This is a genomic window from Paenibacillus sabuli (genome assembly GCF_014705605.1).
Lineage (GTDB): Bacteria > Bacillota > Bacilli > Paenibacillales > Paenibacillaceae > Paenibacillus_D > Paenibacillus_D sabuli.
The window spans coordinates 1-83509 of record NZ_JACXIZ010000030.1; the positions used below are offsets into that span (position 1 = coordinate 1).

Here is an 83509-nt window from a genome sequence, read left to right on the forward strand (position 1 = left end):
GCGCCGATCATTCGGCTTGCTGCAGCATTTTCAACAGCTTGGCAATAGAACGCTTTCTTTTTTCGGCGTCCATTCGATTCAACAGGCGCAGCATCTCCGCCGTATCGCCGCGCACCGGCTCCCCCTGGCGCCTCCGGTCGTGGTCCCCGCCAATGATATAATCGAGCGAGACTTCGAATAGCCTGGACAGCTTGATCAGCGTCTCATAGACCGGCTGCCGGTTGTTGATCTCGTAATGGCTGTATGCCGAGCGCGTCACTCCGATCCGGCGGGCGACCTCCTCCTGCGACATTCGCATGCGCAGACGCTGTTCTCGTAATCGATCTCCCATCGTCATTGGTTTAACTCCCTTACGCTTACTTGTACCGATAGCTCGTTTCCAAAAAAAATAAAGCGGATGGGTAATCATACTACTCTTAATTTATGATACAAATTGTATCATTGTCAAGTTCCATATTTCGACTCCGCTCAAAAGAAGGCTTGAAAAATAAAAATGATGCCAGTACAATGAAGATGTACGTACAAGTTCGCATGGATCTTGGTTCTTCTTTTTCATTTTGTTTCATTGGTACATACAAGCGATGAAGGAGGCTTTCGATGAATACGGATCGTCACGCTTATTTTTGGTTCGTCACCGGCAGTCAGCATTTATATGGCAACGAAGCGCTAGAGGAAGTGAACGCCCATGCGCGGCAAATGGTTGAAGCGTTGAACGGCAGCCCGGACATTTTCTACGAGATCAACTATCGGCCGGTCGTCACGACGCCCGGCGAAATCCGTTCCGTCTGCGCGGAAGCCAGCGTCGATCCGTCGTGTGCGGGCATCCTGACCTGGATGCATACGTTCTCGCCGTCCAAGATGTGGATCGCCGGCCTGCAGGAGCTGCGCAAGCCGCTGCTGCATCTGCATACGCAATTCAACCGCGACATCCCGTGGGATGAAATCGATATGGACTTCATGAACCTCAATCAGGCTGCGCACGGCGACCGCGAGCACGGCTTCATCGGCACGCGCCTCGGGCTTGGTCGCAAGGTCGTCGTCGGACATTGGCAGGATGCGCGTACGCAGCGGCGAATCGGGGCCTGGACGCGGATGGCCGCGGCGGCGGTCGCCTCCCGCGAGCTGCGCGTGGCGCGATTTGGCGACAATATGCGGCAGGTGGCCGTCACCGAAGGAGACAAGGTTCAAGCACAGATCGACTTTGGCTGGACGATCGACGGCTACGGCATCGGCGATCTCGTCGAGCGGATGCGGGCGATACCGGACGCGGAGGTGAAGCGCCTCCTGGACGAATACGGCGAGCGCTATGAGATCGCGGAGCATACGCGCAGCACGCGATGGGAGGCGATTGCCGAGCAGGCGCGGATTGAGTTGGGGATGCGAGCCTTCCTGGAGGAAGGCGGCTACACGGCGTTTACGACGACATTCGAGGATCTGCACGGCATGAAGCAGCTGCCCGGATTGGCCGTACAGCGTCTGATGGAGCAAGGCTACGGCTTTGGCGGCGAGGGCGATTGGAAGACCGCGGCGCTGACGCGCGTCGTGAAGCTGATGACCGGCAATCGCCGCACGTCCTTCATGGAGGATTATACGTATCATCTCGAGCCGGGCAACGAGCTGATCCTTGGCTCGCACATGCTGGAGGTATGTCCGACGGTCGCGGCCTCGCGCCCGCGTCTGGAGGCGCATCCGCTCGGCATCGGGGGCAAAGCCGATCCGGTCCGGATGATCTTCGACGGCGTCGACGGTCCGGCGGTCAATGCCTCGCTCGTCGACATGGGCGGCCGCTTCCGGCTGATCGTCAACGAGGTCGAGGCGGTGCGCTGCACCGAAGCGATGCCGAAGCTGCCGGTCGCACGCGTGCTCTGGAAGCCGCAACCGTCGCTGGCCGAATCGGCCGAGGCCTGGATCTATGCCGGGGGCGCGCACCACACGGTGCTCTCGTTCGAGGCGACTACCGATCAGTTGCGCGATTGGGCAGAGCTGACGGGCGTCGAATGCATCGTGATCGACGCCGACACGCGCATTCCTGCGCTGCGCAACGAGCTGCGCTGGAATGATCTGGCCTACCGCTTGCGGTAGCGGCCGCTTCGTCAGGACAACGGCGCCGTCCCGGTTCGGGGCGGCGCCGCACGATTATGAATTGGCGTTACTTCCCGTTTATTTTAAACGCTCCAACTGCGCGAGATGATGGCTGTAATGCATGGGAATAAGCCAAAACCACTCGTTGGCATGCAATGCGCCGAACCCGGGATGAACCATTTTTCTGCTTTCCGATTCTTTGCTCAGCGTCGCTTCAGTCCGTTTCATCCGCTCGACGAGCTCGAGCAAGCCTTCCTTTAGCTTCGCCTTGCTCGCCGGCTGCTTGGGGGTGTACTGCGGTGAAGCGGGCACTCGAATCCGTATAGGAGGGTAGCTGCCCCGGGGCTCCCAGGATCGGAACGCCCATTTCACTCAGTGCCTGCATGTCCCGATAAATGGTCCGCACGCTGGTCTCAAATAGCGAAGCCAGTTCTTCCGCCCGCACGACGCTCCGGCGTTGCAGCTCCAGCATGATGGCGAGCTGCCGATCGGTCTTATTCATTCCTGTACCTCCTTCGTCTGGACTACGGCTCCGCCGGTCCGGCGGGCGTCCGCGGAGCGGGCCGGGTCATGACGAATCGGCGATACAGCTTGATCGCAATCACCTTGCCGATCAGATAGACGGGAATTGCAATCATGATGCCGATGATGCCGCCGATGCTCCCTGCGATGAGGAGCAGCACGATCGTCATCATTGGATGAATGTCGAGCTTGCGTCCGTAGATATGCGGCGAGAGCAGGTTGCCCTCGATCTGCTGGGCGATATTGACGATCAGGAGCACCCAGATGATGGAGGTCGGCGAATCGATAAAGGCAATCGTCAGCGCCGGAATCATCCCGATGAATTGGCCGATGTACGGAATCAGGTTGAGCACGGCCAGCAGCAATGCCAGCAGCAGCGAATACGGCAGATCGATGATGAGGAAGCCGGCATAGATCATGACGCCGAGCAAAAAGCATAAAATGACGCGTCCGAGAATGAATTCGCTCAGGATCCGGTCGATTTGAAGCAAGGTGTCGCGCACCTCGCGCTTGTAAGGCGACGGCAAATGACGCATCAGCGAACGGTAAGCCGATTTGTCCTCCTTGAGCATATAATAGAGCAGAATCGGCACCGTGCTGACGACGATCACGAGCGTCGTGAAGAACGACACCGCGCTCGAGATATAGGTCGAGACGGTGTCGACCAGGTCGCTCACATAATCGGACAGCCGGCTCGTCAGATCGGAATCGCGCAGGTCGACGTTGCGCACCAGTTCGTTGTCCTGAAGCCGCAGCAGCTGCTCCCGAACGTCGAGCACGACGCCTGGCAGGCTGTTGGCAAAATCGATCGTCTGCTGACGGAGCGTCGGCCACACCAGGAAGAAGAATAAGGTGAACAATCCCGCCAGCGCGGCATAGAGCATAAGGATCGCGAGCGGTTTTTTAAGCTTGAAACGGCCCAGCATGCCGACAAGCGGCCGCAGCAAATAATAGAAAAAAACGGTGAACAGCAGCGGCATGGTCAAAATATCGATTGCGACGCGGATCGGACGGAAAATGAAGTCGACGCGCGATGCCAAATAGACGATCACCAGGACCAGGATCAAGCTGAAGCATATGCGATAAAACTTGCCGATTTTTCGCACGCGAGTTCCTCCGTTTCCGTAAACGTCAAAGCTGAATACCCGATAAAGCGCAGCTTCAAACGCGATGGCCAAATTATGCTATACTTTGGAAAAGAACGCAAGACGAAACGAGGGAACCGCACGCGCATGAATCGGATCAAAGGCAGGGGGCCGACGCTGGCTAAGGATATGAACCGCAAACAAATCTACGGCGAGCTGAAACGCAGCGCGCTGACGACGCGCGCCGCGCTGGCCGCGGCGCTGACGCTGAATAAAAACACGGTCAATACGATTGTGGAGGAGCTGCGCCGTGCCGGATATGTCCGCGAGCGCGGGTTGCTGGGCAGCGGCGGCGCCGGGCGCAAGGCGGTCGGGATCGCCTTTGCGGCGGACAATCGCTGCGCGATCGGCATGCAGCTGCAGCACGCGTCGCTGCGGGTCGTCGTGACGGATCTGTATGCGGCGCCGCTAGTTGAATTCGAGCAGCAGGTGCCGGGTCTGGATCCGGAGGAGGTAGCGCAGGCGATCGGCCGCGCCGCGACGCGCGCCGCAGCGGCGGCTCCGGCGCCGATTATCGGCACGGCGCTGGGCCTGCCGGGCTTGCTGGACGAGGCGGCGTCGACGGTCGTCGCCTCCAGTCATCTGGGCTGGCAGGCGGTGGCCTTCAAGACCATGGCCGAGCAGGCCTGCCGCTCGGCGGTCTTGCTGGACAATAGCGTCAAGCTGGCCACGCTCGGCGAGCTCTGGCAAGGCGGGGGAGCGGGCGACGCAGGCGCGCACTTCGCTTATTGCTCATTCGGCACCGGCGTGGGCTGCGGGCTGATCCTGGACGGGCAGATTGCCAGAGGCGCCGCGGGCAGTGCGGGGGAGCTGGGGCATATCGTGGTCGAGCCGGACGGACCGCGCTGCAGCTGCGGCAATCGCGGCTGCCTGGAGGCGGTCGTCGGCCTGCCGGCCGTGCGGGCGAGACTAGCGCTGGAGATGCCTGTGCCGGATACGCTGAGCGGCGGCTGGCTCGCCGAAGAAGCGGCGCGCGGCAATGCGCGGGCCGCGCAAGAGCTGGAGCGGATCGGCCATGCCATTGCAGCGGCGCTGTCTGCGCTCGTCAATTTGCTCAATCCGGACGAAATTATCTGCGACGGTCCACTAATGGAAGCAGCCGAGCGGCTCTTCCCCATCATCAGGCGCGAGATGGAGAAGCGTACGCTCGGCTATGCGATGACGCGGGTCCGGCTGTCGCGCTCGACGCTCTATCCGAGCGCGGGCGCGATCGGAGCCGCGGCCAGCGTCATTGCGAATTGGGAGCGTCAGGCCGACCCGCTGGAGCCGATGACCTTCTGACCTTGCTTGTAGACGGCCTCGACGACAGGCGCTCCCGCATCGGTGCGCAGCAGCACCAGATCGGCGGCAGCCCCGAGCTCGATGCGGCCGAGATCCGGGCGGTCGAGCAGCCCGGCCGGCACCGAGGAAGCGAGCGTCCATGCTTCCTCGAGCGTGGCGAGCCCGCGCCGGACGAGATGGCCGATGCCGGCGGGCAGCATCTGCGCGGAGCCGGCCAGCAGCTTGTCGTTGGCTGCCAGGTGGAGCTTGCCTGCCGGCGTGAGCACGACCTCGCCGCCGATATGCGTCGTGTAGCGTCCGGGGGCGAGGCCGCTCAGATAGACGGCGTCGCTGACCAGCGCGATGCGCCCCGGCTTGGCGCGCAGGAATACCTTGAGCAGAGACTCCGGCAGGTGGAAGCCGTCAGCGATGACGCCGGCGGTCAGCTCGTCGGCCGCCAGCTGCTCCCACAGATAATTGTCGTGACGCGGCAGCATCAGGTGCGAGCCGTTGCCCAGGTGGGTGCTCATGCGCGCGCCGGCGGCGACCGCCTCGCGGATCTGCTGCGGCGTCGCAGCCGTATGGCCGATCGAGACGAGCACGCCGCTGGCGGCGCAGCGCGCGATGAAGTCCGGCGCCTGCGGCCACTCCGGCGACAGCGTCAGCAGGCGGATCCGGCCATGTGCCGCCTCCTGCCAGCGCTGGAACAGCTCCCAGTCCGGGGCCTTGACGTAGGCGGCGCTGTGCGCGCCGCGCGCGCCGTCCTCGGGCGAGAGGAACGGACCCTCGAGATGAATGCCGGCGATGCTCGCGCCGGTCAGCGGATCGCGATCCGCTGCTGCTGCAAGGACGCCGAGCAGCTCGGCAATCGCTTCGTCGCTGTTGGTGATGACCGTCGGCAGATACGACGTAACCCCGTGGCTCCACAGCGCAGACGTGACCTCTGCGACCTGCTCTTCGCCGAGCGGCAGGGTGTTGAAGTCGATGCCGCCGTAGCCGTTGAGCTGCAGATCGACCAGGCCCGGCGCGAGCCAGGGCAGAGCGGGCGCATTCGCGGCATCTGCAGAGAGCGCCTCCGTCAGCGGCTCGATGCCGGCGATACGTGCGTCCCGGACGGTGAGCGTGACCGCCCGTCCGTCGAGCAGCCGGCCGGCGATGACAGCTTGGGGCCGGGATGTGCGATCCATGCTAGAGCAGCTCCTTGTAGGCGTCGCGGTCGGCGTACAGGACGCAATTCGGATGGCGCCGCAGCACGGTCGACGGACATGCGGTGTCGATCTCGCCGCTCAGCGTGCGCGTGATCGCCGCCGTCTTGGTCGGACCGGGCACGATGCAGTGCAGCTCGGCGCCGGACATCAAGGTCGGAATGGTCAACGTCAGCGCATGGGTCGGGACGTCGCCGATGCCGTCGAAGCAGCCGTCGTTGACTTGCTGCTGGCGGCAGATGTCGTCGAGCTCGACCGGCTTGATGGTCTGCGGGTCCTCGAAGTCCGCGACCGGCGGATCGTTGAAGGCGATGTGCCCGTTCTCGCCGATGCCGAGGCAGACGATGTCGATCGGGGCTTCGCGGATCAGCGCGCCGTAGCGCGCGCACTCCGCCTGCGGCTCGGCCGTGCTGTCGATCAAGTGGAGGACGCCCGGCTTTACCCGATCGAACAGATGCGCGCGCAGGAAAGCGCTGAAGCGCTGCGGCGCGGACTCCGGCAATCCGATATACTCGTCCATGTGGAAGGCCGTGATGCGCGACCAATCGATGTCCGGCTCGGCCGCCAGCGTCGCAAGGCATTCATTTTGCGAAGGGGCGGCAGCAAATACGATGCGAATGCGCGCTTTTTTTTGCAGTCCATTCCGAATACTGGCGGCCGCCGCCTTGCCTGCAGCGCGGCCCATCGCCGCTCGATCCGGGTAGACCCGTACCTGCAGGCGATCTACGGTACGTTCAAGAAGAGGATGTCCATGATTGCTCATCCCAATCAGCTCCATTCGTTTAATTAGTATAAATATTATACTAATTAAAGTATGCCTGATGCCGCCCATTTTGACAAGGGGGGAGCACCAAGTCTCCGGGGCGGAAGCGGCAGTGTAGCCTCGCTAAACGAGCTTAATTCCGTCGCCGGAGCGGAATCGGTCGTGCAACGATAAAAAACGAACTTAATTCCGCCGCCGGAGGGGAATTGCCCGTGCAACGATAAAAAACGAGCTTAATTCCGCCGCCGGAGGGGAATTGCCCGTGCAACGATAAAAAACGAGCTTAATTCCGTCGCCGGAGCGGAATCGCTCGTGCAACGATAAAAAACGAGCTTAATTCCGTCGCCGGAGCGAAATCGCCCGTGCAACGATAAAAAACGAGCTTAATTCCGTCGCCGGAGCGAAATCGCCCGTGCAACGATAAAAAACGAGCTTAATTCCGTCGCCGGAGGGGAATCGCTCGTGCAACGATAAAAAACGAGCTTAATTCCGCCGCCGGAGGGGAATTGCCCGTGCAACGATAAAAAACGAGCTTAATTCCGTCGCCGGAGGGGAATCGCTCGTGCAACGATAAAAAACGAGCTTAATCCCGCCGCCGGAGGGGAATCGGTCGTGCAACGATAAAAAACGAGCTTAATTCCGCCTCCGGAGCGGAATCGCCCGTGCAACGATAAAAAACGAGCTTAATTCCGCCGCCGGAGGGGAAGGCCGTGCAACGATAAAAAACGAGCTTAATTCCGCCTCCGGAGCGGAATCGCTCGTGCAACGATAAAAAACGAGCTTAATTCCGTCGCCGGAGGGGAAGGCCGTGCAGCGAGCATTACCCTGCTTACTGGCCCTCGGCCTGAGCAGTCTCGTCAGCGCCCTCCGCAGCAATGGCTTCGTCCAGCATCTGCTGCCCTTGCATCTCCAGGGAGGCGAGGGTGGCGCGGACAGGCGCATCCTCTTGGATCATGACGGACAATTCCTTGGTGGCCATACTCATGAACCCGTTAATGAAGTCAGCGGGCAGATTCTCGTACCCGGCATACATGCTGTTGCCACCGGGCTTAAGCTTGTAAAATGCCGCGAGGTTGTGGCCGTCGTCGTCTTTGATATACGCGCTGCGAATCGGGAAGCCGCCGCCGCTACGCGATTTGGACTTGACCCGTGCGTATTCGTCGCTATGAATATATTGAATGAACTTCCAGGCTGCTTCGTTGTTGGCGCCATTGCGATTGATGGCAAAATACGTGGACACCGACATTGCGCCGCCCTTGTCGGGTTGCTGCGGATCGGCGGGCATCGTCACCAGGTCCCAGTTCTGCACCCCTTTTTCGCCCAGGTGCTGCTTGGCCTGACGCAGTTGATCCAGCAGATAGCTGCTCTCGACCGCCATCGCGAGGCGTCCGCCGATGAAGGGATCGTGCATCAGATAGTCTTCGGTGGAATTAAACGTGCCCGATTGATTCATCTCCGAGTAAAGCGTATTCGAGCGAATCGCATCCGCTGCCATTGTATACGTCCGTTCCCAGGAGTCGGTGTCAAGCGTGATCTGTCGGTTGTTCGAATCCACAAAATTGAGCCCCTGGCTCATGCCGATCATCATGCCAAGCTGAAAAAGATCGGTGTTGTAACCGGCTTTGAGTCCGTAGACACGCGCCTGCTCCGGGCCGTCCGTTGGAAAGCGTTGCGCCAACTGAAGCATTTGCTCCCATGACATTCCGTCCGTAGGAAGAGGAATGCCGTAATTATCGAAGAGGTCCTTGTTATAAAAAACCGCCTGGCTGTAAAAGCTGGGCGACAGACCGAACAAGCGCCCGTCGGACTGCTCCCGGATATAATCGATCAGGCCCGGCACGACGCCCTCAAGATCGTAATTATCGCGTTCGATCAATGGATCGAGCTCCAGCAGCCGGCCTTCCGCGGCCATTTCCTTGTACTGCGTCTCGCTAAGCATGAGCACGTCAGGCTGCTCCTCGTCGATCAATTGCTTCAGCGCTTGCTGATAATCTTCAGTCTCTTGCTGTCGAATCGTGTTCGTGGAGATGACGTCGATTGCGACGTTCGGGTGCAGAGCAGAGTAGAGCATGCCGAATTGATCGTAGAAGCTTTGCTCTTCATAGTACATCACTTTGAACGAATCTGGTTCGGTGTTCGGCGGATCATTGCCAGCGTCAAAGCTGCAGCCGGCCAGGCCGATTGTGGCGCTAAGCGCGAATGCAGTGCCGACTGTGAGCCTGCGGCGCGGCTTGTAGGAAGGATGAATGGATTGTGTTTGCATAAAAGCCCACCTTTCTGCCTGGAATTATAGCATGATCATCCAATAAAATCCAGGCAGCGTACGCAAGCCAGCTATTGCCAAGGGGCAGCGCTTGAGGAATTCAACATGTCAGCGGGCCGCCTCCCGCTTGGTGAACCAACGACGCAGCAGGTCGGCAGGGTCGAGGCCTCTTCGACCTGTGCGTCCGTCGCCGCGCAGCACCTCCTCCATCCAAAGCTGGAAACCATAAATAATTAACGCCCAAATCATTGCTGTAGCAATGATGTGCCAATGCTTGTAAACAATAAGCTGATACAACCCGATTCGCTCAAACACATAACTGACGGGATAGGCAAAAATTAAATTTACTAGCGCATTCAAGGCCAGATAAATCCAGAAATGTCCAAAACTCATGTAAAAGATAAGGATTGTACCGACCACAAACGGTCCGAATACGATCGGAATATTCGTCACAAAAGCGGGAAACAGCTTATAGTGCTCCCACCAATCGTATGTTGCAGCCATCTCCGAAAACAAGGTGACGATCAGCGCCGCCAGTAAGGCCGTCGGCATATAACGTTTGACGACTTTGCGGTCCAAAAAAAAGAGAAGCGTCCACGGCAAAAGAAACAGCGCCCACAGGATCAGCTTGACTAGCACAATCAATCGCCTCCGATTGCAGGGTTTTGCCGTTAGTGTGACACAGACCGCCGCTTCCTATCCAACCAAGAAAGCCAATTGACGCTCAGGACGGCGGCGTGTCTTGCTCATTCAGCGGACCGGTATAACGGGATTGGGGCCGAAAAATCCGGTTCACACGAGCCTGCTCCAAAGCGTGAGCGGTCCATCCGACGATCCGGCCTGCCGTAAATGTCGGCGTGAACAGCTCCGGCGGCAGCTGCAGAGCGCGCAGGACGGCGGCTGCAAAAAATTCGACGTTGGTGTACAGTCGGCGGCCGGGCTTGTAATGCGCAAGCAATCGCAGGGCGGTCTCTTCGACATGCAGGGCAAGCGCAAACGCCGGGTCGTCGCCAACGAGGGCGGCGGTCACTTCGCGAAGCGCCTGCGCGCGCGGATCCTGCGTCCGATAGATGCGGTGACCAAAGCCCATGATGCGCCCGCCGCGCTCCAGCAGCTCTCGCAGCCAGGACTCGGCACGCTCCGCGGTGCCAATCTGCTCCAGCATGGCAATGACCTCGTAAGGCGCTCCGCCGTGAAGCGGGCCCTTCATGGCGCCGATCGCTCCGGAGACTGCCGCGTACAGATCAGCCTGCGTGGACAGGATGACACGGGCTGCGAACGTGGAAGCATTCAGGCCATGTTCCATGCAGAGGATAAAATAGGCGTCGAGGGCTCGCACATGAACGGCCGCGGGGCGCTGGCCTGTCAGCATATACAAGTAATTGGCCGTATGGCCGAGCTCGGGGTCCGGTGCAAGCGGCTCGAGCCGGGCTTGCCGGCGCGCGTGATGCGCAATAATCGTCGGCATTGCAGCGGTGATGCGCTCAGCCTGCTCCACCGTGGGCGGCCAATGCCCGGTGTCCGGCGCTTTTTGCCGAAATGCGGCAACGGCCGATTGGAGCACGGCCATCATCGGCATCTGAAGCGGAAGCGCGTCCAGCATCGCGCGCAAGTCCTCGCTTAATTCGCGCTTGTCTGCGAGCCGGCGCTCCGTCTGTGCGGCCGCGTCACGGTTCGCATCGGGCCGGCCGCCGTGCCAGAGCAGATGGGCAGCCTCCGCATACGTATGGCGCACAGCCAATTGGTTGGCGGGAATCCCTCGATAGATCAATTTTCCTTGTTCGCCGTCGACCAGGGCGATGTCGGTATCTGCCGCGACGACGCCTTCAAGTCCGGTTACCTGTGCCATTCTCCTTCACCTCTCCTAAAATATGGATCTTGCTGATGCAAGTATAGCGAGCGGAAGTGATATTGTAAACTTAACAATTTCTTGTTATATGATAAAAATAATTTATCAAGAAGAGGTTGTTTTTAAGCGCTTCTTTTTCGGTCTGGCCGGGCGCAGCTAAGCCGCGATCGATGCATGTTCCGCCATAGCTCCGGCTATACTAGGCTCACTGCGCTGTCATGATCTGACAGCTCGCAGCGGGCTTTTTTTTTCGAGCCCGCGCCACGAATACGACGCAGCGTCGAAAGGCTGGAAGCGACATGCCGATTATTGAAGTGAACGAGCTGAGTAAAATTTTTGGCCCCGAGCCGCGCCGCGCGATCGCGCGGCTGGACGAGGGGTGGAGCAAGGAAAAACTCGCGGCCGAGCTGGGACTGACAGTCGGCGTGAATCGGGCGACATTCGCAATCGAGTCCGGCGAGATTTTCGTCATTATGGGTCTGTCCGGGAGCGGAAAGTCGACGCTGGTGCGGCTGCTTAACCGGCTCATCGAGCCGACTGGCGGGGAGCTGCGCTTTGGCGGCGAGGACGTGCTGGCGATGAACGCCAAGCAGCTGCGCCGCTTCCGCCGTGCCAGGATCGGCATGGTCTTCCAGAAATTCGCGCTCTTCCCGCATCGCACCGTCCTGCAAAACGTCGAATACGGGCTGGAAATCCAAGGGGTAGAGCGAGTCGAACGCCGGTCGCGGGCGCTGGAGGCGCTGGAACTGGTCGGGCTCAAGGGCTGGGAGCACCATCTGCCGGCTGCGCTGAGCGGCGGCATGCAGCAGCGCGTCGGACTGGCGCGCGGACTGGCCAACGATCCGGATGTGCTGCTCATGGACGAGGCGTTCAGCGCGCTGGATCCCCTCATTCGCAAGGACATGCAGGATGAGCTGCTGGCGCTGCAGCAAAAAATGAAAAAGACGATCGTCTTCATAACCCACGATCTGGACGAGGCGCTGCGCATCGGCGATCGCATCGCACTGATGAAGGACGGAAGCATTGTCCAGGTCGGCACGCCGGAGGAAATCCTCATGCAGCCGGCCAACCGCTACGTCGAGCGCTTCGTCGAGGACGTCGACCTCTCGCGCGTGCTGACGGCCGCTCATGCGATGCTGCGGCCGGAGACGGTGACGTCGGACCGCGGCCCGCGCGTGGCGCTGGAGCTGATGCGCGAGCGCGGCATCTCCAGTCTGTATGTCGTCGACAAGCAGAAAAAGCTGCTGGGCGTCGTCACCGCCGAACAAGCCGCTGCGGCTATCCGTTCGGGGGCGGCGCTGGAGGCGGTCATGCACCGCAATCCGCCCCAAGTCGAGCCGGACGCGGTGCTCAGCGAATTGTTCGAGCCGCTCAGTCACTCCAGCGTCCCGATTGCGGTCGTGGACCCGGACAAGCGGCTGCTCGGCATCCTCGTGCGCGGCGCCGTCCTGGCCGCACTCGCCGGCAGCGAGCCCCGGGATGGAGCGGGAGCGATGCCGGAGACCGATTCGGCGCCGGAGGGGGATATCGGCACGGATGCGCCGGAGCAGCCCGCCCATCTGGCGCAGGAATCGGCTCGACCATCGGCCGGAGAAGCAGATGCCATCCACGAGGAGGAGAGACGCTCATGAATCTGCCCAAGCTGCCGCTCGACCGCTGGGTCGAGCGCGCCGAGGACTGGCTCGGCTATTCCTTTGCACCGTTGTTCGACGCCATCAGGACCGTCATTGGCGAGCTCGTATCCGCCTTGGAATTCGTGCTGCGCGAGCCGGCGCCGTGGATCCTGATCGTGCTGCTCGCCGCTTTGGCCTGGCTGGTCGCGGGCTGGCGCATCGGCGTCTTCGCGCTGATCGGCCTGCTCTTGATCGACAACCTTGGCTATTGGGATCACGCCATGCAGACGCTCGCGCTGGTGCTCACGGCCGCGCTGCTGTCGATCGTGCTGGGTGTGCCGCTCGGCATACTGTGCGCCCGCTCCGCAGGGCTGCGCAGCGCGATCACCCCGGTTCTCGATTTTATGCAGACGATGCCCGCGTTCGTGTACTTGCTGCCTGCGATCTCCTTCTTCTCGCTGGGTGTCGTGCCGGGCGTGATCGCCTCGGTCATCTTCGCCATCCCGCCGACGATTCGGCTGACCAATCTCGGCATTCGTCAGGTGCCGGAGGAGCTAGTGGAAGCGGCGGACGCTTTTGGCTCGACGCCGGGCCAAAAGCTGTATAAGCTCCAACTGCCGCTGGCGCTGCCCACGATCATGGCGGGCATCAATCAGACCATCATGCTGTCGCTGTCGATGGTCGTTATTGCTTCGATGATCGGCGCGCAGGGCGTCGGCGCGGATGTGTATCGCGCGGTGACGCAGACGCGCACGGGCGTCGGCTTCGAGGCGGGCATTGCCATCGTCATCCTGGCCATCCTGCTCGACCGCGTCACCCAGCGACTCGTGCGCTCGGCAAAATCGACATAACCAACACGATCCCGAACAGGAGGAACAAGACCATGAATAAAAGCGGATGGAAGCAAGCCGGCGCCGTCATCCTGTTGGCCGTGCTGCTGGGCGGCTGCGGCGGAGCCGGAACGAGCAACAACGGCAATCAGGCGGGAGCGGGCAATGCCGGGAACGGCACGGGTGAAGCCGCGCCTCAGGCATGCGGGCAGATCCGGCTCGCCTACGTCGCCTGGGATTCGGAAATCGCCAGCACCTATGTCGTCAAGGAAGTGCTGGAGCAAAAGCTGGGTTGTCAGGTCGAGCTGCTGCAGGTCGACGCGGGCCCGATGTTCGCCGGCATCTCCGACGGCAGCGCCGATGCGATGGTGGCGGCGTGGCTGCCGACGACGCATGCGGCTTATATCGAGCAATACGGCGACCAACTGGTCGATCTCGGTCCGAACCTGAACGGCACGCGCATCGGGCTGGTCGTGCCGCAGTATATGGAAATTGCGAGCATCGACCAATTGGCCTCCGACGCGGCAGTCGGCGACGCCGTGCAGCACCGTATCATCGGCATCGAGCCGGGCGCCGGCATCATGATGTCGACGCGGGCGGCCATGGACACCTACGGGCTGGAGGATTGGACGCTGCTCGAGAGCTCGTCAGCGGCGATGGCTCAGGAACTGGACAAGGCGTATCGAGCCAAGGAGCCGATTGTCGTCACCGGCTGGACGCCGCACTGGATGTTCGCCAAGATGGAGCTCAAATATCTCGAGGATCCGCAGAATGTTTACGGCGGAGCAGAGCAGATCCATACAATGACGCGCAAAGGGCTGGAGTCGGACATGCCGGAGGCGGCGGCCGTGCTGGATCGCTTCGAATGGACGCCGGAGGATATGGCCGAGGTCATGCTGGAGATTGCCGATGGCGAAGAGCCGCAGGCGGCTGCCAAAGCCTGGGTGGACGGACACCCTGACAAGGTCGGCGAGTGGGTAGGAAGCTGAACTGAAAAATTCATAACCGCCGAATCTGGGTAATAGGATGTTGTAGAGACATCATCAACCGAACGACAGAGCGGAGGTGCGCACGATGAACGGACGATCGATGTTGCTAACAACAAAGGACAAGCTATGGCGGATTGCGCCCATCCTGACCTTGGTAATCGGTGTGGCTTTATCGGGTTATGGAGGCGGCCACGCCGCGGCGCAAAGCGGTGACTCGGCTGCCGGTGAGCAAGCGCAGGCCGAGCTCAAGCAAGGCAAAGGCTTTTACGTCGGTCTGGCCGACGGACATACGCTGGAGATAACCTGGTATGGACAAGGCGTCGCCTTTCAATTTGGAGACGCCGTGCGCGAGCAGGTCGAAGCGCTAAACGAAGGCGACAAGGTACATTTTACGTATATAACGAAAGTCTACACCTTCGAGCGCGAAGAGGGCGCCGAAACGTTCTACCAGCATGTGCTCCAGGACGTAGAGGTGCTGAATGATGCACAAGCGCAATAACGAAAGCAAAAGAAGCTGCCGACTCTCGGATCGTTCCGGGGAGCGGCAGCTTTTAGATTAGCCCGCACGCCTCTTTCAATTTCCATTCTCTGTCTGGACGGGCATCGCGCTTCTTGCTACAATCGTAGCAAATTCATGCGAACGTATATTCCAGGGCGGGATGTGACAGCTGCATGGCGATCAAGGAGGCTGGAGACGGGTGCCTGGTTTTCGGTTCGAGCCCGCACGCTATCCCGAGCGGCCGGGCTGTTATCTGATGAAGGACAAGGCGGGACGCATTCTATATGTCGGCAAGTCCAAAAGCCTGCGCAGCCGATTGCGCTCGTATTTCGGACGGCCGCAGGAGAGACGACGGCTGCGCGAGCTGGTGGAGACGGTGGCCGATATCGAAATTATGCTCGTCGGCAACGAGGCTGAAAGCCTGATCCTCGAAAACAATCTGATCAAGCTGCACCAGCCGCCGTTCAATCGGGCGCTTAAAAAGGACAACAGCGGCTACGCGTATCTCAAGCTGACGGACGAGGCGCTGCCTCGTCTGGACGTGCATTACCGGGACCGCAGGAGAGCCGGTACGGCCAGCGAGTCGGCGCGCGGCGCGGCGTCCGGCGAAGTGCGCTTCGGCCCCTATCTGAGCTCCGCATTCCGCAGCGGCGTGATGGATTTCATCAACGATCACTTCAAGCTGCGGACCTGCAGCGAGCTGCCGCGCCGCGCCTGCCTGCTCTATCATATTAAGCGCTGCAGCGGCGTCTGCGGCGGCCATATCTCCGAGGCCGATTATTTGCGCGACGTACGAAGCGCCGCCGAACTGCTGGAGAATGGCGGCGCCAGACTGCTCCCGGCGATGCAAGAGCGGATGGGGCGCTACGCGAAGCGGCTCGAATTCGAAAAAGCGGCCAATATGCTGCATCATATTCGCAATCTTGAGCGCCGCGCCCCTGTCCAGATTGTCGATCGCGAGCTCACCTACGATCAAGATATCGTGTACATTGGCGAGCGTGAGGCGCTGGTGGCGACGGTCCAGGAGGGCATGCTGCGCGATTTCACGGTGCATGCGCTGGATGCCGCGGCGATCGAGCCGGGCGACGATTTTTTGATCGCCCGGTACCGGGGCGAGCGGCCGAAGGAGATCATCGTCAACCGCCTGGCGGATCGCGACCGCGTAGCGGCACTGCTGCGCCGCCGCGGCGCGCCGGTGCGCCTCTCCGTCCCGAGGCGAGGCCCCAAGCTGCGGCTGCTGGAGCTGTGCAAGGAGAATCTCGCCTACCGGATGGCCCAGCCTACATAAGAGCGCTCGGGCAATCGTCCCCCCCCCCGGCGCTCGCTGCGCTGCCGATACCCATTAGGATGCCGTCCGGCTCTGCCGGACGGCATCTCGTCGATTCGGCAGATGCGGCCGGACGCCGACTGTGCTAGGATATACAGCATGTGTGCAATTGACGCAAGGAAGGTGAGAAATTGTCAAAAGAATCAACGGAAGTCGCAGGAAACCTCGACCTCGCGCCGGCACGCTGGATGTGGCTGCCGTCGGCGCGAACGTTGCCCAATACATTCGTGCTGTTCCGCAAAAGGGTCGTGTTCGCCGCGCCGCCTCGCCGCGTGTCGGGGTGGTTGCTCGCGGACAGCCGCTACCGGCTCACGGTCGACGGACGCCGCATGCAGTGGGGGCCGGCGCCGTCCGATCCCCGCTGGCCCGAGGCCGATCCGATCGAGCTGACCGATGCGCTCGGTGCGGGCGAGCACGTGATCGGTCTGGAGGTGCTCTATTATGGACACGGCGACGGGACATGGCCAATGGGCAAGCCGGGGGTCCTGCTGCACCTGGAGGTCGAGGATGAGGCCGGTCGGATCGATCGGATCGTCTCGGACGCCACCTGGTCGTGTCGAGTCGACCGCGGCCATCGGCCGGGGCAATACAAGCGCTGGTACTTGCGGTCCTTGCAAGAGGAATTCGATGCTCGTCTGCATCCGCACGGCTGGGACACGCCCGGCTGCGGCACGGCTGATGAAGGCTGGACGGCGGCAATGGAGCTGGAGGGTGCGGCGTCTGGACCGCCGCTGGCTACGGATTATCCCGATTACCTCTACGAGCTGACGCCGCCGCCGGAGGGAGTCAGCGCGCTGCGGCGACGCAGCGTCCCGCTGCTGATCGAGCGCCGGACGCCGCCGCACAGGCTCGCTGCGGCCGCGCGCGTCGAGTGGACGCGCGACCCGGCCGACTGGTTTGACTTTCGCATGCCGGAGTCGATGCGCACCGTCCCCGCCGCTCCGGGAGACTTCGCAGCGGAGGAGCCGGGAGTGTGGCGCATCCCGGCTGCGCACAGTCCGCGCGAGGCGTTCGCGCTTACCTTCGAATGGTCCGAGCAGCTTGTCGGTTTTCCCTACTTCACCATCGAGGCGCCGCCCGGCACAGTGGTCGAGCTGATGACGCAGGAGGCGCACGATCCCGAACGGGAGCACTGGCTGGACAGTCACAAGTTCGCGTGGAGCCGCTTCATCTGCGCCGGGGGCGCGCATCGGTTCGAGTGCTATGAATACGAATCGATGCGCTGGATGCAGCTGCATATCCGCAACCACGGCGAGCCGGTCTGCTTGCGGGGCGTCGGCGCAAGGCGGCGTCTGCATCCGTGGCCGCACGAGGCCGCTGTCGTCTGCGGCGAGCCTGCGCTTCAGCGGCTGATGGATGCGTGCGTCAATACGATGCGCAACAATGCGCTGGAGACACTCGTCGACGGCATGGGGCGGGAACGTCAGCAATACAGCGGCGATATCGGGCATGAGTTGCATGCGCTCCGCTACGCGCTGGGCGATACGGCGCTGTCGGAACGCTTCCTGCGGACCTATAGTCAGGGCCAGACAAGCGAAGGGTACTTCCTCGATTGCTGGCCGGCCTACGATCGGGTCGTCCGCGTGCCGCAGCGCGAGCTTGGCCTGACGCGATGGGGGCCGATACTCGATCACAGCGTCCAGTTCGTACTGGACAATTGGCATCATTATCTGGAGACGGGACGCCGCGAAGCGCTGGAAGAGACGTATCCTCGGCTTCGTCGCTTCGTGGACTACCTGGCGCTGATCCGCGGCGCGGATGGACTGCTGCCGGTAGAGGGTCTGGGCGTACCGACAGTATGGCTCGATCAGCATGTGTATCAGCGGCAGCGGCACAAGCAGTGCGCCTTCAATCTGCACGCAATCGGCATGCTCCGCGAGGGGATGGCGCCGTTGGCGCGTGTCATGGGCGACGAGCGCGAGGCCAGGCGCAGCGCGCGGCTGGCGGACGAACTGCTCGCGGCCACTGTGGCGAAATACTGGGATGCGGAGCGCGGCCTGTATGTCTGCAGCCGGCCATGGCCGGACGAGCCTATGCGGCTATGCGACCGCTCGCTCGCGGCGGCGCTGCTGTACGGCTTGTGCCCGGAGGAAGTCACTGCGCCGGCTCTGCAAGTCTTGGCCGAGCGTCCTCCCGAGCTGGGGCGCTCTTATCCGCCCAATGCCGGGTGGCGTCATCGCGCGCTCGCGAGGGGCGGCCGAGCGGACGTCGTATTGCGCGAATGGCGGGAGGAATGGGCGCAATGGCCGTCGGTCCGGCTCAACAATACGATGTCCGAGTATCGTGAGGCGCGTCCGGATTCGACCGACCAGTGGAGTCATGCTGCTGTGGCGCCGCTCTATGTGCTCCTGATGGATATCGTCGGCCTCGCTCCGCTCGAGCCCGGCTTCCGAGTCAGCAGGCTGGCGCCGCGGCTGTCGGATCTGGCAAGATTGAATGCCACGATTCATACCGCTGCCGGCCTCGTGCGCTTTCGCTCCCGGCTGGTCGGGGGCTGCCAGCAGGTAGAGGTGGAGGTGCCCGCCGGGATGCGGCTCGAGGTCGAGCAAGACGCCGCGACGACGATTCGCATCATAGAGGAGTGACCGATATGGGGGGGGGATTCTGGCACTGGTTCAGCGCCCAGCTGCTAGGTGACGACATCGTGGCGTTCGCATTCCGGCTGGCCGCTGATCGACGTGCAGGGTGAGGAGGGGACAGATGAGTAGAGTGGATGGGGGCGCGACCGTGCGGTTGACTGCGCTGCAGCGGTTGGAGCGCCGTCGCAGACGCATCCTCGATAATCGGGATCTGGCAGCTGAAGCCCAGTTGGGTGCCCGTCCAGCCGCTTCCGAAAGAAAAGGCACTGATCGCGAAGCTGGAGCAGGGAAGCTACAATTGGCGGATCAACCGCGTGCTTGGCCGCGAGAGTCTTGACGCGCGCCATTATTTCGTGCCGTTCGTGACGGAGGAACCGGTGCGCTTCGGAATTGCCCACACCTCGCCAGTGCTTGTCAATCATGCGTAATATTACGTGACATGAGCTCCGAAAAAACAATTGACAGATGGGTATCCCCTCCGTATAATGAAAAGCAACCAAACAGTAATCGATTACTTTGTCGCCGCCTGAGAACGGAGACAGCCGTTTCGCCTTGCAAAAGCAATGCGGTGCCAGCCGTCTTGCTGCAAATGTCGAGTCGCTCTGAAATTGAATGCAGTGTCGCAGGCCCGTGTATCCGGATCGGTTTTGTGCAAAAAGAGGCACGCAAACGTTCGGCTCAAACCAAGCGGGTCATTGTTAGCAAGTAATAGTAATCGATTACTTTATGGGAGGAAGATGTGCATACTTCAAAAGATTTAGACAGAAAATATTGTGAATCATTGGTTTTCTTGTCCCCAGTCGAGTGTCTTCCCAGCAAAATGCAACCTCATTTTTTTCATTCGCACAACGGGAGGTTCGGGTATGAAACGCATATGGAAAATGCCGAAAATGTTTATTCTTATGCTCGCGTTGACACTGGCCGTCATTGGTTGCAGCGCCAACGAAACGGAATCGCCGAATTCAAATCAGGCAGAAGGCAATACGCAAAACGACGGAAACAGCGGGGAAACGTCGGGCTCGATCGCGAACGGCGACGTCACGCTGTCGGTCGGCACCAACGACAACTATTACACGCCCAAAAGTCTGACAAGCGGTTTGCCGGTCTGGCAAGAGATCGAGAAGAAGACCGGCGTCAAGATCGATTGGGACGTCGTGCCGGCCTCGCAATACGCGCAGACAATGAAGGTGCGCGTCGCCGCAGCCCAGGATCTGCCGGACATCCTGAACGCCCCGGAGGGCGATCCGATCAAGCTCGCCGATCAGGGCATCCTGATTCCGCTGGACGAGCTGATCGAGGCGCATGCGCCGAACATCACCCGGTTTTTTGAAGACTATCCCGAGCTCAAAAGTCTGATGACCGCGCCGGACGGGCATATCTATGCGATCTCGTCGGTGACCAGCGGCGCTGCAAAGACCGACCCGTACGCGCTCATCTTGAATCGGCGCTGGCTGGATGCGCTCGGACTCGAGGAGCCGACCACTCTGGACGAATGGCATCGCGTGTTCAAGGCCTTCAAGGAGCAGGATCCCAACGGCAACGGGCAAGCCGACGAAATTCCGTTCTCGCCGCGTTATGCCACTCGCGACCTGGGTCTGTTCGGCAGCGCGCTCGGCCTGCATATGTTCTACAGCTCGGGCTATGCCCCCAATGCGCAGGGCGAGATGGAATTCCAGTGGATGAAGGACGAAGCGAAGGAACTGATCGAATGGTCGCACCAGCTCTACGAGGAAGGTCTGATCGATCCGGAATTCGCCAGCTTCAACGAGGAGCAATTCAATTCCAAGTTTTCGCGCGACATGATCGGCGCTACCAGCGGATTCCTCGCCAATACCGCCAACTTCGCGACGTTGCAAGCCGACAACGGCATTGCTTCGCCGGACTGGATGATCACGGTGCCGCCGACCGGTGAAGCCTCCGAGCCCTTCTATGAAGAATACGGTCCGCTGAGCGGCTGGTTCGGCATCACTTCCAGCGCGGACAACCCGGAAGCGGCGATCAAGTGGCTGGATTACGTCTATGCCAGCGAGGAAGGCTCGCGGTACATGGCCTTCGGCATCGAAGGGCAGAGCTACGAGATGGTGGACGGCAAGCCGCAATTCACCGAATGGACGATGAATAATCCCGACGGACTGGACTTCACTGCGGCGCTGCGCTCGCTCGGCGCATTCCCGACCGTGCCGTGGATTCGCGCTACCGAGGGCTATCTGTCCGATCAGCCTGCGGCCATCATGGCATACAAGCCCGATCTGAAGGCGCAGGCGGAGCATGTCGAATCGTATCTGATCCCGGCGACGCCGCTCGGCCTGCCTTCGGTCGAGGAGAACGAGCGTCTCACCACGCTCCAGACCGACATCAACACGTACCTGCAGGAGAATCTCGTGCAGTTCGTCATGGGCTCCAAGCCGATCGACTGGGACAAATTCCGCAGCGATCTGAACGGCCTCGGCATCGAAGAGGTCGTCGCCATCAAGCAAGCCCAGTACGACCGCTTCCAGGAAGCGCTGCAATAAGTCGTTCGCTGGTCTAATCGGGCATCGGGCCGGCGCGAGCCGGACCGATGCCCGAACGGCGCGGCCGCATGGCCGGCTCGCGCCGGGCCATTACTGCCGCTGCCAGGCCGAACGGGAGGGGGACCCGCCTATGATAAGACAAGCTGCAATCGTGCTTTCCCGTGTGCGGCGAGACTGGATTTTGCTGCTGATTGCACTGCCGCCCATTTTGTATTATGTGATCTTTCATTACATTCCAATGTATGGCATCCTGATTGCGTTCAAGGATTTCAGACCGATCGAAGGCATTCTTGGCAGCCCGTGGGCAGGCTTCAAGTATTTCGAGCAATTTTTCAACTCGATTTATTTTTGGCGGCTGATCCGCAATACGCTGCTGCTCAGCCTGTATTCGCTGCTATGGGGCTTTTCCATGCCGATCCTGTTCGCGGTGCTGCTCAGCGAGCTGCGCAATCCGTGGTTCAAAAAAACGGTGCAGACGGCCAGCTACCTGCCGCATTTTATTTCCATCGCGGTCGTTGCGGGGATGATCGTCACCTTCACGTCGCCCGTCGACGGCCTCATCAACCAGTTGCTCGGCCTGCTTGGCATCGCGCCGATTAACTTTCTCGCCGAAGCGGGCTGGTTCCGCACGATCTTCGTCTCGTCCAACATCTGGCAGAGCTTCGGCTGGGAGTCGATCATCTACATCGCCGCTATCGCCGGCATCAATCCGCATCTGTACGAGGCGGCCGAGATGGACGGCGCCCGGCGCTGGCAGAAGATTCGCCACATTACGTTGCCCGGGATCGCGCCGACGATCGTCATCCTGCTGATCCTCAATATCGGCAATCTGATGTCGGTCGGATTCGAAAAGGTGCTGCTGCTCTACAATCCGGCGACCTACGAGACGGCGGATATCATCGGCACGTTCGTGTACCGGCGCGGCATACAGAACGCCGAGTTCAGCTATGGCGCGGCGATCAGTCTGTTCAACAACGTCATCAATATTGCGCTGCTGCTCATCGCCAATTACACGAGCCGCAAGACGTCGGAGACTTCACTATGGTAAAGCGAGGTGCTGTCTAAATGCCCTACCATCGCAAAGGCTTGGGGGAACGCGTATCCGACGGCGTCATCGTGCTGACCATGTGGCTGGCGCTGGCAGTGACGCTGTATCCGTTCCTTTATATCATCAGCATGTCCATCAGCGATCCGGTCAATGTCGTCAACAAGTCGGTGTGGCTGTTGCCCAAGGGCTTGTCCGGAGAAGCGTACGTGCGCGTATTTGCCAACCCCGACCTGTGGCAGTCCTATGGCAATACCGTGTTTTACACGGTGGCCGGCACGGCGCTCAATGTGGCGCTGACGATCATGGCGGCCTACCCGCTCTCGATTCGCAATTTCATTATACGCAAGCCGATGATGATTTTTATCGTGCTGACGATGTTTTTTACCGGCGGACTCGTGCCGATGTTCATCCTCGTGCAGGAGCTGGGCATCTACAATACGCGCTGGGCCATCCTGCTGCCGACGGCGATCAGCGCCTTCAATGTCATCATTGCGCGCACGTTTTTCCAGGGCATTCCGGAAGGGCTGCACGAATCGGCCAAGCTCGACGGCGCCAATGACGCCGTCATCCTGGTGCGCATCGTGCTGCCGCTGTGCAAGCCCATATTGGCGGTATTGACGCTCTTCTATGCCGTCTCGCACTGGAACAGCTTCATGCCGGCGCTGCTCTACTTGTCCGATTCCAGCCTGCAGCCGCTGTCGCTGTATCTGATCAAGGTGTTGATTCAGAACGACACCAACATGCTCGAGGGCATGATGGAGCAATCCGCACGCTCGCTCTATGCGGTGCAGATCAAGTATGCGATCATCGTCGTAGCAGTGCTGCCGATCGTCGTCATTTATCCATTTTTGCAGAAGTATTTCGTCAAGGGCGTGCTCATCGGCTCGCTCAAGGAATAGAGCGCTGGCGCATGGTACGTCTCCGCGCTAATGGGCATATGCTGTGACATCAGCCAAGGAAAGGAATGGTGTCACATGATTCAGAGCGCGCCTGCAGGTGTGCCATACGGGTATGGCGGCTACGCGTCATATCCAGTCATGCCGGGCAATTGGCCGGGCGTGGAGATTGCGGCCGTCTTGAACGGCATCCGGCGGGAGGCCGCCGCCGCCGGGCTATACGAACGACTGGTCGAGCTGGCGCCCGACCGGGAGCAGCGCGAGGGGCTGCAGCTGGCACTGGCGTGCAAGCAGGGGCAATTGCTGCGCTTCATCGGGCTGTACCGCGGCTTAACGGGTCAGGAGCCGGTGTATGCGGTCGAGCCGATCCCGTTCGCGGATTATCGCGACGGTCTGGCCAAGGCGGGCGCGATCGGCGCAGCCGGCTACGAAGACTACCGGCTCGGCGGCTGGGGCGGCGCATACGGCTATCTCCAGCACGCGTTCCGTCAAGCGACCCTGAGCGAGCAGCAGCATATGGAGCTGCTGCGCGGCCTCGGCCAGCCGGCAATCAAGGACTACGGTCCGCAGCCGCTCGTGATCGACATCGAAGAGGTCACCGAGCGCAACGACACGTATCGGACAGCGATCTGGACAGGCGAGCATCTGCAGGTCACGGTGATGAGCATTGATCCCGGCGCTGATATCGGACTGGAGGTTCACCCGCATACGGATCAGTTCATCCGCCTTGAGGAAGGGGAGGGACTGGTCGAGATGGGCAAGACCAAGGATAACCTGACCTTCCGGCAGAAGGCCGGCGAGGACGACGCGGTCATGATCCCCGCAGGCACCTGGCACAATGTGACCAACACCGGCGACAAGCCGATGAAGGTCTACGTCATCTATGCGCCGCCCCAGCATCCGCGCGGCACGGTGCATCGCACCAAGGCCGACGCCATGGCAGCGGAGAGTTAATCCTGCAGCACCGCTTCAAGCGTGATTTTGTGTTCCGTCCCGGAGATGTCTCCTGTCCGCTCATGCTTGGCGCAGTCTTTCGACCGCGACCGGGCTGCTTTGCGGTTGTCCCTATAATCCCCGAATCGTGCTATACTAGTGCAATACGCGGCGGCGTTGTACGATGCGGCGCGCAAGCTAGGAACGAAAGGGGAACGGGCATATGCGCAAACGAAAGCTGGGCAATACCGGAATCGAGGTATCCCCGATTGCCGTCGGCTGCTGGGCCTTTGCCGGAGGCAAGCTCTGGGGCGATCAGGACGAAGCCGAATCCGCCGGGGCGGTACATGCGGCGCTCGACGCCGGCCTGCAGTTTTTTGATACGGCGGAAGGCTACGGCGACGGCCACTCGGAGGAGGTGCTCGGACGCGCGCTGCTCGGCAGACGGGAGCAGGCGGTCATCGCGACCAAGGTAAGCCCGGGCCATCTGGCCAAGGCCGAGGTGATCGCAGCGTGCGAGCGCAGTCTGCGAAGGCTGCAGACCGATTACATCGATCTGTACCAGGTGCATTGGCCGAATCGCGAGGTACCGCTGTCCGAGACGCTGGAAGCGCTCACGCTGCTGGAGCAGCAAGGCAAGATTCGCGCTGCGGGCGTATGTAATTTCGGCGCCGTCGATCTGGGCGAGGCGCTGCAGCATCGCGCCCTGGCGAGCAATCAGATCATATACAGCCTGCTCTGGCGTGCGGTTGAGTACGAGGTCCAGCCGCTCTGCGAGCAAGAGGGAGTCGGCCTGCTCTGCTACAGCCCGCTTGCACAGGGCTTGCTCGGCGGCAAGTATACCGCCATCGACCAGTTTCCCGAGGAGCGGATGCGGACCAAGCATTTCGCCTCCTCGCGCGCGGCGGCGCCGCATCATGAGCCGGGGCTGGAGGCAGAGACATTCGCCGCGGTTCGCGCGATTGCGCAGCTGTGCGAGGAGATCGGCCAGCCGATGAACAAGGTCGCGCTGGCCTGGCTGCTGCATCAGCCCGGCGTGGCGTCCGTGCTGGGCGGCGTGCGCAATCGCGAGCAAGCCTTGTCCAACGCGGCGGCGGCATCGCTGGAGCTGAGCCCGGACTTCCTGCGGCGGCTCGACGCGATTACCGCCGAGGTCAAGCAGGGGCTGGGGCCGGATCTCGATTTCACCGGCTACCGGGTTCGCTGAGCGGCGGCAGAGGGGAGCGGACGAGCGTGGCGGCACGCGCGAGCGCGCCTTCGAGGAGCGGGAGGTGGCGTTCGTCGGCGATCCTGCTGGCGCGCCGCTATCGCGGCGGGCGCGTTTTTCGCCGCGGTCTGGCTTTTCTGGCAGATTATTTGACCGAGACGCATCCAGAAGTGCGCGAGATGCGGTTTGCCGCCTTGGCGAATAATGCCTATTTGTGCCGCAGATATGGCAAGTTTGCCCGAGAGCGGGGAAGACGGGACGGGACCATCGGTCCTGATATTGGGAATGGAGGCGGATGGCATGGTCGGGAGAGTCCGGCGGCCGCTCAGGTCCAGTTCTGGCCCGGCGCCGGCCCGTCGCGGCTGCAGCGCCTCTGGGCCAAGCTGGCTGCGCTGCCCGGCGCGACCCGGACCGTCTATGAGGGACGCGTGCTGTACACGCTCCCGCTTGACGAGTTGGAGATGCTTGGCGCGCGGTATGCGGGCTTTTTAATTCAAGTTTACATACATTCTGTATGTATGTTAAAGTGAAATTATCTTAAATCACAAGGAGGGTTCTTCACTGTATGAAAATTAACAGTTATTATCCCGTTATCATGACTGACGAGGTGTCCTTGACCGCGGAATTTTACAAAACGTATTTCGCTTTTGAAACGGTATTCGAGTCGGAATGGTATATTAGTCTCCGCATGGCGAGCGAATCGTTTGAATACGAGCTGGCCGTGCTGGACGCTTTCCATGCGACGGTGCCGGAGGGCTTCCGCGCCGGTACGCAGGGTCTAATCCTGAATTTTGAGGTCGAGGACGTGGACGTCGTATATGCGCGGCTCATCGAAGCGGCCGGACTTCCGCTGCGGCAGGAGATGCGTAATGAAGCGTTTGGCCAGCGCCACTTTCTCACCTCCGATCCGAGCGGCGTGCTGATCGATGTGATTCAGATCATACCGCCTACAGAGGAATTCTCCGAACACTACAACGAGCAAATATGGGAAGCCGGCGCGGAGTAAGCACGTTAACGCATCCGTCTTGACAAGCACGCGTCGATTCTGACAAAGTGATAGGACGATGAGGTTAGAATGGAGCGAAGATGCGGCTATGAGAAGAAATCAAGCGGACACCTATGAGACGGTTAAGCGTCTGCTGCGCGTGGCCAGGAGGCATTTCGCGGCACACGGATATACAGCGGCGGCACTTGAATCCATTGCGGCCGAGGCCGACTTGACGCGGGGAGCATTGTATCATCATTTCCGCAGCAAGAAAGGGCTGTTCGCGGCCGTGATGGATCAAGTTCAGCAAGAAGTAGCCGACAGTGTGGAGCGGGAGGCGAAGCGTGGGAGCGAAGCGTGGGAACAACTGCGGCTAGGCTGTGCGGCATTCATCAGAGCAGCCGTGGCGCCGAACAATCGGCGGATCATGCTGATCGACGGACCGGCTGTGCTCGGCTGGGCGGCCTGGCGCGAACTGGACGAGCGGCATGCGATGCGACATCTCGGCGAGCACCTGCAGACGATGCGGGAGCTGGGAGAGCTGCCTGAGGTGCAGCTAGCGCCGATGACGCATTTTTTGTCGGGTGCGCTCAACGAGATGACGCTGTGGAATGCCGAGCACGCGGAACGGCCGGAAGCGATGGAGGAGACGATGCAGATGCTCGGACTGTTCCTGGAGGGCTTTCGCATGCGAATGAAGGCCGGACGCGACGGGAAGGAATAGATCGCTTCCGAAATATCGTGCACAGAAAGAGCCGAGTCTGGTCCGGTATTGCATGACGTGTCCCGAGAGCAGGTTACCGGAGTGGCTCCTAACCGCTCAAGTGTCCAACGGACAATGGCTCGTACGCACCGTATCGCCGTCGCAGAACCCGCCCTGAATCTGAATGTGCTCATACGGCAGGCTCGGATTGGAGATGCGCCACAGCATCCGGTCGACGCCGCGGGCGCCGCTGTCGCGGACGAGCAGCTCGGGGCGGGTCAGACCGGGGAGCAGCCGGCTCGGCGCATGCTCGAGTCCGATCAGCGCATAGTCTGCGGGGATCGTGCGCCCCAGCGAGCGGCAGGCGTAGTAGACGGCGCCCAGATCGTGCTCGATCCCGACGAGCAAGGCCGTCGGGGCTTCTCGTACAAGCACGGCAGCCAATGCTTCGACATAGGCTTCGCCGGTATGCGAGCTGACCGTCATATGGTGCTCCGGCTGCGCCTCCAGGCCGGCGTCGCGCATCGCCTCGCAGAAGGCGTGCCAGCGCACGCGGAAGCCGCGATGATGCGTAATGTCTCCGATATAAAGGATCCGGCGATGTCCGCGCTCGACCAGGTAGCGCACCGACTGATGCACGGCCGTCGCCACATCCCAGACGACGCTGTCGACGAAGGTCGCCGGCGGCGGATAGTTCAACAGGATGACGGGCTGCCGCAGGGCGAGCAGCCGGGCTTCGCTCGCGGCTTCGAGCAGCGGCGGGATGAAGAGGCCGTCGTGGTACGGCAAGCCGGCCCGCTCGACCCAGTCCTTGCCGTCCGCGACGCTATCCGCCTCGTGTGGCTCCGGCTCCATGACGGTCTCGAGCGCATGACCGAATTCGCCTAGCCGGGACTGTATGCCGTCCAGCAGCTGGCGATGGATATTCCCGAAATGCCGGCGCGGCATGACGAAGGCGAAGCGCCGCGGCTGCGCGCTGTAGATCGGGATGCGCTCCGCGCGCAGCGCCCGCTCCTGCTCCTTGGTCCGGTAGCCGAGCCGGGCCGCCGCGGCCGCGACGGTCGCACGGGTGCGCTCGGACATGCCGGGCAGGCCCCGCAGCGCCTTGGATACGGTATGCGGACTCAGCCCAAGCTCTGCCGCGAGGGTGCGCAGCGTGATTTCCTTGCGATTGGCCATACCTCTTGCTCCTCCGATCTGCGCTGGACTGCCTCCAGTATACCTCACCTGCGCCACAATCGCCCAAAAACGAAACCAAAACGAAACTAAAATGAAACGATTGCACGCTCTATAATGAAAATAGAGCAAGTAAAATGTGAAGCGCAAGTGCGCAGCGTAATGGTCAAAACAAGGAAGAGTTGCAGCAGATCTGCAATGGAAAGGGGCAATCACAATGCGCAATCAAGCGGAGTCGAAAGGGTCGATCAAGCAGCCGCAACGGGACATTCCCGTCTACGCCGAGGTCGATGTGATGGTGGCGGGAGGGGGACCAGCCGGGATCGGCGCGGCGCTGGCGGCTGCTCGAAACGGGGCTTCCGTGCTGCTCGTGGAGCAGCACGGCTATCTCGGGGGGATGGCGACGGTGTCGCAGGTGCCGGCCTTCTGTCCGTATACCGATCAGGAGAAGCCGGTCATTCGCGGCATCGGCTTCGAAATTCTCGAGGACATGAAGCGCCGGATGGAAGAAGAATTCCAGCAGACGTGGAAGGATCGCTACGACTGGGTGCCGATCGATTCGGAGGTGCTCAAGCGCCTGCTTGACGAGAAGATGGCGGACGCAGGCGTACGCGTGCTCTATCATACCTTCGTCGGCGATGTGGTCCACGAGGCGGGCACGGTCCAGGCGGCAATCCTGCACAACAAATCGGGGACGCAAGCCGTCAAGGCCAAACTGTACGTCGACGCGACGAGCGATGCGGACATCACCTGGCATGCCGGGGGCCAGTTCGCCAAAGGCGGCGAAGAGGGCGAGCTGCAACCGGGGACGATGTGCTTCGTGCTGCATAATCTGGACCGCAGCCGCTTCCTAGCTCAGGCCGAGACGTCGGGCCGCGATCTGAAGCATGCGATTCACAAGGCCAAGGCGGCAGGCGAGCTCAAGGTCGCCCGCGAGTGGGCGGGCATATCGTGGCTGAACGCGCATACGGCGGGCTTCAACTTCGGCCATGTGTTCGGCATCGACGGCTCCGATGCCGACGATCTGAGCCGCGGCGCGATCGAGGGCCGCGCGCTCGTGCATCATATCGTGCAATGGCTGAAAGGCGCGGTGCCGGGCTTCGAGCAGGCCTGCCTCGGGCAGACGGGCGAGCAGGTCGGCATCCGTGAGACGCGCCGCATCGTCGGCGATTACGTCGTGACGGCGGACGATTTCCTCGACTGCCGCAGCTTCCCCGACGACATCGCTCGCAATGCGTACTTCATCGACATCCATATGGCCAAGCCGACCAGCGGCATGACGATGGTGCACTTGCCGGCGGGGCAGTCGCACGGCATCCCGTATCGCGCTATGCTGCCGGTCGGGATCGACAATGTGATCGTCGCCGGACGGGCGATCTCGACCGACCGTGCCACGCAGGGCTCGACGCGCGTCATGCCCAATTGCTTCGCGATGGGCGAGGCGGCCGGCACGGCGGCTGCGCTGCTCGCCCAGTCGGGGCGGACCGCGAGCCGCAGGGTGGATATGGAGGCGCTGCAGCGCCAGCTGATGCGTCAAGGCGCCTGGATCGGCGAAGAGGCGCAGGCGCGCCTGAAACAGACAGCGCCCTAGCTCGCAATATAGCGAGCGCTTGGCAAGTGCAAGAGAAATACAGAGCCAGTGCAGGACCCGCGCAGAGCCAGTGCAAGATCAAGACAAGTACAAGATCAAGACAAGCGCATGATTTAAAATGTGAAAGACCCGGTTTGCTTCATTCGGCTAACCGGGTCTTTGCGACGCGTCGCGCAGCCGCTATTCCTTGACCGCCCCGAGCACGATGCCCTTGACGAAGAAGCGCTGCAGGAACGGGTACACGAGCAGGATCGGCAGCATGGCGATGAAGATCTGCGCCGACTTGACGCTGCGGTTGGAGAGCAGGTCCAGGTCCTCCGGATTGATCCCGGTCTTGCTGAAGTCCTGCACGACGACGATCGTCTGCAGCAGCGTCGCCATCGGCCACTTGGTGTTGTCGAGCATGTACAGCATCCCGTCGAACCAGCTGTTCCAGTGGAACACGAGCGTGAAGAGCGACAGTGTCGCGATGGCCGGCATCGAGATCGGCAGATACACCCGCGACAGGATGGTGAAGGACGAGGCGCCGTCCATGATCGCCGCTTCGTCCAGGTCTTTGGGCAGCGCCCGGAAGAAGTTCATCATCAGGATCATGTTCCACACATTGACCAGATGCGGAATGACCAGCACCCAGAACGAGTCGATCAGGCCGACGTTGCGGATCAGCACGTACGTCGGCACGAGGCCGGCGTCGAAGATCATGATGACCAGGAAGAACCAGACATAGAATGTGCGGGAACGGAACTCCTGCGGCGAACGCGACAGCGAGAACGCGGCCAGCACGGTGACGGCCATGCCGAGCACGGTGCCGGCGGCGGCGCGCATGACCGACATCTGCAGCGACGAGAGAAAGTTGCGGTTACTGAACGTCTCGGCGTAGCTCTCGAACGTAAAGTCCATCGGCCAGAACGTGACCAGATTGGAGTCGGCCGCCGACTTGCCGCTCAGCGAGACCGCGAATACATGAATCAGCGGCAGGATGCACAAGATGGAAATCAGAATCAAAAAGGTGACGTTGAAGCCGTAAAAGGTTTTGTAGCTTGGATTTTTATGATACATGACGTCCTCCTTGAACGTGAGCGGGCATCAGAAAATGCGGTAGTTGGCCCAGCGGTACGCGATGTAGTAGCCGCCGCCGATCAGAATGAAGCCAACGAGCGATTTGAACACGCCGACTGCCGTCGCGAGCGAATATTGACCTTCCTGGAAGGCCCGATACACATAGGTGTCGATGATATCGCCCTGCGAGAGCACGAGCGGGTTGATCAGGTTGTAGATCTGATCGAAGTTGGCGTTGAGCATGTTGCCCAGCGAGAGCGTGAAGACGACGATCATGATCGGAAGCAGGGACGGCAGCGTCACGTAGATCGTCTGCTTCATCCGCCCGGCGCCGTCGATCTCGGCCGCTTCGTAGAGCGCCGGATTGATGCCGGACAGCGCGGCGAGGAAGACAATGGCCGAGAAGCCGAATTCCTTCCACAGATCGCTCACGACGACCGTGAAGCGGAACCAGCCGCCGTCGCCGAGGAACATCACCTGCGGCAGACCGACCCAGCCGATGAACTGGTTGACGATGCCTTCCAGCGACAGCAGATCGAGCAGGATGCCGCCGAGGATGACCCACGACATGAAGTGGGGCAAGTATACCAGCGTCTGCACCGAGCGCTTGACCCCCATATGGCGGATCTCGTTGAGCAGCAGGGCGAACACGACCGGCACCGCCAATCCGAATACGATCTTGAGCGCCGAGATGAGCAGCGTATTGACGATGACCTGGCGCGCGTCGCTGAGCGTGAAGATGAGCTCATAGTTGGCCCAGCCGACCCACGACGAGCCGTCGATGCCGAGCCAGGGCTTGAAGTCCTGGAAGGCCATGATAATGCCAGGCATCGGCGCGTACTTGAAAATCAGCGCGATGATGACCGCGGGCAGCAGCATCACATGCAGCCGCCATGTATGACGGATCGAGAACGTCCGTCTGCGCTTCGTTTTTTGTGCCGTCGCTTTTTCGCTTGGCACGGCAATCTCGTTCATAAATCCGTTCCTCCCAGTTGATTATGACTGTGTTCTCATTGTAAAATTGCCGCTGCAGGGTGTATAGGCAGCAGATTTTAAGATCACCTGTCATTTTGTTAAGGGGGCATGGCCGATGAGCCGACACCGTCCAATATTAATCCGCATGATCGGTGTGATGCTGATCGTCGTCGTACCGGCAGTCCTGCTGTACACGTACTTCAGCCGCGTCAGCATCGACACGATCGATGCCCAGATTACCGCGAGCAATGAGAACCGGCTCGGCTTCCTGCGCAGCCAGATCGTCTCCAACGTCGACCGGCTGGCGATGGCCTCGAGCGTGCTGTCGCGCGATTCGTCGGTGCTCAATTTGCAGATCAGCATTCTCACCGGCGATTATTACGGGACGCGCACGTACCAGACGCAGCTCAAGGAGAAGCTCAGCCTGCAGAGCCTGTCCAGTCCGTGGAGCAACGAGCTGTCCGTGTCGCTGCCGGAGATCGAGCGCCGCATCTCCACGCTGCCGACCGATCCGTTCAACGCCCTGGAGCTGGATGCCGCGGACAACGGCGTATGGCGGCTGCTGACGGATGGGAGCGGCCGGGGACGCTATTACCAGATGTTCATGTGGGACCCGTTCGGCTCCAAGCGCGACACGCCGCAGGTCAACGCCGTCTACGAGGTCCGCTTCGGCCTTGAGAATATTCGCAAGATGCTCCGCGAATTCCGCCAGGAGGGAGACGGTCAGACCTTCCTGCTCGCCAGCGGCGGCGCGGCCTTCGGCGGCGTCGAGGGGCAGGACGAGCAGGCACGCGCGCTGGGCGCCGAGCTGCTCCAGGGAGAACTCGGCGATTCGGGACATCGCAGCCTGCACGTCGAGGGTCAGCAGGCCTATCTCAGCCATCTGTATGTCCCGTCGCTGGACGCGTATCTGATCGATTACGTGCCGCTCAGCGTCATTCACGCGCCGATTGTCGAGAGCCGCAACCTGTTCTACCTCGGCCTGCTCGCCGTGCTGCTGCTCGGAATGGCGGCCACGTACCTGCTGTATCTGCATGTGCAGAAGCCGATCTCGGCCATCGTGCAGGGATTGAAGCAATTCGAGATCGGCGATTATACGTACCGGATTCATCAGCGTTTTCACAACGAATTCGATTACATGATGCGGCGCTTCAACGACATGGGCAATCAGATCGAGCATCTGATTCGCAATGTGTACGAGGAGCAGAACCGCTCCCGCCTGGCGACGCTCAAGCAGCTGCAGTCGCAGATTCACCCCCATTTTTTATACAATTGCTTCTCGTTCATCGCCGCCTGCGCCAAAGGCGGCTACACCGATACGATTCGCCAAATGGCGTTTCACCTCGGGGACTACTACCGGTACACGACCCGCGTCGAGAATCAGACGCCGCCGCTGCGCGAGGAGGCCGAGCTGGTGCGTCATTATCTGGCGATCTACAAGCTGCGCCTGGAGCGGCTCGCCTACGAGGTCGAGCTGCCCGAGGAGATGCTGGAGGAGCCGATGCCGCGGCTCATCCTGCAGCCCGTCGTGGAGAATGCGATCGAGCACGGCGTCGAGCCGCTGCCCGGCAGCGGCCGGGTGCGGGTGAGCGGCAGCATCGAGGGGCCGTGGCGCATGGTCACGGTCGAGGATAGCGGCAGCGGGATGAGCGAGGCGGAGATCGAGGCCTACATGCAGCGGCTGGAGCTGCCGATGGACGAGACGATCGGCTGCGGGCTGTGGAATGTGAACGAGCGGCTGCGGCAGCGCTTCGGCGCGGGAGCGGGCATCAGTCTGACCGCCTCGCAGCGGCTGAGCGGACTGGCGGTCACACTGCGCTGGCGCATAGTGGATACGGAACAGGAAGGGAAGGATACCCATGATTGAGCTATTGCTGGTCGATGACGAGCCGATGCTGCTGCAGAGCATGATCGACAACGATTGGGACGCGATTGGCATCGGCGCCGTCCGTCAGGCCTCCTCGGGCCAGGAAGCGGCGGAGGTGCTCAAAACCCATCGCATCGATATCGTCGTCACCGACATCCGCATGCCGGGCATGTCGGGCCTCGAGCTGAGCGCGCATATCCGCGACCATTACCCGCACATCCGCGTCGTGCTGCTGTCGGGCTACGGCGAATTCGCTTATGCGCGCGAAGCGATCGCCTACGGCATCGTCAGCTATCTGCTGAAGCCGATTCAGGACGAGCAATTGCTCGCGGAGGTGGGCCGGGTCGCGGCAGGCATCCTGAAGGAGCGCCGGCATGCGGGAGACGCGGCGCGCGCCGCGCTCGCGCTGCGCACCCATCTGCCGGAGCTGCGGGCGCGGCTGCTCGGCGAGCTGCTCGACGGCACGGCGCCCGCAGCCGAGCTGGAGGCGCGGCTGCAGGAATATGAGCTGGCCTTCCGGCCCGGCGCGGCCTGCGCGCTCGTGCTGCTGCGGCTGGAGCAGGCCTTCCGCGAGGACAAGCCGCAGGACGAGGCGCTGTTCGGCTATGCGGTGCGCAATATGGCCGCCGAGCTGCTCGGCTCGGCCTACGCGGTGTGGCCGGGCGGCGGCGAGGGCGGCTATCTCCCCTTGCTGCTGCTGTCGCCGGGGGAGACGCCGCCCCCGCTGCTGGACCTGCTCGCCGAGCTGCAGCGCCAGGTGGAGACGCTGCTCAAGGGGCGGGTATCCGCCCTCGTCCAGCCGCAGACGCAATTCCCGGGCGAGCTGCCGAGCCATTATCGCGAGCTGCGCAACGAGCTGCGCAAAATTCCGCGCAGTGCGCGCGGCTTCGTCCTGGAGGGCGGGCAGCCGCGCGTCCTGGCCCAGCCGCTCCACGCGCTGTACGCCCCGCCGACGCTGCAGCATCTGCTGGAGGGCGGGCGGTGGCAGGATGCACAGACGCGGCTGGAGGAGCTGCTGGCCGCGCTGGCGAGCAGCGAGGCCGAGACGGAGGAGTACCTGCACGAGGTGTACCATGCGCTGCGGGGGGCGCTCGTATACGCGGCGCATCTGCAGGGCAAGACGCTGCAAGAGCTGGCGGGCTGGCAGGCCGAGCTCGGCGAGGACAGTCCGGTGCTGCGCCGCCCCGAGCTGATGGCGGAGTGGACGGCGGCCGTGTTGCGTCAGGCCGAGGCCTCGGCGGGCGGCGAGACGGCCGATCCGCGCCGCGAATTGATCGCCAAGATCCACCGCTTCATCGAGCGCAATATCAGCGGCGACGTCTCGCTGCAATCGATCGCCGACCACGTCGAGCTGCACCCGGTGTACCTGTCCTCGCTCTACAAGCAGGAGACGGAGGAGAACATCAGCGATTACATCATGCGCTATCGCATGGAGAAGGCGGCGATGCTGCTGCGCAGCACGAATACGCGCATTTATGAGCTGGCGGGCATGCTCGGCTTCGTCAATCCGCCGTACTTCAGCAAGCTGTTCAAGGCGTATTACAAGGCGACGCCGCAGGAGTATCGCGACCGCTTCGACGAACGGTGAGCGGCGGCTAGGCGGCAACCGGCAATCTTAACAAATTGCTACCCGATCTTAACAGTTTCACTCTACCCCGCTTCCTGGCCTGTGTATTACCATGAAGGTGCTTACAAAAATTCAGAGGGTACACAGGGAGGTTCACGCATGTACAGGAGACACAAGCTATCGCTCATGCTGCTGATCGCCGCATTGCTGGTCGGACTGCTGAGCGCGTGCTCGCAAAATGATAACGGAGGGAACAACCAGCCCGGGCAAAACGCGGGCGGCGACAACGGCGCGTCTGAAAATGCGGGGAATGCGGGCGCGAACAACGCCGCGGCGGACGAGGAAAAAGCGGCCGCGATCCGTGCCGGGGAATACAAGTTCGAGGAACCGGTCACGATCACGACGGTCAAGGCGACCGACAACACGATTGAATTCAAGAACGGCGAGACGGTCGAAAACAACGTGCACACGCAATGGGCGCGCGACGAACTCGGCATCGATATCGAGTACCTGTGGCAGGTGCCCGGCGATCAATTCGCGACAAAAATTCGGCTGATGCTGACCTCCGGCGAGCAGCTGCCGGACATTCTGGAAACCGAGGACATGACGCTGCTCAACGAAATGATCGAGTCCGGGTACTACCGTGACATTACCGAGGATTTCGAAATGTACGCCTCCGACTGGTACCAGGAGGTCATGGGCTCGGACCCGCTGATGTGGAGCCAGATGATGTACGACGGCAAAAAAATGGGCTTGCCGGGCTTTGCCAACGCCGGCAATGACAACGCCGTCATGTGGATTCGTCAGGATCTGCTCGACGAGCTGGACATGGAAGCGCCGACGACCTTTGAGGAACTGGAAGCGCTCATGCAAGCGATGAAGGACGAGCAGCCGGGCAGCGTGGACAATCTGATCCCGCTCGGCCTCAGCCTCGGCGCAGGCGGCGGCTCCAATCCGAATCCGTTCGCCGGCTGGCTCGGCGAAAGCACCTGGGTGTTCGGGCCAAGCGGCACGATCCCGGCGCAATGGCTGCTGGATGAAGAGACGGACACGCTCGTGCACGGCTCGACCAAGCCGGAGATGAAGGCCGGGCTGGAGCGCATCAAGAGCTGGTACGACAAGGGTTTCATCTCCAAGGAAGCCGGACTGCATGACGAGAACAAGCTTGCCGAGCTCACCGGCCAAGGCCGGATCGGCATACTGGTGGCGCCTTACTGGCTGATGAACTGGCCGGTGCCGGATCTGCAAAAGAACGTGCCGGGCGCTACGATGAACCCGTTCCCGGTCCCGACGCTGGACGGCGTGGCGGCGGCGCGCGATACGAAATTCCTGCGCGGCGGCATGCTCGTGCGCAAGGACTTCGAGCATGCGGATGCGCTCTTCCTGTATCTGAATCGTCTCGTCAGCGGCCGCGATGCGGGCGGCGAATTCGAGAACGGCTTCGCCGAGGATTACGACTACACCGTGCTGGACGACGGCACGATCTCGACGGAAGAGGACGCCATTCCGGGCGGGAAGGTCAGCATCATGAAGTACTTCCTCTACAACCCGACGGCGCCGTTCGATCTGATGCAGATGATGGATAAAATCGCTTCGGGCGCCGAGCCGGAGACGGCTGCGGAGGTGCGCATGACGCGGACCAACCCGAATCAGCTCAGAGCCGGACAGATCGTCAACGAAGGATGGGAGCAAGGCGTCTATATCCCGACCCAGTTCACCGGTGCGAATACGCCGGCGCTGCAATCCAAGGGCGGCATTCTCGCCAAGCTCGAGGGCGAGACGTTCACCAGCATGATCTACGGCAAGAAGCCGATCTCCGACTTCGACTCCTTCGTCGAAGAGTGGAAAAAGATCGGCGGCCAGCAAGTGACCGACGAAGTGAACGCGTGGTACGCCAAGAAGTAAGCAGATGATGAGCCAAGAAGTAAGCAAACGGCATGCCAGGAAGGAGCCAGCCTTGCATCATGGTGCAAGGCTGGACCGCGACCAGTTCGGGCGCTCCAAGGAATCGGAAGCGCCCGAAGGCGTCGGACTGCTTCAAGCAATCGGGACTGCTGAAAAGGAGCGAGTTTTTCCAAAAATGAAGACCGGTGAAATGAACCGGATTGCTGCAAAAGTTGGGCTCTTAAAGTCAGTCTGAAGTCGGTCCGACTAGCTAATGGTTTGAGACCATGAGACCAAGGGGGAAGCAGTCGACGAAGGCATTCCTCCATGCAGACGAAGAAGGCGTTCCCCGTGCAGACGAAGAAAGCGTTCCCTGTGCAGAGGAAAGGGGACGCAGGCGATGCATCCGTTCGATTTTTACGCTGCCAGGAAATGATAACGCTACCAAAATGGAAAAAGGAGGGGGAGGATGAAGAGAAAAGGAAGAACGGTCTCGCCGGGCACAGCCTCGCAGAGTAAAACGCCGAAGCCTGAAAAGTCGCAGCGCAACACGCAGCAGAATAAGACACAACTGCGGAACACGACGGATCATAAAGCCTCCGTGCGCAAATCGCGCTCGCTCATGCTCGTCGCTGTTGCGGCCGTGGCCATTGTATTGGGCGTGCTGCTCAGCGGCTGGCTGGCCAGCCGCGGCAGCGAGGCATCGAGCGAGAGAGCGAGGACTACCGCGGACAAGACAGCCGGAGAGACGGCAAACGAGACAGCAAGCGACGCAGCGGGTGAGACAGTGGCTGTGGAAGCGGTGGGCAGCGTGAACGGAATGCCGATCACACAGGACGAGTATGCCTACGCCGTCGCTCAAAATCGCGCCGCTATCCTGACGCGTTATCCGTCGCAGGAGCAGTCGGGCGTCCTGGATGCCGACTACTGGCACACGCCTGCCGGACCGTCGGACATGACCCCGGCAGCGGCGCTGCGGGAGGCGGCCGTGCAGTCTGCGGTCAGGCTCAAGATCCAGCTCGGCCTGGCCAGCCAATACGGTCTGCTGCAGACCCCGACGCTGGCCGAGCTGGAGCGCTTGCTGGAGCAGGAGAATGCGCGCCGCGCAGCAGCGCTAGACAAAGGTAAGCCGATCTATGGTCCGACGAAGCTGGAGCTCGAGCATTTCGTCCCGTATCTCGTCAGCCGGCAACGGACGCAGTTGATCGACCTTGTACCGGAGGGCGAGCTTGCGCCGTACGAGCGCGAGCAAGAGCAACAAGAGCAACAAGAGCAACAAGAACAACACGAAGGTCAAGCGCAACCCGAAGGACAAGCACAACAAAATGCGCAGTCTGCCGGTCAGACGGTGATCGCAGGGACCGAGCCGGAGGTGCCGTTCGTCGAGGCGGTCTATCGCTATCGCGATTCGGAGGCTGCGGCGGGGACGGCCGAACAGCGCGAGGCGGCGCTCAAGGCGGCCGAGCGGGTGTATGAACAACTCGGCGAGGGAGGTGATTGGCATGCATTGACCGCGTCCCGGGGCGCAGCAGGCCATGAAGCGGGGCCGGACGTGGCGGCGCGAACCTTGGACGAATTGACTGCGCGGCAATGGTTCAAGTCGCGACCTGAGCTGTACGCTTACCTGAACGGTCCTCGTGCGGAGGGCGATATCGGCGGCGTATTCGACGAGCCGGCGCTGGGGCAATACACGGTAGTGATGATCACCGGCCCGCCGCGCCAGCGCGCTCAGGTCCCGGCCGCAGCGGATCCGCAGGCTCGCCAAGCCCGCGCCTACGACGCGTATGTGGACGCGCTCGTCGGCGAAGCGAAGGTGCAGATGGATGAAGAAGCGCTTGAGCGGCTTCTTCCGTAAGCGCTTACGAAATTTGCAACGATGCGACAATCGAGGTTCACTGCAACGTAACTACGTATATTCGAGAGGAGATCGATTATGATTCGTAAGGGTGCTGTAACGAAGAGGGCCGCGAGGCCAGTCGCGCTGCTGCTTGTTTTTGTCCTGGCGGCGGCTGCCTTTTTGCTGCCTGCGCCGCTGGCGCCTTTGCCGGTCGCCGAGGCGGCAGGCACGACGTACTATGTCGACGATACTGGCGGCGACGATGCCAATGCGGGGACCTCGGCCGGCGCTGCGTGGCAGACGCTCGCCAAGGTCAACAGCGTCGTCTTCCAACCGGGCGACGCGATCCTGTTCAAGGCGGGCGGCGTCTGGAGCGGTGCGCTGACGCCGCAGGGCTCGGGCTCGGAGGGCAGTCCGATCACCATCGATAGGTACGGCGATGGCGACAAGCCGCTGCTCGCCGGCGGCGGCGTACCCGCGACGATTCATTTCTACAATCAGGAGCAGTGGGAAGTGCGCAATCTCGAGATTACGAACGACGCGTCCACGCCCGGCCAGCGCCGCGGCATTCACGTCGACGGCACGAGCGGCGGCTTCTCCAATCCGACCGTCTACGAGCACTTCGTCTTCGAGGACCTGGAGATCCACGATGTGCGCGGCGACGTCTCCAGCGACTACGCGCACAACGGCGGCATCATCGTCTGGGGCGAGAGCTGGGATTATCATGTCAGCGATGTCACGATCCGCAACAATACGATCTACTCGCTCGACAGCGTCGGCGTCTACCTCAACGGCGCGCAGCGCACGTATTCGACGGGGCTCAAGGTGCAGAACAACGTGATCTACGACATCGCCGCAGACGGCGCCTTCATTCTCAATACGACGGACGGCCTCATCGAGCACAATGTCGTCTACGACACGCATGTTCGCGCCTCCGGCTACCATGTCCCGCTGTGGGTGTGGGGCTCCAAGGACGCCGTCATTCAGTACAATGAAGTGTACAACACCGGTCCGGGCGGCGATGCGATGGCCTATGACTCGGACTACAACAGCGACGGCACGATCATCCAGTACAACTACAGCCACAACAACGCCGGCGGCATGTCGCTGGCGGTGAGCGACGGCACGAACGCGTCCAATTACAATACGAACACGGTCATCCGCTACAACATCAGCCAGAACGACGGCGGCGCGGTGTTCAACTTCAGCGGCAATCCGGACAACACGACGATCTACAACAATACAGTGTATCTGCCGAGTACCTCGAACACCAAGGTAGTGGATTATCTCAACTGGGGCGGCTATGCCTCGGATACGTACTATTATAATAATCTGATCGTCAACCTCGGCAGCGGCGGCTACAGCTTCGGGGGCAGCACGAACAACGTCTTCGAGAACAATCTGTTCTACGGCAATCATCCGGCGAGCGAGCCGTCGGATCCGTACAAGATCACGGCCGATCCGCAGCTGGCCTCGCCGGGCTCGGGCGGACTGGGACGCGACACGCTGATCGGCTACCAGCTGCTGGACACGTCGCCGGCGATCGGCGCGGGTCAGGTCATCGCAGGCAACGGCGGTCTCGACTACTATGGCAATGCGGTCTCGGCGACTGCAGCGCCGAACATCGGCGCTTATGAGGGACCGGGCCTGGATCCGGACAATCTGCCGGAGCTGCCGGAGCCGCCGAGCCAGGACAATCTGCTGGCCAATCCGGGCTTCGAGAGCGGCGACTTCAGCGGCTGGACGCTGCATTACAACGGGGCAACGGTGGACGGCGCGCTGCCGCATACCGGCGACTACGCGGCCAAGCTGACGGGCAACTACGCCGGCGCTGAGCAGACGGTGACCGGCCTGTACCCCAATACGATCTACAAGCTGTACGGCTACGGCCGCGGCGTCGGCGGCGGGGCGGTGCTAGGGGTGAAGAACCACGGTGCCGCCGAGCAATCGGCCTATGTCGGCAATGCGTCCGCCTACGGCCGCAAGGAGCTGACCTTCACGACCGGCTCAGGCGCGACGAGCGCGACGATCTTCCTGTACAAGGCGGGGGGCGGCGGCGACGTCTACTTCGACGATCTGGAGCTGATCCAGTTCAGCGCGGCGCCGGGCGGCCCGAGCGGGCCGGTCTATACCGTCGGGGGCGACGACGAATTCAACAGCGCGACGCTCGATGACCAGTGGAACTGGGTGCGCGAGAACAGCGCCAACTGGTCGCTGACGGATGAGCCGGGGGCGATGCGGATCGTGAGCGAGTCCGGGGACATCGTCGACGGCGGCGCGACGGCGCGCAACATTCTGCTGACCGGCGCGCCCGAGGGCGACTGGACGATCGAGACCAAGATGGATGGCAAGCCGACCGGGCAATGGTCGCAGGGCGGGCTGATCGTGTACGAGAGCGACCAGACCTACTTCCGCATGACGCGGCTGTACGGCTCGGGCAATCAGTTCCAATTCACCAAGCAGGTCGACGCGGTGCGGACGCACGTAGAGACGCCGGACACGATCGCCTCGAGCGTATCGTACATGCGGATCGTCAAGGAAGGCGATACGTACAGCGGTTACTACTCGGCGGACGGCGACACCTACACGCAGGTGTGGACCGCCCAGACGGCCGAGCTGGACGATCCCAAGATCGGCCTGATCGTCTGCGCCGGCACGACGCTGACGGCGGACTTCGATTACTTCCGCGTGATGCAGGAGGAAGAGCCGGTCGGCGAGTGGAATCTGATCGACGACGAGCTCGACGATTACGACGCCGGCTGGACGACCGCCGGTTCCAATGGCAGCGCGACGCAGCAGGACGGCTATGTCTCGATTACGGACAGCGTCTACAATTATTTCTTCTTGACGAAGCGGGACTTCTCCGCCCCGGCCGCGCCGTTCACCTTCGAGGTGCGGGCGCGGGCGACGGCGGCGGGCTCGACCAATGAGATTGCCGTACGCAGCGGCGACTACAATATCGGGCTGTTCCTGCCGCATGGCACATCCGGCGCGGCGCAGGATCGCGAGAGCAGCCCTCAGCACGCGTACACGCTGGACACGACGGCGTATCACATCTACCGCGTGGTCGTGCAGGACGATTATACCTACGATCTGTATGTCGACGGCAGCCCGGCCTGGAGCGGGGCGACGAGCAACGGCTCGGGCAGCGCGATCTTCAAGCTCGGCGGCAGCGCCAATGCCGGCGTCACCTCCGGCCTGGACGTCGACTACATCCGCATGGCCAGCGGCGCGCTCGCGCCTTGATGCCGATACCGGTGTCGTCGCTGATCTGGACTCCAGTACGTGCGCATGTCCAATGACGCGCTTGCTCGGTGATCAGTCATGATAGGCACCGCACGCCCATTTCGGCGTGCGGTGTTTCGGGTGCAGGACGAGCCTCCGATCGAAGCAAAATGCACGAGCCTCTTGATTCCTTGCTCGGAATTGTGTATGATAATCAACAATACATGTATACGTTGATGAGGAATAGTACCATTTTCGAAGCGTGCAGAGAGCTGCTGGCCGGTGCAAAGCAGCCGCAACGGAAATGCGAACTCGCCTCGGAGTAGCTCGCTGAACGGGGACCCCCAGTAGGCGGAGCCGGAGCCCTACCGTTATCTTGGGAGGATATAAGGCTGCTGCAGCAGTCCGTATCTATTGAGCGCATGCCGCGCGCGGCATGAAGTGGAGTGGTACCGCGTAAGACGTCAAGGTCTTTCGTCTCTATTGTTATAGGGAGACGGAAGGCCTTTTTTGATTGCGCCGCGCTGCTCGCGTGTCGCTGGACACATGAATACGGAAAGGAAGGTCGATACACATGAAAAACGTAGACAAATACGCACGCGGCTACTTCATGCCGCCGCAGACGAGCCTGAACTGGACGAAAAAGGAGTACATCACGGAGGCGCCGACCTGGTGCAGCGTCGATCTGCGCGACGGCAATCAGGCGTTGATCGTGCCGATGACGCTGGAGGAGAAGCTGGAATACTTCCACATGCTCGTCGAGATCGGCTTCAAGGAGATCGAGGTCGGCTTCCCTGCCGCCTCGGAGACGGAGTTCGCCTTCTTGCGCACGCTGATCGAGCAGAATCTGATCCCGGACGACGTCACGATCCAGGTGCTGACGCAGTCGCGCGAGCATATTATCCGCAAGACGTTCGAATCGCTGCGCGGGGCGAAACAGGCGGTCGTCCATTTGTACAATTCGACCTCGGTGGCGCAGCGCGAGCAGGTATTCCGCAAGTCGAAGCAGCAGATTATCGACATCGCCGTCAGCGGCGCGCAATTGCTCAAGCAATGCGCCGAGGAGACCGAGGGCAACTTCAAGTTCCAATACTCGCCGGAGAGCTTCACCGGGACCGAGATCGAATTCGCGCTGGAGATCTGCAATCGCGTGCTCGACGAGTGGCAGCCGGGCGCGGACAGCCCCGTCATCATTAACCTGCCGGCTACCGTCTCGATGTCGATGCCGCATGTGTATGCCAGCCAGATCGAATACATGAGCGAGCATCTGAAGTATCGCGAGCATGTCATCCTGTCGCTGCATCCGCACAACGACCGCGGCACCGGGGTTGCCGACGCCGAGCTGGGCGTGCTGGCCGGGGGACAGCGGGTCGAGGGCACGCTGTTCGGCAACGGCGAGCGCACCGGCAATGTCGACATCGTCACGCTGGCGCTCAACCTGTATTCGCACGGCATCGATCCGCAGCTGCAGCTGGACAATATCCCGTCAATCATCAAGGTGTACGAAAAGCTGACGAAGATGAAGGTGACCGAGCGCCATCCGTACGGCGGCGAGCTCGTCTTCACGGCCTTCTCCGGCTCGCATCAGGATGCGATCGCCAAGGGCATGAAGTGGCGCGAGGAGCAGCCGGGTCAGACCTGGTCCGTGCCGTATCTGCTGATCGATCCCAAGGACATCGGCCGCGAATACGAGGGCGACATCATCCGCATCAACAGCCAGTCCGGCAAGGGCGGCATCGGATACATCCTGCAGCAGAGCTACGGCCTTGATCTGCCGCAGCAGATGCGCGAGAGCTTTGGCTACGCCGTGAAGCATGTGTCCGACCGGCAGAACAAAGAGCTGCAGCCGAAGGAAATTCACGACATCTTCATGCAGGAATACGTCAATATTGACGAGCCGGTGGCGCTCGTCCGCTACCGCACGACAAAGCAGGACGATTTCGAGACGGTGGTCACCATCCGCGTAGACGGGCAAGAACAGGAATGTAGCGGCACCGGCAACGGCCGGCTGGACGCGATCAACAGCGCGCTGCAGGCGCATCTCGATCTGACGTACGGCGATCTCATTTACAAGCAGCACGCCTTGGAGGTCGGCTCGAAGTCGCAGGCCATCTCCTATATCGGCATCACCGGCACGGACGGCATGGTGCACTGGGGCTGCGGCATTGACGTCGACATCATGACCTCGTCGGTCAAGGCGCTGGTCAGCGCGGTCAACCGTCTGCAGCGGGAATCGGTCTAGCTTCAACAGAATGAGACAGCTTCACAGTCCAACACAACCCTCAAGCCCTCCCTCTCCGCAACGTTGCGGGAGAGGGGGGGGCTTTTCATTGCGTAAATGAAGTAGAATTCATTCGACAATATCTTACAAAATATCCTATTCATTAAATCGGTTAAATCATGTATTGTATGTATTATCTGGATATAAAGGAGAGGACTTAGCTAGAAGTAAAGTATTAGAAATAAAACAGAAGGAGCGTTTAATTTGAAAAAAAAGAGTGTTGTGATAGGGTTTATTTTGCTGGCGTCAAGTCTCTCCGTTAGCACTTTAGTTTGGGGAAATGTAACTCCATGGGGGAAAATGGAAAAGACAGAAGGTGTTTTGTCGATTCAAGAAAATAGCACAATACCAATACCAGGGGAAAAAGAGAAAAATAGTGTTATTAATTCGATTGATTCAATTACAGGAAATCCAACTAAAGAATTAGATGCGTTTGTTGATAAAGGAATCATCACCATTGAAACCATACAGTTTAATGATGGTAAAGAAAATCAATTATTAAAATTTTATGGAATTGAAACTGAATTAGGAAGAAAACCGATAAGTATAAATGATGAACCTTACATTTTGACAGAAGTACCTAACCAAAATTACTCTTTAATCGAGTATAAAGGGAACCTATATTCTGTGGATTTGAATCGCAAATTGATTTCTCCTGTTTTAAAAAATGAAGTCAATAATTACAAGAAAAAAGATCTGGATCAGTTGTATATCGAAGGAATCGTTCCCTCTTGGGGGGGAGACGCGCATGTTAGCCTGGATGGGAATTACATTCTTTTTCACACCACAAGAAATTTAATATACAATCAAAATTATAATGGGGAAATGTGGATAAAGGATCTGTCCAGCGGTAGTGAGAAAAAAGTTATGGATGGAGGATATTCTTTTATTGGTTGGGCTCAAGATAAAGAAGCCATTATTTTTCGTTCTGAAAAAATCGAGTTGGTAAATCTTGTTGACGGTTCTATTTCGGTTCTTGCTGATTTTGCGTTGACCTCCGGAGTAGCTTTTCCTTATCTTGTTTATCAAGATGAGTATGAAAAAGTCAACATTCTGAACCTTGAAAATAATGAAATTCGACAATTAGAGTTTGAACCGCTTAATCAGGTAGCTTTCATCCGTACTATAAGGAATAGCCCTTGGGCTCTGGTGCTTAATGCCCCCGATAAAATGGAAGCAGCTCGTACTTTAGAAATTATCAATCTTGAAACATTGGAAATTAAACATTTGGATGAACCGGAAAGTCAACTTATTTTGGATAGCCAATGGATTACAGAGGACCAATTTATGATTCATACACGGCATCTAAATACTGGAGCAGAGACATCTTATATTACAAATTTAAATGAAATCAAGGGGAACTAAACCAATGAAAAAAATTATTGTTTCATTGTTTCTACTTTCACTTTTGGCGACACCTTTTGTTAAAATAGATAATGCGAAAGCAGCAGACTATGATCGCGTCTTTGCCGAAGTTTATGGTTTATCGAGTTATGGTTCTACAAACGGGCGCTCCCCAATTCGCTCGGGTTCAAGTGACGTCTGGGCAAGAGTAAATAGTAAAACCAATCAGCCGCGGAGTTCAGGTACCAATCCTCATCAAGGTGCGGATTTGCAAGCTTCTGCAGGAACACTAGTATACCCGATTCTTCCAGGAAAAGTTGTTGCAGTCCAACATAATACATCAAGTCAACTCGGTTCTGTTACATTAAATCATGATATTGATGGTGACGGGATTTACGATAATTATTACGTTAGATACTTGCATATTGATCCCAATGGTAATTCGACTACCGGAATCTCGGTGGGCGATACATTTTCAGTTAATCAATCTATAGGGACGATAGACACGTATAAGGTGTACCCGCCACATCTTCATTTTCATAGAACTAATTCAATCTCCTCTTTAACATATAAGTTGTATGGTTTTTATAGATCGGTTTCGACGTGGAATTTCGGATCGCATCTGGATTTCATTTCTGGAGATGCCATTGTGACCAATACGCTTTATATAAATGCATATGCAGCGACGGACAATTCAACGAATATATACGATGTTTCAAAAATTGAACTTTACTATAAAGTTGGTTGGAGTGGAAGTTGGGCAAAATCCACCACACCATTCACAATAAGCACACCAAGCTACCACCGCTGGAAGATTGACTTAAAGTCCGCGACAGGAGCTGCTTCAGGAGATTTTATTTACTACTATTTAGTTGCATATAGAAGTACAGATCCTACTTTTTCAGGGTCATATAAGACTGGTTTTTGGCCGCAATACTACGAGCATCCAACCGCTCCTTTGACATCATCTCGAGCCAACACCATTTATCGATCATTCATTATTGAGTAATTATTCAAACAAAGCTCGAGGAAAACGATTTGTTCAAAATTGCGCTCCACTCCCGGAAACGAGCGTCTATAGGAGTCATCGACCAGACGACGTAATTGTAAATAAATGTTCGGTTTTGCCGCTGGAACCGGTATCGCGGGCAGCGCCTGATTGTGCTATGCTGGCTGCATAACGGGAATGGAGGAGCGGCATGTCACATCAGTCAGGAAGACCGGCGTCGTCGTTGCCGGAAGCGGGCACCGTGCTGACGCATCGCGACGGCCGGACGATCACCTTTGTCGATCATGGTCGGGACGACACCGGTGATTATCTCCTGCTGGAGCACCGCATCCCGCAGCAGGGGGCGATGAATGGGCCGCACTGGCATCCGCAGCTGGAGGAATCGTTTGTTGTCGAAGCAGGCCGGATGCGATTCCGTGTGGACGGTCAAGATCGCGTGCTGCTGGCGGGCGAGCAACTGACCGTGCGGCCGCGGCAGGTGCATCAATTCTGGAATGAGAGCGAGGACGGGCTCGTCGCCCTTCACACGATTCGCCCGCCCGGCCAGCATTGGAAAATGTTCGCGCTCATCCACAAGCTGGAGCTGGAAGGCAAGCTGAGCAAGGGAGGCATGCCGCGACATCCGCTGTGGCTCGGCGCGGCCTGGGCGAGCATCGACGGTTACCTGGCCGGACCGCCGCTCTGGCTGCAGCGACTCGTGCTCGGCGGCTTGGCTCGGGCGGCGGAGCGGCGCGGGTACCGGGTGTAACGGAGCGAGGTGGCGTTGTGCCGATCTACCAAAAACGGAAAAGCGCAAGCGACAGGATCGGGAGATCCTGCCGCTTGCGTTTTTTGATGGATTGCGCACACCCGTCAGACCGGACCCACCTGCGCGCATACAAGCCGACCTTATCGGCGGTTGCGTTTCCCCGTACTACGCGGATGCCGATGGGGAGGTACGTGCTCGCGCATGGCCAGGAAGACACGCGCCCATTCGCGCGTGTGCAGCGTGCGGACCGGCTGGCGGCGATCGAGCCCGTGCTGGCGCGCCATGCGGGCGAGCTGCGGCGGCGTGAAAATGCCATGCAGCGCCTGCTCCAGCGTCTGCGCCGGCGCACGAAGCGCATGCGCGGCGAGTCGTGCGAAGCGCGCGCGCTCGCCCGGCGGCAGCTCCGGCTGCGGGCGGCGGGTGATGCGTACGAGCGCGGCGTCGACGCGCGGCGGCGGCGAGAAGCTGGCGCGCGGAATCGTACGTTCGTACGCAAGTTCGAACCACATCCGCCAGACGAGCACCTCCGCGCGAGCCAGCTCGGACTGCGTCAGACCAAGCGCCGCGCCTTTTTCGAGCATCAAGCCGGCCTGGACCAGCTGCGTAGCAGGCTGACCGAGCAGCCGCCGCAGCATCGCGGTCGTACAGGCAAACGGCAGATTGGCCGCGACGCGGAACGGCCGCTGCGGCAGCGTGAGCTCCAGCATGTCGCGCGCCATCACGCAGATCGCCGGCTCCGCAGCGGCCAGGCGGCGCAGCACGGGAATCAGCGCAGGATCGTTCTCGACTGCGATAATGTTCGCCGCTCTTCCCGCGAGCGAGCGGGTGATGGCGCCGGTGCCGGCGCCCAGGTCGAGCACCGTATCGCCGGGACGAACGCCGGCGGCATCGATCAGCCGGTCGATCGCGTCGCGATTGACCAGGAAGTGCTGGCCGCGCGGCGCGTGCGCGCCGGTCTGAGGCGACTTGGCGCGCGTGCGCCCGCTTTGTTTTTTTACAGTCATCGTCTTTTCCTCCCGAATACGAAATGTACAAACCTTCCTTCCAGCACAAAAACAAGAAAAACAAGCACAAAAACAAGCATAAAAACAAGCAAATCAAGCACAAAAAAACACACCTGCTTGCTGCCGTCACGGCAACTGCAGGTGTGTCGGAATGGACTGCGCATAGCGGCAGTCGTCTGAATTAGCTTTTCCGCAAGCGCATGCGCGGGCGGAGGCGAAGCGGCGAGCCAGCGGGGCGCAGCCGGACGGCTGCGGTGTTCGCTTTCGCGCTTCGTTCCCTTGTGCGCATGCGGGCAGATCTGATCCAGGTTCCAGACACGACGAGCAGCGCCGCGGCGGCCAAGCTTGCCGCACGCAGACGTCCTCCGGCGCGAACCCAGACCATTTGATCAACCATTGTAATCCCTCCGTTTCCTAAAATTTTCTCAAGAGCACCCAGTCGGCAACATCGGCTTCGTCGTCTAAGATCGCGAAGTCAGGGACACTTGCTTCGTCGTCTAAGATCGTGAAATCAGGAAACTTGCTTCAACGTCTAAGATCGCGCAGTCTTCGCTGCTTGCTTCGTCATCGCGCCGTTCTCCGGCACGGGCAAGTCGCCCTCGAGCACCGTGATCTCATCCTGATAGCGGGCGATGTCGGCGCTGCGGCAGAGCAGCGTCAATCTGGTGCCGTCCTCGTCATATGCGGTTGCCTGCACGTCGGCATGCGCGTTGAAGTAAGCGGCGAGATGTCCCTTGTCGTACGGAATCCGCACCACGAAGCGGGCATAATCTGCGAACACGCGCTCCGCCAGCGCATCGGCCAGCCGGTCGATGCCGCGCAGCTCGCGCGCCGACAGCCAGACGGCGTCGCCGTCCGTCAGCGGGTAGGGCCGGTCGGTCCGATCGGCTTTGTTGTATACGACGAGCGTCGGGATCTGCTCGGCGCCGAGCGCGCGCAGCGTCTCCCGCGTGACCTGCATATGCGCGGGGTGTTCGGGATTGGACGCATCGACGACATGCAGCAGCAGGTCAGCCTCGGCGACTTCCTCGAGTGTCGAGCGGAAGGCTTTGACCAGATGATGCGGCAGCCGGCTGACGAAGCCGACGGTATCGGTCAGCACGAAGCTGCGCCCGCCCGGCAGGACGATGCCGCGCGCCTTGGTCTCCAGCGTAGCGAACAGCATATCGTGGGCGAATACCTGCTTGTCGCTGCCGGGGTGGTACGTCTCCAGCATGGCGTTCAGCAGCGACGACTTGCCGGCATTGGTGTAGCCGACCAGGCAGACGACGGGCGCCTCGCCGGCATTGCGCCGCTGGCGCAGCACTTGGCGGCGGCGCACCAGCTTCTCCAGCTCGGCCTGCAGCATCGCGATCCGCTCCTCGATGCGACGACGGTCCAGTTCCAGTCGCGTCTCGCCGGAGCCGCGGTTCTTCAGGCCCGTCCCGCCGCCGCCGCCCTGGCGGCCGAGCGACTCTCGGCTGCCGACGAGCCGCGGCAGCATATACTGCAGGCGCGCCACCTCGACCTGCAGCTGCGCCTCGCGCGTCTTGGCGCGCTGCGCGAAGATTTCGAGGATCAGCATCGTGCGATCCATGACGCGGCAGTCCAGCCGCTTCTCCAGATTGCGAATCTGGGCAGGGGAGAGCTCGTCGTTGAAGACGACGTCCGCCCCCTCGTAGGCGTGCAGCATCGTCTGCAATTCCTCCAGCTTGCCCGCGCCGATATAGTGAGCGGGGTGGATGCGCTCCGCCTTCTGCGTGAGCGAGTCTGCGACTTCCAGCTCGCAGGCGAGCGCCAGGTTCGCCAGTTCTTCCATAGCGCTGTCAAAATCACGCTGCTCCGGCAATTCGATGCCGACGAGCAGGACGCGCGATTGATGTTCGGTTGTCCTATGCGATTGATGTTCGGTTGTCATATCGGGAATCATCCTTTCCTTATTCCAGGGACTGCGCCTGTCGCGGCGCACAAAAAAACGCACGGGCGGTCTGCCTGTGCGCAAAGGGCGGTATGGAATCAGGTGGATGCTGCGCGCCGCAAGGGCGCTGCCGTATGGGGAGAGGGAGGGGCAGCCGCTCGTACGCACGGTGAAAGCGTAAGGGTCGCGTATCGCAAACCTATTGCGTCCATCATCATGCGAGTTTGCAAAGGCAGCTCGCCTTTGCGTGCGTTGCTGCCAATAAGCGGCTGGCTCAGCGAATCGAACAAACGACGTGTGGCCTACGCACCGCTCCCGAAAAACAAATACGGGCAAGTGGACAGATCGATCCTGATTCCTCCGCCGGCAAGGCAGAGCTTAGACGTGGGCAACATTAGCCGCGCATCATGCGAATCCGGATATAATCAATCACACTTAACCCTCCGTTCTGTTGAAAAAGTAATTTCAGGTTAACACAGGCGCAGGGCAATTGGCAAGACGAAATGGCTGGCGATCAACATTCGGCGTTGGTCATCTCGTTGGTGAACATGCGCTTGTATTCCCGCGGCGTCAGCTTGACCGCGGATTGCGGCGCGTAATGCAGCTGCAGCGCCCGGCGCCGTTTGACCGAGAAGTTCGGCGGCGTCCCGTGATGCAGCAAGCCCGAGAACAACAAAGCGCCGCCGGGCTTGAGCGGTACTGCGACATCCTGGTCGACCTGCACGTTCACATCGCACAGCTGCCAGTCGCGTACGGAGTAATGCGGCGAACCGCCGTGCATATGGGAGCGGGGGATGACATGCATGCAACCGTTGTCCAGCTCGGCCGGATCGAGTGCGATCCAGATGCCGACGACCGACCGGTCGTAGGCCAGATTACCGTAGGCCATATCCTGATGCCACGGCTTTTCGGCTCCCCCGGTCGGGGGCTTCAGGATCGCTTGATCCTGTACGATTTTGGCCGGTTCGCCAAATAGACGCGCCATGCCGTTCATGATGTCCGCATGCTCCGCGACGGCTCGCAGCCGGGGCTCGTGATCGAGATAATCGTAGGCCTTTCGGGCCGCGAGCTCCCGATCCTCGGCTGTTTTGATCCCTTCCTTCGGCTTGACGATCTGCAGCTTTGAACCGGTCGAGCGGCCGTGTACAATATCCATCAACGCGTCGATCGATTGCCGGATCTCCGCTTCATTCAGGACGTTGTCGACGACGAGATAGCCTTGCTCCCAGAACTGCTTCACGTGCGCATCCGTCAGTTGCGCCCAGGTCGGGATGCTGTCGGCGTTCGTATTGTCGTAGCGGTACATGGACGTGGCGATCGTTTTGGCGAGTTGCTCGTCTTCCGGTGTCAAGTAAGCGGTTAACGTTTTGTTGGCCATGGTCTGTTCCTCCGGTAAGTTTTGACTTCTGGCCTCTTCATTCTAGCATGCGAGTCCTTTCGCCAGACATGCAGCCACTTGCGTATTTTTTATACTTACTCGATAGCGATGGACGCGTTCAGGGGGCTTCCGTTCCGGGTTGTGGCGTACCGGAATGCGTCCGTGTCGGCGCCGATTTGTACAGGAAGCGAGAAGGCGGGCAGCCGTGATGCTGCTTGAACTGCCTGCTGAACAAGTAAATGTTCGTGTAGTGCAGCGCTTCGGCCACCTGGGTCACATTCATCGACGTTTCGGCCAGCAGATGCGCGGCCCGCTCCATTCTTACCCGGGTCATGTATTGCTTCAACGAGGTGCCGGTGTGCTTCTTGAACATTGCGCTTACATACTGTGGAGACAAGCCAACGCGGTCCGCCAGTTCGCGGTGCGGGATGCGGCGCCCGCCTTCTTCCCGCATGTATGCGATCAATTGTCCGACCAGATGCTTTTGCTTGCGCGGCAATTCAATCGCCGGATCAGGCGCGCGAGCATGCTCGCGGTACAGCTGCAGCAACGCGAGCTTGAGCACATAGTCCAGCTCCTGTTCTTTCCCGTCCGGTTCGTAATAGAGCAGATGAAGCATCCGGTGCAGGAGCATTTCAAAAAAATAGGGGTCCTCCAGATCTGTGCAGCGGGGCGGCAGCGCATCCGGTTGAACAGGCCCGGCCTTCTCTGCAATCGAAAAATGGATATAAATCACTGTCAGCCTGTCCATCGGGTCCTGCTTCGCCGCCGGCCGGTCGCCGGGACGAACCAGGAAGCACCGGCCTTTGCGCAGCGGGTAGCGCCGCCCCTCAAGCATCAGCTCGCCTTTGCCCGCAACGACGTACCACAGATCGTAATCGACAAGCGGAGGCGGCGACCAATTCCAGCCGATTTCGCAATTCGCTTTGCCAAAGCCGGCGAAGCGGCCCAGGTGTACTTCATCCAGCCATGTGATGTGCGTGGTCATGCCGACCAGTCCCTTCCCCGTGAATGAGCCCGCGCCGTTGCGCCGATTCCTCCGATATGCCACCAGTATAAACGAAATGGCGCGCAACGTCATGCAGCGCCAATCAATAGACGAGCACGGACTGGACTTCTATCCAAACTGTGATATACTATACAATATAAACTTACTGAATAAAGGTTAGTATATTTGCAGAAGGGGGAACTACACAATGGAAATCGGAATCAGCACCTTCGTCGAGACGTCGCCGGATATGAAGACGGGAGAAGTCATCAGCCACGCGCAGCGGCTGCGCGAGGTCGTGGAAGAAATCGTACTGGCCGATCAGGTCGGGCTCGACGTCTATGGCGTCGGCGAGCATCATCGCGAGGATTATGCCGCCTCGGCACCGGCGCTGGTACTGGCGGCAGCCGCGACGCGGACCAAGCGCATTCGGCTGTCGAGCGCGGTGACGGTGCTCTCGTCGGACGATCCGGTGCGCGTGTTCCAGCAGTTCGCGACGGTCGACGGACTGTCGGACGGACGGGCGGAGGTAATGGCGGGACGGGGATCGTTCATCGAGTCCTTCCCGCTGTTCGGCTACGATCTGCAGGACTACGACGAGCTGTTCGAGGAGAAGCTGGAGCTGCTGCTCCAGCTGCGCCAGTCTGAGAAGGTCACGTGGAAGGGCAAGCACCGGGCGCCGATTCACAATCTGGGCGTCTACCCGCGTCCGGTGCAGGACCCGTTGCCGGTCTGGATCGGCAGCGGCGGCAATACGCCGTCCGTCATTCGTGCGGGCATGCTCGGACTGCCGCTCGTGCTGGCGATCATCGGCGGGCAGCCGGTGCAGTTCGCGCCGCTCGTGCAGCTGTACAAGCAAGCGGCGTCCCGCGCGGGACACGACGCGGCGGCGCTGCCGATCGCTTCGCACTCGCACGGGTTCATCGCCGAGGACGATCAGACGGCAGCGGACAAGTTCTTCCCGTCGACCCAGGACCGCATGAATGCAATCGGCCGCGAGCGCGGCTGGCCGCCCTACACGCGCGGCACCTTCGATGCGGCCCGCACGCTGCAGGGGGCGCTCTATGTCGGCTCGCCGCAGACGGTGGCGGACAAGATCATCTACCTGCGCAAGCAGGTCGGCATCACGCGCTTCATGCTGCACATGCCGCTCGGCACGATGCCGCACGCGGACGTGATGCGCGGCATCGAGCTGCTCGGCACCGAGGTGGCGCCGCGCGTGCGCGAGGAGATCGCGCGCTGGGAGGCGGAGGGGGGCGAATAATCGAGGTTCGGAGCCTGGAAGTCGAAGCGTGAATTCGGGGATGGCTTCATATACGCAAGTTATCGGGTGATCGCAGCTCGATGGCTTGCGTTTTTTTCGTTGCCGCGCCGTCCTACGGAAGGCATTGAGAAGCGGAAACGGATCGTATACAATAGGCATAGCAAAAGTAAGCGGTTACGAATAAGGCTGCTCACGGCAGCGGCGCAGGGGGAGTCCGATGTATCAGGTAGTCATCGTAGACGACAACGTGTTGGATCGAAGAGGGATCGCCGGGTTACTGCCGTGGCAGTCGCTCGAATGCGAGATCGCCGGCATATACGCCAACGGGCTCGACGCGATGTCGGGGATCGGAGGCGCGTCGCCGGACCTGGTCATCACCGATGTCGAGATGCCGCTCATGGATGGCATCGAACTGGGGCGGCGCATTCGCAAGCGCCATGCGTCCACTCAGCTGGTGTATATGAGCAATTATAACGATTTTTCCTTCGTGAAGGAGGCGCTGCAGCTCGAGGCGGCGGACTACGTGCTGAAGCCGGTGCGCAAGGCGGAGCTGCAAGCGACCGTGGAGCGGGCGCTGTCCAAGGTGCTGCGGGAGCGCACGCTGGAGACCGAGCGCCGCAAGCTGCTGCAGGAGGAGCGCGACACGGGGCAGGTCGTCCGGGAGGAGGGCTACCGCGAGCAACTGGCCAATCGCATTGCGGGCATCGTGCACGAACGGTATGGCACGAGCCTTGCCGTGCAGCACATCGCGGACGAGCTGTACGCCAGCGTCAACCACATCAATCAGGTGTTCAAGGCGTGCCGCGGCCAGTCGGTGTTCGATTACTTGACGGCCTACCGCATCGAACAGGCCAAGCAATATTTGCGCCATTCGGACAAGAAGGTGTACCAGATCGCCGAGCTGGTCGGCTATACGAACAAATCCCATTTTACGCTGCTCTTCAAGAAGCATACCGGCTTTACGCCCGCCCAATACAAAGAACGGTATAGCTAAAAGTGCGGTGAAAAAGCGCCAAAGTGGCCGGAAATGGGTTGGAGAAGCGCAGCGTCGGTCGAAATACGCATTTCGGGCACGGCGACCGCATAAAGAGAGGGGGGATGCGCTACGGGCCCGTTCAACAAGTCGTCAGGTAGCCGGTGGGGCGGTTGGCGCCGCAGCTCCGGCAAGCTGCCCTACAAAACCAAGCTCATGCTGACCACGCTGCTCGTGATCTTTCCGCCCTTGCTTTTATTGTCGGTCGTCTACTTGAACACGTATTATGAATCGCAGCGGCTGGCGCTGCTTGAGCAACTGTCGCGCACGGCCGGGGCGGAGCTGGCGGTGTACGATCAGCGGTTTTATTCCGCATCGATGAAGCTCCGCAATTTGACGAACAATCCGGATGTCGTGTATTTGCTGCAGCACGATTACAGAGACAATTTGCTCAGCTATATGGAAAATCTGGACGAGGTCATGCCTGTCATGGACGCGCTTCGGTCCGACGATCCGAACACGAGCTTGAATTTGTACAGCTTCAACGAGACCTTGTACCGCACCTACGGCATTCGCTGGGCCAGCGAGCTGCGCGGCGTCGAGCCAGAGACGATCTATGCCTATGGGCGAAAGTTCATTCCGTATTATGTCTTTGACCTGAATGGATCATCCGGTAAGACGGTCAAGCTCTACGATGTCATCCACGATTACAGCGGCTTGCTGGCGATCGCCGAGATCGCGGTGCCGGTCGACCCGCTGGTGCGGCAGCTGGCCTCGCGCCTGCCGCAGGGCAGTCTGGTCGAATATGTGGCCTCGGCGCCGGAGACCGAAGTCTGGTTGTGGGGCGAGCCACCACCGCAGTCGTCGCATGCGCCCGCAGCGAGAGCGGCGAGCGCACAGTCCTTCGCTATGACGTCCGGTTCGGCGCAGCCCGCCGTCGGAGCTGATCTCGCAAGCAGCAGCAGCGACGCATTGTCTGCCTATACCCGGCTCGCGATTTCGTCCGCGGCCGGCGGCGGCGAATTTGTCATCCATGTACCGGATCGCTATGTGCGAGCCGAGCTGGCCCGCTACATCTGGACGCCGGCGCTGATGATCGGCGGCTTGCTCTGCACCATTTTCGTGTCGATTCAGCTCGTGGCCAGGCTGCTGACTCGGCGTCTCGGTCTGTTGATGGAGCGGACGAAGCGGCGGCTGGAGAAGGGGGGCGACCTGGACAAGGCGCCGACTTTTTTTGGCGCCGACGAGTTCGGGCAGCTCGACGAGGCGTTTCGCGAGTTGCTGGAGCGGGTCAAATTTTATTACAACGAATCGGCGCAGACCGAGCTGCGCAGGAAGCTGCTGGAGACCGAGCTGCTGCATGTGCAGGTTAATCCGCATGTGCTGTATAATTCGTTGTCCGCCATTCGCTGGGTGTACGACGATGCGCGCTTGCATCAGCTGATCGATACGATGGTCGATTACTACCGGCTGTTTTTGAATCGCGGGCACGTCGAGACGCGTCTGGACGACGAGCTGCGCATGATCGAGAAGTATGTCCACATGCAGCAGTTCGCGTACGCTTCGGCGTTCCAGTACGAATGCGAGGTCGAGCAGGGGCTGCGCGAAGACGCGTTCATCATGGGGCATCTGATTCAACCGATTGTGGAGAATGCGCTCGTGCACGGCATTCGCCTGCTGGAGAGCGGCGGCAAGGTCGTCCTCTCCGCCGAGCGGCAAGGCGAGCTGCTCCTCGTGACGGTGCGCGATAACGGGGCCGCGTTGTACCATCGACATGCGCGACGGCCGCCCGCGGGAGAAGCCGGAGCGGCGGAGACTGCGCAGACGGACGAGCTCGACGCCGATGAAGAGCAGCGGTTGCTGGCCGCGCGCAGCCAGTCCGCTTCACCGGTCGGCAGCGGCTACGCGCTGCACAATATTCAGAGCAGGCTGAAGCTGTATTACGGCGAACGATACGGCGTCAGGCTCGAGCGCGGACCGGGCGAATGGACCGTCGTGACCATCACGCTGCCTTATCGGACCGGCGCGTCCTCATGACGCGTCCGAATCGGCGCTTCAATCTTGCGCTCGCACATACCGACTGCCGTTGGCGGTCGGTATTTTTGTGTGGAATTCCGTTATCTTTTTTCGTTTTTCGCAGGTTGTGAAGCGATTCGGAATGAACGAAAATAAGACGTAGCGGACGGCAAGACATTACAGGAGAGAGGTTGCAAGCGCTATGAAAGTGGAAAATCGCATGAACCGGGGCGTTGGCTCACGGCGGCAGCCATTGCCCGACAAAAGAATGGCCGGCGGCAGCCGCCCGCCGTCATGGCGGTGGAAACAGATGAAAAAAGATCGGGCCGTGTATGTGCTGTTGCTGCCGGCTTTGCTATCGGTGTTTGTCTTTTCGTACATGCCCATGCCGGGATTGATTGTGGCGTTCAAAAATTACGATGTGTTTGCAGGCTTTTGGGGCAGCGATTGGGCGGGCCTGACGCATATCAAAGGCATTTTCCAGATGCCGGCCATGTCCGCCGCCATTCGAAATACGCTGTTGATCAGCGTGCTCAACCTCCTGATTGTGTTCCCGGCGCCCATTTTATTGGCGCTGCTGCTCAATGAACTGAGGCAGCAGCTGTTTAAACGCATTTCGCAAACCTTGCTCTATTTGCCGCACTTTTTATCCTGGATCTCTGTCGTCGGCATCGCCTATGCGTTTTATTCGCTCTACGGGCCGTTGAATGAGCTTCTCGTGACGTTGTTCGGCGAAGGGACGGAACGCGTGCTGTTTTTATCGGACCAGTCGCTGTTTATTCCCAACCTGCTGCTGCTGACGTTGTGGAAGGAAGCCGGATGGAGCACGATCATCTTTTTGGCAGCGATTTCATCGGTCGACCTGGCGATGTACGAGGCGGCGCATATGGATGGCGCGAGCAAGTTCAAGCAGGCGCTGCACATTACGCTGCCGTCCATTTTGCCGGTCATCATGATCATGCTCATTTTTCAGCTCGGCACGTTGTTCAAGAGCAACTTCGAGCTCGTCTACGGACTGCAGAACCCGTATGTCGACATGGAGGTCATTTCGACGCTGATTTTCAAGCAAGGCATCCAGCAAGGCTCGTACTCGCTCACAACCGCGCTCGGCTTCGTCGAAGGCTTGGTGGCGCTGACGCTGACCATTGCGGCCAACTTCATTTCGAAGAAGCTGACGAATAACGGAATCTGGTAAGGGGGCCAACGGCATGAAAAACCAAAGCTTGGGTTATCGCCTATTTACAATCGCCAATTATCTCTTTATTACCATGCTGGCCCTGGCCACCTTGTATCCGTACCTGAATACGCTTGCAGTGGCGTTGAACGACGGCGGCGATACGATGCTCGGGGGCGTGACGTTCTATCCGCGCATGCCGACGCTGGAGAACTTCACGACAATTCTGTCGAGCGAATCGATGCTCCGGGCGCTGTTCGTTTCGGTGCTGCAGACGGTGCTTGGCACCCTGCTCGGGCTGATCGTCCAATTTACAGCCGCGTACGCCCTGACCAAGCGCAGGCTCGTCGGAAGGACCGGCATCTTGCTTTATCTGACCATTCCGATGTTTATTACCGGCGGGCTCATCCCGACCTATTTGCTGTATTCCAATCTGCAGCTGCTCAATACGTTGTGGGTCTACGTGCTGCCGGGCGCCTTTTCGTTCTTCAACGTCATCATTATCCGCACCTATATGTACACGCTCCCGGAGAGCCTGGAGGAGTCGGCGAAGATCGACGGCGCAGGCGAGTGGAAAATATTGTGGCGCATCGTGCTGCCGCTGTGCCGCCCGATCCTGGCGACGATCGCGCTCTGGACCGCGGTCGCCAATTGGAACGACTGGACGACCACGCTGTACTTTATTACGAAGAGCAATCTGCAGACGCTGCAATACAAGCTGATGCTGATGATCAAGGAGAGCGAGATGATCGCCCGCCTGATGCAGGAAGCGATTGAACGCGGCGAAACGGTGCCGAACTATACGGCTCGCGTCACGTCGGAATCGATTCGCGCCGCGCAGGTTATCATTACGACGATCCCAATCATTCTCGTCTACCCGTTTTTGCAAAAGCATTTTATTAAAGGGGTGTTGATCGGTTCCGTGAAGGAGTAGCGCATGCGCGGACCGCTCGCATAAAAACAAAATTCCGGAAGGGACGGTAACGAAATTGACGACAACCACGCACAGGAGAACGACAAAGACAGCGATCGTGCTCATGCTCGTCCTGGCCTTGCTCGCTGCATGCAGCGGCAACGAAGGGGGCGACAACAACGCGACAGGCGGCGTCAACAACGGCGAGGAGACGAATGCCGGCGCTGGCGCAAGCAATGAAGGGGGAGGAGGCGCCGAGGGAGAAGCGTCGGCCACGATTCCGGTCGATACCCGGGACAGCTCGGAGCTGCCGGACTGGGACGGCAAGGAGCTGAGTCTGCGCGTCTGGTTCAACCAGGGGACCGGGGGCTCGTTCGCAGGGGCGCGCAAATACACCGACGACCTCGTGTCCGACGAGATCGCGCGCGTAACCGGCGTCAGACTCGACCTGGAAAATTCGTTCGACAACGGCGGCAGCACGACGGGCGAGGTGAAGCTCGGCATGATTGCGGCGTCCAACGACTGGCCGGACATCATTATTAACGGGAATGAATTGAATACGCTTGCAGACAACGACAAAATTTACGACTTGACCGAGCTGATTCCGACCTATATGCCGAATCTGTCTGCGAAGCTGCCGCCATCGGTCGAATCGGTGTGGAGCAAGCCGTATATTAGCCGGGACGGCAAAATTTACGGCATTCCCGCGGGAATCTACAATAGCGCTCTGCCGCAGCTGTACGAGGATATCGATCCCGCTAAATTTCCGCAGACCAGTCCCTACGGCTATATTTTCGTACGCGACGACGTCTTGAAGCAAATCTATCCGGATGCGAAGTCGCAAGCGGAGATTGAAGCGCTGTACGAGAAAAACGGCCAGTTCACGAAGGATGAAGTGCTGGACGTGCCGATTCGGTCGGAGGACGAGTTCTTTGAATTTTTGTATAAGCTGAACGAGCTGGCCGTGACGGAAAACAACAAGCAGGTGCCGGTCATGTATCTGTCCGCCGGTCAGGATAACTGGGGCTTGCTGACGACGCTCAGCGGCGCACTGTCCGGCAGCTACTCGCCGAACGGCGAAAACAATTACTTTACGTATTGGGACAAGGAAACCGGCCGCATCGAATGGCGGTTTTTGCAGGAGGAGTTCAAGGAGCGGGTGCTCCGGTTCAACAAGCTGCTGCGCGACGGCGTCGCCTCCAAGGAAGCGATGGTCGATCCGTACAATGTCTTCACCGAGAAGCTGAATAATGGCGAATACCTGGTCGCCTATCAGAACACGCCGGATAACAACATGCTGGAGCAAGCGGGCAAGCCGTACCGGTATCGCAAGGTGTACCTCGACATTCCGTTCAATTACGACAAGTATGTGCTGCCGACCAACTTCCCGGATACGGGCAGCCGCATCTATATTGTGAAGGATGCGGTCAGCGAGGAGGATCTGCCGCAGGTGCTGCGCTGGCTCGATTACCAGCTCTCCGACGCGGGGGAAAAGCTGTGGTACTGGGGCCCGGCGGACGCGGGACTGTTCACGGAGGACGCAGACGGTCAGCGGAGCTACACCGATCCCGAGCTGGAGGCGCAGCTCGCGTACGGCGAAGCCGGCAAGAAAGCGCAGGAGTACGGCCTGTGGGTCAACGACAATTCCAGCGACGACCGCATTCATACCGGTCTGATTACGTTCATGCCGAAGGGGCGGTTCGACCCGCTCAACTGGTACCCGCATGAGAAGTTCAGTCCGAAAAATGCGACGACGAATTTCGATATGGCGCGTGTCGGCACCTATGAAACGAACGATACGAATACGGCGCGCTTCTATTCCCAATTCGGTCTTGTGCCGGAGGCGCAGGAGGTCTGGAAGAAGCGGGCGAATTTTGAGGATGCGTTGACGAAGACGCTCGTGGCCAAGGATGACGCGGAATTCGAACGGCTCTGGACCGCCTTCCTCACCTCGGCGGAGAACGACGGCTTCAATGAAGCGATGCGGCAAAAAATCGACGAGGCGTTCCGCGAAGCGAATGCGCCGTTCATGGCGAATATTACGAACTGATTCGATCCGAGAAAGGACGTGACCATATGGAACAGTGGCGAGTATCCGGGCGTCGATGGCGGCGCGCGACGATCGCCTGCTGTCTTGCAGGCTTGCTGGGCTTGGGCGTTCCGTTGCCGCGGGATACGGCGGCCGCCTTTGGACCGGCAGAGTGGACAGTGACCGAATTCAGCGCCGGGGGCACCACGACCTCCAGCACGGTAACCGAGCAGGACGGCGAGATCGAGCTGACGACCAATGGCTGGAATGTATGGGGAGCGGCTGACGGGGCCGGCTTCGTCTCGGAGCCGATGGAGCTGCTGCACGGCGCGTGCAGCATCGTCGGCATCAGCGGGACGCTCGAATCGGTGTCGGGCATCGTCAACAGCAACGCCGCTGCCGGATTGATGTACCGCGAATCGCTGGACGGCGATGCCAAGAACGTCATGCTGCGCATGCAGAACGGTGCGCTGCTGCTGACGTATCGCAGCGAGACGGGCGGCCAGACGCAGTACAAGCGGGGCGCGACGCTGACTCTCCCCGTGGAGCTGAAGCTGGTGCGTCAGGGCAATACGTTCGCAGGCTACTACAAGCAAGACGGCGCCTGGATGCTGTCGAACTATGTCGAGGTGGCCATGGAGGACGAGGGGCATGCGGGTCTGGCCGCCTACTCGGCCGATGCGACGCCGATCGAGGCCGTCTACACGGACATCGAGACCTCGGCCGAGCATTTGCTGTCCGGAGAGGTGGAGGGGTATACGGATACGGAGCCGATCCCGGAGGATCTGCTGCTGCGCGAGCGATTCCAGGACGGCTCGGTGACCAATGGCCCGGTTGCCGTCAACAATCCGATCTGGGGCGGCACCTCGCAGGCCTGTCTGGCCGACGATGACGGCGACCTGTCCTGGCGTCGCAGCGGTGCGAATGGCATCGTGTACACCGGGGAGCGGGGCTGGACCGACTACTCGGCCAGTGTCGATATTCGGCTGGATGACGGCAGCATCAACAAAAACCTGGCCCAGCTGATCGTGCGCGGCCGCACGCATGTCATCTATGGCGAGTTCTATTACGCCATCGGGTATGACGGCAGCAATCGGATCGTCATCGACAAGGCGTTTCGCAATACGGTCAAGCGGCTGAAGACGACATCGATTGCCGATGCGGCCGATGGACAATGGCGGACGCTAAAGGTCGAGGCGATGGATCACACCTTGAAGGTGTATCTGGATGATGTGCTGGTGCTGGAGCATACCGATGAAGCGATGCCGAACCTGCGGGGCGGCGTAGGATTGCGGACGGAGGACAGCGCCGTGCAATTCGACAACCTGCTCGTGTTCAAGCTGGATGACCCGCTCGGCGGCGATTACGACAATCTGGTCGGCGGCAATTTCGATCAACCGGCTCCGCCGGGATACGAGTAGAGGGGGAATGAAGCATGGCATGGGCACCTACTAGCAGACGCGCGATCGCCAGACTGCTCGTCGGCGTGATGCTGCTGACGACGCTGGCTTACGCGTTCCCGCCGTTCACCGGCGCGATTGCACGGGCGGAGACGACGAGGGACGCGTACACCGCGACCCCCGCCGGCACGGCGGATCAGCTCCAGGGCTCGCACATTGCGCCGAATGCCGGCAATGGACTGAGCAACATTCGGGAAGACAACTGGGCCTTGTACGAGGATGTCGATTTTGGCGCGTCCGGCGCGGTCGATGTCGGCTTCCGCGCAGCGGTGCCGTACGCGAACGCCGGCAATACGATCGAGGTCCGGCTCGGTGCGGCCGACGGCGAGCTCGTCGCCAGGCATCATCTGGTCGGCACCGCGACCGGTTATTCCAACGCGCAGTGGCAATATGTCGCGCTCAGCGAGACCGTGACGGGCGTGCATGACGTGTATGTCGTGTTCGTGCTCGATCCGCTGAGCGAAGGCACCGGGTTCTGCAATCTGGCCGAATGGCAATTCGGCGCCAGCTATCGCACGGATACGACTGCGCCCGTGACGACGGATTACTTGTCCGGCACGTACGATGGCAGCCAGTATACGTCGGCAGTGACCGTGACGCTGGCGGCGAGGGACGATTACCGCGGGGTTGCCCAGACGGTGTACAGCGTGGACGACGGCGCGACCTGGCAGTCGTACACCGCTCCACTGGTGTATGACGTGGAGGGAGAGTACAATCTCCAGTACTATTCGACCGACGCGGCGAGCAATGCCGAGACTGCGCGCACTGTCAGCTTCACGATCGCCGATCTCGGTACGCGCTCGGCATACGCGACGCTCCAGGCGGAGACGGCGTCGGAGCTGTCCGGCAATAATATCCGGGCGACGGAGACTGCGGTCATCGGCATCAATACGGGCAATTGGATGAAGTTCGAAGCGGTCAATTTCGGCGATGAAGGCGCGCTCGACGTCGCCATGCACGTCGCAGTGCCGAACGTTGCCGAAGGCAATCGGATCGAGGTGCGTCTGGGCGCGCCGGACGGCGAGCTCGTCGGCGCTCTGCGCCTGCGCGGCACGGCGGAGAATTATACGAATGCCGCGACGCAGCGAACGGCGCTGCTGCGCACGGTGACCGGGGTCCATGACGTCTATCTCGTATTCGCGGTCGGTCCCTACTCGACCTCGGCGCAATATTGCAACATCGACTGGCTCGTGTTCGGCGACGCGTATGCAGCCGATACGACGGCGCCGACGACGACCGCTCGGCTGAGCGGCACGCTGACCGGCAGCGATTATACATCAGCTGTCACAGTGACGCTGGATGCGTACGACGACTACCGCGGGGTGGCGCAGACGCAGTACAGCACAGACGGCGGTACGACCTGGCTGCCCTATGAGGGCCCTGTAGTCGTGCGCCGCGAAGGATCGCATACGATCCAATATTATTCAATCGATCTGGCGGACAATGAGGAGGCCGTTCAGACGGAATCGTTCGTCATCTCCGACCTGCCCGACCTGGCTGTCTTCCATATGACGAATCAGATGCGGCCGGGCGAGATCGCGCAGATTGTCGGCGATTATCTGGACGTGGTGGATGCGGTGCGGCTGTTCAAGCTGCCGGACAGCGCGCCGACGGGCGAGCCGGCCTTCGTGCTGCGGCCGAAGAGCCATACGACGGAAGGCGCGGGGGGCAGCGCGTACGAGACGACGGCCGTATGGAGCGAGGCGGATGCGGTGTCGGCCGAGATCGTCGGCCAGACCCGGCAGCTCGTGCAATGGCAGGTACCGGATGCGCTCGATCCCGGCGTCTACTCGGTCCAGCTGGATGTGTACGGTCAGCCTGGCCGTGCGCTCTATCTGAACGCGCCGGACATCACATGGATCCAGGGCGATGACGGCAAGGAAGCGACGCCGGGCGGCTGGATCCGGCTGACGGGGCGGCAGCTGTCCGAAGACGGATTCACGCCGACCGTCGTGCTGGAGGCGGTGGCGACCGGGCAGCTGACGACGCTGCCAGATGTCGAGGCGATCGATGCTTACGCACTGGATGCGAGCCTGCCGAGCGGCCTGGCGACGGGCGCATACCGGGTGTATGTGCACAATGGACGCGGCGGCCCGAGCGCCTGGAGCGAGCCGTCTGCGCTGCAGCTGAACGCCCCCGATGTGTGGCCGGACACCGTCTTTGACGTCAAGGCGTACGGCGCCAAGGGCGACGGCGTCGCCAACGATTCGGCGGCCGTGCTCGATGCGCTTGCCGCGATCGAGGCGGCGGGAGGCGGCGAGCTCTATTTTCCGCGCGGCCGCTATCATTTGACGGTCCCGATCGAGCTGCCGGTCTATACGACGATGCGCGGCGAATCGCAGCAGCTGACGGAGGTGTTCTGGAGCCCGTTCGAGTGGGATTACAATGATTTGCCGGAGGCGGTCATCGAGGGCTCGCACCATTTTGCGATTCGCGACATTTCGTTGCGGGCTTCGCGGGCCGGGCATTTCGTGCTCGGCGAGGAGGGCACCGAGGACGCCGGCTACGTGACGATCGAGCGGGCGCGCATTTTTTCCGATCCGTACATGGGACATGTGCCCTTCGATCTCAGCGTGGCGCTGCAGACCGAGGTCGAGCAGTTCCGCGCGAACCACGGCAACAGCCTGGATGTGGTGCGGCTCGGCGGCAAGCAGATCCGCATTATCGACAGCGAGCTGACCGGGCCGTACCGGCCGTTTCAGCTGGCTCGCGCCGAGGGAGCCGTCGTGCGGGGCAATACGTTCTACCATGGCGGCTGGTACAGCTTCCACGGTGCGGACGAAGTCATTTTCGAGGATAACAACATCGTGCCGCTGTCGATGTGGACGACCGGCGGGGGCTTCGGCAAGCCGCTTGACTTTGGCTCCCGGCATATTTATTTCGCGCGCAACTCCTTCTCGAATATCAACGGCAACGACCGCGAGGTCATGACCAATGACGGCGGCAGCGGCGCGTATACGGGGGCGATCGCAGCGGTGGACGGGACGACGCTCACGCTGCCGGCGGGAGCCGCGTCCTGGCAGCCGGGCGAATGGAGCCGGGGCGGCGGCGTGTTTATTCTATCCGGCACGGGAGCGGGGCAGATGCGGCAGATCGTGACGCATACGGCCGATGTGATTACGCTGGACGCTCCGTTCACGGTGGAGCCAGACGAGACGTCGGTGCTCTCGATTACCGCTATCAACTTTGACAATCTGTTCGTGGAGAATACGTTCTACCGCACCGGGGCGCTCAATCTGTACGGCGAGGGCGTCAATATGGTCATCGACGGCAACACGTTCCGCCAATCGCAGGGCATCTTCGCCTGGGCGAGGCTGGTCTACGGCGGCAATCAGCAGCAATGGTACACCGATATCAAAAATAATGTGCTGGCGGACGGCAACTACTCGCATTGGTACGGCGTCGAGGACAATCACTCCGGGCCGTCGACCATCAAGGTCACGACGCAAGGCAATTACACGCTGACGATCGGCGCGATGGTGCGCAACAATACGCTGATGGAGAACAGCGCGCTCATCCTCAACGGCGGCTCGACGCAGCAAGGGATGAAAGGGGTCGTCGTCTCCGGCAACCACTTCGCCGATACGGGTACGGCGATCACGGTGCTCGGCGGCGTCAACGACATCGTCCTGTCCGACAATACGTATGACACGACGGCGCAGGAGCTCGAGGTGGACAGCTCGCTGCTGGCCAGCGGCCGGGTGCGAGAGCTGGACTGATCCGGGGGGCGCATCGGGGGGCCGATGTGCGGCGGTCCAATCGAGAACAGGCAGCTTGCGGCGGCAGTCGCCCTTGACGGCGACTGCCGCTATTGCATGAGGAAGGATGAGGACGGCATGGGAACGAGAATCGAGAGTGTGCATGTGAATGCGTCCGTGCGCGGATCGGCGCGCAAGCTGATCCGGCTGGACGGACAGTGGAAGCTGCGTCTGGACCCGCAGGAGCTGGGGCTGGCTCAGGGCTGGGCCCGGACGCCGCTGGAGACGACGCTGCGCTGCCGGGTGCCGGGCTGCATCCAGCAGCTGGAGGCGCTGGCGGCGGACGATCCGGGCAGCGGCGGCCTGCACAATGGCTATCTGGGCACCGCATGGTACGAGACCGAGCTGCAGGCGGCTGCCCCGGCGCCCGGCGAGCGGCTGTGGCTGAAGCTCGGGGGGATCGCGCCGGCGGGACATCTGTGGGTCAACGGGCAATACGTGGATTACTATGCGCAGCCGAATATATCCGCCAAGTGGGACATCACGGATGCGGCGCTCGGGCCCCGGCATGCCGACGGGCAGTCGGCGCTCGCGCTGCGGATCACGATCGCGATCGTGGAGCAGGAGCTCGGCCTGCTGGGCGGGTACCGCTTCGCCGACAATCACTGGTCGGGCGTGTATCGCAGCGTGGAGCTGGAGTACAGCGGGGCGGTGCATGCGGAGGACCTGTGGATCCGGGCGAGCCTGGACGGCCCGGCGGCGGCAGGCGAAGGCGTGGCCGTATCGGGGGATGCGACCGTGCGGCTGAGCGGCTCCGTCTGGAATCGGACGGGGCAGGCGCAGCGGGTGCGCGTGCATGCGAGCGTACAGCGCTGGCAGCCGCAAGAGAGCGGGGCGGCCCAAGCGGCGGCCACGCTGGCGGCGGCAGAGGAAGTGGACGCGGAAGAGAAAGTGAAAGTGAAAGTGAAAGAAGCGCTTGGCGCCGGTGGCGCGACGCCGCAGGTCCAGGCCGTAGTCGAGCTGGCGGCGGGTGCGCCGACAGCGGTCGCGCTGGCACTGACGCTGCGCGGCGCGGCGCTGTGGAGCTGCGAGCAGCCGGAGCTGTACGTCCTGACGCTGCAGGTGCGGGAGGACCGCGAGGGCGGCGCGCTGCTCGACGAGCAGCGCCAGCGCTTCGGCGTGCGCGAGCTGCGCGCCGCGCAAGGCAGGCTGGCGCTCAACGGCCGCCCGTTATTCGTACGCGGGGCGGGGGCCGAGTTCATGTCGCCGACGATTCACCCGCTGAGCGACCGGGCGATCATTCGCGCGCGCTGGTCGATGCTGCGGCGGCACGGCTTTCAATTTTATCGCTGTCATACCTATATGCCGACTGACGAGGAGCTGGAGATCGCCGACGAGCTCGGCCTGATCCTCACCTCGGAAGTAAGCCTGGTATCGAACTTCGCCAAGACCTATCCGTTCGACCGCGGCGCGGCGCTATTGGCGGCGCATATCCGCCAGACGCGGCACTTCCCCGCGCTCGGCATCTACGGGCTGGGCAACGAAGGCAGTCAATTGATGGTGCATGATCAGCAGGAGTACGAGCATGCGGTGGCGGGCATCGCGCTCGTGCGCCGCGAAGCGCCCGATCACCTGGCGATGGCCGCCTTCGGCATGCAGGGGGAGCTGCCCGAGCTGCCGGGCGACGTCGAGAGTCCGCATCTGTGGAGCCATGAATTCCGCATTGCGTACGACGGATTGAGCCGCATCCCGTGGCCGCTGCTGGGCGACGCGGTGCGCGACAAGCCGATGCTGATCCACGAGTACGGTAAGTTCGGCGTCTGGCCGGACGCGGCGGAGCAGGCGCTGTATCCCGCCGACGGCTATGCGATGCCCTTCGGCGACGACGGACGCGAGGCGCTGGCGAGGCAGGGGCTGCTGGAGCACGAAGCGGCGATCGTGACCGCCTCGCGCCGGCTGAGCGACCTGTGCAGCCGGTTCATCCTGGAGGAGGCGCGCAGGCAGCCGGAGGTGAGCGGCTACGTCCTCTGGACGTTCTTCCGCAAGGGCGCGCAGAATGCCGGACTGGCGGACGATATGGGCATAGGGTCCGATCATGCGCCCAAGACGTACCGGGACGGCTGCAACGCCGATGTCGCGCTGCTGATCGACCGCGGGCTGGACGGACGCACGTACCGCTTCGGCGAGCGGCTGGAGATCGATGCGACGGTGTCCAATTACTCCGGTCGGGACTTGTCCGGCGCGCTGCTGGCGTGGGCCCTGGACGACGCGCGCGGGAGGTCGTGGCTGACCGGCACGGCGACAGCAGGTGCCGCGGAGGACGGCAGCTGCCGGGTGCAGGCGACTATCGCAGGCGAGGTGCCGGCGTGGTCGGCGCAGGGCGAGCGGCTGCGGCTGCGGCTCGCGCTCTACGCGCCCGGCGCGACCGGGAGCGCCGCGGCGCAGCCCCTCGCCGCCAATGCGTGGGACCTGTGGGTATTTCCGGCGCTGCGCGCGCAGGGCGGCGCATTCGCGCCGGACGCGCTCTTCGCGCTCGCCCGTGCAGCCGAAGCCGCTGTGGACAAGGGGGACGCAGGCGGTGTCGCAGAGGCGGGTGAAGGCGCGGGTATAGAGGCGGACTCGGGCGCGGACGCAATTGCAGCAGCGGACGAAGGCGCAATTGCAGCAACGGACGCAAGCGCAGTTGCAGATACGGGTCGCGGCCTGCTCGCGCATCTGCTATCCGATTCCCGCGCGGCGGCGCATTACCGCCGGCTGCTGCCCTGCAGTGTGCCGCTGCGCGATGTCGATTCGATGGTGCGCGGCTGCCGTTCGTGGCGAGGCATGGACGAGCAGGCCGCATTCGCCGTCCGCCGGCCGTCCGCAGTCGTGACGGACAGCTGGGAGGATGCGCGCCGACTGGCGTTCGAGCACGGGGTGCCGACCGTGCTGCTCGATCACGGGACGCTGCCCGCGTCCTGGTATCCGGAGCCGTCCGTGACGCCGGAGGGCGAGCGGATCGATTACTATCGGCAGTTCACGAGCTTCCGCGCCGGCTGGGACCAGGGCAATCTGGCGACTGTCATCCACGCCGACGAGGCGCTGCGCGGCTTTCCGCACGAGCCGTTTTGCGACGCGCAATTTTACCATATGGTGCAGGATGCGGCGCCGCTGCGCGTCGCGCGCGTGCGGCAGACGGTGCTGGAGGCGCTCGGCTCATCGCACGGCGCACAGCCGGCGCTTGCGGCGCCCGAGCTGAAGGTGATCGTGCGCTCGGTGCCGCGGTTCTCGGAGGCGGCGCAATCGGCGATCGTACTGCAGGATCCCAATGCGCGGCTGGCGCATCGTCAGCGGCCGATCCGGCGCATCGCCACCGAGGATCGCGCCTATCTGCTGCGCGTGCGCGTCGGTGCGGCCGTGCTGTATATTTGCTCGCTGCAGCCGCTGCTCGATGCGGCGGGACATTATTTGCTGGGCCTGTTGCTCTCGGCAGCGGGACAGGAGGGAGGGCAACGCGATGAATAGCGAATTTGCGGTCCATGACGGCGTCGTGCGCAGCCGGCTCGGCTTGCCGGCGACGCCGCGCTGGATCACGGACGGGCGTCTGGCGGTGGAGCTCGACGATTACGGCGTCACCCAGGTCGATTATTTTTCGCGTCGCCAGCGGCAAGGCTCGCCGACGCTCTTTTATCAGCGGCTGTTCCCCGGCTTCCGCGTGTACGTCGAGCGGGATCGCAGGCGCTACAGCCCGCAGCCGGCCGATTGCGAGCTGCTGCCGTTCGGCTATCGCTGCCGGTGGCCGGTTGACGGGATCGACTTTCGCCTGGAATGGGCGGTCGCAGGGGAGCGGCTGATCGTGCGGCTGACCGCGCCGGAGGATGTGCCGGAGGACTGTCTGTTCCGCCTGGAGTTCCACGACGCGTTCGGCCTGACACCGCGGGACGAGGACGATGCCCGCTACAAGTCCCGCGGCGAACGGCGGGACTGGCTGGCGTGGCAGTTCGAGGCGGAGCGCGCGATGCTCGTCGGCGGCTTCCGGGCATGGCCGGAGATCGCGGCGGGCGAGCAGGCCGGCGCAGCGGCTGCAGCTGCGCCGGCGGAAGCGGCAGCAGAAGCGGCGGTGGCAGATGGAGCCGCGGCGCAGATGCCCGGCGACGCGGGCCCATCCAGGGGCGGCGACAGCGGCGCAGTCGCGGGCGGTCACCGCACGCAGTGGATCGGCGTGGCGGCGAGCTTCCCGGTGCGCTGCGCCCAGACGCCGCGCAACCGCAAGCTGCAGCTGATCGGCACCGAGCCGATGCGCGGCGGCCGCAGCTACAGCTATGCGATTGTATTTGCCGACGAGCGGGAGGCGCTGCTGGCGGCTGGTTCGCCGACCGACGGCGAGCTGGCCCGCGCGCTGGCTGCGATGCATGCGCGCTATGCCGCGCTGGCGGCGCGCACGCCGCGGCTGCGGAGCGGGGATGCGGAGTTGGACGCGTACTTCGCGCTGCTGCCGATGCACCACGAGCCGTGCAAGGTGCCGGACGAGCCGGGCGCGCTCAAGGCCAAGACGTCGCAGTACTGGGTGTGGGGCTGGGACGGGCTGACGAGCAATCAGGCGAGCTTGTATTGGGGCGACGAGGCGGCAATCCTCGACATGCTGCGCTTCTATCGGCGCACGGCGCATCCGGTGCACGGCATCGTACACGCGTACCGGCCCGACGGATCGGCAGCCGACTACAGCGCAGTGCCGGCGCAGGGCATGTACATTACGCTGCTGCAGCAGTATGCCGCGTGTACGGGCGACGCGAGTGCGGCAGCCGAGCTCTACCCCTTCGCGCGCGAGCTGTTCGCGGCGATGGCGGCGCTCGAGGTCGGACAGACGGGGCTATGCGTCGGGACGTCGCTGTACCCCGATTTTCGCGAGCTGATCCTGGAGACGGGCCGGGATATCAGCAGCATGAACAATACGTTCTTTTATTGTGCGGCGCGTGCGATGGCTTACCTGGCCGACGTGCAAGGCGACGAAGCGACGAAGGCGCAGGCGATCGGCATCGTCAAACGCTTCGAAGCGCATTTTGCGCCGTTGTTTGGCGATCCGACGCATCGCTTCCCGGTCAGCTCCGTCGACGCGGATACGCTGCAGCGGCGCGAGGCCTTTCACAATTGCGCGGTGAAGTGGGACAACGGCTACATGCGCGAGCTGACGCAAGGCATGCATGCCGATCATATGCAGTTCTTCGAGCGCGAGCTGCTCGCCCCCGGCGGCGTGCGGCCGATCCCCCTCTGGTGCGAGGCGTACGATGCGGATGCGAATCAACTGCACGCGTGGTGGCCGGTGACGGGGGAGTATTACATGCGCCTGATGAATCTGATGGACCGACCGGACCTGCTCGGCCGCTGGACCGGCTGGCTGCGCCACTGGTACCGGCAGCTGAGCTGCCCCGAGGGCGTGCCGCTGTATGCGGAGCGCGCGGAGCCGGAGGCGGACCGGTGGAATGCGGTGCGCGGCGCCTGGCAGGCGTACAGTATGCGCGCCTGGTGGCAGGCGGTCGTGCACGGCCTCGTCGGCATCGACCTCGATGCCGGCGGCGTGCACCTCTATCCGAGCTCCGGCCCGGCCGCGACGCTCGAGGGACTGTACTATCGGGGGCGGCGGCTCGACGTGGAGGTGCGCGGACAGGGGCCGTATCTGACCCGGCTGACCGTCAACGGGCGCCCGCTGGCCGCCACGCACAAGCTCCCCTCTGATGTCTGGACGGGAGTGGGCGGACGCGACCGGATCGTCGCCGTGCGCGGCACGACGCCGCCCCCGGGCCCGCTGCTGCTGTACGGGTACGGGATCGAGCTGACGGGCTATACAGCCGGGACGGACGGCATGGCCGCGCTGGCGACCGGCGCCGGTCTGACGCGCATCGCGGTGCGGTTCGAGGCATCGGCGGCGGAGCGTCTCGTCGTGCGTGTGGACGGTGCGGAGGTGCCGCCATGGGAGGGGGCCGCGGTCGGCGAGGGGACAACCGGCGCAGAGGCGGCGGTCGACTGCGTCCGCTTGTACGAGCTGCCGCTGCACCCGGCGGAGCCGCGCAGCCTGGACATCCGGGCGATCCCCGTCGGCCCGGCGGCGCTGGCCGGTGACGGAGCGGCACGAGACAAGGGGGCCGAGGAGGCGGTCGAGGAGGCGGCAGGTCTTGCGGATGGAGACAGACTGGATCAACTAGCAAAAAGGAGGCAGTGAAGCAGCCATGGAACGAGAGGAACATTATGATGTCGTCATTGTAGGCGGCGGCATGTCGGGCGTGTGCGCGGCCCTCGCCGCCGCGCGCAGCGGCGCCCGCACGGCGCTGCTGCAGGATCGCAGCGTGCTGGGCGGGAATGCGAGCTCAGAGGTGAGAATGCACATCTGCGGCGCCTCCAGTCAAGGCAAACACGCCAACGCTCGGGAGACCGGCATTGTGGAAGAAATTTTGCTGGAAAACAAAATGCGCAACCCGTCGCATTCGTTTTATGTATTCGACCGGATTTTGTGGGAGAAGGTGCGGTACCAGGAGGGGCTGGATCTGTTCCTGAATACGGCGATGCTGACGGTTGAAATGGAGGGCAAGACGATCACGGCGGTGCAAGCCCGTCAATCGGTGTCCGAGCAGCCCTTTCGCTTTGCGGCCAAGCTGTTTATCGACTGCTCGGGGGACGGGCTGCTGGCGAAGCTGGCGGGCGCCACGGTCATGCGGGGCCGCGAGGCGGCCGATATTTTTCAGGAGCCGGGCGCAGTCAAGCGTTCGGACCCCGTTACGATGGGCAACACGATTTTGTTTCATGCGATCGATGCCGGCAAGTCCGTGCCCTTCGAGCGCCCGGCCTGGGCGCACAACTACCGGGAGTCCGAATGGATCCGGAATATGAAGTTCGTCGAGATCGACTCCGGCTACTGGTGGCTGGAGGTGGGCGGCACGGAGCTGGACATTATCAAGGATCACGATCGGATCTATGAGGAATTGCTAAAGATTGTGTACGGCGTCTGGGATTTTATCAAGAATGAACTGTCGCCGCGCGCGGATACGCTCGTCCTCGACTGGGTAGGCAGCATCGCCGCCAAGCGGGAGAGCCGGCGCATCGTCGGCGATTATGTGCTGAAGGAGCAAGACTTGCTCGAATCCCGGACGTTCGCAGACGCCGTCGCTTACGGCGGGTGGCATATCGATGTCCATCAGCCGGAGCGGTTCTATACGGAGCGGGTGCAAGGCCTGCCGGAGCAGGAGGAGAAATCCATATTTTTGGATGACTTGTACGCAATCCCGTATCGCAGCCTGTATGCCCGCGATGTCGATAACCTGCTGATCGGGGGACGCATCATCAGCGCCTCGCACCGGGCGTTCGGCTCCACGCGCGTGATGGGGACGTGCGCGGTCGTCGGTCAGGCGATCGGTACGGCTGCGGCGATGGCTGTCCAAGGCGGCTGCCTGCCACGCGAGCTGGGCGGACGCATCGGCGAGCTGCAGCAACAATTGCTGAAGGACGATTGTTACATCCCCGGTGTCGCCAATCGCGACGAGGCGGATCTGGCGCGTCAGGCGCATATCGCTTCTTCCTCAGCCGTTGCGGACGGCGCTTGCGCGCATGTGGTCAGCGGGATCACGCGCACCGTGAAGGCGGACAGTCATCTGTGGATGTCCGAATCGCTTGAGGCGGGAGCGCAATGGATTGCCTTGTCCTGGGCGCAGCCGGTCCGGTTGTCGGAGCTTCGTCTGACCTTTGACAGCAAGCTCTCCGCGGAGATCATGCCGTCTCTCTCCCGCTGGATCCAGAGCAAGCAGGACCCGCATGTGCCGGATACGCTGGCCGCCGATTACGAGGTGGCGCTGTATCGGGGCGGCGATCTGGTAGGGGAGCAGCGCGTATCGGATAATTACCAGCGCCTGCGTGTGCATGGGCTGAATGCGGTGTTGTGCGACCGGGTGAAGATCACGGTCACGCGCACGCGCGGCTGTCCCGAGGCCCGCATCTTCGAAATTCGCGCCTACGGCGAGCAGCCCCAATGAAGCAGCGGCAGGACTCGGAAAATCGTCGCGGCGCGCGTGCGGACGCCTCGACGCTGTGGTACCGGGAGCCGGCGGCCAACTGGAACGAGGCGCTGCCGCTGGGCAACGGCCGGATCGGCGCGATGGTCTACGGCGGGGCAGGCGACGAAACAATCAGCTTGAACGAGGATACGCTGTGGAGCGGCTATCCTCGCTCGTCTGACGGGGCGGGCATGCACCGCCATTACGAGCAAGCGCAGGCGCAGGTGCTGGCCGGGGAATACGCGCAGGCCCAGCGGCTGCTGGAGCAGCAGTTCGGAGATCACCTGGTGCAGATGTATCTGCCGCTGGCCGATCTGCAGATCACGATGCCAGGGCATGAATCGCCCGCGGATTATACCCGGCGCTTGACGCTGGAGGATGCGCTTCATACCGTGACCTGGCAGACCGCGCGCGGCCGGTACAGCCGGGAGATGCTGGTGAGCGCCCCCTCGCAGGTGGCAGCCATTCGCATCGCTTGCAGCAATCCCGGTCAAGTCAGCCTGGACGCGCGCTTGACCGGACGGCTGCGCTGCGAACAGAGCGCCGCGCCGGATGGTCGCACCGTGTACCTCGAGGGCAACTGCCCGGTGTGCGAAGCGCCTTACGGCCAGACCCATTCCGGCGAAGCCCACAAAATATACGACGCGGACGATGCCCGCAAAGGCGTCGGATATCGCGCCGGGCTGCGGGTCGTGGCCGAGGGCGGGGAGGTGCGCTGCCGCGACGGCCGGCTGCAGGTGCGCGGCGCGGATACCGTCTGCCTGTATGTCGCCGTGCGGACCAGCTTCAACGGCTACGACAAGCATCCGGTGCTGGCAGGCAAGCCTTACAAGGACGCGTGCGTGCGAGACCTGGATCGGGCGGAAGCGAAAGGGTACGAGGCGATTCGCGAAGCGGCGATTGCGGACTATCGGCACTTGTATGATCGCGTCGAATTGGCGCTCGGGGCAGACGACGACCGTCTGCTGCCGACGGACGAACGGCTGCAGCGGCTGCAGCGCGGGGAGCGGGACAACGCGTTATTTACCTTGCTGTTCAACTACGGCCGCTATCTGACCATCGCCTCCTCGCGCAGCGGCACGCAGCCTGCCAATCTGCAGGGCATCTGGAACGACAAGCTGGTGCCGCCCTGGTCCAGCAATTATACGCTGAACATCAACACGCAGATGAATTATTGGCCGACGCTGCTCTGCGGGCTGGAGGAATGCTACGAGCCGCTGCTTCGCCTGGCGCGGGAGCTCGGCGAAGCAGGAGCACGAACGGCTCGGCATTACTACAATGCGCCCGGTTTTGTGTGCCATCACTCCACCGATCTTTGGCGCTTGACGCATCCGGGCACGAATCGTCTGCCGGGCAATGCCCAATGGGGGTTCTGGCCGATGGCCGGCGGCTGGCTCTGTCAGATGATGTATGCGTATGAGCGGCACACAGGCGATGCGCAGCTTTTGCACGAGATCGCGCCGACGATTGAACAATGCGCCGCGTTCTATCGCAGCCTGCTTGTGGAGAAGGACGGCCAGCTCGTTTTTTGCCCGTCCACCTCGCCGGAGAATCGCCATCTGATGACCGGCGCGGGAGGGCTCGGCGATCGGGAGTCGTCCCCGCTGGACATCACGACGACGATGACGACGGCGATCATTCGCGACGTCTTCACCATCATGGCGGAGATTGCCGAGCGCCGTGGAGGCGACGGCGGACCTTACGCGCAGCTGGCGGAGCGGCTGCCGGCATATGCCCTCAATCCGGACGGCAGCTTGCGCGAATGGTACGGGGCATACGAAGACGCGGAGCCGCAGCATCGCCATCTCTCCCACTTGTACGGATTGTTTCCTTCGGGGCAGATTCGGCGCGAGGATGCCGGGCTGCGAGCGGCTTGTAGACGAACGCTGGAGCTGCGCGGCGACGGCGGCACCGGCTGGAGCCTGGCATGGAAGATCAACCTGTGGGCGAAGCTGGGCGAAGGGACGCGCGCTTACGCCTTGCTGCGCCGTCAGCTGCAGCCGGTCGCCAGCGCGACGGAGCAGCAGGATGCAGGAGGAGGCAGCTATCCGAATCTGCTGTGCGCGCATCCGCCCTTTCAGATCGACGGCAACTTCGGCGCCTGCTCCGGCATTTTGCAAATGCTCGTTCAGATCGAAGACGATCGGGTCTATTTGCTGCCGGCTCTGCCCCCGGAGTGGAGCAGCGGACGCGTGCGGGGCCTGCGTCTGCCTGGCGGAGGCCGGCTTGATTTTGCATGGGTGGACGGCCGTGTCGTGAGCAGTGCGATCCATGGCGGCAAGCAGGCATACAGGATAGTATAACGCGGTGCTCGAATGCATCATGCGTGCCGTGGATGATATTCCCCGGCGGCAAGCATGGGCCGGCAAGCATAGGCGAACTGCCGGCCTGTCCGTGCACGCGGACCCGGGGGCTCTGCCGGCTGTTACGCCAGCTGCTCTGCCGGCTGCTCTGCCGGCTGTTACGCCAGCTGCTCTGCCGGCTGTCATGTCCGCTGCGGCGCCGCAATCGTCCGCCCGTCGTGGAAGCCGCCCCGAATCCGCGTGTGCTGATGCGGCGCATTGGGATGGGCGATCCGCCACAGGATGCGATCGGCGGCCTCGTAGCCGGCCTCGCGAATCATCAGCTGCGGCCGGCTAATCGGCAGCGCTTCTTCCGGCGGGGCATTGCGCAGCGCGACGAGCGAGCAGTCCTCGGGGACGCGGATGCCGAGGCGGTCCAGCGCCGTCGTGATCTGGTCGCAGTCCTCGTCGATCCCGACGAGCAGCGCCGTGGGACGATGCCGGAGAAAGGCCGCCTCGAAGTCGTCCGCCGTGGCGCGCAGCGCCGGCTCGCCCAGGGCCGCCATCATCTCCTGATAGGCCTGCCAGCGGTGCATATAGCCGCGCTGCGCGGCGATGTCGCCGATGTAGAGCAGGCGGCGGTGCCCGGCGCGGGCGAGCCGATCGACCGCCATGCACACCGCCTCGTACACGTCCCAGATGACGCTGTCGACCTGGGTCAGCGGACGCGGGTAATTGATCAGCACCTTGGGCACCCGGTACTTGAGCAACTGCTCCTCCATCGAGCCCGAAGTGAGCCGCGGTGCGATCAGCAGGCCGTCGGCGTGCGTCAGGTTGCGCGTCTGCGCCCATTCCTCGAATTCGACCTCGCTCAGATTCTCCTCCAGCACATAGCAGTCGAGCCGGTGCTCGTACTGGCCGAGACGCTCCTGCAGCCCGGCCGTCAACAGCCGGTTGTACGTCAGCGACTGGTGCGATTGCACGAGCACGAAGCGCAGGCGATAGCTCGGGTAAGGCGCGATGCCTTGCCTGACCAGCTCCCGTGCCTGAGCGGAGGACATGTACCCCCGCAGATAGGCGGTCCGCATGATGCGGCCGCGCGTCTCCTCGGACATGCCGGGCCGCCCGCGCAGCGCCTTGCTGATCGTCTGGATGGAGATGCCCAGCTCGGCCGAGAGATCGGCCAGCGTGGCGCGCTTGCGTCTTCCCATGAATGTGTGCCTCCCAATGTTGCGGTTAGCCGCAATGTACGCTGCTTCTATTTTAAACAAAAGTTAAACTATTGTGTAGCGCGCGCTGCGCCTATACTGAGAGGCAATACGTGCAGGAAGGAGCAAGCAAATGATGAACGCAACACACACAAGCGAGCACAAAAAACTGGAGGCCGATGTCGTTGTCTGCGGCGGCGGACCGGCGGGCATCAACGCGGCGCTGGCTGCGGCGCGGGGAGGAGCCAAGACGCTGCTGATCGAGCGCTATGGCTTCCTCGGCGGGATGTCGACGATCGCGCTCGTCTATCCGTGGATGACGTTCCATACCATGGAAGGCAAGCAGGTCATCGGCGGCATCGCGCAGGAGATCGTGGATCGGCTGATGGCGGAGGACGCCTCGCCCGGCCATGTGCGCGATACGGTCGGCTTCGTGAACACGATCACGCCGTACGATCCCGAGGTGTACAAGATCCTGATCCACGATATGCTGCGCGAGGCGGGGGTCAAGGTGCTGCTGCACAGCTTCGTGGATCGCGTCAAGACAGACGGCGACCGGATCGCGCGAGTGGAAATCACGACCAAGTCGGGCCGGTATGCCGTACATGCCAGCCAGTATGTCGATACGACAGGCGATGCGGATCTGGCCTACCTCTCCGGCGCGCCGTGCCTGCAGGGGCGGGACGGGGACAAGCTGACGCAGCCGATGACGATGAAGTTCCGGATGCGCGGCGTCGATCTGGACCGGGTCAAGCAGTACATGCTGGATCATCCCGACGAATTTTACAAGAAAACGCCGTTCGCGGAGCTGCCGGAGCTGCCGCTCTCCGGCGTGCTCGGCTACTACAAGCACTGGAAGGAGGCGGCGCTGCCGATCAATCGCGACCAGGTGCTGTTCTTCATCGGGCCGGGGCCGGACGAGGTGCTCGTCAATACGACGCGCGTACAGGGGCTCGACAGTACGGATGTAAGCGATCTGACAGAAGCGGAGGTGCTCGGCCGCAAGCAGGTGCGCATGGTGGCGGACTTCATGAAGGGGCTGCCGGGCTTCGAGCAGGCGCGCTTGTCCTCGGTGGGCACGCAGATCGGCATCCGCGAATCGCGTCGCATCGAAGGTCAGTACGCGCTCCAGGTCGAGGATGTGATCGAGGGCAAGCCGATGGACGACTGCATCGCGCGCAGCGGCTATCCGATCGACATCCACGACCCGTCCGGCAAGGGCGTGACCGCGGCATGGGTCAAGGGGGACGGCGCGTACGATATCCCGTACCGCTGCCTGCTGCCGCAGCGGATCGCCAATCTGCTCGTCGCCGGACGCTGCATCTCGACGACGCATGAGACGCTTGCGACGACGCGGCTCACGCCGAGCTGCATGGCTACCGGCCAGGCCGCCGGCACGGCGGCTGCACTCGCCGCGGCGCAGGGCATCGCGCCGGCGGAGGTGGATGTCGCGCTCCTGCAGCAGCGACTGCGCGAGGCGGGGGCGCTGCTGCGGCAGTAGCACGCATGGGCCGGACTGGTACGGCGGGCGGCCCGCGAGACGCGGCCGCTGGCCTGGCCAGCTGCTGCCTCGCGTATCGTTTCGCCCCGTGACCAGGGACTCGGCATTCGAATGAAGGAGGTACACATGCAGCAACCGAATATTCTGCTCATCACGACGGACCAGCAGCGGGCGGACTGCCTCGGCGTCGCCCGCTCGGCGCATCCGGTCATGACGCCCCATCTGGACCAGCTCGCCTGGGAGGGGGTACGCTTCACCCGCGCCTACAGCGACTGTCCGCTCTGCATTCCGTCGCGGACGACGATCATGACCGGCCGTCCGGCCTATCAGCACGGCGTCGACACGAACGGCGAGTTCCGCATTCCCGAGCAGCCGCAGGACACACTGCCGGGCCGGCTCGGCGCTGCCGGCTACCAGACGCACGCCGCCGGCAAGATGCACTTCCATCCGCCGCGCAACCGCAACGGCTTCGAGCGCATGCGGCTGCTTCCGGAGGACTACGTCAACTGGCTGGAGCAGGCCGGCTATGGCGGCATGTACCGCGGTCACGGCATGGGCGGCAACGAAGTCCATCCCGTCTTCAGCGCGGTTCCCGAAGCCTATACCGCGACGAGCTGGACGGTCGAGGAATCGATCGGCTTCCTCAGACAGCGCGACACGGAGGCGCCGTTCTTCATGTGGACCAGCTTCGAGGCGCCGCACCCGCCCTTCGACCCGCTGGAGTCGTATGTACGGTTGTACGACAGCATTGCGATGGCCGATCCGGTCGCGGGCGAATGGAACGGCGAGTCGGCGCCGCAGTGGGTGCGGCACCGCCGCTTGTCGCGCAAGCTGGATCTGCTGAGCGAGCAGGTCGTGCGGGCGGCGCGCAAGCACTACTATGCGATGATCACCCACATCGATTACGCGCTCGGCCGGCTGCTCGGTGAGCTCAAGAGCCAGCGCTTGTGGGAAGACACGATCATCGTGTTCGCCTCCGACCACGGCGAGATGCTCGGCGATCACGGCTTGTTCCACAAGTCCTGCTTCTACGAGCCGTCAGCCAAGGTGCCGCTCATCGTCAAGCCGGCGCGGTCGACGCCGCTGCCGCTGCCGGCCGGCAGCGTGTGCGACAGCCCGGTGCTGCTGGCGGATCTGTATCCGACGCTGACACAACTGACCGGCTGCGCCAGGTCGGGCGACGATGCGCGGGAAGGCCGCTCGCTGCTGGAAGCGATGGAGCCGGGCGGCGAGCGGCGCGTGCTCTACGGCTATATTCAGGATGAAGGCGGCTTGTATATGGCCACGGACGGCAGCTGGAAGTACCTGTACTACGCCCAGGACGGGCGGGAGCAGCTGTTCCGGCTGGTTGACGATCCGGACGAGCGTCAGGACCTGAGCGGCGCGGACGACGAGCAGTCGCGGGCCGTGCTGGCGGAGTATCGGGTCCGGATCGCCGACCAATTCGCCGCCCACGGCCTGACGGACGGCGAAGGCGCGCTGCAGCTTGGCATGGCGGATGAATCGGGATCGGATGAGCGGCGTCATCGCACGGCCAATCCGTTCGCGTGGCGCGGGCCGATTCATCACGGCGGGCACTGGTAACGGGAGACCAAGGGGGAAGGAGGCGTCAGGCAAGGTGAGCGGCCGATGCGCCATCGCTGCGGCGAAGACGATCGACCGCAGCGATGGCGCGCGTCCCTGCTCCGCAAAGGACGGCTTGCCCGGTTCTGCCCGGTTCGTCTTGAAGCCGGGGTGGCCGACGGTTACCAGACCTGTACTTGCAGATCGGTTGAATCCGGACGGGGCGGCAGATCGGCGTTGCGGTCGTCATTGGCGAAATAGCCGAGCCCGAGCACGCCGGCAATGCGCTCATCCTCCCGCACCTGAGCCGTAGCGAGAAGGCTGGCGCAGCGCGAGTAATCCGCCAGCTCCCACGCCATGCCGATCCCCTGCTCCCAGGCGAGCAGCTGCAAATTCTGAATCAGGCAGCAGGCCGCGGCAAAATCATCCTCAGCCACGTGCGAATTGGGGCTGTCGGGCACGGCCACAATCAGCAGCAAGGGCGCTTCCTTGAGCACGGTCGCCAGCGCGGGATAACGGGAGGAGTCAACTGTTGTGCGCAGCCGCGGACGCGCACTGTCGGTGATGCGGATGAAGCGCCAGGCCTCGCGCAGCTTGTGCGTCGGCGCCCATACGGCGTCATTCAACAATTCAAGCAGCAACGGCTCGGCGATTGGCCGGTCAGTGAACCGGCGGGCCGGACGCATTTGTTCGAGCAAGGCTGTCATATTCATGCGAATCAACTCGCTTTCGGGTCATAATCATGAGGATCAGCGCAGCAAGGTCAGTTTGTCCTGAGCCGGCGTACGTCGTTTGGCCTTTGGCGCTTTGGCGAAGCGTCCGAGGTACAGGATGCAGACGATGCGCTGATCGTTGCCGAGTCCGAAGCCCTGCGCGATGCAGGGCTTGTGCAGGATGGGCTCGGTGTTCCAGACCAGTCCGATGTCGCGGCTCCAGGCGAGCAGCGTGAACCGGTGAAGCGCGGCATAGACGGAGGCCAGATCGCGCTCCGCTGCAGCGCCGGTGCGGAGCTGGACGATCAGGTAGGCCGGAATGCGCGCCAGTCGTTCCTGCATGACCCGATTCAGCTTGTCGGGCAAGAAACGGTAGAGCCCCTGCTCGCGGTAGGCTTCCATGATGATGGCGGCGGCACGCCGCTTGCCGTCGTCGGAGCCGACGAAGATGTAGCGGGCGTCCGGCTGCGTCCAGTCTGTTGCGACTGCACTGGCTGCGGCGTATAGCTGCGACAGCACTTCGGCGCGGTCGAGCGGGTCAGACGTGAAGCTGCGGATCGTGCGCCTGTCCCGGATCAGCGCGGAGATGCCGGACCGGGGTTGCGAATACTCGTTCATGGGATGCGTCCTTTCGATTATGTAGAGTTGGTATTCTCATCATACCGAAAATGAGAATCATTATCAACTGTTTCTTGATTGGTTTTTACAGCATTCCGGCAAATGGGAATGCGGGAAGGTGTATTGAAGGGGGGGTTCTGTTTGCGATATAATGAGAATGACTCTCATTGTAAAAGGAGCGATAAGCGCTGTGGAACTAATCGAAGCGATTCGCACGCGACGCAGCATCGGACGGGTCAAGCCCGACCCGGTGCCGTGCTCGCTGATTGAAGACATACTGGAAGCCGCCGTCTGGGCGCCGGACCATTTTCATGCCGAGCCGTGGCGTTTTTTTGTGATGGAAGGCGAAGGCAGAAGCGTACTGGGCGAGGCCTACGCCCAAATTGCGCTGCAGCAGCAGCCCGATCTCCCCGAGGGGGAGCAAGCGGCGGTGCGCGAGAAGCACCACGCCAAGGCGCAGCGTGCCCCGGTCGTCATCGCCGTAGGCGCCGTTTTGCCCGAGGAGGGCGATGTGCGCCGGCGTGAGGAATTGGCCGCTACACATGCCGCCGTGCACAATTTGCTGCTTGCCGCCCATTCCAAAGGGCTGGGCGCGATTTGGCGAAGCGGCGAGCCGATGTACGATGTGCGCATGAAGCAGGCGTTTGGCCTTGCGGCCAAGGACGAAATCGTCGCGCTCGTCTATCTGGGGTATCCTGCGTTCGAGCCCAAGACGCCGCCGCGAGCGCCGGCGGCAGACAAGACGGTGTGGCTGTAAGGGTGGTAGGCGCAAATGCGACTTGAGGGAGCGAGCGAATAGCCGCCAAAATGGCGGCTGCAGGCGTGCGCGCCCGGGGGAGCGAGCGAGTAGCCGCCAAAATGGCGGCTATAGGCGCGCACGCCCGGGGAGCAGAGCGACTAGCCGCCAAAATGGCGGCTGCAGGCGTGCGCGCCCGGGGGAGCGAGCGAGTAGCCGCCAAAATGGCGGCTGCAGGCGTGCGCGCCCGGGGAGCAGAGCGACTAGCCGCCAAAATGGCGGCTACAGGCGTGCGCGCCCGG

At 61.7% G+C, this 83509-nt stretch carries 62 protein-coding genes, 1 pseudogene and 1 other annotated feature; of the genes and pseudogenes, 44 read left to right on the forward strand and 19 right to left on the reverse strand.

The features are described from left to right. Positions 1 to 7: 7 nt before the first annotated feature. Positions 8 to 337 carry a helix-turn-helix domain-containing protein gene (locus IDH44_RS17320; RefSeq protein ID WP_190919836.1) on the reverse strand — a complete coding sequence of 110 codons (330 nt, stop codon included), beginning with the start codon at positions 335 to 337 and terminating at the stop codon, positions 8 to 10. 260 nt (positions 338 to 597) lie between these two features. Here IDH44_RS17320 and araA point away from each other — a divergent pair, with 260 nt between their 5' ends. Then, the gene (araA, locus tag IDH44_RS17325; RefSeq protein ID WP_190919838.1) at positions 598 to 2082 is read left to right on the forward strand and encodes an L-arabinose isomerase; all 1485 of its coding nucleotides are present in this window, start codon (positions 598 to 600) and stop codon (positions 2080 to 2082) included. A gap of 78 nt (positions 2083 to 2160) precedes the next feature. Here araA and IDH44_RS17330 read toward each other — a convergent pair whose 3' ends face one another. The 3 genes and pseudogenes from IDH44_RS17330 to IDH44_RS17340 form a co-directional block, all read right to left on the reverse strand. Further along, the gene (locus IDH44_RS17330) at positions 2161 to 2454 is read right to left on the reverse strand and encodes a DinB family protein (protein WP_190919840.1); all 294 of its coding nucleotides are present in this window, start codon (positions 2452 to 2454) and stop codon (positions 2161 to 2163) included. Further along, positions 2417 to 2584 (reverse strand): annotated as a pseudogene (locus IDH44_RS17335) (helix-turn-helix transcriptional regulator); the annotation flags it as partial. The gene IDH44_RS17330 and the pseudogene IDH44_RS17335, both read right to left, overlap by 38 nt. 22 nt (positions 2585 to 2606) lie before the next feature. After that, positions 2607 to 3710, reverse strand: a complete 1104-nt coding sequence (locus tag IDH44_RS17340) for an AI-2E family transporter (RefSeq protein WP_190919842.1) — start codon at positions 3708 to 3710, stop codon at positions 2607 to 2609. A gap of 126 nt (positions 3711 to 3836) precedes the next feature. Here IDH44_RS17340 and IDH44_RS17345 point away from each other — a divergent pair, with 126 nt between their 5' ends. Further along, positions 3837 to 5030, forward strand: coding sequence for an ROK family protein (locus IDH44_RS17345; protein ID WP_190919844.1), 1194 nt, complete (start codon positions 3837 to 3839; stop codon positions 5028 to 5030). On the opposite strand, the gene IDH44_RS17350 is transcribed toward IDH44_RS17345, so the two are convergent. From IDH44_RS17350 to IDH44_RS17370, 5 genes are all read right to left on the reverse strand, one after another. Beyond that, on the reverse strand, positions 4997 to 6196 hold the full coding sequence (locus IDH44_RS17350) for an N-acetylglucosamine-6-phosphate deacetylase (protein WP_190919847.1): 1200 nt from the start codon (positions 6194 to 6196) through the stop codon (positions 4997 to 4999). The two genes, IDH44_RS17345 and IDH44_RS17350, sit on opposite strands and share 34 nt — an antisense overlap. Before the next feature lies 1 nt (position 6197). Then, positions 6198 to 6977, reverse strand: coding sequence for a glucosamine-6-phosphate deaminase (locus tag IDH44_RS17355; RefSeq protein WP_190919849.1), 780 nt, complete (start codon positions 6975 to 6977; stop codon positions 6198 to 6200). A gap of 829 nt (positions 6978 to 7806) precedes the next feature. Then, positions 7807 to 9240 carry an ABC transporter substrate-binding protein gene (locus tag IDH44_RS17360; protein WP_190919851.1) on the reverse strand — a complete coding sequence of 478 codons (1434 nt, stop codon included), beginning with the start codon at positions 9238 to 9240 and terminating at the stop codon, positions 7807 to 7809. 108 nt (positions 9241 to 9348) lie between these two features. After that, positions 9349 to 9879 carry a hypothetical protein gene (locus IDH44_RS17365; protein ID WP_190919853.1) on the reverse strand — a complete coding sequence of 177 codons (531 nt, stop codon included), beginning with the start codon at positions 9877 to 9879 and terminating at the stop codon, positions 9349 to 9351. A gap of 85 nt (positions 9880 to 9964) precedes the next feature. Next, the gene (locus IDH44_RS17370; protein WP_190919855.1) at positions 9965 to 11089 is read right to left on the reverse strand and encodes a citrate synthase/methylcitrate synthase; all 1125 of its coding nucleotides are present in this window, start codon (positions 11087 to 11089) and stop codon (positions 9965 to 9967) included. A gap of 299 nt (positions 11090 to 11388) precedes the next feature. Between IDH44_RS17370 and IDH44_RS17375 the strand changes: the two genes are divergently transcribed. The 15 genes from IDH44_RS17375 to IDH44_RS17445 all read left to right on the forward strand — a co-directional run bounded on the left by IDH44_RS17375 (position 11389) and on the right by IDH44_RS17445 (position 27232). Next, on the forward strand, positions 11389 to 12720 hold the full coding sequence (locus tag IDH44_RS17375; protein WP_190919857.1) for a quaternary amine ABC transporter ATP-binding protein: 1332 nt from the start codon (positions 11389 to 11391) through the stop codon (positions 12718 to 12720). Next, positions 12717 to 13553 (forward strand): ABC transporter permease, encoded by an 837-nt coding sequence (locus IDH44_RS17380; protein WP_190919859.1) that lies wholly within the window; start codon positions 12717 to 12719, stop codon positions 13551 to 13553. Before IDH44_RS17375 ends, IDH44_RS17380 begins: the two co-directional genes overlap by 4 nt. A gap of 32 nt (positions 13554 to 13585) precedes the next feature. Next, positions 13586 to 14521 carry a glycine betaine ABC transporter substrate-binding protein gene (locus tag IDH44_RS17385; protein ID WP_190919861.1) on the forward strand — a complete coding sequence of 312 codons (936 nt, stop codon included), beginning with the start codon at positions 13586 to 13588 and terminating at the stop codon, positions 14519 to 14521. 85 nt (positions 14522 to 14606) lie between these two features. After that, positions 14607 to 15020 carry a hypothetical protein gene (locus tag IDH44_RS17390; RefSeq protein ID WP_190919863.1) on the forward strand — a complete coding sequence of 138 codons (414 nt, stop codon included), beginning with the start codon at positions 14607 to 14609 and terminating at the stop codon, positions 15018 to 15020. 199 nt (positions 15021 to 15219) lie between these two features. Next, positions 15220 to 16308: a GIY-YIG nuclease family protein gene (locus tag IDH44_RS17395; RefSeq protein WP_190919865.1), complete on the forward strand. Its 1089-nt coding sequence runs from the start codon at positions 15220 to 15222 to the stop codon at positions 16306 to 16308. A gap of 170 nt (positions 16309 to 16478) precedes the next feature. Continuing rightward, complete coding sequence (locus IDH44_RS17400; RefSeq protein WP_190919867.1) at positions 16479 to 18932, forward strand: alpha-L-rhamnosidase-related protein; 2454 nt, start codon at positions 16479 to 16481, stop codon at positions 18930 to 18932. Between the two features lie 227 nt (positions 18933 to 19159). After that, complete coding sequence (locus tag IDH44_RS17405) at positions 19160 to 19354, forward strand: hypothetical protein (protein ID WP_190919869.1); 195 nt, start codon at positions 19160 to 19162, stop codon at positions 19352 to 19354. Between the two features lie 435 nt (positions 19355 to 19789). Next, a complete protein-coding gene (locus IDH44_RS17410) occupies positions 19790 to 21439 on the forward strand; it encodes an extracellular solute-binding protein (RefSeq protein ID WP_190919871.1) in 1650 nt (549 codons plus the stop codon). Between the two features lie 130 nt (positions 21440 to 21569). Next, positions 21570 to 22487, forward strand: a complete 918-nt coding sequence (locus IDH44_RS17415) for an ABC transporter permease (protein WP_190919873.1) — start codon at positions 21570 to 21572, stop codon at positions 22485 to 22487. Between the two features lie 17 nt (positions 22488 to 22504). After that, positions 22505 to 23386, forward strand: coding sequence for a carbohydrate ABC transporter permease (locus IDH44_RS17420; RefSeq protein ID WP_190919875.1), 882 nt, complete (start codon positions 22505 to 22507; stop codon positions 23384 to 23386). Positions 23387 to 23461: 75 nt separating this feature from the next. Then, entirely contained in the window at positions 23462 to 24337 is an 876-nt protein-coding gene (locus tag IDH44_RS17425; protein WP_223869781.1) for a cupin domain-containing protein, read from the forward strand. Positions 24338 to 24539: 202 nt separating this feature from the next. After that, a complete protein-coding gene (locus tag IDH44_RS17430) occupies positions 24540 to 25523 on the forward strand; it encodes an aldo/keto reductase (RefSeq protein WP_190919877.1) in 984 nt (327 codons plus the stop codon). Between the two features lie 26 nt (positions 25524 to 25549). Next, positions 25550 to 26053, forward strand: a complete 504-nt coding sequence (locus IDH44_RS17435) for a hypothetical protein (RefSeq protein ID WP_190919879.1) — start codon at positions 25550 to 25552, stop codon at positions 26051 to 26053. Between the two features lie 35 nt (positions 26054 to 26088). Then, complete coding sequence (locus IDH44_RS17440) at positions 26089 to 26529, forward strand: VOC family protein (protein ID WP_190919881.1); 441 nt, start codon at positions 26089 to 26091, stop codon at positions 26527 to 26529. Positions 26530 to 26617: 88 nt separating this feature from the next. Further along, positions 26618 to 27232 (forward strand): TetR/AcrR family transcriptional regulator, encoded by a 615-nt coding sequence (locus tag IDH44_RS17445; RefSeq protein WP_190919883.1) that lies wholly within the window; start codon positions 26618 to 26620, stop codon positions 27230 to 27232. A gap of 96 nt (positions 27233 to 27328) precedes the next feature. On the opposite strand, the gene IDH44_RS17450 is transcribed toward IDH44_RS17445, so the two are convergent. Further along, on the reverse strand, positions 27329 to 28390 hold the full coding sequence (locus IDH44_RS17450) for a LacI family DNA-binding transcriptional regulator (protein WP_190919885.1): 1062 nt from the start codon (positions 28388 to 28390) through the stop codon (positions 27329 to 27331). A gap of 214 nt (positions 28391 to 28604) precedes the next feature. Between IDH44_RS17450 and IDH44_RS17455 the strand changes: the two genes are divergently transcribed. After that, a complete protein-coding gene (locus IDH44_RS17455; RefSeq protein WP_190919887.1) occupies positions 28605 to 29978 on the forward strand; it encodes an FAD-dependent oxidoreductase in 1374 nt (457 codons plus the stop codon). Between the two features lie 180 nt (positions 29979 to 30158). Here the strand turns inward: IDH44_RS17455 and IDH44_RS17460 are convergent, their stop codons facing one another. After that, on the reverse strand, positions 30159 to 31037 hold the full coding sequence (locus IDH44_RS17460; protein WP_190919889.1) for a carbohydrate ABC transporter permease: 879 nt from the start codon (positions 31035 to 31037) through the stop codon (positions 30159 to 30161). Between the two features lie 27 nt (positions 31038 to 31064). Further along, complete coding sequence (locus IDH44_RS17465) at positions 31065 to 31916, reverse strand: ABC transporter permease (protein WP_223869787.1); 852 nt, start codon at positions 31914 to 31916, stop codon at positions 31065 to 31067. Positions 31917 to 32127: 211 nt separating this feature from the next. Here IDH44_RS17465 and IDH44_RS17470 point away from each other — a divergent pair, with 211 nt between their 5' ends. The 10 genes from IDH44_RS17470 to IDH44_RS17515 all read left to right on the forward strand — a co-directional run bounded on the left by IDH44_RS17470 (position 32128) and on the right by IDH44_RS17515 (position 47774). After that, positions 32128 to 33879 (forward strand): sensor histidine kinase, encoded by a 1752-nt coding sequence (locus IDH44_RS17470; RefSeq protein WP_190919893.1) that lies wholly within the window; start codon positions 32128 to 32130, stop codon positions 33877 to 33879. Next, positions 33872 to 35467, forward strand: coding sequence for a response regulator (locus IDH44_RS17475; RefSeq protein ID WP_190919894.1), 1596 nt, complete (start codon positions 33872 to 33874; stop codon positions 35465 to 35467). The genes IDH44_RS17470 and IDH44_RS17475 overlap by 8 nt, the downstream gene beginning before the upstream one ends. 138 nt (positions 35468 to 35605) lie before the next feature. Continuing rightward, on the forward strand, positions 35606 to 37351 hold the full coding sequence (locus IDH44_RS17480) for a type 2 periplasmic-binding domain-containing protein (RefSeq protein ID WP_190919896.1): 1746 nt from the start codon (positions 35606 to 35608) through the stop codon (positions 37349 to 37351). Between the two features lie 4 nt (positions 37352 to 37355). Then, positions 37356 to 37586 (forward strand): hypothetical protein, encoded by a 231-nt coding sequence (locus IDH44_RS17485; RefSeq protein WP_190919898.1) that lies wholly within the window; start codon positions 37356 to 37358, stop codon positions 37584 to 37586. Positions 37587 to 37799: 213 nt separating this feature from the next. After that, the gene (locus IDH44_RS17490; protein ID WP_190919900.1) at positions 37800 to 39185 is read left to right on the forward strand and encodes a hypothetical protein; all 1386 of its coding nucleotides are present in this window, start codon (positions 37800 to 37802) and stop codon (positions 39183 to 39185) included. 78 nt (positions 39186 to 39263) lie between these two features. Beyond that, positions 39264 to 42413, forward strand: coding sequence for a beta-xylosidase family glycoside hydrolase (locus IDH44_RS17495; RefSeq protein ID WP_190919902.1), 3150 nt, complete (start codon positions 39264 to 39266; stop codon positions 42411 to 42413). A 203-nt stretch (positions 42414 to 42616) separates the two neighbouring features. Continuing rightward, positions 42617 to 42877: a binding site (T-box leader), on the forward strand. 89 nt (positions 42878 to 42966) lie between these two features. Next, positions 42967 to 44634, forward strand: coding sequence for a 2-isopropylmalate synthase (locus IDH44_RS17500; RefSeq protein WP_190919904.1), 1668 nt, complete (start codon positions 42967 to 42969; stop codon positions 44632 to 44634). A 243-nt stretch (positions 44635 to 44877) separates the two neighbouring features. Beyond that, positions 44878 to 46038: a hypothetical protein gene (locus IDH44_RS17505; protein WP_190919906.1), complete on the forward strand. Its 1161-nt coding sequence runs from the start codon at positions 44878 to 44880 to the stop codon at positions 46036 to 46038. Between the two features lie 4 nt (positions 46039 to 46042). Further along, positions 46043 to 47026: a M23 family metallopeptidase gene (locus IDH44_RS17510; RefSeq protein ID WP_190919908.1), complete on the forward strand. Its 984-nt coding sequence runs from the start codon at positions 46043 to 46045 to the stop codon at positions 47024 to 47026. Between the two features lie 190 nt (positions 47027 to 47216). Beyond that, positions 47217 to 47774, forward strand: a complete 558-nt coding sequence (locus IDH44_RS17515) for a cupin domain-containing protein (RefSeq protein WP_190919910.1) — start codon at positions 47217 to 47219, stop codon at positions 47772 to 47774. A 140-nt stretch (positions 47775 to 47914) separates the two neighbouring features. On the opposite strand, the gene IDH44_RS17520 is transcribed toward IDH44_RS17515, so the two are convergent. The 4 genes from IDH44_RS17520 to IDH44_RS17535 form a co-directional block, all read right to left on the reverse strand. Further along, positions 47915 to 48778 carry a ribosomal RNA small subunit methyltransferase A gene (locus IDH44_RS17520; protein WP_190919912.1) on the reverse strand — a complete coding sequence of 288 codons (864 nt, stop codon included), beginning with the start codon at positions 48776 to 48778 and terminating at the stop codon, positions 47915 to 47917. A 532-nt stretch (positions 48779 to 49310) separates the two neighbouring features. Beyond that, positions 49311 to 50675 carry a GTPase HflX gene (gene hflX, locus IDH44_RS17525; protein ID WP_190919914.1) on the reverse strand — a complete coding sequence of 455 codons (1365 nt, stop codon included), beginning with the start codon at positions 50673 to 50675 and terminating at the stop codon, positions 49311 to 49313. A 514-nt stretch (positions 50676 to 51189) separates the two neighbouring features. Beyond that, positions 51190 to 52053, reverse strand: a complete 864-nt coding sequence (locus tag IDH44_RS17530) for a phytanoyl-CoA dioxygenase family protein (RefSeq protein WP_190919935.1) — start codon at positions 52051 to 52053, stop codon at positions 51190 to 51192. A 118-nt stretch (positions 52054 to 52171) separates the two neighbouring features. Further along, complete coding sequence (locus IDH44_RS17535) at positions 52172 to 53041, reverse strand: AraC family transcriptional regulator (protein ID WP_190919937.1); 870 nt, start codon at positions 53039 to 53041, stop codon at positions 52172 to 52174. A gap of 208 nt (positions 53042 to 53249) precedes the next feature. On the opposite strand from IDH44_RS17535, the gene IDH44_RS17540 reads away from it, so the two are divergent. From IDH44_RS17540 to IDH44_RS17595, 12 genes are all read left to right on the forward strand, one after another. Further along, positions 53250 to 54305, forward strand: a complete 1056-nt coding sequence (locus IDH44_RS17540) for an LLM class flavin-dependent oxidoreductase (protein WP_190919939.1) — start codon at positions 53250 to 53252, stop codon at positions 54303 to 54305. 217 nt (positions 54306 to 54522) lie between these two features. Continuing rightward, positions 54523 to 55299: a response regulator transcription factor gene (locus IDH44_RS17545; RefSeq protein WP_190919940.1), complete on the forward strand. Its 777-nt coding sequence runs from the start codon at positions 54523 to 54525 to the stop codon at positions 55297 to 55299. A gap of 195 nt (positions 55300 to 55494) precedes the next feature. After that, the gene (locus tag IDH44_RS17550) at positions 55495 to 57315 is read left to right on the forward strand and encodes a sensor histidine kinase (protein WP_190919942.1); all 1821 of its coding nucleotides are present in this window, start codon (positions 55495 to 55497) and stop codon (positions 57313 to 57315) included. A 289-nt stretch (positions 57316 to 57604) separates the two neighbouring features. Next, positions 57605 to 58489, forward strand: coding sequence for an ABC transporter permease (locus IDH44_RS17555; RefSeq protein ID WP_190919944.1), 885 nt, complete (start codon positions 57605 to 57607; stop codon positions 58487 to 58489). Positions 58490 to 58502: 13 nt separating this feature from the next. Beyond that, positions 58503 to 59402, forward strand: coding sequence for a carbohydrate ABC transporter permease (locus IDH44_RS17560; protein WP_190919946.1), 900 nt, complete (start codon positions 58503 to 58505; stop codon positions 59400 to 59402). A gap of 55 nt (positions 59403 to 59457) precedes the next feature. Then, entirely contained in the window at positions 59458 to 61431 is a 1974-nt protein-coding gene (locus tag IDH44_RS17565) for a type 2 periplasmic-binding domain-containing protein (RefSeq protein ID WP_190919948.1), read from the forward strand. 26 nt (positions 61432 to 61457) lie between these two features. Further along, positions 61458 to 62831, forward strand: coding sequence for a family 16 glycoside hydrolase (locus IDH44_RS17570; RefSeq protein WP_190919950.1), 1374 nt, complete (start codon positions 61458 to 61460; stop codon positions 62829 to 62831). A 14-nt stretch (positions 62832 to 62845) separates the two neighbouring features. Then, positions 62846 to 66589 carry an OmpL47-type beta-barrel domain-containing protein gene (locus IDH44_RS17575; protein WP_190919952.1) on the forward strand — a complete coding sequence of 1248 codons (3744 nt, stop codon included), beginning with the start codon at positions 62846 to 62848 and terminating at the stop codon, positions 66587 to 66589. 117 nt (positions 66590 to 66706) lie between these two features. Further along, a complete protein-coding gene (locus IDH44_RS17580) occupies positions 66707 to 70072 on the forward strand; it encodes a sugar-binding domain-containing protein (protein ID WP_190919954.1) in 3366 nt (1121 codons plus the stop codon). Continuing rightward, positions 70065 to 72764, forward strand: coding sequence for a glucosidase family protein (locus IDH44_RS17585; RefSeq protein ID WP_190919956.1), 2700 nt, complete (start codon positions 70065 to 70067; stop codon positions 72762 to 72764). The genes IDH44_RS17580 and IDH44_RS17585 overlap by 8 nt, the downstream gene beginning before the upstream one ends. 7 nt (positions 72765 to 72771) lie before the next feature. Further along, positions 72772 to 74565 carry an FAD-dependent oxidoreductase gene (locus IDH44_RS17590; RefSeq protein WP_190919958.1) on the forward strand — a complete coding sequence of 598 codons (1794 nt, stop codon included), beginning with the start codon at positions 72772 to 72774 and terminating at the stop codon, positions 74563 to 74565. Beyond that, positions 74562 to 76889, forward strand: coding sequence for a glycoside hydrolase family 95 protein (locus IDH44_RS17595; RefSeq protein WP_190919960.1), 2328 nt, complete (start codon positions 74562 to 74564; stop codon positions 76887 to 76889). The genes IDH44_RS17590 and IDH44_RS17595 overlap by 4 nt, the downstream gene beginning before the upstream one ends. A gap of 182 nt (positions 76890 to 77071) precedes the next feature. Here the strand turns inward: IDH44_RS17595 and IDH44_RS17600 are convergent, their stop codons facing one another. After that, positions 77072 to 78079 (reverse strand): LacI family DNA-binding transcriptional regulator, encoded by a 1008-nt coding sequence (locus IDH44_RS17600; RefSeq protein WP_190919962.1) that lies wholly within the window; start codon positions 78077 to 78079, stop codon positions 77072 to 77074. 130 nt (positions 78080 to 78209) lie between these two features. Between IDH44_RS17600 and IDH44_RS17605 the strand changes: the two genes are divergently transcribed. Together IDH44_RS17605 and IDH44_RS17610 are read left to right on the forward strand one after the other, a co-directional pair. Then, a complete protein-coding gene (locus IDH44_RS17605; protein ID WP_223869782.1) occupies positions 78210 to 79577 on the forward strand; it encodes an FAD-dependent oxidoreductase in 1368 nt (455 codons plus the stop codon). Between the two features lie 126 nt (positions 79578 to 79703). Then, complete coding sequence (locus IDH44_RS17610) at positions 79704 to 81161, forward strand: sulfatase-like hydrolase/transferase (RefSeq protein WP_190919964.1); 1458 nt, start codon at positions 79704 to 79706, stop codon at positions 81159 to 81161. Between the two features lie 161 nt (positions 81162 to 81322). Here the strand turns inward: IDH44_RS17610 and IDH44_RS17615 are convergent, their stop codons facing one another. Next, positions 81323 to 81853: a nitroreductase family protein gene (locus tag IDH44_RS17615; protein WP_190919966.1), complete on the reverse strand. Its 531-nt coding sequence runs from the start codon at positions 81851 to 81853 to the stop codon at positions 81323 to 81325. A 36-nt stretch (positions 81854 to 81889) separates the two neighbouring features. Next, positions 81890 to 82471: a nitroreductase family protein gene (locus tag IDH44_RS17620; RefSeq protein ID WP_190919968.1), complete on the reverse strand. Its 582-nt coding sequence runs from the start codon at positions 82469 to 82471 to the stop codon at positions 81890 to 81892. A 190-nt stretch (positions 82472 to 82661) separates the two neighbouring features. Here IDH44_RS17620 and IDH44_RS17625 point away from each other — a divergent pair, with 190 nt between their 5' ends. Then, on the forward strand, positions 82662 to 83228 hold the full coding sequence (locus IDH44_RS17625; protein ID WP_190919970.1) for a nitroreductase family protein: 567 nt from the start codon (positions 82662 to 82664) through the stop codon (positions 83226 to 83228). A gap of 101 nt (positions 83229 to 83329) precedes the next feature. Then, positions 83330 to 83509, forward strand: a 180-nt coding sequence (locus IDH44_RS26675; RefSeq protein ID WP_223869784.1) for a hypothetical protein, incomplete at its 3' end; no start/stop codon positions are given.

Bases quoted from the DNA above. Each gene is read 5' to 3' on its own strand.
- IDH44_RS17320 (WP_190919836.1), bottom strand. From the start codon at position 337: ATGACGATGGGAGATCGATTACGAGAACAGCGTCTGCGCATGCGAATG.
- araA (WP_190919838.1), top strand. From the start codon at position 598: ATGAATACGGATCGTCACGCTTATTTTTGGTTCGTCACCGGCAGTCAG.
- IDH44_RS17345 (WP_190919844.1), top strand. From the start codon at position 3,837: ATGAATCGGATCAAAGGCAGGGGGCCGACGCTGGCTAAGGATATGAAC.
- IDH44_RS17350 (WP_190919847.1), bottom strand. From the start codon at position 6,196: ATGGATCGCACATCCCGGCCCCAAGCTGTCATCGCCGGCCGGCTGCTC.
- IDH44_RS17355 (WP_190919849.1), bottom strand. From the start codon at position 6,977: ATGAGCAATCATGGACATCCTCTTCTTGAACGTACCGTAGATCGCCTG.
- IDH44_RS17360 (WP_190919851.1), bottom strand. From the start codon at position 9,240: ATGCAAACACAATCCATTCATCCTTCCTACAAGCCGCGCCGCAGGCTC.
- IDH44_RS17370 (WP_190919855.1), bottom strand. From the start codon at position 11,089: ATGGCACAGGTAACCGGACTTGAAGGCGTCGTCGCGGCAGATACCGAC.
- IDH44_RS17375 (WP_190919857.1), top strand. From the start codon at position 11,389: ATGCCGATTATTGAAGTGAACGAGCTGAGTAAAATTTTTGGCCCCGAG.
- IDH44_RS17380 (WP_190919859.1), top strand. From the start codon at position 12,717: ATGAATCTGCCCAAGCTGCCGCTCGACCGCTGGGTCGAGCGCGCCGAG.
- IDH44_RS17385 (WP_190919861.1), top strand. From the start codon at position 13,586: ATGAATAAAAGCGGATGGAAGCAAGCCGGCGCCGTCATCCTGTTGGCC.
- IDH44_RS17390 (WP_190919863.1), top strand. From the start codon at position 14,607: ATGAACGGACGATCGATGTTGCTAACAACAAAGGACAAGCTATGGCGG.
- IDH44_RS17410 (WP_190919871.1), top strand. From the start codon at position 19,790: ATGAAACGCATATGGAAAATGCCGAAAATGTTTATTCTTATGCTCGCG.
- IDH44_RS17415 (WP_190919873.1), top strand. From the start codon at position 21,570: ATGATAAGACAAGCTGCAATCGTGCTTTCCCGTGTGCGGCGAGACTGG.
- IDH44_RS17420 (WP_190919875.1), top strand. From the start codon at position 22,505: ATGCCCTACCATCGCAAAGGCTTGGGGGAACGCGTATCCGACGGCGTC.
- IDH44_RS17425 (WP_223869781.1), top strand. From the start codon at position 23,462: ATGATTCAGAGCGCGCCTGCAGGTGTGCCATACGGGTATGGCGGCTAC.
- IDH44_RS17430 (WP_190919877.1), top strand. From the start codon at position 24,540: ATGCGCAAACGAAAGCTGGGCAATACCGGAATCGAGGTATCCCCGATT.
- IDH44_RS17440 (WP_190919881.1), top strand. From the start codon at position 26,089: ATGAAAATTAACAGTTATTATCCCGTTATCATGACTGACGAGGTGTCC.
- IDH44_RS17445 (WP_190919883.1), top strand. From the start codon at position 26,618: ATGAGAAGAAATCAAGCGGACACCTATGAGACGGTTAAGCGTCTGCTG.
- IDH44_RS17450 (WP_190919885.1), bottom strand. From the start codon at position 28,390: ATGGCCAATCGCAAGGAAATCACGCTGCGCACCCTCGCGGCAGAGCTT.
- IDH44_RS17455 (WP_190919887.1), top strand. From the start codon at position 28,605: ATGCGCAATCAAGCGGAGTCGAAAGGGTCGATCAAGCAGCCGCAACGG.
- IDH44_RS17460 (WP_190919889.1), bottom strand. From the start codon at position 31,037: ATGTATCATAAAAATCCAAGCTACAAAACCTTTTACGGCTTCAACGTC.
- IDH44_RS17465 (WP_223869787.1), bottom strand. From the start codon at position 31,916: ATGCTGCTGCCCGCGGTCATCATCGCGCTGATTTTCAAGTACGCGCCG.
- IDH44_RS17470 (WP_190919893.1), top strand. From the start codon at position 32,128: ATGAGCCGACACCGTCCAATATTAATCCGCATGATCGGTGTGATGCTG.
- IDH44_RS17475 (WP_190919894.1), top strand. From the start codon at position 33,872: ATGATTGAGCTATTGCTGGTCGATGACGAGCCGATGCTGCTGCAGAGC.
- IDH44_RS17480 (WP_190919896.1), top strand. From the start codon at position 35,606: ATGTACAGGAGACACAAGCTATCGCTCATGCTGCTGATCGCCGCATTG.
- IDH44_RS17485 (WP_190919898.1), top strand. From the start codon at position 37,356: ATGATGAGCCAAGAAGTAAGCAAACGGCATGCCAGGAAGGAGCCAGCC.
- IDH44_RS17490 (WP_190919900.1), top strand. From the start codon at position 37,800: ATGAAGAGAAAAGGAAGAACGGTCTCGCCGGGCACAGCCTCGCAGAGT.
- IDH44_RS17495 (WP_190919902.1), top strand. From the start codon at position 39,264: ATGATTCGTAAGGGTGCTGTAACGAAGAGGGCCGCGAGGCCAGTCGCG.
- IDH44_RS17500 (WP_190919904.1), top strand. From the start codon at position 42,967: ATGAAAAACGTAGACAAATACGCACGCGGCTACTTCATGCCGCCGCAG.
- IDH44_RS17510 (WP_190919908.1), top strand. From the start codon at position 46,043: ATGAAAAAAATTATTGTTTCATTGTTTCTACTTTCACTTTTGGCGACA.
- IDH44_RS17515 (WP_190919910.1), top strand. From the start codon at position 47,217: ATGTCACATCAGTCAGGAAGACCGGCGTCGTCGTTGCCGGAAGCGGGC.
- IDH44_RS17520 (WP_190919912.1), bottom strand. From the start codon at position 48,778: ATGACTGTAAAAAAACAAAGCGGGCGCACGCGCGCCAAGTCGCCTCAG.
- hflX (WP_190919914.1), bottom strand. From the start codon at position 50,675: ATGACAACCGAACATCAATCGCATAGGACAACCGAACATCAATCGCGC.
- IDH44_RS17530 (WP_190919935.1), bottom strand. From the start codon at position 52,053: ATGGCCAACAAAACGTTAACCGCTTACTTGACACCGGAAGACGAGCAA.
- IDH44_RS17535 (WP_190919937.1), bottom strand. From the start codon at position 53,041: ATGACCACGCACATCACATGGCTGGATGAAGTACACCTGGGCCGCTTC.
- IDH44_RS17540 (WP_190919939.1), top strand. From the start codon at position 53,250: ATGGAAATCGGAATCAGCACCTTCGTCGAGACGTCGCCGGATATGAAG.
- IDH44_RS17545 (WP_190919940.1), top strand. From the start codon at position 54,523: ATGTATCAGGTAGTCATCGTAGACGACAACGTGTTGGATCGAAGAGGG.
- IDH44_RS17550 (WP_190919942.1), top strand. From the start codon at position 55,495: ATGCTGACCACGCTGCTCGTGATCTTTCCGCCCTTGCTTTTATTGTCG.
- IDH44_RS17555 (WP_190919944.1), top strand. From the start codon at position 57,605: ATGAAAAAAGATCGGGCCGTGTATGTGCTGTTGCTGCCGGCTTTGCTA.
- IDH44_RS17560 (WP_190919946.1), top strand. From the start codon at position 58,503: ATGAAAAACCAAAGCTTGGGTTATCGCCTATTTACAATCGCCAATTAT.
- IDH44_RS17570 (WP_190919950.1), top strand. From the start codon at position 61,458: ATGGAACAGTGGCGAGTATCCGGGCGTCGATGGCGGCGCGCGACGATC.
- IDH44_RS17575 (WP_190919952.1), top strand. From the start codon at position 62,846: ATGGCATGGGCACCTACTAGCAGACGCGCGATCGCCAGACTGCTCGTC.
- IDH44_RS17580 (WP_190919954.1), top strand. From the start codon at position 66,707: ATGGGAACGAGAATCGAGAGTGTGCATGTGAATGCGTCCGTGCGCGGA.
- IDH44_RS17585 (WP_190919956.1), top strand. From the start codon at position 70,065: ATGAATAGCGAATTTGCGGTCCATGACGGCGTCGTGCGCAGCCGGCTC.
- IDH44_RS17590 (WP_190919958.1), top strand. From the start codon at position 72,772: ATGGAACGAGAGGAACATTATGATGTCGTCATTGTAGGCGGCGGCATG.
- IDH44_RS17595 (WP_190919960.1), top strand. From the start codon at position 74,562: ATGAAGCAGCGGCAGGACTCGGAAAATCGTCGCGGCGCGCGTGCGGAC.
- IDH44_RS17600 (WP_190919962.1), bottom strand. From the start codon at position 78,079: ATGGGAAGACGCAAGCGCGCCACGCTGGCCGATCTCTCGGCCGAGCTG.
- IDH44_RS17605 (WP_223869782.1), top strand. From the start codon at position 78,210: ATGATGAACGCAACACACACAAGCGAGCACAAAAAACTGGAGGCCGAT.
- IDH44_RS17610 (WP_190919964.1), top strand. From the start codon at position 79,704: ATGCAGCAACCGAATATTCTGCTCATCACGACGGACCAGCAGCGGGCG.
- IDH44_RS17615 (WP_190919966.1), bottom strand. From the start codon at position 81,853: ATGAATATGACAGCCTTGCTCGAACAAATGCGTCCGGCCCGCCGGTTC.
- IDH44_RS17620 (WP_190919968.1), bottom strand. From the start codon at position 82,471: ATGAACGAGTATTCGCAACCCCGGTCCGGCATCTCCGCGCTGATCCGG.